This is a genomic window from Nitrospirota bacterium (assembly GCA_016207885.1).
GTDB lineage: Bacteria > Nitrospirota > Thermodesulfovibrionia > UBA6902 > UBA6902 > JACQZG01.
Map to the genome: position 1 here is coordinate 1 of JACQZE010000014.1, position 115,343 is coordinate 115,343.

112 protein-coding genes, 3 tRNA genes, 1 pseudogene and 1 riboswitch are annotated in these 115,343 nt (G+C 45.1%); of the genes and pseudogenes, 79 read left to right on the top strand and 37 right to left on the bottom strand.

The window, feature by feature from the left end:
• The 7 genes from HY807_08075 to mtgA all read left to right on the top strand — a co-directional run.
• On the top strand, positions 1-226 hold a 226-nt coding region (locus HY807_08075; protein MBI4826362.1), incomplete at its 5' end, for a PIN domain-containing protein.
• A 64-nt stretch (positions 227-290) separates the two neighbouring features.
• Positions 291-400: riboswitch (TPP riboswitch) on the top strand.
• A gap of 43 nt (positions 401-443) precedes the next feature.
• Positions 444-1,754, top strand: coding sequence for a [FeFe] hydrogenase H-cluster radical SAM maturase HydG (gene hydG, locus HY807_08080; protein ID MBI4826363.1), 1,311 nt, complete (start codon positions 444-446; stop codon positions 1,752-1,754).
• A 104-nt stretch (positions 1,755-1,858) separates the two neighbouring features.
• On the top strand, positions 1,859-2,059 hold the full coding sequence (gene thiS / locus HY807_08085) for a sulfur carrier protein ThiS (protein ID MBI4826364.1): 201 nt from the start codon (positions 1,859-1,861) through the stop codon (positions 2,057-2,059).
• 2 nt (positions 2,060-2,061) lie between these two features.
• Positions 2,062-2,832, top strand: a complete 771-nt coding sequence (locus HY807_08090) for a thiazole synthase (protein MBI4826365.1) — start codon at positions 2,062-2,064, stop codon at positions 2,830-2,832.
• A gap of 108 nt (positions 2,833-2,940) precedes the next feature.
• A complete protein-coding gene (gene thiE / locus HY807_08095) occupies positions 2,941-3,564 on the top strand; it encodes a thiamine phosphate synthase (GenBank protein MBI4826366.1) in 624 nt (207 codons plus the stop codon).
• A gap of 10 nt (positions 3,565-3,574) precedes the next feature.
• Positions 3,575-4,864 (top strand): phosphomethylpyrimidine synthase ThiC, encoded by a 1,290-nt coding sequence (gene thiC, locus HY807_08100; protein ID MBI4826367.1) that lies wholly within the window; start codon positions 3,575-3,577, stop codon positions 4,862-4,864.
• 3 nt (positions 4,865-4,867) lie between these two features.
• Complete coding sequence (gene mtgA / locus HY807_08105) at positions 4,868-5,617, top strand: monofunctional biosynthetic peptidoglycan transglycosylase (protein MBI4826368.1); 750 nt, start codon at positions 4,868-4,870, stop codon at positions 5,615-5,617.
• Positions 5,618-5,632: 15 nt separating this feature from the next.
• On the opposite strand, the gene HY807_08110 is transcribed toward mtgA, so the two are convergent.
• The 7 genes from HY807_08110 to HY807_08140 all read right to left on the bottom strand — a co-directional run bounded on the left by HY807_08110 (position 5,633) and on the right by HY807_08140 (position 8,898).
• Positions 5,633-5,884, bottom strand: coding sequence for a YgiT-type zinc finger protein (locus HY807_08110; protein ID MBI4826369.1), 252 nt, complete (start codon positions 5,882-5,884; stop codon positions 5,633-5,635).
• Positions 5,885-5,886: 2 nt separating this feature from the next.
• Positions 5,887-6,195 (bottom strand): DUF4258 domain-containing protein, encoded by a 309-nt coding sequence (locus HY807_08115; protein MBI4826370.1) that lies wholly within the window; start codon positions 6,193-6,195, stop codon positions 5,887-5,889.
• A gap of 115 nt (positions 6,196-6,310) precedes the next feature.
• Positions 6,311-6,787 (bottom strand): hypothetical protein, encoded by a 477-nt coding sequence (locus HY807_08120; GenBank protein ID MBI4826371.1) that lies wholly within the window; start codon positions 6,785-6,787, stop codon positions 6,311-6,313.
• A 99-nt stretch (positions 6,788-6,886) separates the two neighbouring features.
• Complete coding sequence (locus HY807_08125) at positions 6,887-7,447, bottom strand: nucleotidyltransferase (protein ID MBI4826372.1); 561 nt, start codon at positions 7,445-7,447, stop codon at positions 6,887-6,889.
• The gene (locus HY807_08130) at positions 7,440-7,643 is read right to left on the bottom strand and encodes a hypothetical protein (protein ID MBI4826373.1); all 204 of its coding nucleotides are present in this window, start codon (positions 7,641-7,643) and stop codon (positions 7,440-7,442) included. The genes HY807_08125 and HY807_08130 overlap by 8 nt, the downstream gene beginning before the upstream one ends.
• A gap of 37 nt (positions 7,644-7,680) precedes the next feature.
• A complete protein-coding gene (locus HY807_08135; protein MBI4826374.1) occupies positions 7,681-8,061 on the bottom strand; it encodes a hypothetical protein in 381 nt (126 codons plus the stop codon).
• A 66-nt stretch (positions 8,062-8,127) separates the two neighbouring features.
• Entirely contained in the window at positions 8,128-8,898 is a 771-nt protein-coding gene (locus HY807_08140; GenBank protein MBI4826375.1) for an alpha/beta hydrolase, read from the bottom strand.
• Positions 8,899-9,073: 175 nt separating this feature from the next.
• On the opposite strand from HY807_08140, the gene trxA reads away from it, so the two are divergent.
• From trxA to HY807_08195, 11 genes are all read left to right on the top strand, one after another.
• A complete protein-coding gene (gene trxA, locus HY807_08145) occupies positions 9,074-9,397 on the top strand; it encodes a thioredoxin (protein MBI4826376.1) in 324 nt (107 codons plus the stop codon).
• 14 nt (positions 9,398-9,411) lie between these two features.
• On the top strand, positions 9,412-10,344 hold the full coding sequence (gene trxB, locus HY807_08150; protein ID MBI4826377.1) for a thioredoxin-disulfide reductase: 933 nt from the start codon (positions 9,412-9,414) through the stop codon (positions 10,342-10,344).
• Positions 10,345-10,370: 26 nt separating this feature from the next.
• Positions 10,371-11,690, top strand: a complete 1,320-nt coding sequence (gene ffh / locus HY807_08155; protein ID MBI4826378.1) for a signal recognition particle protein — start codon at positions 10,371-10,373, stop codon at positions 11,688-11,690.
• Positions 11,691-11,780: 90 nt separating this feature from the next.
• Positions 11,781-12,017 (top strand): 30S ribosomal protein S16, encoded by a 237-nt coding sequence (gene rpsP, locus HY807_08160; GenBank protein ID MBI4826379.1) that lies wholly within the window; start codon positions 11,781-11,783, stop codon positions 12,015-12,017.
• A gap of 30 nt (positions 12,018-12,047) precedes the next feature.
• Positions 12,048-12,278 (top strand): KH domain-containing protein, encoded by a 231-nt coding sequence (locus HY807_08165; GenBank protein ID MBI4826380.1) that lies wholly within the window; start codon positions 12,048-12,050, stop codon positions 12,276-12,278.
• Between the two features lie 85 nt (positions 12,279-12,363).
• Entirely contained in the window at positions 12,364-13,098 is a 735-nt protein-coding gene (gene trmD / locus HY807_08170; GenBank protein ID MBI4826381.1) for a tRNA (guanosine(37)-N1)-methyltransferase TrmD, read from the top strand.
• 1 nt (position 13,099) lies between these two features.
• Entirely contained in the window at positions 13,100-13,450 is a 351-nt protein-coding gene (gene rplS, locus HY807_08175; protein MBI4826382.1) for a 50S ribosomal protein L19, read from the top strand.
• Between the two features lie 114 nt (positions 13,451-13,564).
• Positions 13,565-14,170 (top strand): ribonuclease HII, encoded by a 606-nt coding sequence (locus tag HY807_08180; GenBank protein ID MBI4826383.1) that lies wholly within the window; start codon positions 13,565-13,567, stop codon positions 14,168-14,170.
• Between the two features lie 97 nt (positions 14,171-14,267).
• Entirely contained in the window at positions 14,268-14,537 is a 270-nt protein-coding gene (rpsO, locus tag HY807_08185; protein MBI4826384.1) for a 30S ribosomal protein S15, read from the top strand.
• Positions 14,538-14,544: 7 nt separating this feature from the next.
• Positions 14,545-16,629 (top strand): polyribonucleotide nucleotidyltransferase, encoded by a 2,085-nt coding sequence (gene pnp, locus HY807_08190; protein ID MBI4826385.1) that lies wholly within the window; start codon positions 14,545-14,547, stop codon positions 16,627-16,629.
• A gap of 78 nt (positions 16,630-16,707) precedes the next feature.
• Positions 16,708-17,964 carry an insulinase family protein gene (locus HY807_08195; GenBank protein ID MBI4826386.1) on the top strand — a complete coding sequence of 419 codons (1,257 nt, stop codon included), beginning with the start codon at positions 16,708-16,710 and terminating at the stop codon, positions 17,962-17,964.
• Positions 17,965-18,112: 148 nt separating this feature from the next.
• Here HY807_08195 and HY807_08200 read toward each other — a convergent pair whose 3' ends face one another.
• From HY807_08200 to HY807_08215, 4 genes are all read right to left on the bottom strand, one after another.
• Positions 18,113-18,436, bottom strand: coding sequence for a HigA family addiction module antidote protein (locus tag HY807_08200; GenBank protein MBI4826387.1), 324 nt, complete (start codon positions 18,434-18,436; stop codon positions 18,113-18,115).
• Positions 18,437-18,454: 18 nt separating this feature from the next.
• Positions 18,455-18,601: a type II toxin-antitoxin system RelE/ParE family toxin gene (locus HY807_08205; protein MBI4826388.1), complete on the bottom strand. Its 147-nt coding sequence runs from the start codon at positions 18,599-18,601 to the stop codon at positions 18,455-18,457.
• Positions 18,571-19,074: a hypothetical protein gene (locus HY807_08210; protein ID MBI4826389.1), complete on the bottom strand. Its 504-nt coding sequence runs from the start codon at positions 19,072-19,074 to the stop codon at positions 18,571-18,573. The genes HY807_08205 and HY807_08210 overlap by 31 nt, the downstream gene beginning before the upstream one ends.
• A gap of 82 nt (positions 19,075-19,156) precedes the next feature.
• Positions 19,157-19,405, bottom strand: a complete 249-nt coding sequence (locus HY807_08215) for a hypothetical protein (protein ID MBI4826390.1) — start codon at positions 19,403-19,405, stop codon at positions 19,157-19,159.
• 317 nt (positions 19,406-19,722) lie between these two features.
• Between HY807_08215 and HY807_08220 the strand changes: the two genes are divergently transcribed.
• The 3 genes from HY807_08220 (at position 19,723) to HY807_08230 (ending at position 21,640) form a co-directional block, all read left to right on the top strand.
• On the top strand, positions 19,723-20,082 hold the full coding sequence (locus HY807_08220; protein MBI4826391.1) for a four helix bundle protein: 360 nt from the start codon (positions 19,723-19,725) through the stop codon (positions 20,080-20,082).
• Positions 20,079-20,312 carry a tyrosine-type recombinase/integrase gene (locus HY807_08225; GenBank protein ID MBI4826392.1) on the top strand — a complete coding sequence of 78 codons (234 nt, stop codon included), beginning with the start codon at positions 20,079-20,081 and terminating at the stop codon, positions 20,310-20,312. The genes HY807_08220 and HY807_08225 overlap by 4 nt, the downstream gene beginning before the upstream one ends.
• Before the next feature lie 233 nt (positions 20,313-20,545).
• Positions 20,546-21,640 carry a DUF3524 domain-containing protein gene (locus tag HY807_08230; GenBank protein MBI4826393.1) on the top strand — a complete coding sequence of 365 codons (1,095 nt, stop codon included), beginning with the start codon at positions 20,546-20,548 and terminating at the stop codon, positions 21,638-21,640.
• Here HY807_08230 and HY807_08235 read toward each other — a convergent pair.
• The 8 genes from HY807_08235 to lptC form a co-directional block, all read right to left on the bottom strand.
• Positions 21,627-22,094 carry a Crp/Fnr family transcriptional regulator gene (locus tag HY807_08235; protein ID MBI4826394.1) on the bottom strand — a complete coding sequence of 156 codons (468 nt, stop codon included), beginning with the start codon at positions 22,092-22,094 and terminating at the stop codon, positions 21,627-21,629. The genes HY807_08230 and HY807_08235 overlap by 14 nt on opposite strands.
• Positions 22,095-22,119: 25 nt before the next feature.
• Positions 22,120-22,461 carry a PilZ domain-containing protein gene (locus HY807_08240; protein ID MBI4826395.1) on the bottom strand — a complete coding sequence of 114 codons (342 nt, stop codon included), beginning with the start codon at positions 22,459-22,461 and terminating at the stop codon, positions 22,120-22,122.
• 170 nt (positions 22,462-22,631) lie between these two features.
• A complete protein-coding gene (gene rapZ / locus HY807_08245; GenBank protein ID MBI4826396.1) occupies positions 22,632-23,501 on the bottom strand; it encodes an RNase adapter RapZ in 870 nt (289 codons plus the stop codon).
• Positions 23,501-24,013 carry a ribosome-associated translation inhibitor RaiA gene (gene raiA / locus HY807_08250; protein MBI4826397.1) on the bottom strand — a complete coding sequence of 171 codons (513 nt, stop codon included), beginning with the start codon at positions 24,011-24,013 and terminating at the stop codon, positions 23,501-23,503. Before raiA ends, rapZ begins: the two co-directional genes overlap by 1 nt.
• 70 nt (positions 24,014-24,083) lie before the next feature.
• The gene (gene rpoN / locus HY807_08255; GenBank protein ID MBI4826398.1) at positions 24,084-25,529 is read right to left on the bottom strand and encodes an RNA polymerase factor sigma-54; all 1,446 of its coding nucleotides are present in this window, start codon (positions 25,527-25,529) and stop codon (positions 24,084-24,086) included.
• Positions 25,529-26,245: an LPS export ABC transporter ATP-binding protein gene (gene lptB / locus HY807_08260; protein ID MBI4826399.1), complete on the bottom strand. Its 717-nt coding sequence runs from the start codon at positions 26,243-26,245 to the stop codon at positions 25,529-25,531. The genes rpoN and lptB overlap by 1 nt, the downstream gene beginning before the upstream one ends.
• A gap of 5 nt (positions 26,246-26,250) precedes the next feature.
• The gene (lptA, locus tag HY807_08265; GenBank protein ID MBI4826400.1) at positions 26,251-26,724 is read right to left on the bottom strand and encodes a lipopolysaccharide transport periplasmic protein LptA; all 474 of its coding nucleotides are present in this window, start codon (positions 26,722-26,724) and stop codon (positions 26,251-26,253) included.
• Positions 26,699-27,214: an LPS export ABC transporter periplasmic protein LptC gene (gene lptC, locus HY807_08270; GenBank protein ID MBI4826401.1), complete on the bottom strand. Its 516-nt coding sequence runs from the start codon at positions 27,212-27,214 to the stop codon at positions 26,699-26,701. The genes lptA and lptC overlap by 26 nt, the downstream gene beginning before the upstream one ends.
• Positions 27,215-27,453: 239 nt before the next feature.
• Here lptC and rsxC point away from each other — a divergent pair, with 239 nt between their 5' ends.
• The 17 genes from rsxC to HY807_08355 all read left to right on the top strand — a co-directional run bounded on the left by rsxC (position 27,454) and on the right by HY807_08355 (position 45,536).
• Positions 27,454-28,770, top strand: a complete 1,317-nt coding sequence (gene rsxC, locus HY807_08275; protein ID MBI4826402.1) for an electron transport complex subunit RsxC — start codon at positions 27,454-27,456, stop codon at positions 28,768-28,770.
• A gap of 32 nt (positions 28,771-28,802) precedes the next feature.
• Positions 28,803-29,828, top strand: a complete 1,026-nt coding sequence (locus HY807_08280) for an RnfABCDGE type electron transport complex subunit D (protein MBI4826403.1) — start codon at positions 28,803-28,805, stop codon at positions 29,826-29,828.
• Between the two features lie 143 nt (positions 29,829-29,971).
• Complete coding sequence (locus HY807_08285) at positions 29,972-30,484, top strand: FMN-binding protein (protein ID MBI4826404.1); 513 nt, start codon at positions 29,972-29,974, stop codon at positions 30,482-30,484.
• On the top strand, positions 30,481-31,110 hold the full coding sequence (rsxE, locus tag HY807_08290) for an electron transport complex subunit RsxE (protein MBI4826405.1): 630 nt from the start codon (positions 30,481-30,483) through the stop codon (positions 31,108-31,110). The genes HY807_08285 and rsxE overlap by 4 nt, the downstream gene beginning before the upstream one ends.
• A gap of 20 nt (positions 31,111-31,130) precedes the next feature.
• Positions 31,131-31,718, top strand: coding sequence for an electron transport complex subunit RsxA (locus tag HY807_08295; protein ID MBI4826406.1), 588 nt, complete (start codon positions 31,131-31,133; stop codon positions 31,716-31,718).
• Positions 31,719-31,760: 42 nt separating this feature from the next.
• A complete protein-coding gene (locus tag HY807_08300; GenBank protein MBI4826407.1) occupies positions 31,761-32,963 on the top strand; it encodes a Fe-S cluster domain-containing protein in 1,203 nt (400 codons plus the stop codon).
• Between the two features lie 133 nt (positions 32,964-33,096).
• Positions 33,097-34,677 (top strand): HD domain-containing protein, encoded by a 1,581-nt coding sequence (locus tag HY807_08305; protein MBI4826408.1) that lies wholly within the window; start codon positions 33,097-33,099, stop codon positions 34,675-34,677.
• 89 nt (positions 34,678-34,766) lie between these two features.
• Entirely contained in the window at positions 34,767-36,023 is a 1,257-nt protein-coding gene (locus HY807_08310; GenBank protein MBI4826409.1) for a glutamate-5-semialdehyde dehydrogenase, read from the top strand.
• Positions 36,024-36,197: 174 nt separating this feature from the next.
• Positions 36,198-37,142: a site-specific DNA-methyltransferase gene (locus HY807_08315; protein ID MBI4826410.1), complete on the top strand. Its 945-nt coding sequence runs from the start codon at positions 36,198-36,200 to the stop codon at positions 37,140-37,142.
• Positions 37,139-38,041 carry a hypothetical protein gene (locus HY807_08320; protein MBI4826411.1) on the top strand — a complete coding sequence of 301 codons (903 nt, stop codon included), beginning with the start codon at positions 37,139-37,141 and terminating at the stop codon, positions 38,039-38,041. The genes HY807_08315 and HY807_08320 overlap by 4 nt, the downstream gene beginning before the upstream one ends.
• A gap of 26 nt (positions 38,042-38,067) precedes the next feature.
• Positions 38,068-38,730: a nicotinate (nicotinamide) nucleotide adenylyltransferase gene (nadD, locus tag HY807_08325; GenBank protein ID MBI4826412.1), complete on the top strand. Its 663-nt coding sequence runs from the start codon at positions 38,068-38,070 to the stop codon at positions 38,728-38,730.
• Positions 38,731-38,818: 88 nt separating this feature from the next.
• Complete coding sequence (gene rsfS / locus HY807_08330) at positions 38,819-39,163, top strand: ribosome silencing factor (GenBank protein MBI4826413.1); 345 nt, start codon at positions 38,819-38,821, stop codon at positions 39,161-39,163.
• Between the two features lie 21 nt (positions 39,164-39,184).
• The gene (locus HY807_08335; GenBank protein MBI4826414.1) at positions 39,185-40,501 is read left to right on the top strand and encodes a DUF1049 domain-containing protein; all 1,317 of its coding nucleotides are present in this window, start codon (positions 39,185-39,187) and stop codon (positions 40,499-40,501) included.
• Positions 40,482-41,084, top strand: a complete 603-nt coding sequence (locus HY807_08340) for an RNA ligase partner protein (GenBank protein ID MBI4826415.1) — start codon at positions 40,482-40,484, stop codon at positions 41,082-41,084. The genes HY807_08335 and HY807_08340 overlap by 20 nt, the downstream gene beginning before the upstream one ends.
• A gap of 170 nt (positions 41,085-41,254) precedes the next feature.
• Positions 41,255-44,068, top strand: a complete 2,814-nt coding sequence (locus tag HY807_08345) for a GAF domain-containing protein (protein ID MBI4826416.1) — start codon at positions 41,255-41,257, stop codon at positions 44,066-44,068.
• Positions 44,065-44,439, top strand: a complete 375-nt coding sequence (locus tag HY807_08350; protein MBI4826417.1) for a response regulator — start codon at positions 44,065-44,067, stop codon at positions 44,437-44,439. Before HY807_08345 ends, HY807_08350 begins: the two co-directional genes overlap by 4 nt.
• The gene (locus HY807_08355; GenBank protein MBI4826418.1) at positions 44,436-45,536 is read left to right on the top strand and encodes a response regulator; all 1,101 of its coding nucleotides are present in this window, start codon (positions 44,436-44,438) and stop codon (positions 45,534-45,536) included. The genes HY807_08350 and HY807_08355 overlap by 4 nt, the downstream gene beginning before the upstream one ends.
• A 95-nt stretch (positions 45,537-45,631) precedes the next feature.
• Here HY807_08355 and HY807_08360 read toward each other — a convergent pair whose 3' ends face one another.
• Positions 45,632-46,531 (bottom strand): hypothetical protein, encoded by a 900-nt coding sequence (locus tag HY807_08360; protein MBI4826419.1) that lies wholly within the window; start codon positions 46,529-46,531, stop codon positions 45,632-45,634.
• Positions 46,532-46,760: 229 nt separating this feature from the next.
• Between HY807_08360 and HY807_08365 the strand changes: the two genes are divergently transcribed.
• From HY807_08365 to HY807_08395, 7 genes are all read left to right on the top strand, one after another.
• The gene (locus HY807_08365; protein ID MBI4826420.1) at positions 46,761-47,774 is read left to right on the top strand and encodes a 4Fe-4S dicluster domain-containing protein; all 1,014 of its coding nucleotides are present in this window, start codon (positions 46,761-46,763) and stop codon (positions 47,772-47,774) included.
• Positions 47,771-48,598 carry an FAD/NAD(P)-binding protein gene (locus HY807_08370; GenBank protein MBI4826421.1) on the top strand — a complete coding sequence of 276 codons (828 nt, stop codon included), beginning with the start codon at positions 47,771-47,773 and terminating at the stop codon, positions 48,596-48,598. The genes HY807_08365 and HY807_08370 overlap by 4 nt, the downstream gene beginning before the upstream one ends.
• Positions 48,598-49,329 carry a sulfhydrogenase 1 subunit delta gene (locus HY807_08375; protein ID MBI4826422.1) on the top strand — a complete coding sequence of 244 codons (732 nt, stop codon included), beginning with the start codon at positions 48,598-48,600 and terminating at the stop codon, positions 49,327-49,329. The genes HY807_08370 and HY807_08375 overlap by 1 nt, the downstream gene beginning before the upstream one ends.
• Positions 49,326-50,576 carry a Ni/Fe hydrogenase subunit alpha gene (locus tag HY807_08380; protein MBI4826423.1) on the top strand — a complete coding sequence of 417 codons (1,251 nt, stop codon included), beginning with the start codon at positions 49,326-49,328 and terminating at the stop codon, positions 50,574-50,576. The genes HY807_08375 and HY807_08380 overlap by 4 nt, the downstream gene beginning before the upstream one ends.
• Before the next feature lie 85 nt (positions 50,577-50,661).
• On the top strand, positions 50,662-51,693 hold the full coding sequence (locus HY807_08385) for a hypothetical protein (protein ID MBI4826424.1): 1,032 nt from the start codon (positions 50,662-50,664) through the stop codon (positions 51,691-51,693).
• A 4-nt stretch (positions 51,694-51,697) separates the two neighbouring features.
• Positions 51,698-53,665, top strand: coding sequence for a diguanylate cyclase (locus HY807_08390; protein MBI4826425.1), 1,968 nt, complete (start codon positions 51,698-51,700; stop codon positions 53,663-53,665).
• Between the two features lie 109 nt (positions 53,666-53,774).
• Positions 53,775-55,664, top strand: coding sequence for an ATP-binding cassette domain-containing protein (locus HY807_08395; GenBank protein MBI4826426.1), 1,890 nt, complete (start codon positions 53,775-53,777; stop codon positions 55,662-55,664).
• 10 nt (positions 55,665-55,674) lie between these two features.
• Here the strand turns inward: HY807_08395 and HY807_08400 are convergent.
• Positions 55,675-55,749 (bottom strand) — tRNA-Val (locus HY807_08400).
• Positions 55,740-56,009: a GIY-YIG nuclease family protein gene (locus tag HY807_08405; protein ID MBI4826427.1), complete on the bottom strand. Its 270-nt coding sequence runs from the start codon at positions 56,007-56,009 to the stop codon at positions 55,740-55,742. The genes HY807_08400 and HY807_08405 overlap by 10 nt, the downstream gene beginning before the upstream one ends.
• Positions 56,010-56,237: 228 nt before the next feature.
• Between HY807_08405 and HY807_08410 the strand changes: the two genes are divergently transcribed.
• From HY807_08410 to ybgF, 27 genes are all read left to right on the top strand, one after another.
• Positions 56,238-56,840, top strand: a complete 603-nt coding sequence (locus HY807_08410; protein ID MBI4826428.1) for a response regulator — start codon at positions 56,238-56,240, stop codon at positions 56,838-56,840.
• Positions 56,837-58,756, top strand: coding sequence for a hypothetical protein (locus HY807_08415; protein MBI4826429.1), 1,920 nt, complete (start codon positions 56,837-56,839; stop codon positions 58,754-58,756). The genes HY807_08410 and HY807_08415 overlap by 4 nt, the downstream gene beginning before the upstream one ends.
• A 94-nt stretch (positions 58,757-58,850) precedes the next feature.
• Positions 58,851-59,483, top strand: a complete 633-nt coding sequence (locus HY807_08420; GenBank protein ID MBI4826430.1) for a hypothetical protein — start codon at positions 58,851-58,853, stop codon at positions 59,481-59,483.
• 132 nt (positions 59,484-59,615) lie between these two features.
• On the top strand, positions 59,616-60,254 hold the full coding sequence (locus HY807_08425) for a prepilin-type N-terminal cleavage/methylation domain-containing protein (GenBank protein MBI4826431.1): 639 nt from the start codon (positions 59,616-59,618) through the stop codon (positions 60,252-60,254).
• A 234-nt stretch (positions 60,255-60,488) separates the two neighbouring features.
• Complete coding sequence (locus tag HY807_08430) at positions 60,489-61,112, top strand: prepilin-type N-terminal cleavage/methylation domain-containing protein (protein ID MBI4826432.1); 624 nt, start codon at positions 60,489-60,491, stop codon at positions 61,110-61,112.
• Positions 61,113-61,262: 150 nt separating this feature from the next.
• Complete coding sequence (locus HY807_08435) at positions 61,263-61,913, top strand: hypothetical protein (GenBank protein MBI4826433.1); 651 nt, start codon at positions 61,263-61,265, stop codon at positions 61,911-61,913.
• An 88-nt stretch (positions 61,914-62,001) separates the two neighbouring features.
• Entirely contained in the window at positions 62,002-62,622 is a 621-nt protein-coding gene (locus HY807_08440) for a hypothetical protein (protein MBI4826434.1), read from the top strand.
• 18 nt (positions 62,623-62,640) lie between these two features.
• Positions 62,641-64,410 carry an O-antigen ligase C-terminal domain-containing protein gene (locus HY807_08445; protein ID MBI4826435.1) on the top strand — a complete coding sequence of 590 codons (1,770 nt, stop codon included), beginning with the start codon at positions 62,641-62,643 and terminating at the stop codon, positions 64,408-64,410.
• A gap of 1 nt (position 64,411) precedes the next feature.
• Entirely contained in the window at positions 64,412-66,187 is a 1,776-nt protein-coding gene (locus HY807_08450) for a pilin glycosylation ligase domain-containing protein (protein MBI4826436.1), read from the top strand.
• Positions 66,188-66,255: 68 nt separating this feature from the next.
• A complete protein-coding gene (locus HY807_08455) occupies positions 66,256-67,989 on the top strand; it encodes an O-antigen ligase family protein (GenBank protein MBI4826437.1) in 1,734 nt (577 codons plus the stop codon).
• A gap of 260 nt (positions 67,990-68,249) precedes the next feature.
• Positions 68,250-69,503: a prepilin-type N-terminal cleavage/methylation domain-containing protein gene (locus tag HY807_08460; protein ID MBI4826438.1), complete on the top strand. Its 1,254-nt coding sequence runs from the start codon at positions 68,250-68,252 to the stop codon at positions 69,501-69,503.
• A gap of 68 nt (positions 69,504-69,571) precedes the next feature.
• Positions 69,572-71,098 (top strand): prepilin-type N-terminal cleavage/methylation domain-containing protein, encoded by a 1,527-nt coding sequence (locus HY807_08465; GenBank protein ID MBI4826439.1) that lies wholly within the window; start codon positions 69,572-69,574, stop codon positions 71,096-71,098.
• 48 nt (positions 71,099-71,146) lie between these two features.
• Positions 71,147-73,024, top strand: a complete 1,878-nt coding sequence (locus tag HY807_08470) for a putative metal-binding motif-containing protein (protein MBI4826440.1) — start codon at positions 71,147-71,149, stop codon at positions 73,022-73,024.
• Between the two features lie 144 nt (positions 73,025-73,168).
• Positions 73,169-73,417, top strand: a complete 249-nt coding sequence (locus HY807_08475; protein MBI4826441.1) for a hypothetical protein — start codon at positions 73,169-73,171, stop codon at positions 73,415-73,417.
• A 68-nt stretch (positions 73,418-73,485) separates the two neighbouring features.
• Positions 73,486-74,766: a type II secretion system protein gene (locus HY807_08480; GenBank protein ID MBI4826442.1), complete on the top strand. Its 1,281-nt coding sequence runs from the start codon at positions 73,486-73,488 to the stop codon at positions 74,764-74,766.
• A gap of 352 nt (positions 74,767-75,118) precedes the next feature.
• On the top strand, positions 75,119-76,573 hold the full coding sequence (locus HY807_08485; GenBank protein MBI4826443.1) for a prepilin-type N-terminal cleavage/methylation domain-containing protein: 1,455 nt from the start codon (positions 75,119-75,121) through the stop codon (positions 76,571-76,573).
• A 110-nt stretch (positions 76,574-76,683) separates the two neighbouring features.
• Positions 76,684-79,509, top strand: coding sequence for a tetratricopeptide repeat protein (locus HY807_08490; GenBank protein ID MBI4826444.1), 2,826 nt, complete (start codon positions 76,684-76,686; stop codon positions 79,507-79,509).
• 45 nt (positions 79,510-79,554) lie between these two features.
• Positions 79,555-81,054 carry a hypothetical protein gene (locus HY807_08495; protein ID MBI4826445.1) on the top strand — a complete coding sequence of 500 codons (1,500 nt, stop codon included), beginning with the start codon at positions 79,555-79,557 and terminating at the stop codon, positions 81,052-81,054.
• A gap of 47 nt (positions 81,055-81,101) precedes the next feature.
• The gene (locus tag HY807_08500) at positions 81,102-82,637 is read left to right on the top strand and encodes a glycosyltransferase family 39 protein (GenBank protein MBI4826446.1); all 1,536 of its coding nucleotides are present in this window, start codon (positions 81,102-81,104) and stop codon (positions 82,635-82,637) included.
• Positions 82,638-82,914: 277 nt separating this feature from the next.
• Positions 82,915-84,264: a hypothetical protein gene (locus HY807_08505; GenBank protein MBI4826447.1), complete on the top strand. Its 1,350-nt coding sequence runs from the start codon at positions 82,915-82,917 to the stop codon at positions 84,262-84,264.
• Positions 84,261-84,815 carry a hypothetical protein gene (locus HY807_08510; GenBank protein MBI4826448.1) on the top strand — a complete coding sequence of 185 codons (555 nt, stop codon included), beginning with the start codon at positions 84,261-84,263 and terminating at the stop codon, positions 84,813-84,815. Before HY807_08505 ends, HY807_08510 begins: the two co-directional genes overlap by 4 nt.
• Positions 84,816-84,828: 13 nt before the next feature.
• Positions 84,829-85,299 carry a hypothetical protein gene (locus tag HY807_08515; protein MBI4826449.1) on the top strand — a complete coding sequence of 157 codons (471 nt, stop codon included), beginning with the start codon at positions 84,829-84,831 and terminating at the stop codon, positions 85,297-85,299.
• 23 nt (positions 85,300-85,322) lie between these two features.
• Complete coding sequence (gene mshL, locus HY807_08520) at positions 85,323-86,927, top strand: pilus (MSHA type) biogenesis protein MshL (protein MBI4826450.1); 1,605 nt, start codon at positions 85,323-85,325, stop codon at positions 86,925-86,927.
• Positions 86,928-86,939: 12 nt separating this feature from the next.
• A complete protein-coding gene (tadA, locus tag HY807_08525) occupies positions 86,940-88,592 on the top strand; it encodes a Flp pilus assembly complex ATPase component TadA (GenBank protein MBI4826451.1) in 1,653 nt (550 codons plus the stop codon).
• 100 nt (positions 88,593-88,692) lie between these two features.
• On the top strand, positions 88,693-90,339 hold the full coding sequence (gene tadA, locus HY807_08530; protein ID MBI4826452.1) for a Flp pilus assembly complex ATPase component TadA: 1,647 nt from the start codon (positions 88,693-88,695) through the stop codon (positions 90,337-90,339).
• Entirely contained in the window at positions 90,339-91,559 is a 1,221-nt protein-coding gene (locus HY807_08535) for a type II secretion system F family protein (protein ID MBI4826453.1), read from the top strand. The genes tadA (HY807_08530) and HY807_08535 overlap by 1 nt, the downstream gene beginning before the upstream one ends.
• Positions 91,559-93,040, top strand: a complete 1,482-nt coding sequence (gene ybgF / locus HY807_08540) for a tol-pal system protein YbgF (protein MBI4826454.1) — start codon at positions 91,559-91,561, stop codon at positions 93,038-93,040. The genes HY807_08535 and ybgF overlap by 1 nt, the downstream gene beginning before the upstream one ends.
• Positions 93,041-93,046: 6 nt before the next feature.
• Here the strand turns inward: ybgF and HY807_08545 are convergent, their stop codons facing one another.
• The gene (locus HY807_08545) at positions 93,047-93,973 is read right to left on the bottom strand and encodes a tetratricopeptide repeat protein (GenBank protein ID MBI4826455.1); all 927 of its coding nucleotides are present in this window, start codon (positions 93,971-93,973) and stop codon (positions 93,047-93,049) included.
• Positions 93,974-94,281: 308 nt separating this feature from the next.
• On the opposite strand from HY807_08545, the gene aroC reads away from it, so the two are divergent.
• On the top strand, positions 94,282-95,496 hold the full coding sequence (gene aroC, locus HY807_08550; protein MBI4826456.1) for a chorismate synthase: 1,215 nt from the start codon (positions 94,282-94,284) through the stop codon (positions 95,494-95,496).
• Between the two features lie 30 nt (positions 95,497-95,526).
• A complete protein-coding gene (locus tag HY807_08555; protein MBI4826457.1) occupies positions 95,527-97,104 on the top strand; it encodes a 3-dehydroquinate synthase in 1,578 nt (525 codons plus the stop codon).
• A 155-nt stretch (positions 97,105-97,259) separates the two neighbouring features.
• Here the strand turns inward: HY807_08555 and fdhF are convergent, their stop codons facing one another.
• Genes fdhF through HY807_08575 form a run of 4 tightly spaced genes read right to left on the bottom strand, consistent with a single transcriptional unit; the run spans position 97,260 to position 102,764 of the window.
• Positions 97,260-99,950 carry a formate dehydrogenase subunit alpha gene (gene fdhF / locus HY807_08560; protein ID MBI4826458.1) on the bottom strand — a complete coding sequence of 897 codons (2,691 nt, stop codon included), beginning with the start codon at positions 99,948-99,950 and terminating at the stop codon, positions 97,260-97,262.
• Positions 99,951-100,003: 53 nt separating this feature from the next.
• Entirely contained in the window at positions 100,004-100,465 is a 462-nt protein-coding gene (locus HY807_08565; protein ID MBI4826459.1) for a cyclic nucleotide-binding domain-containing protein, read from the bottom strand.
• A 21-nt stretch (positions 100,466-100,486) separates the two neighbouring features.
• Complete coding sequence (nuoF, locus tag HY807_08570; GenBank protein ID MBI4826460.1) at positions 100,487-102,292, bottom strand: NADH-quinone oxidoreductase subunit NuoF; 1,806 nt, start codon at positions 102,290-102,292, stop codon at positions 100,487-100,489.
• A gap of 1 nt (position 102,293) precedes the next feature.
• Positions 102,294-102,764, bottom strand: coding sequence for an NAD(P)H-dependent oxidoreductase subunit E (locus HY807_08575; protein MBI4826461.1), 471 nt, complete (start codon positions 102,762-102,764; stop codon positions 102,294-102,296).
• Between the two features lie 127 nt (positions 102,765-102,891).
• Between HY807_08575 and HY807_08580 the strand changes: the two genes are divergently transcribed.
• Positions 102,892-103,326 (top strand): DNA-binding protein, encoded by a 435-nt coding sequence (locus tag HY807_08580; GenBank protein ID MBI4826462.1) that lies wholly within the window; start codon positions 102,892-102,894, stop codon positions 103,324-103,326.
• Between the two features lie 86 nt (positions 103,327-103,412).
• On the opposite strand, the gene HY807_08585 is transcribed toward HY807_08580, so the two are convergent.
• From HY807_08585 to HY807_08620, 8 genes are all read right to left on the bottom strand, one after another.
• A complete protein-coding gene (locus HY807_08585) occupies positions 103,413-104,378 on the bottom strand; it encodes a hypothetical protein (GenBank protein MBI4826463.1) in 966 nt (321 codons plus the stop codon).
• 117 nt (positions 104,379-104,495) lie between these two features.
• Positions 104,496-105,014 (bottom strand): hypothetical protein, encoded by a 519-nt coding sequence (locus HY807_08590; protein ID MBI4826464.1) that lies wholly within the window; start codon positions 105,012-105,014, stop codon positions 104,496-104,498.
• On the bottom strand, positions 105,011-105,889 hold the full coding sequence (locus tag HY807_08595; GenBank protein MBI4826465.1) for a pantoate--beta-alanine ligase: 879 nt from the start codon (positions 105,887-105,889) through the stop codon (positions 105,011-105,013). The genes HY807_08590 and HY807_08595 overlap by 4 nt, the downstream gene beginning before the upstream one ends.
• A gap of 28 nt (positions 105,890-105,917) precedes the next feature.
• On the bottom strand, positions 105,918-106,979 hold the full coding sequence (gene ispG / locus HY807_08600) for a flavodoxin-dependent (E)-4-hydroxy-3-methylbut-2-enyl-diphosphate synthase (protein MBI4826466.1): 1,062 nt from the start codon (positions 106,977-106,979) through the stop codon (positions 105,918-105,920).
• Entirely contained in the window at positions 106,948-107,991 is a 1,044-nt protein-coding gene (mltG, locus tag HY807_08605) for an endolytic transglycosylase MltG (GenBank protein MBI4826467.1), read from the bottom strand. The genes ispG and mltG overlap by 32 nt, the downstream gene beginning before the upstream one ends.
• Positions 107,988-108,398, bottom strand: a complete 411-nt coding sequence (gene ruvX, locus HY807_08610) for a Holliday junction resolvase RuvX (protein MBI4826468.1) — start codon at positions 108,396-108,398, stop codon at positions 107,988-107,990. Before ruvX ends, mltG begins: the two co-directional genes overlap by 4 nt.
• Positions 108,399-108,497: 99 nt before the next feature.
• A complete protein-coding gene (locus HY807_08615) occupies positions 108,498-109,118 on the bottom strand; it encodes a hypothetical protein (GenBank protein ID MBI4826469.1) in 621 nt (206 codons plus the stop codon).
• A 131-nt stretch (positions 109,119-109,249) separates the two neighbouring features.
• Complete coding sequence (locus HY807_08620) at positions 109,250-109,549, bottom strand: hypothetical protein (protein ID MBI4826470.1); 300 nt, start codon at positions 109,547-109,549, stop codon at positions 109,250-109,252.
• A 150-nt stretch (positions 109,550-109,699) separates the two neighbouring features.
• Here HY807_08620 and HY807_08625 point away from each other — a divergent pair, with 150 nt between their 5' ends.
• The 4 genes and pseudogenes from HY807_08625 (at position 109,700) to HY807_08640 (ending at position 114,987) form a co-directional block, all read left to right on the top strand.
• Positions 109,700-112,783 (top strand): hypothetical protein, encoded by a 3,084-nt coding sequence (locus tag HY807_08625; protein ID MBI4826471.1) that lies wholly within the window; start codon positions 109,700-109,702, stop codon positions 112,781-112,783.
• Between the two features lie 103 nt (positions 112,784-112,886).
• On the top strand, positions 112,887-113,516 hold the full coding sequence (locus tag HY807_08630; protein ID MBI4826472.1) for a YdbL family protein: 630 nt from the start codon (positions 112,887-112,889) through the stop codon (positions 113,514-113,516).
• Positions 113,517-113,848: 332 nt separating this feature from the next.
• On the top strand, positions 113,849-114,019 hold the full coding sequence (locus HY807_08635) for a helix-turn-helix domain-containing protein (protein ID MBI4826473.1): 171 nt from the start codon (positions 113,849-113,851) through the stop codon (positions 114,017-114,019).
• Positions 114,019-114,987, top strand: a pseudogene (locus tag HY807_08640) (site-specific integrase). The gene HY807_08635 and the pseudogene HY807_08640 overlap by 1 nt, the downstream one beginning before the upstream one ends.
• A gap of 119 nt (positions 114,988-115,106) precedes the next feature.
• Here HY807_08640 and HY807_08645 read toward each other — a convergent pair.
• Both HY807_08645 and HY807_08650 read right to left on the bottom strand, forming a co-directional pair.
• A tRNA-Lys gene (locus HY807_08645) sits at positions 115,107-115,182 on the bottom strand.
• A 38-nt stretch (positions 115,183-115,220) separates the two neighbouring features.
• Positions 115,221-115,297 (bottom strand) — tRNA-Arg (locus HY807_08650).
• Positions 115,298-115,343 lie beyond the last annotated feature (46 nt).

The following is a 115,343-nucleotide window of genomic DNA, read 5'->3' on the forward strand; positions in this document are numbered from 1 at the left end:
GGCTATCGGCGAGTTCATAGGGGCTTTTACGATCCTTGACCAGCAGGATGGAACATGGGAGAAAGCAGGAAGGCTTTCATTTCAGATGAAGAAAAAAGGGATCACTGTTCATCTCGTGGACTGCTACATCGCCGTGATTGCCGATGAGAACCGATGCAGACTCTTCACTCTTGATAAACATTTTAAAGAGATAAAACGTTTTTTAAAGATTGAACTGGCTGTGTGAGTATAATTCTGATTGCGGGAAGCCATCATCTGCTTGACTCTCTTTTTTCCTTAACGCTATACTTTAACTACCCTGGGGGAGGCAACAGCCTGAGAGTTCTTCCGACTTACCGGAAGGAGACCCCTTGAACCTGAACCGGTTAATCCCGGCGGAGGAAAGGGAGGAAGAATCATTCACCGTATTCCTTTCTGGGATACGGTTTTTTATTTTTACGACAATGAATAAGAAAATTAACACAGACCCTGCACACATCCGCGAGATACTTGCAAAGTCTCTCGGTCTTCAAGTCCTTGACATGTCTGAGGTATCAAGCCTTCTTGCGCTTGAGGACAATGGGCTATGGGATGAGATATTTGAGGCTGCCGGTAAGGTGAAGGAGAAGGTCTACGGCAAGAGGATCGTTCTCTTTGCGCCGCTATATCTATCAAACGAATGCGTGAATGACTGCCTCTATTGCGGATTCAGAACAGGGAATAAAGATGCCGTAAGAAAGACGCTTACGGTTGATGAGGCGGTGGAAGAATCGAAACTGCTTTCCGGCAGGGGCTACAAGAGGCTGCTTCTTGTTACGAGCGAGCACACAAAGGTTGCCGGGATAGATTATCTGGAGAAGGTCATCCATTCCATTTATGATAAGACCGACATACGCATACTTCACGCGAACACTGCGCCGATGAGCGTGGAAGATTTCAGAAGGCTGAAATCTGCTGGCATCGGCGTGTATCAGTGTTTTCAGGAGACATATCACATCCCGACTTACAGGCACATGCATCCGACCGGAGCTAAATCAGATTACGCCTGGAGGCTCGGCGTAATGGACAGGGCGATAGAGGCGGGATTTGAGGATGTGGGCATGGGCGTTCTGCTTGGGCTTTATGATTGGCGATGGGAGGTTGCGGCATTGATCTCGCACAGCAGGAGATTGATAAATAAATACGGCTTTGGGCCGCACACGCTTTCAGTACCGAGGCTTCAGCCTGCTGAAGGTTCTGAGGTTGAGCTTAAGAGATATCGCGTATCTGACCATGACCTGAAGAAGATAGTTGCCATATACAGGCTGGCGCTGCCTTATGTCGGAGTTGTCATATCTACAAGGGAACAGCCGGAGATAAGGGATGCGCTTTTGTCTATCGGCGCGTCGCAGATATCAGCAGGTTCCAGAACCAGCCCGTCAGGCTATCTGCATGACGGCGACACAGAACAATTTGAGATAGGAGATGCCAGGAGCCTTGAAGAAGTTATCGAAAAGATAGTCAGCCTCGGGCTTGTGCCGAGCCTTTGCACAGCCTGTTACAGGGAAGGCAGAAGCGGCGGAAGGTTCAGAGAGCTTGCGGAAAAAGAGGGCATGAAGAATTTCTGTCACGAGAATGCGCTTTTGAGCCTCAAGGAATATCTCGAAGACTGCGCGTCAGGCGAAGTGAAAGATAAATTAGCAAAGATGCTTGATGAAGAGATCGCAAAAAGCTCAAATGGGTTTGCTGAGAAGATCAAGCTTATTGAACAAGGCAAGAGAGATGTGCATATATAAATAGGCATCGCCCTTCGACAAGCTCAGGGTGACAATCATGTCATGGTGAGCCTGTCGAACCATAGATTCTGGACAAGCCAGAATGACGAATAGAAGGGATATATATGAAACTCAAAATAAATGGAATAGAATCAGAAGTAGATGAGAGCATCACGATATTCTGCCTTCTTGAAAACCTGAATATCGAACCTGAGAGGGTTGCGGTTGAGATTAATTTGAAGATCATAAAAAGGTGCAACTTCAATGATCATTATCTGAAAGAAGGGGATGCGGTAGAGATAGTTAACTTTGTCGGAGGAGGATAGATATGGAAGATAAACTGGTTATCAAAGGCATTGAATTCAAATCCCGTCTCTGGGTTGGAACAGGAAAGTACAAGGACTTTCAGCAGACCAAAGATGCGATCGAGGCATCGGGCGCTGATGTTGTGACCGTTGCCGTGAGACGCACAAATATCTTTGACAGCAAGTCTGAGAACCTTCTCGATTACATAGACCCGAAGAAGTACAAGATACTTCCCAACACCGCCGGGTGCTTCACGCTTGAGGATGCGCTCAGGTACGCAAGGCTCGCAAGGGAGACGGGCGTATCTGACCTGATAAAGATCGAGGTCATAGGCGATGAGAAGACGCTCTTTCCTGATGCCTGCGCAACTTTAAAGGCCACGGAGATTTTGGCGAAAGAGGGATTCATCGTCCTCCCTTATATAAATGATGACCCGGTCATGGCGCTCAGGCTTGTTGATGCTGGCGCTGCCGCTGTCATGCCTCTTGCAGCTCCGATAGGATCAGGGCTCGGGATAAGAAATCCTTACAACTTAAAGATAATACTTGAGCAGGCAAAGGTGCCTATTATTGTAGATGCCGGAGTCGGTAGCGCAGCGGATGTGGCGATCGCCATGGAACTTGGAAGTGACGCCGTGCTTCTTAACACAGCTATTGCAGGGGCAAAGGATCCTGTAATGATGGCAACCGCGATGAAGCATGGCGTGATTGCCGGACGCCTTTCATATAAGGCAGGAAGGATAGAGAAGAAATTATACGCGACTGCGAGCAGCCCGATAACCGGGATGCTGTAAGGATAGTGGTTAAGCTAACAATGTTTGTCATTCCGGCTTGTCCGAAATCCATCTTTAATTTATAAAGGGAAGATTCCGGACAAGCCGGAATGACAGAAGAAAGAATAAATGATTAATTTTAAGCTCTATTTAATTACCGACAGAAAGCTGATAGCTGACCGCTGTTCGCTGACTGCTGCCGTCAGGCAAGCTCTGCTCGGCGGGGTGAAGGCTGTACAGCTTAGAGAGAAGGATCTTGAGACAAGAGAGTTATTAAAGCTGGCTTACAAGATGAGAGAACTGACTGCAAAGTATGATGCGAAGCTCTTCATTAATGACAGGCTTGATATCGCGCTTGCGGTCGGAGCAGACGGAGTTCATCTTACACAGAAGAGCATCCCGGCTGATGCGGTGAGAAAGGCTGTAAAGAATAAGTTGTTGATAGGAGTTTCAACACATTCTATGAAAGAGGCGAAAGAGGCGGAAAAGGGCGGGGCTGATTTCATCACATTCGGGCCGGTCTACAAAACGCCTTCAAAATTAAAGTATGGCAAACCACTCGGCATTGATGTATTAAAAAATGTCAGCAGAAAAATAAATATACCTGTCTTCGCGCTTGGCGGCGTGAAGGCTGAGAATATAGATGAGGTCAAGAAGTCCGGCGCATTCGGTGCGGCAATGATATCAGAGATATTATGCGCTGTTGACATAAAAGAAAAAACAAGGGAACTAATAAATATTTTAGGAGAATAAAATGGCTGATATAAAAGAGACAAGGATAGACCTCGCAAAAAAGGGCATCATCACCGACGAGATGAGGGCGGTTGCGCTTGATGAACAGATGAGCGCTGAACAGCTTTCGCAGGATATTGCCAACGGCCTGACAGTTATCTCAAGGAATATACTTCACAACATAAAACCGCTCGGTATCGGGAAGGGGCTTCGCACAAAGGTGAATGCCAATATCGGAACATCAAAGGACAGCATTTGTCTTGAGACCGAGATGCAGAAGCTCGATGTTCTTGTGAAGTACGGCGCGGATGCTGTGATGGATCTTTCTACAGGAGGGCCTATAAAGGAGATCAGGAACCTGCTTATGAAGAGGTCGCCTATTTCAGTCGGGACGGTTCCGATATATGAGGCGATAGTCAGGACGGTTGAGAGGGAAGGCGCTATAGCCAAGATGTCTGCTGAGATGCTTTTTCAGACGATAGAGGAGCATGCAAAAGAGGGTGTGGACTTTGTCACTGTTCACTGCGGATTCACAAGAAGGACAATCCAGACGCTGCGTGACGAGGGCAGGATACTCGATATCGTCAGCCGCGGCGGCTCCTTCCTTGTTGAATGGATGATCTACAATGACAGGGAGAACCCGCTATATGAAGAGTATGACAGGCTCCTTGAGATGGCGAGAAAATATGATCTCACATTGAGCCTCGGCGACAGCGCGCGGCCGGGATGCCTCTCAGACGCGACAGACAGGACGCAGATCGATGAACTGCTTACGCTCGGCGAATTGCGGGATAGGGCTGTTGATGCAGGCGTGCAGGTAATAATAGAAGGCCCCGGGCATGTCCCGATAAATCAGGTTGAGTTGAATATCCGCATGCAGAAGGAGATATGCAAGGGCGCGCCATTCTATGTGCTTGGCCCGCTTGTCACTGACATTGCAATGGGCTATGACCACATCGCAGCCGCGATAGGCGGGGCGATAGGCGGAGCAGCTGGCGCGGACTTTCTCTGTTACGTCACGCCTTCAGAACACATAAGGCTCCCAGATCTTGATGATGTGAAAGAAGGGGTCATCGCTTTAAAGATAGCAGCGCACGCCGCTGATATCGCCAAAGGCGTCAAAGGCGCGATAGAGATGGATAATGAGATGGCAAGAAGAAGAAAGGCGCTTGACTGGAACGGCCAGATAGCCCTGAGCTTTGACCCTGAAGGAGTCAGAAAGAAGCGCGACCTGGTTCCGCCTACAGAGTCAGAGGTTTGCAGCATGTGCGGAGAGTTCTGCGCGATAAAGACGGTCGAGGCGGCTTTGAAAAAGAAGTAGACGATGGCAAAGAAAAAAAAGAAGGGGACTTTTTTTAAAAGGGCATTCTTAATAATATTCCTCATCATCGCCGGTATCATTGCGTTTCAGTTCGTCTATCCCAATATCTCCGCGCTCAAGAAGGAGAACCCTGAGAAGACTGCGTTCATGAAATATCGCGAAGATGAATGGGCGCGCGACGGGAAAAAATACAAGGTCATACAGGAGTGGGTTCCGCTTAATAAAATATCGCCTTATCTTGCTAAGGCTGTCCTCATAGGAGAGGATGATAAGTTCTGGAGCCATGAGGGATTTGATTATGAGGCGATACAGAAGGCTGTGGAAAAGGATGTAAAGGCAAAGAAGTTCAAAGTCGGCGCAAGCACCATCAGCCAGCAGCTTGCGAAGAACCTCTTTCTCTCTCCGTCAAAAAGTCCTCTCAGAAAGATCAGGGAGGCGGTCATAACATGGCGCATGGAAAAGGCGCTCTCAAAAAAGCGGATACTCGAACTTTACCTGAATGTCGCGGAATGGGGAGACAAGGGGATATTCGGCATAGAGGCTGCTGCAAGGCATTACTATAATAAACCGGCATCTGCCCTCGGACCTGAGGAAGCCTCAAGGCTCGCGGCTGTACTGCCTAATCCGCGCAAGTTCAATCCGCTCGGCGATTCCAGATATGTGGCGAACCGCTCCCGTCTTATTTACAGCATCATGGTGAAACGCGGCATTGTGGCGCCTGAGTATGATGAGGCGGGTGGTGGTGAGGAATAAACGCCCTTGCTATATTTAAATCTCAGCAAATTCCTCTACAGGCACTGAAACTTTTCTCTTTGCTTTTTTACCTGAAATGTAGATAGCTTTAAAATTTTCTTCTACCTTTTTTAAGACTTTTGCCTCAAAATACTGCTCTCCGCAATACTCGCATTCCTCGCACGGCACACTGTTTACAACAAGAAACTGGTCATCATGCTTGTAAATATACTGGACATTCTTCTTCGTAAAGTTTTTATTCCCGCAAAAATTACAAACCTTGACCATTGTTATTTTCTCCTTTCGTATGGAGTTATAAATTTCGGCGGACGCGGAATATATACAGTAATGATAACCATCTCTTTACCCCGTGTGCCGCAAACTACATGAACCGGCTTTCCTGCTTCCGTAAATCCTACAACTAAACAACTCGCCCCGCGGCCGCTATCTTCATACTGTTCCAAAATTCTGCCGGAAAGCAAAGCCTCTTCTACTTCTGTTAGCGCGAGGTTATCATTTTGTCTTTCCATGTCTCCATGTTTTGAGACATAATACTCGCCTTTCCTGACTCGTTCCTGTATCCATTTTATCTCAAGCATTCCGTAATCAATTATATCTTAAAACTGACATTTCCGCTAACGGCGGTTTGTTACCCTTTTCGCATCTGCGGATTCGCCGGGATTGAGAAAACATGAGGCCTTATAAGGGTTATGCCTATTTCGTATTGTGTGAGGTATTGAATACCGGTTCATATTTTTTAATTAGGTCAATTTCAAGTGCTCTGACAATACTAATGTTTTCAGATTCGAAAACTTTTAAATATAGATTTTTCATTATATATGTAACAGTTTCTATCCCAGGCTTAAGTTTTAGTTTTCTCCCGATGGATTTTCTAAATGCGCTCTTATCAATACCATATCGAACATTTTTCTCGTCTTTACTTATACGATGGATGGCATGCTCTAATTGAAATCTATCTTTTTCAGTATGCTTCTCTGGTCTAAATTCTAAGTACGCTGGATTAAGATGCTGGCTTACAATTCTTTTCTTTAAGCCTCCGGCACCTAATGCTATGCCTATATATATGAGATTATCTGTGTCTTTGCTGAACCAAAAATATATACCTCTTTTTGTAGATAAGACTATCACTGCCTTATCCGGCTCAATTCTTGGTAATAATTCAAGTTTCATATATCGCTACAACTCTGAGATGCTAAACAATTAATACAAAGATGAGAATTACCGGTCAGTATAATATCTCCAGCTTCACTCCGTCCAGTTCAACCTCTGTCAATTATTCAAATCTTTTAATATCGCTTTAAAAGAATCGCTGAAATCTGCTCCATCTAAAGTTTTATCAAATTCAGCAAGCCATTTTTCAATATACTGTTTATCGATATCCGGGTTTTTAATAATTACATTTCTTACATCTTCAATATCACGCGGCCTTCCTGCAAATATTTTGTGTATGATTACATCCTCAACAGAAGCAAAGTTCACCAATGTGGTGTCAATTTTGATTTTATTGGCCCTTTCTATCGCCTCTCTTTCGTAGGAGGTAAAGGAGAAAATAAGATCAACCCTAATTCCGGTAGCTTTATCTTTGACAGGCAGGACGTGAGTTTTGTTTACAAAATCTGTGTGGTCATCAGGAATGATCAAGAGGTCTGCTGAATTACAGATCGTTTCTATTTCGGTCAACTCATCTATGGATATCCCAAGTGTTATATCTATATCCCTCGTCAACCTGGGAGTTCCATAAAGAAGCACCGCCTGTCCGCCTATTATCATGTAAGGGATATTGTTTTCAGTCAAAAGTTGAGTGACTTTTGAGATGAGTTTTTCAAACATATTGAGAATTGAGGATGCGGGCTATTCTGACATTAGTTTCAATACCTTCAAGCGGGTTCTTTAGGGGAAGGACTCCGAGGCTCACGGCTTCGTTCCAGAGAGATTCAAAAATCCTGAGAGACTCTGAATAAGAAAGCCTCTCTTTTTTCATCTCATTTCTTTCAAACTCTCTTAGAACTTTGGAGTCTTTAACCATGCACGTATTATAACATCACAAAGATGAGAATTAACGGTTAGATAAGCATCTCCAGCTTCTGCCCGTCCAGCTCAACCTCTGTCACTTTCCATTCCTTAAAGTGCGCGTCAATAGTGTGCGCGGCTTTGATGTCGACCTCTTTCGGGATGCTGAAGAAAGCGCGGGAAACAGGAGGCGCTTTTTCTGTTTTCCCAAGCATGACATTGATCTCCTCAATGGCTGTGTTTATCGTGACAAGCATCAGGAAGTCAGGCTCATTGGCTACGCTGCTGATTATCGGGTTTATCTTGCCCATTATATCTTCTTTAAGCACGGTCTTGAAAGTCCCTGTCCCGAGGTCGTTATCATCGGGGATATGTATCTCTGAATAATCTATTCCCGGCACCGGGCCTTCTTCTCTGCTCTTTATCTCTGGCATGATGTTTCTCCTTTTGAAATATTGAAAATAATAAATTATTAGCTAAAAAAATACAAAGCATGAAGTTTAATCAACACGTTCCCCAAGCCACTCATGTATGAGTTCCGCTATCTCCTCCCAGCCCGGTTCTCCTATTACCCAATGCGCGTGATTGGCAAACTCTTTATAGGTTGAAACGGACTCGTATTTGTCCGCCACCTTTTTTACCACTGATGCAGGGATTATGCGGTCCTCTTTTCCTGAGATTACAAGTAAGGGACATTTAATCTTTTCGGGATTTACCATTGCCGCTTTCTTGTTGTCGAGAAACCAGAGGCCTATCTCAAACGCCGCTCTCCCTGATTCATATACCAATTTACCGTATGCCGCTTTCTGACCTTCCTCAGGCATTAGATGAAGACATGAGTAAACCGTTTTATCAAATGAGAATCGGAATGGTTTTCTCCAGAAGCCCCATGTCATCAGCACCTCTGAAAAACATTTGACAGCCGAAGGCTTTAGAGCCATAACTCCGTACGGCGGGGCAGGGCAAAGCAGTACCGCTGCCTCTGCAAGGTTGCGGCTCACAAGTATCTGAGCCAGAAGTCCTCCCATTGAATGCCCCATTATTACCGGAGGAGCATCGAGTTTCGATATCTCTTTCTCAAGGTCTTCAATATAATCGAGCAGGCCAGTTCTCCCCAATTTAAGATGAGGAGTGTCAGCCGGATCCATGTCGTGATACCTTAATGACGGGATGACGCACCGGTATCCTTTTGCCTCAAAAAAGTTTCTGTAATTTTCCCAGCACCACGGGCCTGCCATCATCCCGTGGATCATGAATATGGTTTTGTTCATTTCAGGGTATCCCCGATTTTAAACGTGATACATATTATTTTCAATGTATTATTGTGATGTTATCTATTATAAATGCGGCAATAATTAATAATTGACAAAGAGTTTATCCAAGCAATATAATTAATCTGTTTCAAGAATATTATCTATCAGATAAAACATTATACAGGAGGGGATCATGGGTGACGTTATAAATGTGACAAGCGCTTCATTTGAGAAGGATGTGGCTCAGGCTGCGGGCCTGGTTGTTGTTGATTTCTGGGCGACATGGTGCGGGCCGTGCAAGATAATAAGTCCGATCGTGGAAGAACTTGCCACTGAATATGCAGGCAAGGCTGCTTTCGGCAAGATCAATACAGATGAAAATCCTGACCTTGCAAGCCGCTTTAATATCAGGGGTATTCCTACACTTATGTTCTTTAAGAACGGTAAGAATATAGACCAGCTTGTCGGCGCTGTGCCGAAGGCTACGCTTGCAGCGAAAATAAACTCCCTCCTATAGTAATAAATAAAAAAATGAGCTTGGATGTAATAATTATCGGCGGAGGCCCTGCTGGTCTTACAGCAGGGCTTTATGCTTCAAGGGCAAGGCTGAAGACCCTTCTAATTGAAAAGGGTTTTGCAGGCGGACAGGTAATGACCACTGAGTGGGTCGAGAACTACCCCGGCTTTGAGGAAGGTATTTCCGGAGCTGAGCTCTCTCAGAGATTTGAAAAGCACGCCACAAAGTTCGGGCTTGATATTATCCAGGGATCGGTAACCGAGGTCTCTCTAAAGGACAAGATCAAGCGTATAACACTTGAGAACGGCATTCAGTACGAGTCAAAGACCGTTATTCTTGCTACCGGAGCGAGCCCCAAGCTTTTAAACATAGCTGGTGAGGGCGAGTTGAGGGGCAAAGGCGTTTCATATTGCGCGATATGCGACGGCGCATTTTTTAAGGGGGAGAAGCTTGCGGTGATCGGCGGAGGAGACTCTGCTGTTGAGGAGGCGATGTTTCTCACCAGGTTTGCCGAGATGGTCTATATTGTGCACAGGCGCGACCGTTTCAGGGCGGCCATGATAGCGCAGGAGAGGGCTTCCTCAAACCCCAAGGTTAAATTCATACTTGACTCCGTGCCTGAAAGGATAGAGGGTGAGAGCGGAGTAAAAGCCCTGCATATAAAGAATGTCAAGACCGGTGAAAAGTCTGTGCTTGATGTCCACGGGGTCTTTATATATGTCGGGTATAATCCGAATTCCGCATTTCTTAAAGGTATTGTCCGCCTTGATGACAAAGGCTACATAATTTCAGACGACAGGATGGCCACATCAGCTCCGGGAGTATATGGTGTAGGCGATATACGGGCAGGGTCATTAAAACAGATATGCACCGCAGTTGGTGACGGCGCTACAGCCGCCATGTCCGCTGAAAAATATATAGAGAATAACTTTAACGAGGATCAATAATCAGTCATTAATTATAGAGTGAGATCATGTTTGAATCATTATCAGAAAGATTAGACGGCATATTAAAGAAGCTGAAGGGCCGCGGCCTCCTTAGGGAGGATGATATCGCTGCCGCCATGAAGGAGATAAGGATCGCGCTCCTTGAGGCTGACGTGAGCTTTAAGGTCGTCAAGGACTTTACTGAAAAGGTCAAGGACAGGGCCGTAGGCAAAGAGGTCATTGACAGCATCACTCCGGGCCAGCAGGTCGTAAAGATAGTTCATGATGAGCTCTGTGCGCTTATGGGCGGAGGCCAGAGTAAAATATCCCTTGCCCCGAATCCGCCGACTGTCATTATGCTGGTAGGCCTGCACGGTTCAGGTAAGACCACTACAATAGCCAAGCTTGCAAAGAAGTTTAAAAAAGATGGAAGAAGGCCGATGCTTGTCGCGCTGGATACTGAAAGGCCGGCAGCGATAGAGCAGCTTAAGGCGCTTGGTTCGCAGATCGAAGTTCCTGTTTATGAGACAAAGCCCGGAGATAATCCGGTTGGTGTATTTCCAATGGCTCTTAAGAAGGCAAATGTCGATGGAAGAGATGTCATTCTGCTTGATACAGCCGGACGTCTTCATATAGATGATGACCTGATGGTGCAGCTTGAGGATATCAAGAGAGAATCAAACCCGCATGAGATACTGCTTGTTGCCGATGCCATGACAGGACAGGATGCCGTTAATATCGCAAAGTCATTTAACGACAGGCTTGACCTGAGCGGCATCATCCTCACAAAGATGGACGGTGACGCGCGAGGCGGCGCCGCTCTGTCTATACTTTCTATTACCGGGAAACCCATAAAGTTCATAGGAGTCGGTGAAAAGATAGATTTCCTCGAGCCCTTCAGCCCTGATGGAATGGCTTCAAGGATACTCGGCATGGGGGATGTCGTCAGCCTTGTCGAGAAGGCTCAAGAGGCTGTGGATGTAAAAGAGTCAATGAAGCTTGAAGAGAGCCTGAAAAAGGACAGGTTCACCTTTGAGGATCTCAAGAGCCAGATAAAACAGATAAAAAAGATGGGCCCTCTGGAAAATGTCCTGAATATGATCCCCGGAATGAGCAAACAGCTTAAAGGTGTCAACATAGACGACAGCGCTTTTGTCAGTGTTGAGGCGATTATCGATTCCATGACAAAGGATGAGAGAGCGAACCGTGTTCTCATAACCGCCGGCAGAAAGAAGAGAATAGCTGCAGGGAGCGGCAGGACCATTGCTGAAGTCAATAAACTGCTCAAGCAGCATCTTGGCATGAAAAAGATGATGAAGAGGTTTAAAATGGGTAAAGGCTTCAGCATGCCGCAGTTTAAATTTTAATTCATTATTAATTGGGAATATCCTTGCACTTGTAACTTATGTTATAAATTATGTATTATTACAAGCTACAAATATGAACGGAGGAAAGCTTTGGTAAAGATAAGACTAACAAGAAAAGGCGCAAAAAAACAGCCGTTTTACAGGGTGATCGTGGCAGACTCAAGAAAGCCGAGAGACGGAGTATTTCTTGAGATAATCGGGACATATAACCCCTTGACTGATCCTTCAACGATCAAGATCGATACGGAAAGGGCTAAATACTGGCTCGGTTGCGGGGCACAGCCATCATCTTCAGTAAAAAAACTTTTGCAAATCTCCGGGATCTAATTATCATCCCGAATTTGTACGGAGGTTGATATGAAAGAGCTGGTTGAGAAAATGGCTAAGTCGCTGGTTGACAACCCGGATGAGGTATCAGTTGCTGAGATAGACGGGGAGAAGACTGTGGTTTTTGAGCTTCGTGTCGCAACAGGCGATCTCGGAAAGGTGATCGGGAAGCAGGGCAAGACAGCAAGGGCGATGAGGACAATCCTGAGCGCTACAGGTACAAAGTTAGGGAAGCGCGCTGTCCTTGAAATTCTGGAATAACCTGCTGCAATATATATCATTAATATATTACTGCCTTACTGAAGAGGAGGAGTCTGCTCCTCTTCTTCAATTATAAGGCTTAAATATGAGATGTGATGTTTTAACTATCTTCCCTGAGATAATAAGCGCTTATCTTGATGAAGGAATTCTAAAGAAAGCGCAGCAAAAGGGGCTGCTTGACGCAAGAGTCTGCAATATAAGGGACTTTGCCGCAGGCAGGCATAAAGAAACAGATGATTATCCCTTTGGCGGCGGGCCGGGCATGGTATTTAAACCCGAGCCGGTATTCAAGGCGATGGATGCCCTTAGTGAGGATGGGGAGCCGAGAAGGGTTGTCCTTCTGACTCCGCAGGGAAAGACCTTTGACCAGGCAATGGCAGAGGAATTCTCAAGGGAAGAGAAGAGGCTGGTATTTATATGCGGCCGTTATGAAGGAATTGACGAGAGGGTAAGGTTCTCGCTTGTTGATGAAGAGGTCTCTATCGGAGACTATGTATTGACAGGCGGGGAACTCGCTGCCCTTGTCATAATAGATGCTGTTACAAGGCTTATCCCGGGTGTTCTGGGTGATGAAAGGTCGATTGAGGATGAGTCGTTTTCATGGGGTTTGCTTGACTATCCCCACTACACAAGGCCCAGGGAGTTCAGAGGGCTTGGAGTCCCGGAGGTGCTCATATCCGGCAATCATAAGGATATAGAGGCCTGGAGAAGGAAAGAGGCGCTGAGAAAGACCATGCAGATGAGGCCGGAACTGCTTAAAAAGATTAATTTAACCGACTTAGATAAAATACTGATCTCAGAGATCAAGGAGGAGCAGTAAAATGAACGCTATAAAGACGATAGAAGAGGGTTTTAAGAAAGAGATACCCCATTTCAGGATAGGTGATACCGTTAATGTGAAGATGAAGGTCAAGGAAGGGGAAAAGGAGAGGATCCAGGCTTATCAAGGGGTGGTCATCGCCCGCAGCGGGGGCAGTATCCGCGAGAATTTTGTAGTCAGAAAGGTTTCATATGGAGTAGGAGTTGAAAGGATCATCCCCCTTCATTCTCCGCTTGTTGATGGGATTGAGGTCGTAAAAAGAGGCGTTGTGAGAAGGGCAAAGCTCTATTATCTGAGAGGCAAAAAGGGTAAGGCTGCAAAGATCAAAGAAAAGTCCTTCATCTCTTTATAACTATAACCAGGTTCAGGCAGAATAATAGTAATGATGAGCAGAACTCATTGAGTTTTGCTCATTTCTTTTTATTGAATTTTGAGCATTGTGCTTTTATTGAGGCCTTAGTTTAAGATGAACGCCCTACCGCCAAACTTTTTATATGATGAGGATATACGCAGGTACTTTTCTGTTATAGCCGGCATTGATGAGGCAGGAAGGGGGCCGCTTGCCGGTCCGGTTGTCGCAGCAGCGGTGATCCTTCCGGCGGGACTTGTCATACACGGGCTTGATGATTCAAAGAAGATACCCGAAAAAAAAAGGAAGAGGATATTCTGGGAGGTTGTGAGCAGGTGTACCGATGTCGGAGTCGGCATAATAGATGCAGGGATCATAGACAGGATAAATATTCTTCAGGCTACAAAGCTTGCCATGAAGACTGCGCTTGAGGGCCTTGTGTTGAAGCCGGATATTTTATTGATCGATGCTGTTAAACTGTCGGATATAAATATAAGGCAGGAGAATATAATAAAGGGTGATGCCAAAAGCGCTTCGATTGCCGCCGCATCTGTTGTTGCAAAGGTAGTAAGGGATGATATTATGCTTGATTACCATGTGGAGTATCCCGGTTACAATTTCATTGCTCATAAGGGATACGGGACCAGGGATCATATCGAATGCCTCTCTCTGCACGGGCCCTGCCCGATCCATAGAAAGAGTTTTGCCAAGGTTAAAGTTTAACGATTAATGCATAATTTTATTTTTTACAAAACATTGTTTACATCCACAGAAGTCTTGTGCTATAATTTTATTCGCTAAATAAGGAAAGGAAAATTAAATGGCAACTTATAACGAAAAGAAGACCGAGATAATTAAAAAGTTTGAACTTCACGGGACTGACACAGGTTCTCCGGAGGTTCAGATCGCTTTGATAAGCGAGAGACTAAACGCTCTTATGTCGCATTTTCAGACCCACAAAAAAGACCAGAACTCCAGAAAGGGGCTTCTGAAGCTTGTGGGGAGAAGACGCAGGCTGCTTGGCTATCTGAAGAAAACAGAGAGAAAGCGCTATGATAAGCTCATTGATGAGCTCGGCTTAAGGGGTTAGTTTCTAAATGATAAAAAAAGTTGAACTTAAAGTAAGAAGCAATTCGCTTGTCCTTGAAACCGGAAAATTTGCAAAGCAGGCAGACGGCTCTGTTATTGTAAAATATGGCGACACCATGGTGCTCGCGACAGTAGTTGCAAAGAAGGAAGCAAGAAAAGATATAGATTTTTTTCCACTCACCATTGACTATCAGGAGAAGACCTACGCTGCCGGCAAGATTCCCGGCGGTTTCTTTAAGAGAGAAGGAAGGGCGACTGAAAAGGAGACCCTGACATCCCGCCTCATTGACAGGCCGACAAGGCCTCTTTTTCCGGATGGTTTTTATTCAGAAACTCAGGGCATAGTCTCTGTCCTTTCATTTGGCGAAGAGAATATATCAGACATACTCGGCATTATAGGCATGTCTGCGGCACTTAGTATCTCTAATATACCTTTTGACGGCCCTGTTGGCGCTGTAAGGGTGGGCATCCTGGGCGGTTCATTTATCCTGAACCCGAACCTGCAGGAGACCGATTCATGTGACTTCTCTCTCGTTGTAGCAGGCACTGAGAATGCAGTTATGATGGTTGAGGGAGGAGGAACAGAGGTGTCTGAGGCTGTCCTTCTTCAGGCGCTTGAGCTTGCCCATAATGAGATAAAACGTTATGTCCAACTGCAGAAAGATTTTGTCTCAATAGCAGGCAAGGAAAAGAGAACGGTCACTCCGCCTGAGGCAAATGAAGAGTTATTGAACAAAATTTCTTCGCTCTGCATTGAGAAGATCAAGGGGGCAATTACGATCCCGGACAAATTGATGCGTCAGTCAGCCCTTGATATTATAAAAAGTGATGCGATTGCTGAACTGAATACAGCAGAGAATGACATATCAAGGGATATATCATCCGGATTCGAAAAAATAGAGAAAGACCTGGTCAGGAATATGATCCTCGAAAAGGGCCTTAGGGCTGACGGCAGAAAGCCGGACGAGGTCAGGAAGATAAACTGCGATGTGGGAATACTTCCAAGGGCTCACGGTTCAGCCCTCTTTCAAAGGGGAGAGACACAGGCTCTGACCGTTGTTACACTCGGCACCTCGGATGATGAGCAGAGGATAGATTCTCTTGAGGGAGAGTATAAAAAGGCGTTCATGCTGCATTACAATTTCCCGCCTTTCAGCGTAGGAGAAGTAAAATCTCTCCGGGGCGCGGGCAGGAGAGAGATCGGCCACGGCATGCTTGCTGAGCGTGCGTTGAAGACCATGCTTCCTGCAAGGGACAAATTCCCATACACAATAAGAATAGTATCCGACATACTTGAATCCAACGGTTCTTCTTCAATGGCTACCGTCTGCGGCGGAACTATGGCTCTTATGGATGCGGGCGTGCCTATAAAGGCGCCTGTTGCCGGTATAGCCATGGGACTCATTAAAGAAGGTGACAAGACAGTAGTTCTTACGGACATACTGGGACTTGAAGACCACCTCGGTGATATGGATTTTAAGGTGACCGGCACTTCAGAGGGGATAACCGCCTTCCAGATGGATGTCAAGATCAGCGACGTTACAAAGCAGATAATGGAAGTGGCGCTTGAACAGGCAAAGAAGGGCAGGCTCCATATTCTCGGGAAGATGAACGAAGTCCTTACAACGCCAAGGGAAGACCTCGCAAAGTATGCTCCGAGGATATACACCATGATGATCAAGACCGACAAGATAAGGGATATCATCGGAACGGGCGGCAAGGTCATAAGAGGCATAATAGAGGAGACCGGCGCCAAGATCAATGTAGATGATACGGGCCTTGTCAGCATCGCCTCAAATGATGAGGCATCAGCACAGAAGGCGATTGACATTATCAAGGGCATATTGGAAGAGCCTGAGATGGGTAAAATATATAATGCCAAGGTAATGAGGGTGGTTGACTTCGGCGCTTTTGTAGAGATATTGCCCGGAAAAGAGGCTCTGCTTCATATCTCCCAGATATCAAACAAGAGAGTTGAAAACGTCTCTGACGAGATAAAAGAGGGAGATGTCTTCCCTGTAAAGGTCATCAAGCTTGATAAAACCGGCAAGGTAGGCGTCAGCCGTAAAGATGCCATGCCAGAGAATTCATAAGGGCTCTACAGGGTTTTCTCCGACAGGGGAAAACCTGATTTTCTACTTTTAGTTTCATTCTAACAGTATCATATCCGAATGTATAAAAAGACGCTCCTTAACAACGGTATCCCGTTAGTATCATATAAATCAAATGATGTCCGTTCCGTCTGTGTCGGCATCTGGGTAAATACAGGCGCAAGGTATGAGAACCTCGCGAATAACGGTATCTCGCATTTTCTGGAGCACATGTTCTTCAAGGGCACTCTGAAGAGAAACGCGAAGGAGATCGCAATGGAGTCTGACAACCTCGGTGCGGAACTCAACGCCTTCACTTCGACCGAGAACACAACCTTCTATATAAAGGTGCTTGATGACCACCTTGGCAAGGCGCTTGAACTCCTGACCGATATTTTTCAGAACTCTACACTTCCTTCCGAAGATATAGAAAAAGAGAAGGGTATTATCGCTGAAGAGATAAAGATGGTCGAGGATTCGCCGTCTGATCTGGTTCATGATCTCTTCAGCAAAAGTGTATGGAGCGAGGAGGGGCTCGGTCTTTCAGTTCTCGGAAGGCTTGAGGTTATAGACGGATTCAAGAGAGACACTCTTACACAATACAGGAAAGAAAAATACGGAGCAGGCAATATCGTTGTCGCGTGCAGCGGTAACTTTAATGAGAGCCTTCTTGTCGAGCATCTTGAAAAGACTATCGGGTGCCTTGACAATGCCTCTACAGCAGGAGATCTGCCGCTTCAGAAATTTAACGGCGCCCTTAACATTGTAGCCAAAGACCTCTCAGAGTCGCATATCTGTCTCGGCCTTAAAGGCATCTCTGCAAAGAGCCCTGAAAGATACAAGATGTATCTCCTCAACACGATCATCGGCGCCGGCGCAAGCTCAAGGCTCTTTCAGGAGGTAAGGGAGAAACGGGGCCTTGTATATTCAATAGGCTCTTATAACTCTTCATATTCCGATAACGGGCTCTGGGGCGTTTATGCGGGCACTGACAAGAGCCATGTCAAAGAGGTGGTTGATATCACCGTGAATGAGATAAGGAATATCTCAGATACGGTCACATCAGAAGAGCTTGTCAGGGCAAAGAACCAGCTTAAGGGCAGCCTTATCTTCGCACTTGAGTCCATGAACAGCAGGATGACCAGCATCGCAAGGCAGGAGATAAACTACGGCAGATATTATACGCCTGAAGAGACATTGAAATTTGTAGATTCAGTCTCTCTTGAAGACCTTCAAGCCTTTGCCCGAAAACTCATTAACAACAGCCCGTTTGCCCTGACAGTTTACGGCCCGGTAAGCGAAGGGGATGTTAACGATTTTGAGAAGATACTGAAGTAGTTTTCCTGCCGGATAGTTTCATTTTTTTATTTCAAATCGTTTGCCTTTCTTTCTGCTCTTCTTTACATCATCAATGATTTCCTCAGCAGTTCGTTCATCATCCCATGAGCCTGATAAAGAAAGAAACTCCTTAGTCTCTTGTACCTTGCTATGAATGTGTCAATGCCTCGTTCATTCTGACGGCCTTAATTGTCTTTAATTCTTTTGCCTCATTCAGTTTCGCATTATGCATATCCCATCTAAGTTGCAGATTCATCCAGAAATCTTCTGAAACACCAAAGAATTTTGCGAGTCTTAAAGCTGTGCTGGGCGTCACGCCGCGGCGTTTATTGATGATCTCGTTAATCCTCTGGTAGGGGACATGGATTTCATCTGCCAATTCCCGCTGGGTTATACCCATAGGAATTAAAAATTCTTCAAGAAGTATCTCACCGGGGTGGGTCGGCTCTCTATGTGTTGGTATGCGAATCATCTTCCTCCACCTCCTTATTTAGTGATAATCGGTAATTTCAACGTCTTCTGCACCATCGTCCATCCACGCAAAACAAATGCGGAACTGATCGTTAATCCGTATGCTGTGCTGTCCAATTCGGTCATCCTTATTAATCACTTCTTTGTTTTTTGATTCTTTTTGTATTCCTGTATCTTTTCTTTTGTCAGTATGTCATGGCATTCTTCACACCAATATTGATCCCCAAGCTGTGAATAACCATCAGTCCCTAAATTAATAATGATCCCGCATCGGGAGCATTTTGTAGGTTCGTAAGCAGGCGGGTTCTCAAGCTTTTCAAAATTGTATTCATTAGTCCCGTACCAAACGTACATTTCCGTTTTAAAGGATCGCCTGCATTCCAGGCAGTCTTTCCAGTTGCCGCTGTGTCCTTCAGTCTGATGATAACCGCACAAGGTGCAGCTTCTATGATTCCTGCTGCAACTATTTCTGGCATAGGAAAATATGACATATTTATGTTCATCATTACATATCCAGTTTCCGCAACAAACTGTCTGGATCAGATTCGTCTTTTTCCCGCAAAGCCCACATCTCGGTTTCTCTTGTGTCTTTTTGCCCAGTAAAGGAATTACGTTTGATTTAGCTTTCTGTTTAGCCATATGCCTTCTATTGTTTTTTCTTTAACGCCAGAAATCAGCGGTTGCGCGGAGCGCAATCCGCTGGATTGATTTGTTATAGATATTAATTTTTTGTTACAGCAATAATAGCTGTTATTGCACTTATTATTGATACGATTGCAGATAACAAAGCCAATAGCCAGAGACGCGATTCTCGGATTGATCTTTCTGCCTCAATCACACGTCTTTGTAGTTCATCATCAGTGGCCTTGCGGTAACCCGAGATAGATTGCGTTATCGGTGCACCTTGAGTACTGCAACCTAATTCTTGTGCCCTTTTTTCTAGTGCTTGACCTTCTAATAATTTCTTCATATTTATTTCCTATAACAATTAATATGACCGCTCGTATTTCCTCAATCATTAATCATTTTAGAGAGTAATGATTAATAAATCAAGCAAAAAATAGCCTTTCAGTTAATGAATTATCTGGATTTATTCGTATTTGCTATGTAATATCCATGATATACGAACGGTCGTAATTTATGGATGTTTAAATCATAACTGATAAAAATGCAAAAAAAGATTTTGCCAGAATTTCAGGAGTTTTTGCTTTCAAGGAGACTTGTGCAGGAGTAATAAGCTGTCAGGTATCAGCAGTCAGCATTCGGCTAAAAAGAAGGGGAAATGTTATGAGAGATTTCAAAACACTCTCTGTATGGGGCAAGGCACATAGGTTGACTCAGAAAGTTTATCATGCTACTTCATCATTTCCACGTGAAGAAATATATGGTTTAACGAGTCAGATAAGAAGATCAGGCGCTTCCGTTCCTACGAACATAGCAGAAGGATGTGGAAGGAACAGTGATGCTGAGCTTGCGCGTTTTCTTGAGATAGCGATGGGTTCAGCAAGTGAATTAGAATATTTACTGATATTAACCCATGATCTTCATCTGCTCAACAGTGGAGATTATAACAGTCTTACAAGTGAGGTAATAGAAGTTAAACGAATGCTTGCTACATTTATCAAGAAGCTGAGAGCTGATAACTGAGAGCTGAATGCTTTTCAGTTCATACACTCAGGCACAGCTTCGCAACTCATCTGTTAATGAGCGGGGTAAATATCCGGGAGATACAGACTCTAATGGGACACAAGAATGTGGAAACAACCATGATTTATACTCATGTGATCAGAGATATTACTAAAGCTCCTCAAAGCCCGCTTGACAGTTTATATAGAAAAAGCAACACACCCCTAACCCCTCTTGATAGAGGGGAATAAAGAACTGGATTCCCGATCGGGTCGGGAATGACGAAGAGACAAGATTTCTCGCTTCGTTCGAAATGACAGCAAGATGGTTCCCCTCACCTCAGCCCCTGCCTACCGTCAGGCATGCCTCTTGATAGAGGGGAATAAAAGGAGCTGGATTCCCGATTCCCGCAAAACGGGACAGGCTCAGTCGGGAATGACATCATATCCTGCTCAGAAGATTAAGCATGTTATAATCACCCATGATGCCTGCTTCTCAGGAGAAAAGATTAAAAGTTCTTGTCCTCGAACCCTACTACGGCGGTTCGCACAGGTCATTCCTGAACAATATAAGTAATCTCAATTTTGATTTTGAGATCATGACGCTTAGTGCACGCAAGTGGAAGTGGCGGATGAGGCTTGCGGCGCCTTATTTTGCTGAGAAACTTCATAAGTCGGACAGGAAGTATGACAGGATACTCTGTTCATCTTTTCTTGATGTCGCCTCGTTCAGGGGCATGGCTCCTTCATGGGTGAGAGACGTCCCCCTGCTTACATATTTCCATGAGAACCAGTTTGAATATCCGGTTCAGGTTGATGATGAGCGTGATATTCATTTTGGCCTCACAAACCTGACAACAGCACTATCTTCTGACGGTATAGGGTTTAATTCTGAATACAACCTTTCAACTTTTCTTAAAGGCGCAGATGACCTTTTGAAAATAGCTCCAGGCATGAAGCTTAATGATCCCCTTAAAAGTATACGAGGAAAATCAAGGGTTATATCAGCAGGCATAGATTTCTCAGATATAGACTCATCAGCGGAAGAAGGCAGAAGCGGGATACCAGTAATACTGTGGAACCACAGGTGGGAACATGACAAATGCCCCGAGATCTTTTTTAAGGCGCTTTATGAATTGGATAAAGAAGGCATTGATTTCAGGCTGGTTATTCTTGGTGAATCTTTCCAGAGAAGCCCGAATATATTTAATGAAGCCAAGGGAATCTTGCCTCATCGAATCCTTCACTCCGGTTACGTGGATTCAAGGCAGGATTATTGCAGATGGCTGAAGATGTGCGATATAGTGGTTTCTACAGCAGCGCACGAGTTCTTCGGTATCTCTGTTTTAGAGGCGGTTCGTGCCGGATGCCGGCCGCTGCTTCCGAACCGGCTTTCGTATCCCGAGATCTTTCCTGAGGAGTTTCTGTATGGGGAAAAGGATCTTGTCAAAAGGCTTAGGGGACTGGTTCTTAAAAAGAAGCGTCTATCAGCCGAAGAATCAAAAAGGATTACAGAGCCGCATTCGTGGGCGAGGCTTGCGCATGATTATGAGGAGTGGTTAACTTTTAGAAGACAGTGACGAGGCGTTCAAAGGAGCTCTTCAGACGCTTTGATACAGAGAGAAGGATACCCTTCAGCAATTTTCCCCACAGCGCGGGATTTTCATTCATGAGCTTGTCGAAATCCTCTTTGGTTATTATCATGAGCGAGGTGTCATCAAGCGTCTCGGCGGTAACAGCCCTGCCGCTGTTATCAAGTATGCAGAGCGCGCCAATGAAAGACCCTGTGCCGTAGATGCCGAGCACTACAGGGTTGCCCTTTAACTCCGTCTCCTTGGATATCATCACCCTTCCCGATGCTACAAATGCGATGTAGTCGCAGCTGTCTCCCTCTCTCCAGAGTGTCACGCCTTTGGCAACATTCCTGCAGTGAAAATAATCCAGCAGTATTTTGAATTCCTCGGAATTAATGGAGATCAACTTTGTGAGTTCGCCTACGAGGTAGGAGCAGTATTCGTTATATTGATTTTGCATGCTTCTCAGCCTTTCAGGAGGTTTTTTATTCTAACACATAAAGGCTATGAACGAAGTTCAGATATTGCGGCGGCGGGTTATGTATCTCCATGCCCATGTTATATATGATCCCTGCAAGCGGCTCAGGTGTGATACGCAGCCATTTTATAGAGCAGTGCAGGTTGATCTCTTCTTTAGAGGGCAGCTGAAACCTTACTAAAACCCCTGCACCGGGGATGAATTCGACGACTTCTTCATCAGGAACTGATATCTTGAAGATCCCCACTTCAGAGAAGTTCTCAATTGATCCCCAATATGACTTTTTCTCAAGTACAACCTCAGCATCCAGCCTGTGATTTATGCGTTTTGAACGTCTTTGGTTACCCATAACCAGTTTATACACGCAAAGTTGGTGCCACTACTATATGAATTGTGAATTATTATATATTGCAATGAGTTATGGCTTTAAGATAAATATAATAAATACCATAAGTTGCGACTATGTGTAATTTCACACACATTAGGAAACCAGGCGAACCGCTGGCGGCAATTCATTAATTAAGAAAGAGGCAGGTCTCTGTGCAATACAGATACATTAAGCTTCTGTTTTTTGAGGGTTCTTTTGATCTCTTCAGCTATTGCAGGTGAGCGGTGCATGCCTCCTGTGCATCCTATGCCTATCGTAAGGTAGCTCTTGCCTTCCTTGATATAGAGAGGGATTATGCTGTCAAGAAGCGGGTAGAGTTTGTCGAGGAACTTTGTTGTATCCTCTTTTTGAAGGACGAAGTTTTTCACTTTTGCCGATGTGCCGGGATATTTTTTCAGCTCTTTGATAAAGAAAGGGTTTGGCAGGAAACGGACGTCAAAGAGAAGGTCTGATTCAAGCGGAACGCCGTATTTGTATCCGAAAGAGATAAGGGTGATCGCCATGCTTTTGCTCTTTTCTCCGAGATGGGAGCTTATGATAAGTTTTCTGAGCTGGTGCAGCGTTAATTTGGATGTATCTATTATCCTGTCAGCCTCTTTCCTTATGGATGAAAGGAGCTTCTTCTCTTTTTGTGTCGACTTTTTTATATCAGTCAGGCCGAGAGGGTGGGGACGCCTCGTCTCCTTGAACCGGCTCAGGAGCACATCTTCTTTTGCCTCAAGAAAGATCACCTCCATCTTAAACTTCTTTTTCAGGGCCGGGATCATATCGGAGAAGGCGGGCAGGAACTTGCCGCCTCTGATATCTACGCCGATGGCGACCTTTGAAACAGCCGGAGTTTTACTGCAGAGGTTTACAAAGGTTTTAATGAGAGTGACAGGAAGATTGTCAACACAGAAGAATCCGCTGTCTTCAAGGGCGTTGAGCGCCACCGTCTTTCCGGCGCCCGAAAGCCCTGTAAGCAGTATTGTGGAGAAATGTCCGGTTTTAAGGCGTTTCATTATTGCGGTTCTATATGCCCCAAATTGCCGTCTTTTCTTTTGTGCAGGACATTTATCTGGCCTGAAGATGCATTGGTGAATATAAAGAAATCCCTTTTGAGTATCTCCATCTGCATGGCTGCTTCATCAATGCTCATGGGCTTGGTATCAAAAGACCTGCTTTTTATTATGGCAGGGGCCGGTTCTGCGCTGGCAAAGGTCTCTCCGGGTTTGGCTCTTCCCTTTCTTTTGGATACGAGTTTTTCTTTATTTTTTTTGACCTGGCGCTCAAGCTTTTCAACAACCTCATCAATGGATGAATACATCTCATCTGTTATGCTTTCAGCCTGAATAAAAGAACCGTTGGCCTTTATGAGCACTTCTGCCTTGTGCCGGTACTTTTCAATGCTGAGGGTGACGGTTGTTTCTGTAACATCGCTGAAATACTTATTAAACTTCCCTATCTTCTCCTCAGCATATTTTTTCAGGTTGTCTGTAAGCTCCATATGTTTGGCATGTACTATAATGTTCATTCTTTCCTCCTGAATTTGATTAAAATTAAAAGCCGGTTATTAACAAATACATATTACTTCTGATAATTGTTCATGCCCATTTTTTGCGTTTGGTATTTGAAGGTATCTTTAGTTCCTCCCTGTATTTTGCTACTGTCCTTCGGGCTATATCAACCCCGTTGTTTTTAAGCAGCTCAGTTATTTTTTTGTCGCTGTAAGGTTTTTTAGGATCCTCATCCGCAATGAACGTTCTGATAGTCTCCTTGACATTTGAGGAAGGTATGCTGCCGCCTGTTGAAGATATCGCGTTGCTGAAGAAAGACTTTAAACTAACGAGACCCTGAGGGCACTGCATATATTTGCTGGAAGTTACCCTGCTTATCGTGCTTTCATGCATTCCAAGGTCTTCTGCAATGTCTTTCAATTTTAAAGGCTTAAGATGTTTAAATCCCTTTCTGAAAAAATCTTCCTGAAACTTGAGCAGGCTCTCTGTGACCCTGTAAATTGTTTTGTTCCTCTGGTCAAGGCTCTTGAGAAGCCAGAGGGCTGACCGGAGCTTCTCCCTGAGGAACTCTTTCTCTTCTTTTCCCAGATTTATCTTGTCTGCCAGGAGCCTCCTGTAAAAAGCTGATATCCTCAGCCTGGGGGTCCCTTCATTGTTCAGGGTTATTATGAATTGGCCGTCTGACTCTTCAACAAAGACGTCAGGTGTTATGTAATTAGGTTCATCAGAAGAATAATTTCTTCCGGGCCTTGGTTCGAGGCCTTCAATTATCTTCACGGCAGCCAGTATATCGTCAAAAGAGGCGTGCAGTTTTGAGGCAAGCCCCTTCAGGTTCTTCCGCTCCAGTTCATTAAAACCATGACGGAGTATATTTTCAACAAGAGTGTCCTGAAGTTCAAGCGGTTTCAACTGAAGGATCAGGCATTCCTGAAGGTTTCTTGCCCCGACGCCGGCAGGGTCAAATCCCTGCAAACTTGACAGCGCTTTCTCAGCGGTCTGGATGTCTGTTTCAGCGGCCTTTGCTATCTCATCAAGGGAGGCGTCAAGATAACCATATTCGTTGAGGTTGTTTATCATTATCTCGATTATATGGCCTATTGACTCCGGGATATTTGAAAGCCTTAGCTGCCACAGCAGGTGTTCGTAAAGGTCAGGTTTTTGAGTGTTGCGCTCAAAGGGGGAAGGCGTATCAATGCCTTCATTAAAATAACCAAGGTCTCTGCCGTCGCTCTCTCTTTCTTCAAAGTAGTTATCGGTCGTATATCCGAATATCTTCTCAAGAGGGGACTCGCTCTCTTCAACAGGTTTTTGGATCGCTTCATCCTCATTCTTTAATTCAGATGAACCCCCTTTTTCAAAAACATCGCCATCGCTGACCTCTTCCAGCAGCGGGTTGCTCATCAGCTCCTGTGTCAGCTCCTGTGACAGTTCAAGAAGAGGCAGTTGAAGCAGCTTGATAGACTGTTGAAGCTGGGGGGTAAGCACCAGTCTCTGGGATGTCGTCAGCTGAAGTTTTTGCTCCTGAAATGCCATTATAACCTGAACTCCTCGCCGAGATAGCTTCTTTTTACAAGTTCATTTGCTATCAGTTCTGTCGGGATTCCGTGCGCGAGTATCTTACCGTCGCTTATGATATATGCCCTGTCAGTTATCGAGAGTGTCTCCCGGACATTATGGTCTGTGATGATAAGGCCTATCCCTTTATTTTTGAGCTGCGAGAGAGTCTTTTTCAGATCCATAACCGCAATAGGGTCTATACCGGCAAACGGCTCATCCAGAAGTATGAACAAAGGGTCTATGGCAAGGGCCCTTGCAATCTCCACCCTCCGGCGCTCGCCTCCGGAAAGCTGGTATCCAAGCCTGTTTGCAAAAGGGGCAAGGTTGAATTCTTCCATTATGCCGCTCAGTTTTTGCTCTTTATTTTCAGTATCTGTCATCTCAATGACAGCCCTGATATTGTTCTCAACGCTCAACTTTCTGAATATTGAGACCTCCTGGGGGAGGTAGCCGATCCCCTTTCTTGATCTTTTATACATGGGGTATTTGCTCAGGTCTTCGCCGTCGAGATAGATGGAGCCGCTGTCCGGCTCAATAAGGCCGAGTATCATGTAGAATGAGGTTGTCTTGCCGGCTCCGTTAGGCCCGAGAAGCCCCACCACTTCTCCTGAATTGATACTCATGGTTATTCCGGAAACAACGGGTTTGCCGCTATAGCTCTTTTTCAGCTCTGTAATATCAAGAGTATGCATAATTATTATTTCTTGTTTTTTATAAGCACCTTGCTGCCTTCTATGACAGCCCGGTCATCCTTGAGGAAATAGATTATTCTGGTTCCTGTTATAGAGTTATCATTCTCAATGACCTTAGGGTTTCCGGTAAAGATGATCTTCTCTTCATCATCATATATATATTCCGCTTCTTCTGAAAAGATCGACATACCCTCTTTCTGTACCCTGATATTTCCGGCTGCGTGTATTTTTGCTATCTTACTGTTCCCGTCACTGTAAAAAACGGTCATCTTATCAGCAAAGATCTTGATATCCTGAGAGGTTGCAGCTACGGAGCCTTCAAATACGGCTGTATCATTTTTGTTGTCAGCGGTCAGTGTATCAGAGGTAATGACTATGGGAGTGTCTTTTTTCAGGGAAGACGCGTGGGAGGCAAATACAGGAATAAAAAATATTGTAATCGCCAGAAATATTTTAACGGTAAAAGGTGCCTTTGACATTCTTAAGTATCCTTACCTTCTCTTGACTTACGTCAGCTACAAGCCCGGTTCCTTCAATTGTGAAATTATCACTTATAAATTCAACATCATCCGGAGCCGTTATCAGCCCCTCTTCGCTCTCCCATTTAAGCGAATCGGTTTTAAAGACCCCGTCTTTCAGTTTTATCTCTATCTTATCTTCTACAGCAAGGTCTTTCTTGTTTATATTATATATACCTTTCCCGCCGGTAATATATATGTCATGCCCGTCATGGATCTTCAGCTCAAGTGAATCAATAATGATATCTTTTTTGTCTTCCGGAAATGTCGCGTTCCTGGCAAACAGCTCCCATTTGAGCGCATTTCCATTTTTGTGGTTCAGGTGAATTCCACGCATTACAGAAGTATGGTATGAGGGGTTTATAATAATACTTTCTTCATTACTGCCCAGGAGGATTAAGATCCCAAGGGCTGATATTATTGATAATACAATAAAAAACTTACCCTTCATTCTGCAGCTATTCTATCATAGGGACTATGCCAAGTAAAGAGATTGGCAAGGAAAATGCTTACAAAAATCGAATTATTTCATAAAATTACGGCATATTAAATGAATACTCTTTATATATCAAAAACTATTAATGTTTTTTATTAATTTATAAAATATTTATGAGCACTTTTATTGCTTCTTTCTGTATAATAACCAGGATTTATTCCTCGAAGACATGAATTTTAAGGATCGATTATTAAATGGTTAGAGCCGATACATTTGAAAGAGGGGTTCATCCCCATGACTCAAAAGGACTTACCGCAGGCAATCCAACTCAGAATGCCCGTTTGCCTAAAAGAGTGGTAATTCCTTTAAGCCAGCATATAGGCGCGCCTGCAAAGGCTGAGGTGAGCATCGGGGACGAGGTCAAAAAGTTCCAGATGATCGGCTCTGCGCCGGGTTTTGTATCCGCTCCTGTTCACGCTTCAATATCGGGCAAGGTCGTTGCAATAAGCGACTTTCTTCACCCTTCGGGCAGAATGGTCCAGTCTGTTGTGATAGAGAGCGATGAGAAAGACGAGGCTATCGCATTAGTTGATACCCCGGATTTCATGGCCCTTGGCGCAGATGAGATAAAGACACGCATAAAGGATGCGGGCATAGTCGGCCTCGGCGGGGCTGCTTTTCCAACCAATGTAAAGCTCTCTCCTCCAAAAGAGAAACCCATTGATGTTGTAATCCTTAACGGTGCCGAATGCGAACCCTACCTTACCGCTGACCACAGGATCATGGTCGAGCAGCCCAAGTCTATTGTTAACGGGCTTAAGCTGATAATGAAGGCGGTCGGCGTTACAAAGGGTTATATAGGAATAGAGAAGAACAAGCCTGATGCGATCGAGGCGATGAAAAAGGCATCAGAGGGTGAGCCGGGCATAGAGGTCAGGCCGCTTACAGTGAAGTATCCGCAGGGCGCTGAAAAGATGCTGATCAAGGCTATCACCGGCAGGGAGGTTCCCGGAAAAGGCGGCCTTCCGATGGATGTCGGCGCTGTTGTGCAGAATGTCGGCACAGCGCTTGCCGTATATGATGCGGTTCGCTTTGGCAAGCCCCTTATTGAGAGAATAGTCACGGTAACGGGCAAAGGCGTTAAGGAGCAGAAGAACCTCATGGTCCGCATAGGAACGCTTGTATCAGAGATAATTAAAGACTGCGGCGGCCTTTCCGAGGGCGCTGTCAAAGTTATAAGCGGCGGCCCTATGATGGGTTTTGCCCAGTGGGACCTTGATGTGCCTGTGGTCAAAGGCACTTCAGGCATACTTGTGCAGAGCGAAGATGAGTTCATATCAACTGATGAGTATTCGGCCTGTATAAGATGCGGCCGCTGCATAGATGTCTGCCCCATGGGACTCAACCCTTCGATGATAAGCATTCTTTCCGAGAAGGGGCGTTATGAAGAGACAAAGGATTACAACCTCTTTGACTGCTTTGAATGCGGGTCATGCGCTTTTGTATGTCCGTCAAAGAGGCCGATGGTTCAGTTCGTCAGGCTTGCTAAATCACAGACCAAACCCGGCTAAACAAGTTTAAGATTGACAATTAAAAGGTAAAGATGTCGGAAGAGAACAAAGATAAAAAATTGATCGTATCGGTCAGCCCTCATGTCAGGGATGAGGAGTCTGTATCAAAGATAATGTGGAGCGTCAACTTTGCGCTCTTCCCGGCGCTTATAGCCTCGTTCTACTACTTCGGCCCGAGGGCGATGTTTGTAACCGCTCTATGTATCGGTTCTTCAGTAGGTTTTGAATATATCTACCAGAGGTCTCTAAATAAGAAGATATCAGTGCAGGACGGCAGCGCATTCCTGACCGGTCTTCTCCTTGCGATGAACCTTCCGCCTGACCTTCCTTTTTACATTCCCATAGTCGGTTCGTTTGTAGCTGTAGTAATTGTAAAACAGCTCTTCGGCGGACTCGGATATAATGTCTTTAACCCCGCACTTATAGGAAGGGCCTTCTTGTTGATCGCCTGGACAAAATACATGACCGTATGGAAAGAGCCTACTGCCGCGTTTGCTGCTCTTGATGCCAAGACCACTGCAACCCCTCTGGGGATATTAAAGGAAGAAGGCATATCAAAGCTCATTGAGGCGTTCGGAACAAAAAGCGACCTGTACATGAGCCTTTTTACGGGCCACAGGGCAGGGTCTCTCGGCGAGACCTCAGTAATATTTCTCCTTATCGGCGCTCTTTATCTCCTATACAAGAAGTATATAACCTGGCACATACCGGTCTCTTTTATGGCGACAGTCGGCCTGCTTGCCTGGGCGTTTGGCGGCAAAAGCGGATTGTTTTCCGGCGACCCCGTTATTCATATGATGAGCGGCGGCCTGGTGCTCGGCGCCTTCTTTATGGCTACTGACTATGTAACATGCCCAACCATAAGAAAAGGGCAGATAATCTTCGGTATAGGCTGCGGTGCGTTGACCATTCTCATACGTTTGAAAGGCGGCTATCCTGAAGGCGTCATGTTCGCGATACTGCTTATGAACTGTTTTGCCCCTCTTATAGACAGGGGTGTAAAACCTGACCTCTTCGGGGCGGTCAAGAAGAAAAAAGGCACGGAAGAGAAGAAATGAAACCTGTAGAGATCATAAAGATAGCCTTTAACCTTGCTGTTGTCTATGTAATAGGCGGGTTATTGATCGCGGTTATATATGCTTATACATCTCCTGTAAAATTCCAGAAAGAGAAAGAGGAGAAAGAGGCGGCGCTTCAGACGATGATGCCTGAGGCAGATCAGGTTGAGGAATTGGGAATGTGGGAACCGCATCATAAACATTCTGAATACTATGCCGCGAGAAAATGCGGAGAAGTAAAGATTGAAAAGGCAACTGATGAAAAGACCGGCAAGCCCAGGGAAATAAAAAGATGCATAAACGGCACGGATATCGGATATATTGCCGAGAGCTACGGCAAAGGCTATTCCAGCTATATACATGTTTTTGTTTCACTGGGCAATGATCTTCTTGTCAAGAAAGTAAAGATCCTCGGGCACAAAGAGACCCCCGGGCTTGGTGATGAGGTAGAAAAAGATTATTTTCTTGACCAGTTTGTCGGAAAGGATTCCGACGGCCTTATTGTTGTAAAGACAGAGACTGACAAGAATATTCAGGCGATAACAGGAGCCACCATATCAAGCCGCGCAGTGGCTGAAGACGCTGTGAGAAATGCGGTTAATATGCTCAAGGAGAAATTGGGTTCCGGACACAATTCAGGCGAGGTGGAGAAATGAGCCATGTTCGTGTAAAGAGCAACTGGGAACTTCTGAAGAACGGCGTATTCGGCGAGAACACCATCTTCCGGATGGCTATCAGCCTGTGCCCTGCGATCGCTGTTACAAGCAGCCTTAAGACCGGTTTTGCATTAGGGGTTTCTGTCGTATTTGTCCAGACGATGGTCAATGTCACTGTGTCAGCCATCAGAAACTTCATACATCCGAAGATACGTATCCCGATATTCATGTTCATAATTGCAGGTTACGTCACTATTATAGATATGACCATGTCCACTTACTTCAGGGATATATATAAGGTGATAGGGCTTTATATTCAGATAATTGTCGCTTTCGCCTCGATCTTTGCGAGGGCCGAGGTCTTTGCCAGCAAGAATAAGATGTCAAAGGCGTTCTTCGACGGGCTCGGAAGCGGATTGGGCTTTCTTGTGGCCATGCTGGTCATCAGTTTCTTCAGGGAGCTGATCGGAAAGGGATCACTCTTCGGCTTTCCGATCGTTGACGGCAAACCGCTGCTCATTATGGTATTGCCCGCAGGCGGCTTTCTCGCGGTTGGTGTTCTAATGGCGTTTTTCAACTGGGTTGATATAAGATTTTTCGGCGGCAAAGGCGCCTCCGGAGTATAAGGATTCAGGAGATATAAATTATGGACTTTGGAAAACTCTTTCAGCTGATCATCGCATCATCATTGATCAATAATTTTGTCTTTACCATGTTTCTCGGCCTCTGCATCTTCTTCGGCGTGTCAAAGAAGATGGAGACTGCGATAGGCATGAGCATTACGTTCACATGTGTCATGGTGGTCAGCGCCGCATTAAGCTGGCTCATCTTCTTCTATATAATGATCCCCCTTGATATAGCCTTTCTAAAGATCATGATATTCATAGGTGTTGTTGCATCGTTTGTTCAGTCCGCGGATATAATCATGAAGAAGGTCAGCCCGGCCTTATATTACAAGCTTGGTGTTTACCTTGCATTGATAACTACGAACTGTATCATACTTGCGGTTCCTCTGATGAGCGCTGACCATGGTTACACTTTTCTTGAGACGATCGCGTTCGGGCTCGGTTCAGGGCTCGGGTTTGCGCTTGCCTTGATCATAATGGCGAGCATACGTGAAAAACTGGAGCTTGCGGATGTGCCGGCTCCATTCAGAGGTCTGCCCATAGCGTTTGTTCTTGCGGGGCTTATATCGCTTGCGTTCATGGGGTTCTCGGGATTAATTACACTGTAGCTGTCAGATACTATGAATTTAAAGTTTGACATAAAAAAATATATGTATAATTTCAACGTTACAGAAAAAAGAACCGTATTCATATTAACTTCTGCTCTTCTGCTCTTCTGCTCTTCCACGCTTTACGCTGGTGTCGGCGGAGGCGTAGAGGCCAAGGAATTTGTTGATATCGGTTCAGTGCTCAAGTTCTCCGCTGTCTTTCTGCTCGGGATAGGCACTCTCTTCGGGCTTGGGCTTGCCTTTGCCGCAAAAAAGTTTGATGTAAAGACCGACCCGAGGGTCGAGGAGATTCTCGAAGTCCTTGCGCACGCGCACTGCGGAGCATGCGGTTATCCCGGCTGCCGCCAGTATGCTGAGGCCGTCATTTCAAACCCGGATGTCCCGCCAAATCTCTGTACCCCCGGCGGTGCGCCTTGCGCTGCTGCTGCTGCTGCAATATCAGGGAAGGCTGCTGAGATAACTGAGCCGAAGATCGCCAGGGTTCTTTGCAACGGCGATGCGTCAAAGTCATCACGAAGGTTCCAATATGAAGGGATAAGAGACTGCAAGGCGGCTGTGCTTGCAAGCGGTGGAGATAAATCATGTGTCTACGGCTGTCTCGGTTATGGAACATGTTTCAGGGCATGTCCTTTCGGCGCGATAACCATGAGTGAAGAGAATCTGCCCATTATAAACCCTGTAAAGTGTACGGCATGCGGAAAATGCGCAAAGGCCTGCCCGAAACAGATCATTTCCATACTGCCTGTTTCAAAAGAGGTGCTTGTTACATGCCGTTCAAAGGACAAGGGCGCTGACACAAAGAGGAACTGCAGGGTCGGCTGTATCGGATGCGGAATGTGCGTAAAGGTATGCCCGTATGACGCGCCTTCAATTACGAATAACCTTTCTGTTATTGATATCGACAAGTGCAAGGTCTGCGGCTTATGCGTAATAAAGTGCCCGACAGATGCTATAGTTGATAACCTCCCTTTCAGGCCGAAAGCGCTGATTACTGAAAAATGCATCGGCTGCGGCATCTGCGCAAAGGTCTGTCCGGTTAATGCCGCTTCAGGCGAGCCGAAGAAGCTGCATGTCATTGATCAGGACAAGTGCATCGGCTGCGGCATATGCACATCGAAGTGTCCTACGCTTGCCATAGAAGGAACGATCAACTACTCTGAGATCGCGCTTGAGTTTGAGGCGAAAAAGGCTGCCCGTGAAAAGGCAAAGGCTGAAAAAGCTCAGCAAGAAACTGCCGGAGCTTAATATCCCCTACGTTAATACCTCGCAATTTCAGTAAAAACCCATCAGCTTGACCTCAGTTTTATATGTGATAGACTTTAAATGTTGCTTTGAGTTTATCCCTATAATTTAAATTGATTCTGCCGATGTTATTGAAATGAACAGCAATTTCTTCAGACAAAACAAGGTATTGATATCGGTAGTTTTCACACTGTTTCTTATTGTGGGTTCGGTTGTCTTTATTACTGCTAAGCAGATATATGAGCTTGAGATAACACTTGAGGAAAAGAACGATAAGGCACGCCTCGAGACTGCGAAAGAGGTGTTGGAGATATTCTTTGCAGGTTTAGCCCGCCAGCTTTTATTTCTTAAGGATATTCCTGTTACAAGAGCATATGTTGACAGCGGCTTCACATCTTTTCTGAAGAGAGATGAGGTGCTGGGCGCGTTTCATGTCCTGACATTAAACTATCCTTACCTCTACCGGATAAGCATTATTGATCCGGCAAATAATGAAATGGTAAAGGTAGAAAATGATCATGACGGGCACCACGCGGTTGCTGCTGACGGCGGCGCTTATAATATAATCCCTCTCAATTATATTAACTATCCCTCGGATATGAAAGCAGGCGATGTATATGTCTCTTCCGTAAACCTGAATGCTGAACAAAATGCAGGAGTGGTGACTTATATCCCGTCCATTGACCTGGCGACTCCTCTTTTTGATTCAAAAGGCGCAAGAAAGGGGTTTCTCGTCATTAATATCTTTCTTTCAAAGGTATTCAGCCAAATGCCGGAAGATATTTTTCTGAATACAGAAGAGGGCGATATCATCTCATTCAGGCCTGACGGCACACTTGAATTCGATAAGTCCAAATTTACATTCGTCGGCAGGCAGGGCAAACTCGATATCTCTGGAAAAGAGAGCATACATTACCTTACCGCTGATATCCTTTCGATAAGAAAAATACTGCTTGGCAATAAACATGACCTTTCATTGTTCAGGGCATCCATGATAGGGCTTGCCATGCCGCCCGCCTCGCTTGTTCTTCTCTTTATCTCTCTTATCGGCCTTGTCGCGTATTTGAATGTTTCGAGGTATAAAGAGCTTGTTTTATCCCAGAAGACACTGATACATTCTCTTGCCGACCTTACAGAATACAGGGATAACGATACCGGTTATCATTTAAAAAGGACAAAACATTACGCTATTGCCTTGACGAGGCAGCTGCGGAAGAATAATAAGTACCGTAATGTAATTACTGAAGAATTCATTCAGGATATTGCCGATGCCTCGCCGCTGCATGATATCGGGAAGGTCGGAATAAAGGACGCCATATTGTTGAAACCCGGGAAGCTGACCGATGAAGAATACGAGAAGATGAAAAAACATGTTTATATAGGGAAAGATGTGCTTGACAGGGATCTTGATGAGTTTAAAACAAAACAGTCATTCCTGATCATGGGCAGGAATATTTGCGCGTACCATCATGAAAAATACGACGGCACCGGTTATATCGGTTTAAAAGGAGAAAAGATACCTTTGGAAGCCAGGATATTCGCTCTGTGTGACGCCTATGACGCGATAAGGGCTTCAAGGCCTTATGAGGGCGAGGTGCCGCATGAGAAAGCTGTTGAAAGAATAATGGCAGACAGAGGCAAACACTTTGATCCGGATATTGTGGATGCCTTTATGAAATGCAGTACCGGGTTTTTTGAAATAAGCAACAGCTGCTGAAGACGGCCTTCAATCCGCAGGCATATCATTTCTCTTTCCTGTTGTTTATGCTAAAATTTTCAATCGCATTTCATTGATGGAGGACTTTCATGGATATTAAGGCATATGTATTAAATAAAGCGCATGAGGCAAAGGAAGGGTCGAGGGCTATTGCAAAGGCATCTTCTGAAGTAAAGAACAAGGCTCTGATAAAGATGGCAGAGGCCATCCTGAAAAGTTCAAAAGGGCTTCAGGCCGCGAATAAGAAAGATGTCGCAGCCGCAAAAAAGAAGGGGCTTTCAAAGGCCATGATTGACAGGCTCACACTGACGCAAAAGGGGATAGAGCAGATGGCGCAGGGGCTTGTTGAGATAGCGGCACTGCCTGACCCTTCAGGTGAGATACTCAAGATGCAGACAAGGCCGAACGGGATGATGGTCGGCAAGATGAGGGTTCCTATCGGCGTGATAGCTATCATCTATGAATCAAGGCCCAATGTGACAGCGGATGCTACCGCGCTCTGCCTAAAGGCGGGCAATGCGGTCGTGCTCAGGGGCGGCTCCGAGGCGATCCACTCCAACACCGCTATCGTGAAGGTGCTCAGAGGCGCCATAAAATCTCAGGGCATACATCAGGGCGTCATAACATTCATAAATACTCCTGACAGGCAGGCTGTAATGGAGATGCTCAAGCTTGAGGGGATAATAGACCTTGTCATTCCGCGCGGAGGAGAGAGCCTCATAAGGGCTGTTACCGAAAACTCGCGTATCCCGGTGCTCAAACATTACAAGGGAGTCTGCCATGTATTTGTTGACCGTGACGCAGACCTTAAGATGGCTGAGGAGATATGCTTTAACGCCAAGGTGCAGCGTCCCGCTACATGCAACGCAATGGAGACGATGCTTGTGGATGAGATGATCGCGGAAAAGTTTCTCCCTTCCATGATAAGGAGGTTCAAGAAGGGAGGGGTCAAGCTTAAGGGCGATGAGGCTTCAAGAAAATATGACAAAACTATTTCACTTGCTGCAGAGAATGATTACCACACTGAATACATCGACAAGATAATGAACATAAAGATAGTGAAAGACATCGATGCCGCGATGGACCATATCGCAAAGTACAGCTCTGCGCATACTGATTCAATAGTCACTGAGGACTATAACAAGGCGATGAGGTTTCTAAAAGAGGTGGACTCTTCCTCTGTAATGGTGAATGTATCAACAAGGTTCAGCGACGGCTTTCAGTACGGACTCGGCGCTGAGATGGGCATATCAACCGACAAGATACACGCGCGCGGCCCCATGGGGCTTGAGGAGCTGACCTGCACGAAGTTCATTGTAATGGGTAATGGGCAGGTAAGAACCTGAGAAAGCTAAAAGGTGCAATTCACAAGTCATGAAGATCGGTATATTCGGCGGCGCGTTCAATCCTGTTCACTATGTAATAACTGGCTATGCATTAAAAAGAGATCGGCAGATAACAATAATTTTCAGCTCTTATTATTTCTTGCCTATAGAAAGTGGATTTTATACAATAATGCCATGAAAGCATTCGAGACAACAAAGTATCTTTTCAGGAAAGAAGAAATAAGTATTGGCAAAACATATCAGATTCAAGCTGAAAGTTCCGGCGTTAGACTGCATTATGAACATCCGAACGGGAAACTTTATCAAGGAGACAGTATCGCCTGGCTAAATTCTTTAGAGGACGAAAGCGTAGACTTAATATTTGCTGATCCTCCATATAATATTAATAAAGCGGAGTGGGACAATTTTGAAAGCCAGGAGCATTATATAGAGTGGTCATTAAAATGGATTGAACCGTCAGCCAGGATTTTAAAGCCGCACGGCTCGTTATACGTCTGTGGATTTTCAGAGATATTGGCTGACCTCAAACATCCAACCGCAAAATATTTTAAGTCATGTCGCTGGTTGATATGGCATTATAAAAATAAGGCGAATCTTGGAAACGACTGGGGGCGCTCCCATGAAAGCATTATCCATTTTCGCAAAGCCTCAAAAGGCAAACTGAATATAGATGAAATTCGTATTCCATACGGAGCGCATACCTTAAAATATCCATCACATCCACAGGCTGTAACCAGTCAGTATGGGAATGGCGAGAATAGAGAACATTGGAAGCCGCACCCAAGAGGCGCGAAACCCAAGGACGTTATAGACATTCCAACTACGTGCAACGGAATGGGAGAAAAAACGCCTCACCCCACGCAAAAACCTGAAGAGCTTGTGCGTAAGTTTGTTCTGGCATCTTCCAATAAAGGCGATATTGTCCTTGATCCCTTCTCAGGTTCAGGCACAACACTTGTTGTGGCAGAACAATTAAACCGCCGATGGTTAGGTTGTGACATAAACGCGGAGTATAATGAATTGGCAATTGAGCGGCTTGAACACGTTAAGAATATGTCGATAGAAGATTGGATTGAACATGACAGAAAAGTTCAAGAGAGGCGGGAGTCTATCCGATGACATTATCAAAAATAGTCAGGATTGTATCAAATAAGGAAAAGTTCTTAACTCTCAAGGATTATATCGAGTTTTGCAAGTTGTATTTGGAATTTGCCACTGCCGGACTTCAAGCTGTCATTGTATCTCAGAATGAAAACCACTATCGTTTTTATCAGTATAAAAAAGACGGTCATTTCAACATTACACGGCCAATTAATTCAAATCTAATGTATGAATTTCCTGATATCCCAAAGATAGAAAAAGATTTTTTTAAAATCCTCAACTCAGTTAGAGACATTCCCGCAGATGATAAGCGTAACCGCGAATTAATAAAGCGAGGCATTTACACTATTCAACAATCAATCGGTGCAGCACTTGACGCTTTACCTGCTGGTGCATCGAATAAGGCCAGAAAGGTTAATGGAGATCTTTTTGAGAGGTTTATCCAACTGTTGATTAAAGAAATCGGTGTCAAATGCAAAACTGGAACAGTCCAAGTTCCTGTATATATAAAGAATGAATTTCAGTTTAACATGAGCTATCAGCACGACCTTCTTCTATACAAGGATGAGACTTTGAAAGTCATTGGGTCAGTGAAGACATCGAGCAAGGACAGGATTGATAAAATATTTCTTGATAAATTTCTCTACTGCAAACTGACAAATACCATGCTGCCGCATATAGCCATCTTTCTCAATGACGTGCAGAGAAAAAACAGCAAACGGCAAGATGAATATGGAATTAATGCTACCTTCCTCCCCGGACATTTCAAAGCTTTTACAGTCAAATTAAACCCGCTTGATGGAGTTTATTATTGTGACATTAGACCGAATATGGAAATAGACGACCTCTTGAAAAAACATATACGAACAATAGACCACTTCTTTTGTTCCGATATTTGGTCTTTCATAGAGAGTTAATAGACAAAAGGTAAAATTCATAATCCATGAAGATCGGTATATTCGGCGGCGCGTTCAATCCTGTTCACTATGGCCATCTGAAGACTGCTGATGAAGTCCTCAGGGTACTCTCGCTTGATAAGATAATTTTTGTTCCGGCAGGCAGCCCGCCGTTTAATAAACCCGGACTTGCGGAAGCAGGGCAAAGGTTTGAGATGGTAAAGGCGGCGATCGCGGGCCATCCTGAATTTGAGGTTTCAGATATTGAACTGAGAAGAGAAGGAAAGTCTTATACGATCGAGACCGTAGAGAAATTGGCTGAGAAAGGTGCGGCTCTTTTTTTAATTATCGGGATAGACGCTTTCAGGGACATGCCGCTGTGGAAAGAGACGGATAGGCTCTTCTCCATGGTCAATGTTGTTGTGATCTCAAGGCCGGGTTATTCATTTGCAGGGTTGTCATCATCACCCTATCTGAAAAGAGTATCAATAGAGGTGCTGGATGAGCTTGACAGCGGAAAGAGAAGATTGTTTGCGCTTCCCACCTCAGGAGAAAAGGAGATCATCCTCTGCAAGGTGGTCGATGTGAATGTCTCTTCATCGCATATAAGAGAGGCGATAAGCAGGGGGATGGATACAGCGAGCCTCTTGCCTGAATCTGTTAAATCCTATATAATTTTGCATAACCTGTATAAAAATAATAATAACTGAAGAGTGGGAACCTGCAAATAATGAGCGGCCTGAGGCGTACTCTTTCAAAGGACATCGATTGAAAAAAAGTAAAACTTCCATAGATAAAATAATTAAAGAAAGAGCTGTTGAAGCGGCAAAGATCGCTTCCGGAAAGAAAGCAAAAGATATCATCATCCTTCAGCTTGCAGGCCTCACGGCATTCGCTGACTATTTTGTGATCTGTTCAGGTGAAAATCCGGTCCAGATAAGAACCATAGCCGAGGCTATTGAGAAGGACTTTAAAACGAATGCCGGCATCATGCCTATGGGCATAGAGGGGCTGGCGAACGGGCAGTGGGTATTGATGGATTACGGTGATATAATAATTCATATATTTAATGAGGAGTCCAGGTCTTTCTATAACCTTGAAAAGCTCTGGATGGATGCGCCGAGGATATCTTTCAAGGGTTAATGTTCATTTTAAGGAAATAGAATGGGAAAGTTAATAGTTCTCTTTATTTTGATCTTCATCTCAGCGCTCGGCATGCTTGCGTTCTTAAACAGCAGCACCGTCTCTGTGACAGTCTGGCAGGGGACCACTTTTAAAGATATCCCCATTATCGCAGTTATTCTCATGTCAACGGCGATAGGTTTCTTCTCAATGTTCATTGTGGCGGTCTTCAGGGATGCAAAGCGCTTTATCGATAACTGGCAGGCGCAGCGCAGCCAGAAGGAAGAGCAGAAGATAGAGCAGCAATATGCAAAGGGGTTGAACGCGTTCCATGCCTCAAGGTTTGATGAGGCTGCCGAACTTCTTAAGCGCATAAATGACGAAGAGCCAAAGCATGCGAACGCCTTTTTGCGGCTTGGAGATGTATATTTCACAAAGGGTGACCTTGTAAGCGCAAGGGACTATTATGCCAAAGCCGCTGCCCTCAAGCCGAGGGACATAGAGATACTGATGTCTCTGGAAAGGGTATTTGAGAAAGAACAGAAGTGGCAGGATGCCCTGAAATATCTCAACAGGGTGCTTGATATTGATGAAGGCAACCTTATGGCGCTCCGTAAGAAGAGAGATATCTTTGATAAGACCCGAAGATGGGAGGATGTGATAGATGTCCAGAGCAAGATACTCAAGGGTGATCTCTCCGCTGATGAGATAATTAATGAGGAGGATATGCTTCTCGGATATAGATATGAACTATGCCGGCAGCAGATCACATCCGGTAATTCTGATAAGGCGGTAAAGGCACTGAGGTCGATCATCAAGGCTGACAAGGATTTTGTAGCTGCCCACATCGCCCTCGCAGAGACATGCCTTGAAGAGAATCAGGATGATGATGCGATAGAGGTACTTATTAACGGGTATCAAACCACGTCATCACTTGTATTCCTTGCCAGGCTTGAGGATCTTTTCCTCTCCATAGGCGAGCCCGGCAAGATCATAGATTTTTATATTGAGTCTGCTGAAAAGAACTCTGCGGATCCCAGGATACAGTTCCTTCTTGCAAAGCTGTATTATCGTCTTGAGATGATCGATGACGCGCTTAATACTCTGACCAATGTTGATTTCTCTGTTTTTGATTCTTCTGACATACATGTGCTGTTAGGCAATATCTACCAAAGGCGCTCGCAGTACGAACAGGCCGCGGATGAGTTTAAAAAGGCGCTTAAGGTCGATAAACCGATCGTCATACCTTTCTGCTGTTCGAAATGCAGCTATACCTCCAGGAAATGGGCGGGCAGGTGCCCTGAATGCAAGAGCTGGAACACGCTTGCCTTTGATCTGAATGGCGCCTGTAAAAAATAAAAAAGACAGGCTCGTCCTTGATACAAGCCTCTTTGTAAATCCTGATGTGCGCAATCACTTTGGAAATTCGCCCACCGAGGCCATGGAAAATTTTCTGCGCATGGCAGAGCAGATCCCGTCGCTTGAGTTTTATATGCCGTCATCTATCTTTAACGAACTCCTGAACTTTGTGGACAAGAAGAAGATACCGGGAGCGCTCCTTGCCGTTATTCATCAGAAATCGCCGAGTAAACACGAGCTGACCACCCCGGCCTTCTTTCTCTATGAGCTTATTGAAGATATGAGGCAGAGGATAAACAAGGGGCTGAGGGTTGCCGAGACTGCCGTGAAGAGCGCGGGCAAGCTTGATGAGCGGGAGATCATACAGAATATGAGGAAGGGCTACAGGGAGGCGCTCAGAGAGGGCATCCTCGACAGCAAAGAAGACGTTGACCTCATACTCCTTGCGAAAGAGCTTGATGCGGTGCTTGTGACGGTTGACCAGGGCGCCATAAAATGGGCTGAGAAGCTCGGCATCAGATGGCTGATCCCTGAGAAGTTCAAAGAGTATCTTGAAAGTTTTATAGACAATTCAAAAGAATAATCCCCCCTTGAATTCCCCGGTTGTTATTGTATAGTTATTATATAACGGGCTATAACATCGCAAAATATATCATCATCGATCCAAACTTGACTCAGGGGAAACCCTGCTATAAATCAGAGGGAACCTGATACATTTTTTTAAAGGTTTCTGTTAATGTGAGGGCAGCGGGAATGCTGAAAATCAGGTCGCTTACCACGAAATATGTCATCATCGGTTCAATCTTTCTGTTCATTGTGACTGCCTTCACTTTTACGTCATTCTGGTTCACCGAACATTTAAAGAGCGAGGCAAGGAGGATCAATGTCGCAGGCTCGCTGAAGATGGAGATGATTGAGATAGCCTGGCTCTTTAACAGGGCAGGGCATGAAGCAGGCGCGGAGCGCAGCCGGACGATTGAAATCGTCATCATAAAAGAGATCGCTGAAATAGACAAGGCGCTCAATGATATTAAATACGGGGACAAGAGTACCGGGCTTGGCCCCCTGGCTCACAAGCCGTTAATTGTTCCCTTAGATAGTCTTGTCTCAAAATGGCAGACAGAAGCCAAGCCAATGATAATAGAGACCGCTGACAAGGTTCTAAAAGGGGAGAAGGGCGCTCAGGTGGGATACGATATCAGGAGCAAGAGATGTATTGAAACAATTGACTCGTTTCTCAACCGGCTTGTTGAAAATTACGAGTTTGAGTTCAAACTATACAATGATTTGCGTTTTGCCATTATCGGATTTTCTTTTGTTATATTCATGGCGATGGCTGTTTATGTCAGGAAGAAACTCGTCTCACCCATTATGCAATTAAAAGAAATGGCAGGGATGATAGAGAAAGGGTTTTATGATGTGTCAGCGGCTGTAGATAATAAAGATGAACTGGGAGAGCTTGCGCAAAGTTTTAATCATATGGCGAAAACTCTTGATGTAACATTCGACAGGAACATCGGGCTTATTCACAGCCTTAACGCGTTATATGACGTCTCCAAAGAGATATTGAGCATTCGTGACATCAACCTGCTTCTTGAAAAAATAGCTGATAACGCCCGCAAGCTGCTGGGCGCTAAATATGCCGTGATCAGCATTCTGAACAAAGAGGGGAGATATGAATACTTTGTGCCTTCCGGCATCCCGCCTGACCTTTTCAAGAAGATGAAGAGAGAACATGGACTACCTGTGGGAAAAGGGCTTCTCGGTTATTTATTAAAAGAGGGCAAATCGGTCCGTGTTTCTGATATATCGAAGCATTCTGAATTTGTGGGGCTGCCGGCCGGACACCCCCCGATGAAGACATTTCTTGGTGTGCCGGTCAGCCTGCAAAATGAGATCATTGGAAGGCTTTATTTCGCGGATAAACTTGACGGGGAACCATTTAATCAGGATGACGAGAATCTGGCGGTCTCCTTTACCGCTATCGTCTCTCTTGCGATAAATAATGTCCGGATGCTGGAAAAGGTCAATCTTCTTGCCTCATTTCCAGAGAAGAACCCCCATCCTGTGCTTGAATGTGATTCAAGTTGCAATATCACATATATTAATCCGGCAGCGTCTGACATTATTAAAGCCCAAGGCATTAGAGGACATGCTTTAATACCTTCAGATATTCAGGAGATCGCGGAAGGGATGAGGCTCTCCGGTGTGCATGTGACGTACCATGAAATAAAAGTCGGCGGTATGCTGTTCGGTGAATATATTCACCTCTTGCCGGATAATGAGACTATCAGGATATATGGTTTTGATATAACCGAGCGCAAGTCTGCCGAAGAGAAGCTCAGAGAGAGTGAATCCAGCCTTCAAAGGGCCCAGTCTGTCGCGCATATCGGAAGCTGGTATCTGGACATAATACATGATGAACTCTTCTGGTCTGAAGAGACTTACCGCATATTCGGTATCCCGATGGAAGCTACCTTGTCCTATAAGTGTTTTCTTGATGTCGTTCATCCCGATGACAGGGAATTACTTGATAAGGCATGGGCTGCCGCTCTCAAGGGGGAGCCTTACGATATCAAGCATCGCGTATTGGTTGACGGCAATCTGAAGTGGGTGAGGGAGATTGCCGAGATAGAGTTCAACAAAGAAGGCGCTGCTGTAAAAGGGATAGGAACGGTTCAGGATATAACAGCGCTGAAAGAGGCTGAAGATGAGCTTAAAGAATACAGTGAGAAGCTTGAAGATAAGGTGAAGAAGAGGACGGAAGAGCTTGAAGTGGCAAAGTTTCAGGCAGAGGCGGCAAACACGGCAAAGTCGGAGTTCCTGGCAAACATGTCGCATGAGCTCAGGACGCCGCTTAATTCCATATTGGGGTTTTCAGATGTTTTAATAAACGGCATGGCCGGCCCTCTGACCGGGAAGCAGATAGAATTCACGACAGATATAAAAGACAGCGGCAGCCACCTCCTCAGCCTGATAAATGACATTCTCGACCTCTCAAAGGTCGAGGCGGGCAAGATGGAGCTTGATCCGGGCAGTTTCAACCTGAAGGATTTACTGAACAACAGCCTTGCGATGTTTAAAGAGAAGGCTATGAAACATAAGATAAAGATTAAATTTGAAGCAGGCCGAGGGGTGGGTGCAATAACTGCAGATGAGAGAAAGATAAAACAGGTAGTCTTTAACCTGCTCAGCAACGCCCTGAAATTCACGCCTGACGGGGGAAGCGTGAGCGTTGCAGCACGGCTAACGCCCCCGGCTTCGCCACCCCCTCTTAGCTTAAGACCAACAGTAGGTGCTCTTAAGCAGGGGGGCGAGGGGGAGTTAATCGAGATCAGTGTCGCCGACACAGGCATCGGCATCGCCGCTGAGGACATGGGGAAGCTCTTTCAGCCTTTTCAGCAGATTGAGCACCATCTTTCCAAGAAGTATGAAGGAACAGGGCTGGGGCTGAGCCTTTGCAAGCAGTTTGTTGAACTTCACGGCGGAAGGATATGGGTTGAGAGCGAGGTGGGCAAGGGCAGCAGGTTTGTATTTACTCTTCCCTTGACCGGAGGGAACGAATGAAAAAGATCCTTATAATTGATGATAACGAAAAGAACCGTAAACTCTTTAAAGTTATCCTTGAGAGCCGCGGGTATGAAACTGTTGAGGCTGATAACGGGAAAGAGGGTATCCGCCTTGCAAGGGAGACTAAACCACTTCTCGTCCTGATGGACATACAGATGCCGGGAATGGACGGGATCGAGGCGGCAAAAAGACTTAAGTCGGAAGATGAGACAGCGGGCATTCCGGTAATCGCAGTAACGTCATACGCGATGAAAGGCGACAGGGAAAAATTTCTTGAGACCGGCTTTACCGATTATGTCTCCAAACCCATAGACGTCAATGAATTTATCGCTGCAATTGATAAATATATGCATGGAGAAGGGATATGACTGAAAAAAAGAAACAGAAGATCCTGATCGTTGATGATGAAGAGAAGAATGTGAAACTGCTTGACGCACTCTGCGTACACCTCGGATATGAGATATTGGCCGCAGGCAACGGGGCTGAAGCTGTTGAAAAGGCATTAAAAGATATGCCCGACCTGATCCTTATGGACATAATGATGCCTGTGATGAATGGTTTTGAAGCGACGGAGAAGCTCAAAGCTGACGGCCTTACCAAACATATCCCGATAATAATAGTAACAGCGCTTGATTCCAGAGAAGACAGGCTGACAGGCATTTCAAAAGGCGCAAGTGATTTTCTGACAAAACCGATTGATTCCGAAGAAGTGGCATTGCGTATCAGGAACAACCTTGAGATAAAGCAGTACCATGATTTTCTGAAAGAGCATAATATTATTCTTGAGGCGCAGGTTGCCGAGAGGACAAAAGAGCTGACAGAGGCCTTTGCGAGCCTTGGGAAGGCGCACAAAAAGATCGAGTCCAGCTATGTAGAATCCGTGCGGAGGCTTACTATCGCCGCTGAGTACAAGGATGATGAAACGGGAGCGCATATAAGAAGGGTGGGATACTATACAAAGCTGGTCGCTGAAAAGATGGGCATGGACAGGGATTTCTCAGAGAACATCTTTTATGCCGCGCCGATGCATGATATCGGCAAGGTCGGGATACCTGATGCCATTCTTTTGAAACCGGGCAAACACACCGGAGCGGAATGGAAGATCATGATGACTCACACGATAATCGGTTCAAATATCCTCAAAGGCGCGGAATCTCCGTTTCTCAGGATGGGCGCTGAAATAGCCATTTCTCACCATGAAAAGTGGAGCGGCGGGGGATATCCCAACGGCCTGAAAGGAGATGCGATACACTTGGCAGGCAGGATAATGAATATCGCTGACCAGTATGACGCACTGAGAAGCAGGCGCCCTTACAAACCTGCTTTTGACCATGATAAAGCGGTCGAGATAATAACCATAGGCGACGGCAGGACGATGCCTGAGCACTTTGACCCTGATGTGCTTGAGGCGTTCAAAAAACTGACTGATGACTTTAATGAAATATTTGAGACACATCAGGATTAGAAGGAATCAGTAAGATATCTTTCCCGACATCAGGCGTGTATAAATATAAAAGGCCGGCAGGAAAATATCCTGCCGGCCTTTTGTCAACTGATCAATTACTCAGGATTATTACACCTTGCATCCCACCTTGGATCTACCTGCTCAAAGCAGTAAATATGATAATAGTTGTCACAATACTCCCAGTCGTAATCAGTCCAATCTTCATAATAAGCACTTGAATAACCTATATTGGCTTCATTATTATCGCTTGTCCAGTCATCACAGAATTCCGATGCATCACCAAAACTGCCGGCAGGATAGCCGTCGTATTCTGTCCCTGTCCAGACGTAGTCATCGCTTTGTCCATTAGCATATTGATTGAGCCAGATCGAAGTATTTAACTCTCCATCGGCAAGGTCATACCAGTCGTAAGCAATTATTGTTTCGTCAGTTAATACATAGTTCTGGTCTGAATGGTCCCAGGAATCTGCAGGGCTGTAGCCTCTGCTTGTTGAGAGCCATGCCTTGTATGTTCCGCTAAGCCCTGCATCATCAGCAAGTTCCTGGCATGTCCGGTCAGCGCCGGTTATACCGTTGAGGTCACCGGAGTAGGAGTCGCTTGAAACAAAGACCGTGAGGTCTTTATCGCAGTCTACGCAGGTAATGGCATCAATGAGATCATCAGCCTGTTGAAGCAGGTCAGCGCCGTCCTCTCCGTTAATATCATTTGTTTTCACATACTTCTGAATGTACATCTTTAACTGTTCAACGTATCTTATGGCATAATTTTCCGATCTGATGTCTCCCTGAAGAGCGCCCGGAATCTTCTTTTCACAATTGTCCAACTGGCCATTAAGGCGGGATCTGACGGTGCGGCTGTTAACCCAACTGTTAATGTCCCCGGACATCTCATCAATGAGCTGATAAGGGTCATCGCATCCTATCGCATAAGCAGAAGAGACAAACAGTGCTAAGGAGAAGCAGAAGATAAGAGCTAAGAATACTTTCTTGTACATATTACACCTCCAATTTATTAGATTTACTTCCTTAAGGAAATATCATTTATACCGGGATATTGCAATTATGCTTCAATCTGCCGGTTGTGTCAAGAATTATTTCATCAATCAGCAGAATTCTTGATTTATCATGAATTTGATATACAATTATTAAAGTCGCAGGTATTATTTCAAGTTGTTCTGTGCGGAATAATATATCAATCAATGGATGAAAGGCGATTGTTAATTTATGCTCTTTTTCACTTTAAGAAAAGACAGGCTTCCTGAGTTCCTCGATGCTGTTAGTAAACATTACAGCCTTATCGTCCCTGAGCAGAAGGGAAGTAAAACATATACGTTCAGGCAATATACAGAATTTTCAAAAGTAAGCCTTGAATTTATACGGACGATCATCCCTCCTAAGAAATTCATCTTCCCGCCTGTGGAGAAGCTCTTCTCTGCGGATAAGGAATGCAGGATAGATGCATCTTATGAAGATGCGCCCTTCAGCATTATCTTCGGGCTTCATCCATGCGACATCCACGGCATAGAGATTTTGGACAAGGCATTTTCATACGGCGGACGGGACTCATTTTACTGGAGACGGCGGGAGAAGTTTGGATTTATTGGGCTGAGCTGCCTGCCTGATAAATACTGCCTCTGCAAATCAATGCATACCGATTTCATAGAGAGCGTTTATGATATCTTTCTCTACACCCTTGACGATGTGTATATGGTGAGTGTGCGCACTGCTCTCGGAGATGACATGCTGAGGCTCTGCCCTGACTTATTTAATAAACCAGCCAAAGAAGAGATACTTGAATACAAGGAAAGGATACAGATAAGAGACTCGATGTTCACGCGCATAATGGATACGACAAATCTTGCGGACCTTCTGACGCTTGAGTATAAAAATGATATATGGGAAGAGTACAGCAGGAGATGCCTCTTCTGCGGGAGCTGCGTAATGGTCTGCCCCACATGCCAGTGCTTTGATGTCTATGACTCTCCGGATGTTATCGCAGGAAGCAGCCTCAGGATAAGGAGATGGGATGCCTGCATGCGCAAGGACTACGCGCTTGTTACAGGCGGGCACAATTTCCGCGGCGGCCGTCCTGAGAGGTTCAGGTTCAGGTATCTGCATAAGGAAACGGGATTCGGCGAGATGCACGGCAAGGCCTCATGCACAGGATGCGGACGATGCAGCGAGACCTGTCCGGCAGGCATAGACATGGTCGAGGTTGTAAGGAGGATACGCGAATGAGCCTTGTGCCTGTGATAGCGAGACTGGAGGAGAAGAGGGCGCTTGACCCTAATCACAGCCTCTTCAGATTTATATTTGAAGAAGAGCATGCAAGAGATAAATTTCATTTTCAGCCGGGACAGTTTGTAATGCTCAGCATATTCGGTGTTGGAGAAGCTCCCATATCCATCACATCAGGGCCTGATGAAAAAGGCTTCATAGACCTGTGCGTGAGAAAGGCAGGCAGGGTCACCACCGCTCTGTACAGCCTTGAGGCGAATAGCAAAGTCGGCATCCGCGGCCCTTTTGGCAACGGATATCCGGTAGATACAATGAAAGGCGGCAACCTGCTTATAGTTGCAGGAGGCCTCGGCATAGCTCCGCTCAGGTCTTTGATACGTTATGTGCTGTGGAGGAGAGGATCTTTTAAAGAGGTCGGCATCGTCTATGGAACGAAAAATCCCGCAAGCCTTCTCTTTGGCGAAGAGATGCGGGAACTCGTCACGAGGGCTGATATAAAATGCATGCTCACAGTGGACAGCGCGCAGGATGATGGATCATGGAAAGGGCATGTGGGTTCTGTCACAGGCCTTATCGATATGACAGGTATGCCTCTCGTGGATACATCTGTCGCAGTCTGCGGGCCGCCCGGTTTTTATAAATATGTTCTTGAGAAACTTCTCATGCTCGGCTGCTCAAAGGGAAAGATCTACATGTCTCTTGAGAGAAGGATGGAGTGCGGAGAGGGAAAGTGCGGACACTGTGTCATAGGGCATAAGTACACCTGCATTGACGGGCCGATATTCACATATTGGGATGCTATAAATCTTCCGGAGATATTTTAGTGGGAAAACCAAAGGCAGGCTTTTACTCTCTGACATCATGCTCAGGCGATATCCTTGAGATAACAAATCTCGGCGAGGATATTCTCAAACTATTTGACCTCGTTGAGGTTGTCCACCTCAATGTTGCCATGCCGTCAACAGGCAAAGACCCTGACATCGCCTTTGTTGAAGGGGCTGTGACATCTTTGGATGATGAAAAATTTCTCAAAACCCTCCGCAAGAAAGTTAAACAGATTGTAGCCATCGGAACATGCGCGTGCACAGGCGGTGTGATAGCGCGCGGGCCGGAAGATAGAAGGAACTGGTTAATCGATGTCTATCCTGAATCAGGCGCAGGTTTTGATATACACTTTCCAAGGCCCGTAAAGGATATCGTCTCTGTGGACTTCTCCATACCCGGGTGCCCGATAGAGAAGAAGTATCTTCTTCACTGCCTCGGTTATCTGCTCAAAGGCGTTCTGCCTGAGGTTCCTGCATATTCGGTCTGCATGGAGTGCAAGATGAAGGGCAATGAATGCCTTTTGAGATACAGGGGATCGGCATGTCTGGGGCCTGTTACCAAAGCGGGATGCGGAGCGAGGCAGCCTTCTCTCGGAAGGCCGTGCGACGGATGTTTCGGTTTTTATGATGACGCAAATAAGGAATCGCTCATTGAGATATTCAGGGAGATGGGGCTGAGTGAAGATGAGATAAAGAAGAGGTTTGACCTCTTTCTGGAGCGAGGGCGATGAAAGAAGAATTGATAACCAGGATAGAAGGCCACGCAAATGTAAAGATCAATGTAAAAGGCCAAAAGCTCGAGTCTATAAAACTTGATGTGCTCACTCCGCCCAGATTATTTGAGAAGCTGATCGTCGGAAGGCGCTTCAATGATGTGCCGACGATAGTCTCAAGGATATGCTCAATATGCGCTGCCTCCCACAGGATAGTCTCGGTCATGGCGATAGAGTCTGCCTTTGGAGTAAAGATCCGTGAAGAGGCAAAACTGCTGAGAGAGCTTCTCCTGCACGGCGAGTCGCTTCAGAGCCACGGGCTTCATCTCTTTATGCTCGCATTGCCTGATTACTATGGCAAAAATTCTTTTGTCGAATTAGCAACAGATATGCCTGAGGTCGTCTCTCTCGGGTTTAAGATCAAGGGTCTTGGGAATGAGATTCAGCAGACTATCGGCGGCAGGGCTATCCATCAGATAATTCCTGTAGCCGGCGGCATGAGCGCGGCGCCGTCGCGTGAAGATCTCAAGGCGATCAGGGATAAGGCTGAACCTCTGATAGATGCCGTTGCTGAATTTCTCAAACAGATTCCTCCGATGAAGTCTTCATCACTTGTTCAGGTTAAGAATTGGGTTTCACTTGCAGGCAATTCCGCAGGCGATGTGTTAATTAACGGCAAAGAGCAGGCCGGGGTCGAGAAGTTCTGGCAGCGGATGAATGAATCATCTCTGCCTCCTTCATATACAAAACATACGCTCCTTGAGAATGAGCCCTTCATGGTCGGCCCGCTTGCGAGGATGCTGAATGCAGCTCCTCTTCCCATAGGGCGTGCGGCTGATCTCATCGAAAGGATTGGAGTGACCAAAGACAGGTCTGTTTATATGAATAATCTTGCGCGCGGTGTTGAGATAGTGATATTTCTGGAGGAAGTGACAGAGATTATAAATAAATTGCTGGAGATGAATATTCCTGAAGACAGCGGTATAATAGTTGATGTCATCCCCAAGGCAGGTAAGGGATTCGCTGCTGTCGAGGCGCCGAGAGGGCTGCTGCTTCATACTTATACCTTTGACAGTAACGGCTATATTACAGAGGGCGACATAGTCACGCCTACAGCGCTTAACCTTGCCGAGATGGAGCGTGGCCTGAGCATAATGGCAGAGGCGCTGCTGAAAGAGAAGGCGGATATAATACCTGAGCTTGAGACGCTGATACGCGCCTTTGATCCATGCATATCCTGTTCCGTGCATGTTGTGAACCTCTAAATTCCCGATCTTCGTTTCCTCAGGAAGTCCCGCAGGATCTGGCCGGATTTATTTTTTTATATGTTAAATGATAATAGGGGGTTCTATGAGAAAACAAGGAACGATGACGTATATTATGTTTGCCATGCTTGTTTGCAATTTTGTTTCTCTCTTTTTTGTAGGTGAAGCGGCTTGGCCGCATGATGCTTTGAAGGACGCGCGCGGACAGACTTTTACAGATCCGTCAAAGACATTTCCAATGCCCGATAAATGGATAAAGCAGCCGATTAAATATGATAAAGAGAATAAGGGCGCTGATATCGTAATAATGATGGACCAGGATATTTACCATACTCTTTTGCCGGCCGTACAGAAATATGCAAAAGAGAAAAATCTGAAGATCAATATGATAGAAGGGACCTGCGGCATTGCTGCAGGTATGCTTTCAAAAAAGACAACGGACATGGGAGGTTTCTGCTGCCCCGCAGGAGCGGAGGACCGTCTGCCAGGGCTCAGGTTCCATACTATCGGAATTGTAGCCAAGGCTTTTTTTGTCAATCCTGAAAATCCGGTTGATAATATTTCAGAGACCCAGCTTAGAGACTTATATCGCGGCAAGTTAGTTAGCTGGTCGGGGGTGATGACACAGGAAGGACAAAAGGGGCCGGATAGGCCGATAAAAACTTTCGCAAGGCTTCATTGCCCGTTAAGACCCGGACATTGGAGACAGTTGCTGGACGATAAGACAAAATTTGGTCCGGGAGTTTCAGAGGTAGGTTCAATACCTGACATGATCTCGCAGGTTGCCTCAATAAAAGACGCGATTGGATGGGAAGTGCTTTCTATGGCTGAGAGAAATAAGAATTTGGGTATGGTTAAGCCGCTGAAGATCAATGGGTACCGGCCTAATGATTCCGGCGCGCTTGCTTTACTTAAGTATCCATTCTACAGGACTTACCAGGTCACAACATGGGAGGGTAAGGGTGTTGAGAACCCTTATGCCACACAATTGGTGGAATATTTGATTAAAGAGTTTGAGAAACTTGATCCTGATAAATTCGGCTTTGTGTCGCAGAGCCGGCTCAGGAAGGCAGGGTGGCAATTCAGCGGAGATGAATTGACCGGAGAACCTAAATAAGATTATGAAAAAGGACTCTCGTATCGACAGGATCCTTTCCCATATCCCGCTTACACCAAAGTTTCTGATTATTACTTTATTGGCAGGTGTGGTGGTATGGGGAATCCTTGAATATTCCCAGGCGAACCGCCTGAAAAAAATAACTGATACTCAACTTACTTACCTGCTTCAGCAGCAGGCAAGAGAAGACAGGATACGTTTCGACAACTATGTAATGGCATACCATGATATGGCGAGGTTGATCGTATCTCAAAAGGCCTTTATTGATCACATGCGAGAGTATTCAGGATTTTCAGATGAGAGCAAAGATGTTAAATACTATACCGAAATTCCTTCCTGGCTTCCTGATGCCTCGGTGATGCGGCATTTTGTCAGAATCCATAATGCTGTCTTGATAGATGGAAGGGGCAGGGTCCGAGAGGTTTATAATGGAATATCCAGGACTATACCGCAGTCGCTTCTTCCGCCATCGGCTCATCTATTGCAGATAAGCCGGGGACAGAGCATATTGACGATTGTTGACGGAGTCCATTATCTGATCGTCTCGGAGGTTGTTAAAGACCATAATGGGGTTGTTACGTCTGTGCTTGTGCTTATCTCACCTCTTGACGATGAATTCCTCTCTAACATGCAAGGTGTAAAATCAGATAAGGGCATAATAGCGCTGGTGGAGCCAATGCGTGAGCGGGTCGTTGCCAGTAATGTCCCTGACCTGATACCGGAGGGCACACCGCTTGATACATTGACAGACCGTTATTTAATTACCTACAAGGAGTTCTTTGACTGGGGTGGGTCTGAAATATATATACAGTTTACTACTTTTGTATCTAAAGATGCCCTGAAAGAGATGAGCAGGTCTATGCTTTTTGAGGGAAGACGCCAGCGTTTCTTCATATCGCTTGCTCTTCTACTTTTATTTACAATGATAATGCTTTCGATCACCAGGAAAATCCATCTGCTGGTCGAAAACATCGAGGATTCCTCGCGTAATATTTTGAACATGCGCCTCCCGATCGTCAGCAAGGGAAGAGATCAACTCCGGATTCTTGAAGAGCGCTTTGCCATGTTTACAGGCGAAATTATTGAATCGCATGAAAGGCTAAAGAAACTCAGCCGTAAGAATGAATCAATTCTGGCTGCTGCCGGTGAAGGTATTATAGGTTTAGATACCGGCGGGCATCATACATTTGTTAATCCCGCTGCTGCAAGAATGCTCGGGTATTCTGTTGAAGAACTTATCGGGAAACGGTCTCATGAATTGTGGCATCATACAAAACCGGATGGAAGCCATCATCCATCCAAGGAATGTCCTATATATGCGGCGTTTACAGACGGAGTGGTTCACCATGAAACTGGGGATGTCTTCTGGAGGAAAGACGGAAGCAGTTTTCCCGTTGAATATAAAAGCACACCAATTGTTGAACAGGGGAATGTAATTGGAGCAGTTGTAGCTTTTAGTGATATCACCGAGATGATTAAATTAAGAGAAGAACTGAAAAAACTTTCAATTACCGATGCCCTTACAGGTTTTTATAATCGCAGGGGATTTATTGCTTTCGCCACGCCAAAGTTGAAGCTTTCCCTGAGAAAAATGGAGAAGATATTATTGATTTATGCAGATATGGACAACCTGAAGCCGATCAACGATAACTACGGTCATCAGGAAGGTGATAAGGCGTTGGCTGAAATAGCAAATATATTAAAGAGCACATTCAGGGAATCTGATATTCTTGCCCGGCTCGGTGGAGATGAATTTGCCATTTTGGCAATAGATGCCTGTGATGAAAAGGTTATTCATGAGCGTATTCAGAAAAATATAGACGCCTATAATAAAACAGTAAATCCAGTTTATAAATTGTCTCTGAGCATCGGAATTGTCTGCTATGACCCGGGAAAACCATGTACGTTAGATGAGTTATTAAGCAAGGCAGATACATTGATGTATAACAACAAGTTGAGCAAAAAAGGATAAAAGCCGGGAAGGCCTAAAAGTCCAGATGCGGACAATGTCATAATGCCTCTATAACGCAAGCCGGGCTCAATTTTTATTACTCATAAAATATTTTTCTCTGAGGTGATATGTGGCATTGGTCAGTCTACAGGATGTAATACTTTCTTTCGGCGGCCCGGAACTGCTTGACGGCGTGACGCTTCAGATAAGCGGCAATGAGCGGGTCTGTCTTGTCGGAAGGAACGGGGCAGGAAAGTCCACGCTTATGAAGATAATCACCGGCGAGATAACACCTGACGCAGGCGAGGTCATATATGAACAGGGTGTGAGGATAGCATCTCTTTCTCAGGAGGTGCCGCAGAATTTAACAGGAACGGTATTTGATCTTGTATCAGGCGGGCTCGGCAATATGGTCGAGCTGCTTTCGGAATACCACTCAATAAGCGTGAGGCTCGCGCATGGCGAAGACGCAGCCCTGATGGCGGAGCTTGAACGCGTTCAGCACCTGATAGAGTCCGCCGGAGGCTGGCAGATACAGCAGAGGGTAGAGACTGTGATATCACGTCTCAGGCTCGACCCTGATGCTCAGGTTGCTGAGCTTTCAGGCGGAAATAAACGGCGAGTGCTGCTTGCGCGCGCGATCGTAAATGAGCCGGACCTGCTTCTCCTTGATGAGCCTACTAACCATCTCGACATAACCTCGATCGCATGGCTTGAGGAATTTCTCCTCGGGTTCCGCGGCTCTATACTATTCATAACGCACGACCGCAGATTTCTCCAGACACTGGCAACACGGATCATAGAGCTTGACCGTGGACGGGTCACAGACTGGCCCGGCGATTATGCGACATATCTCAGAAGAAGGCAGGCGGAGCTTGATGCAGAGGCGACACACAATGCTCTCTTTGATAAGAAGCTCTCGCAGGAAGAGGCGTGGATACGGCAGGGCGTCAAGGCGAGACGCACACGCAACGAAGGGCGCGTGAGGGCGTTGAAGGAGATGAGAAACGCTCGCAGCGCAAGGCGTGAAGAGGTTGGCAGCGCCGCGATGAGCCTTAACGAGGCAGAACGGTCAGGCAAGCGGGTCTTCCAGGCGATGCGCGTAGGGCACACATACGAGGGGATTCCTGTGATAAATGACTTCTCCACGACGATCATGCGCGGCGACAAGGTCGGCATCATCGGCCCGAACGGCTCAGGCAAGACCACACTTCTTCGGATACTGCTTGGCGAGATGAAGCCTCACAGCGGTTCTGTGCGCAGGGGAACGAATCTCAATGTCGCTTATTTTGACCAGCACCGCGCACAGCTTGATGATGAGAGTTCTGTCATGCAGAATGTGTCAGAGGGAAGCGACCACGTGACGGTCAACGGCAAGGCAAGGCACATAATCAGCTACCTTGGCGATTTCCTCTTCCCGCCGGAGAGGGCGCGCTCACAGGTGAAGTATCTCTCAGGAGGAGAACGCAACCGCGCGCTCCTTGCCAAGCTATTCACAAAACCATCCAACGTATTGGTTATGGACGAGCCCACCAACGATCTTGACACAGACACGCTGGAGCTTCTTGAAGAGATGCTGATGGAGTATGAGGGCACGGTACTTATCGTGAGCCATGACAGAGAGTTCCTCAATAATATCGCAACGAGCACAATAGTCTTTGAAGGCGGCGGAAGGGTTGAAGAATATGTAGGAGGCTATGACGACTGGCTGCGGCAGCGCAGGCCCGTAGTTCCCGAAAAAACTGAAAAGCAGGTAAAGCCCCGTCAGAAGCAGGAGCGGCCGCGCGTAATGACATTCAAAGAGAAGAAGGAACTTGCGTCATTGCCCGCGCTGATAGAATCTTTGGAAACAGAACACAGCAAACTATATGAGTCTCTCGCAGATCCTGAATTATATAAGCAGGACGGAAGCAGGATACCTGAGATAAAGGTGCGGGTCAGTGAGATTGAAAAAGAGATTGCTGAAGCGTATAAGCGCTGGGAAGTCCTGGAAGCGATCTTGAGGTCTGTAACTGTTTAAGATGTAATTATGGTGGGCGATGTAGGTTTCGAACCTACGGCCTCTGCCGTGTGAAGGCAGCGCTCTCCCCCTGAGCTAATCGCCCTGCGGTTGTTTTTCGGATAAGTTGGATATCAGTTCATTTATGTATTTACGGCTTTTCATCTTCTTTATTTGTATCTCTCTGATAACAGCTTCACTCCGAGTTTTGTAAGATTCATGATACGCTATTTGCCAGGGCCTTTTTGCTTTTGTTGATTTTGTATATCCATTATTATGCCGAAGTACTCTTTCCTGAATATTTTGGCACTGTCCGGTGTAGAACGAGCCATCTACTTCACTTTTGAGGATATAAATGTAAAACATATATTTTTATGTCACGGCCTTCCCGACGCGTCGGGACGCTCTCCCCGTGCCTGCCCCGAAGTATCGGGGAGCTAATCGCCCTTATTTTCTTTACAGGATATTCTATCTTAAAACCAACTCTTAATTAAATCAAATGCGTCTCTTGTTTATTTCCGGGAATTGAAAATTACGCCTTTACATTGTAAAATTATAAAACTTTATTTCAGTTAAGTTACCTGAGGTCATTATATGGCTGTAAAAGTTCTGATCGTTGATGATGATGTTGCTCTTGCTACCCAGCTCAAATGGTTTTTGCCGAAAAAATATGTGTCTGTACTTGCGCATACTGCTGAAGATGCCCTCGCCTTTTTCTGTAATAATGGCATTGACATAGTTCTGCTGGATCTCGGGCTTCCTCCATATGAGAACACGCCTGAGGTAGGCCTTAAGCTTCTTAATGATATGCTGGCTGCGAAGCCAGGTATAAAGATAGTTGTTGTGACAGGCCAGAAGGAGAGGAACGTGGCTGTAAAGGCGATATCCCAGGGGGCGTTTGATTATCTCATGAAACCGGTTGGAGAGAGCAAGCTTGTTGATTCTTTGAAAAGAGCTGAGTTTTTTGCTGATATAGAGAGTGATATACCTGCTGAAGAAAAGTCGATCAAGATAAATCCGCAGAGCCTTAATGAGGGCTTCGAGACGCTTAAGGAGGACATGAAGAAACATATAATCATTGAAGCTCTGCAGAAGACTGAAAACAACGTATCAAAGACCGCCAGGCTCCTTGGACTGAGAAGAACATCCGTCTATTACTACATCAATAAGTATAATCTGAGAACCAGGGATCAATGAAACCCCTTATCCTGTTTACGATTGCCTGCGCAGTCGGGCTGCTTTCGCTGATCGTAACACGGACGTACACGAAGAACAGGGCCGCAATCATTTTTTTCACTGCTGATATCGCTCTGCTTATCGCCATTTATTACTTCATGATCAATTTGTTCTATATCTTTGCATATCTTGTGCTGCTCTTTCTCTTTCTCTTTATCCTCTCAATTATGAGGGTCACTTCAAAAAACAGTTCTTTTCTGATCAAGGATTCTTTGATCTCTCCGGATACGAGACGTTCCAGTTCCTCATCGGTTCGTGAAGGGATCAATGCTGCTATCAAATATGCGTCTTTCGGGCATTTGGCGCTGTCTTCTATTCTTGTGTCTGTCTTTATGCTCCCTGAGATATATCACTCTATCGCCATTACCGCCGGAGTCGGCATGGCGTTTTTCTCTCTGATCAATCTCAGCCTGGTCCGTCAGAGAAGAAATCTGCTGGCGTATGACAAGGCCTTTCTTCATGTGCTGTATATCAAGGTCATTGTCCTTGCATTGTCAATGAACCCTTTCTTTCTCTGGAACTATTCTTTTGTTGCTCCTTTGTCTTCGCTGCTTGTCATAGCAGCCGGTTACGGGGTGCTTTTTAAAGGGGAACTTTTCATCTTCAGGGTCAGGGCCTCCGCGGATATGTTATGGAAGGCGCTGCTCCTCATCAGCCTTATTATCTACGGCGTTATTCTTGTTTATCTTGACCGCTACTCTCCACAGGATGCGTTCGCGTTTTATATCAGGATATTCCTGGTATCGGCATTCATTATTATTTCAGGGACGCTGTTTTACAGCCGTGAGGCAAGGCTTAAGGTCAAGTTCTTTATCTTACGCCATTTATATGTCAGCAGATATAACCTCCTTGAGCTGCTGACCCGAATATTCTCACTGTACCAGAAGAGCAATGAAAGCATGAACTTCTTTATTAAAGAGGTGATGAATTATTTCTTTGAGAATTATCCGTTTTCCTGCATAACGTTCATGTTTTCAGCTAAAGATAATAAGATTGAAGAAAAGATAGGCGAGCAGGGAGAGGGAAGCTTTCCTCTCAGGTTTAGAGATGAAACGAGTACCGCTAAGATCGAGATCGTTTTTTACAGCAAAGTGATCTTTGATGAAGACGACAGGATGAATCTCAGGCTTATTGCTGAACTTCTATTCCGGATGACATATGACATGTACCTTACCCGCAGCAAAGTCTTCAGGGAGAAACTGGAGATAGCCGAGAGGCTTAAGCTCTTTCTCATCCATGACCTGAAGAACATATGCCATACGCTTAATATGCTTGAGAAGAACATATCAAGGGTGCAGCCCTCGGAGGCCGAAGAGTTTCTTAATGATTTTCGCCTTACAGTGCCCCATCTGGTCAAAAGGGCTGAGAAGATACTAAATACCATCGGTATATTGAGAGAGGGGAATAATCCCACTATATTTTCATTGAAGGATGTAATCGATGAGATACTCAAGCTCTTTCATAAGAAGCAGATCTTTATAACAAATTTTGACGGTGATGACAGGATATATGCCGACAGGGCGGCAGTAATGGTCGCTCTTGAGAATATCCTGCGGAACGCGCATGATAAATCTTTTGAAGACGCCCGGCTTGAGATAAGCATACATGGCAGCAGGGTTGATGAGAATTATGTCCTCACAATATGTGATGACGGCATTCCCATGCCGGAAGAGGTTGCCGGAAGGATATTTGAACCCTTCTTTACGACCAAGAAAGGCGGCATAGGGGTGGGGCTTTATCAGACAAAGGAATTTATTGTATCACAGCACGGAACTGTGGAAGTGCAAAACTCGCCGTCAGGCGTATGTTTTATTATCAAACTTCCTGTGGGACAGCATGATCTTTTTCATTCAGATGTAAATAATTTAGACAGTTGACCTGAGCCGGTACATCGTATATCATCTTCTTAACCCTATATTTATATAATAATTCGAAGTAGTTTCAGCTATTCCACAGTTAAGGTTATTTCTAATGATATGTGACAGCAGGAACAGGAAAAAATCAGGGGTTAGCATAATATTTATTGTTATTTCGATCACAGCGGTATGTCTTGCCATTTTTGCCTTCTTTGCCGGCGGCAAGTTAATGGCTGACATGCATGCAAAGAATGTTGTTCAATGGTGCAGGAAGTGGGAGTCAGCCGAGCTGACCTACTATTTTAAACGTGATAAACTTGCCGGTGATAAAAACGGCAACGGCATTATTGCTGATGAAGGCGGCCCGGGGTCGCCTGTAATGGAGCTTGTCGGATCCAAAGTTATCTCTGAATCCATGAAGAAGATCGAGGAAGGTGATTCCATATTTTATATAAATATAGGATTCAATACCGTTAAAAACAGGAAGAGAAATGTATTTGTCATATGCCCTTCTGCAAAATGTGACAGGACGCTTAACAAGGACGAGGCTGCAATGATGGTGAAGATAGACAAGCTGATGGATGGCGAGGCTATCGCTTCAGAGGGGAATTTAAAGGGAGCTACAGGTGTTACCCTGGTTTCAGAGGGGGATACAGTGACTGATGTCAGGGAGGCGGCGGCATCAGCAGACTGGAACGGATCATCATTAATAGGAGCTGTTTATTATTTTGAGGATTCCGGCAAGTGATATTTCCATAGCAATAACCCTATGTTTTATTTGTATAAATTTTTTGTTTAATTCTTAGACAGTTGACGGATTGAACAATCCATTATATATACTAATGTACTGCGGCATTATCTTAAGCATAAGGAAAATAAAATGTTATCTATTTTTAAACTGAATAAGAAACAGGGCTTTTCTTTAGTTGAGCTTTCAATTGTCCTGGTCATAATAGGCCTGCTTATCGCCGCGCTTGTCAAGGGCAAGGCTGTGCTCGAGAATGCGAGGATCAAAAGGGTCATAGGAGATGTCGAGACCATCGTTTCCGCCTATAATACATACTATGACCTCTACAGCGCTTATCCCGGAGATGACCGGTTCGCAAGCGGAAGATGGCCTACTCTTGTTGTGAGTGGTGATGCAGACGCTTTGATCGAGGGCGCAAATTGTAACATTGGCCCGGCAGACGGGCAGGAGTGCAATGAGGCGTGGCAGGAATTAAGGGCGGCGCTTATGGTGCAGGGAGACCCGCTTGCTACAGGTGCGTCTGTTCTGCCTACGCATACTCTTGGCGGTATAATATGGATATGGAATAGTTCGAGTGACGGAGCCGGTATGGCTGAATTCGGCATAAGCGGGAACAGGAATTACATAGGTGTTACAAATTTAAGGAGCGAGGTCGCTGAAGTAATAGATAACAAATTTGATGATGGTGTCTTTGATTCAGGTAGCGTGCGCGGCAGCGCTGATTACAGTATAGATCCCGAAGCTGTTGTGGAGATATATTACGCGTTATAGGCTTATGGGACAGCTTATTCTGTTTTAGAGTTAGACATGTTGAAATCTTAGTCAGTTGACAGGACAGCGGTTTTTTTATAAAGTTTAGTCAGGTCAGGAGTTAAAATTTTTTTAAAAGGAGGGATCAAGGGGCTTACCGGTTTTATTTGACTTACAAACTTTAACAACCATGAAACCATAAAGGGCATGGAAAATCAAAAAGGAGGAGTAAAGAGCATGAAAACATTTCAGAAGATGAGAGAGCAAAAGGGCTTCACACTGATCGAACTTGCGATCGTCCTTGTCATCATCGGCATCATCATCGGCGCCGTTTTGAAGGGGCAGGATCTTATCGAATCAGCCCGTATCAAGAAGTTTGACAACAGCCTCAGGGAGTGGGAGACCGCTGTATGGACCTATGTTGACAGAAAAGGGACCTTCCCCGGCGACACTAACTCAAACGGCATCATAGGCGACACTGCGGCGTCAGATTATTCTGCAGGAGAGGATATTGTTAATGCCAACTTCATCAATAGTCCTGATACTAATCCTTTGACCGTAGGCAGTTTACAGTTCTATGTATTTTTTGGTAATGACGATGACACAGTGGACAAGAATGTTATGGTCATATGCGCAAATGTTGATTGCGATCAGACTTTTGATGATTCTTACGTCAAATATGCCGAGTCTTTTGACACGGTAATTGACGGTTCTGTTGGTGTTGGAGGTACTGTAGCGTGTAGCGATGGCGCAATAGCTGTAACCGCAAGTAACAGCGGCGATGCCGATGAAGGGTTTATAGATGCGGCAATAACACCGGCAGCCTGTTCTACCTCTTCTGAGGCTATGGTGTATTATTTTGACAGAGGCAACAACTGATAGCAGGATTGATAACAAAGTAACATTAGATGTTAGTTTATTAATGGGGGCTAAGGCCCCCATTAATTTTTTATTTTAACTGCTTGACTTTATATCATTTAATGCTATAATTATTTTATTCAATATTATTTGTTAATAGGGCGGTAAATAATGAAACTCAGGGAAGAAAGAGGTTTTACACTTATTGAACTTGCTCTTATTCTTATCATAATCGGCATAATTATCAGCCTTGTGCTAAAAGGGCAGGATGTAATTGAGTCTTCCCGCATGAAGAAGTTTGAGACAGATGTAAGGCACTGGAGGACATCAGCCTGGCTTTTTTTAGAGAGAAAGGGTGCTTTCCCAGGTGATGGGGATAGCAATGGCATCATAGGTGATGAGGCAACGGCAGTACTCGTACCAGGGTCAACTGTCATACTGAATGCTAATCTAATAAATCCGCCAAAGGCGAACCCGGTTAGTGCCGGCAGTTTGAATTTCTGGCTCTACTGGGGAACTAATGACGCTTCTGGAACCTTAGGGCGCAAGAGAAATGTCATGGTTATCTGCGCTAACAATGATTGCACCCAGCCTTTTGAAGGGGATGACTCTGGCGGTAATATGAAGTATGTTGAGTTCCTTGATACGGTTATTGACGGTGCGAGAGACGGCACAGTTGGCCTTATAAGGGCGGTATCTACTTCTCCGTTACTGGAAGGTTCAGGTGATGACAGGACTGTCAGGGAAGTTTCTGAGGCTGGTACAGCATGGACCTCAGGTTCGACAGTGGCATTAGTCTATTATATAGACAAGAATTTGTAATAATTAATCAATACGTCAGGTTTAAATATACTGTTTTAAGGGGCGATGGATCGCCCCTATTTTTTTGATATTTTAATATGGACAAGAAATGAAAGACCAAAAGGGATTCGGCCTGGCCGAGATCGCGATTATCATTACGATCGTAGTTATACTCTCATTTTCATTACTTAAGGGATGTGAGATGATAGAAGACGCCAAGCTTAAGAAGTTTGAGAAGAGCGTTCTTAAATGGAAAGAGAGCGCAAAAGATTATTACAATATTAAAGGCCATCTTCCGGGTGATACAAATTCTAATCTTATAATAGGGGATGAAGGATTTCCGTCACCGGGAACTACTCTGATACAGAAGGCGGATTTTATCAACAACCCGCCGTCAAACCCCATGGCGGTTGGCAGCCTGAGTTTTTGGGTCTATTACGGCAATGACGGCAATACAGTCAGGCCGAGAAATGTCCTTGTCATATGCTCTGATAATGCCTGTATGAAAACTTTTGCCAGCAATGAGCTGAAATATGTTCAATCGTTTGATACAGTGATCGACGGCGAAGCAGACGGCAAAGCAGGTGAGGTAAAGGCCTTGTCTGCGGTCACAGTCTATGGTTCAGGAGATAACAGGGTTGTCACTCATCTGGATACTGCTAATGCAGTTGAGTGGGGTTCAAACAACGGCGTAGCGCTCGTATACTATTTAAAGGGGCGTTTAAAATAGTGAAAGTCTTTTTCCGGTATGAATAAAGACACCTTTAAAAATCTCTGCCTCGTCGTATTATATCTTCTTTTCCTGGCCATTATACATATTAATATCAGGAACCTCGGCGGTTCTGTTGTTAATCCGGTTGCTTACATGGTATGGATGGCGGTTTCAGCTGTTGTCCTTCTTGCTTTGATGCAGGCCTTTCTTCAGGATGTCGGCATTCTTGTCATTCCTAAAATAACGGCCTATATTCTGCTCTTCGCAGCTCTCTTTCTTTTGCCGGCCATATTCAATCCGATAACTGACGCGCACTCCTTTATCTTTAAGAACCTGGGACTGGCAGGCGGCATTATATTTTTTATCTCCCTGCATCAGTTTAATTTCTCTGATGAGCAGAAGGAAAAACTTTTATATGTGATATTTTTGTCGGCTGTTATTGAGGCAGGCATCGGACTTGCGCAGTATCTTGCTCCGTGGGCAAGGATACCGATGCTGGCATTCTCTACAACAGGTGATGTTTTTGGTAATTTTCAGCACCAGAATGTGCTTGCCTCTTTTCTTGCCACCTCAATCGTTATCTCTCTCTATGCGCTGACAGCGCCTTTATTCCGCAGAGCTGACAGATGGGGTAAGGCGGGATTTTTTATTGCCGTTACAGTCATTTCCTTTATCCTGTTTATCACAGGGTCAAGGGCAGGGCTCATAGGATTGTTTCTGGGTTGCGTAACGCTATTAATAACGAGGTACAGGCTTTTCAAGACAGCGCCTCTCTATCTTTTAATATGGACGCTTGCAGTGACTGCAGGGCTGGGACTTAACCTTTCTTCCGAGAAATATCTTTATCAAAAAGAGCGCGGCGTCTTCTCTGCCGCAAAGAAACTTCAGACCGCGTCAGAGAGCTTTATGGCTGAAAAAGCAGGCGACCCGAGAATACTGATGTACAGGGTATCACTTGAGATGATCAAAGACAGTCCTGTTTTCGGGCATGGGCCTGGCGGGTTCAAGAGCAAGTATGTATTTTTCAGGCGGCAGTTTACCGAAAATATGAGCAGCCGCCCGAGCCTGAATACATTTACATATTATCCGCACAGCGAAACACTCTTTATCCTCATAGAATCAGGTTTGGCAGGAGGCTTGGGACTGATAATAATATCTGCGGCCTTTCTGATGTATATATTCAGGCTTGGCATGGAGAGAGGCGGCTTGTATGCCTCTCTTTTATTGCCGTTAACTTTTCACTCTCAGGTCGAATTTCCGTTCTATCAATCTGCTGTTCATTGGGCGCTCTTTTTGTTTTTATGCTATCTTGTGTCTTCTCACTTCGTGCGTGAAGTGAATTTTAAGATTGAACGCCGGCTGCGGATCGCGTTGTTAACTGCATCTGTATGCGTATTCATGCTTACAAATATTTTTATGGCAAGGACGCTGAGCGCGAATATCAAACTGACTGAGTATTACAGGCTTTTGACTTCAGAGGGTGTGAGCCGCATGAAGCTTGCTGAACCTGCGCTGAATAATCTGTATCTTGGCCAGTCTGCCCAGAGGATGCTGATGGATTTCGGGCTTGGGATGGCGCTCGGTAAGGATGATAAAAAATTCCTGAATGAGTTTGTCCAATGGGCTGAGGAGGAGAGAACCCGCTTCCCGCATTTTATGCTTTACGAAGGCGAGGCAAGGGCTTTGTCCGCGCTTGAAAAAAAAGATGAGGCATTTAAACTCCTTGATGAGGGGCTGAGTCTTTATCCTGACAATGAAACATTACTAAATGCGAAGAAAGAATTGGAGTTAACGAGCGGGCTTTAATATGATAAAGAGGACATATTTTTTGATACTCGGGCTGCTCTTTCTGGTGGTTTTCCACATAACTATCAGGAACTTCGGTTCCCCGCTTGTCCTTCCTGTGGCTTATTTTATCTGGATAACGATATCAGGGCTTGTGCTTCTCTCAGTGATACAGATATTCAATGAATGGAAGATAACATTTCCGCGCGCTTCCATATATATTCTTATTTTTCTGCTATTAGTGCTTCAGTCTGCCTTGTTCAACCCTATCATAGACAGCCATGCATTCATATTTGAGACGGCCGGGTTCATTGGCGGGATAATATTCTTCATATCCCTGCATCAGTTTGAACTTACGGATGATGATAAGGAGAGACTGTTTTATGTGATATTTATCTCCGGCATGATAGAGGCGCTGATAAGCCTGTTTCAATACTTTAACCCAAACACAGGCATCTTTTTGATAGTTATCCCTGCTGCAAAGAAGATCTATGGCAATTTCCAGCATCAGAACCTTTTAGCCTCGTATCTTGCGACATCCGTTGTGATATCGTTCTATCTCATAACCGGGGAGATTTTCAAGGGATTTAACAGATGGCTTAAGGCTATGTTTTATCTTGTTGTTCTGCTCATGTGCTTCATCATCTTCCTCACAGGCTCAAGGGCAGGAGTGATAGAGGCAGGGGCCGGAGTGATTATACTCCTGGCAGCGAGGTATGGGCGTTACAGGGAGAGGTTGCTCTACCCTGCCGTATGGATGCTGATGATAGTATTTGGAATATCCGGAAGTGTGGCTGCTGAGAAGTATTACTACAAAAGGGATTCCGCGCTCAGCTCTGTAGGGCATAAGATCGGCATGACGATGGAGAGCGTGGCAGGTGATGAGGTCACGGACGCAAGAGTGCCGATGTATCTTACCGCTGTAAACATGATTGAAGATAAGCCGCTAACAGGACACGGGCCTGGCAGCTTCGGCAGCAAGTTCATGCACTACCGAAGCAGGCTTGCCAAAGAGCATCCTGAATATCCTTATGAAGTTGCATTTATATCACATCCGCACAACGAGTTTTTATACAGGACTGCTGAGTCCGGCCTGCTGGGCGGTGCGGGGCTGCTGGGTGTCGGGGTTGCGTTTATGGTATGCCTTATCAAACTCGGCAGAGAACGGGGCGGAACTTATGCGGCTTTTTTATTTCCGATGGCATTTGATACTCAGGTGAGTTATTCCCTTTACCAGTCCATGCCGCATTGGGCGCTCTTTCTGTTTCTGCTTTACCTGCCGTCATCGTACTTCATAAAAGAAGTTAAAATAAGACCTGCCGGACTCCTGAAGACGGGCGCATTGACTGCCGCTGCTACGCTATTTGTGGTCATAACCTACCTCTCAATAACAACTCTCAATGCGCAGATAGCTATGAAAAAATATCAGGATCATCTTTTAAAGGAAAATATCATAAGACCCGAGCTCTTAATACCGTCTCTCAATAATCTCTATCTCAGACAGATAGGCATAAGGCTTTTGATGGATGCAAAGCTGAGGGCAGGGCTCATGCGGGGCGACAAAAAGATGCTTGAGGAGTTTGTCGAGTTTTCCAGAGAAGAGCGGAAGGTATATCCGCGTAGCGTGCTGTATTTGAGGGAGGCGAGGGCGCTCTTTGACCTCGGCAGAAGAAAAGAGGCATACAGACTTCTTGAGGAAGGACTGAGTCTTTATCCGGGCAGAGCTGATCTGACAGATACAAAAAAGGAGTTTCTTATTGAAGAGACAGAAGAGGTTATGCGCAGCAGGATGAACTAATGTTACAGCCACCCTCCTTATCCAGCCGTTACCTATTTGTTTTTATATCCATAATATACTTATTTTTAATGCATATCCCGATTCCGGGGATAGGCGGTATAACTGCCACCCCGCAGGAGTATCTTATCTGGGTCGTGATACTGACAATTATTCTTTTTTCTCTCTTCAGGGCCATAAAAGATAATGCGTTTGTCACACCGTCATATCTCAGGTATTTTCTTGTTTATCTGGTACTTATTTTATCAACAGCAATATTTAATCCGATAATGAATACCGGCATCTTTGTAATAAATGTACTGCGGCTATTAGCTGCTTTTATAATCTGGCTCAGCCTGCATCAGTTCAGGCTCGGGGAGAAAGAGAAGGAAGATATTTTATTGCTAATACTTGTTTCCGCTGTTATCGAATCATTGATGGTGATTATCCAGCCTTATGCATTTACAGAATACATACCGCCTGTCGGCGGGGCGTTTGCGCAGAAGAACCTCTTTGCCTCATGGACAGCAACAGGAATTGCCATCAGCTTGTATTTTATAACAACTAAACGGTTCAGCGGATATGAAGATATAAAGAAGGCGCTGATTTTCTCTTCCGCGGCATTGATGTCTGCCGGCCTTATTCTCGCAAGCTCACGCGCCGGGCTTCTCGGAGCATCTCTTGCCATCATGATACTACTCACAACAAATTGGAGAAGATACTCAGCTATAAGAAAACATCTTGCAATATGGTTTCTGGTCTTTGCTCTTGGGATCGGGGGAGGGTTTTATCTTTCGGCCTCGTCGTCTCATAGCCTGAAGAAAGAGGCTGAGCAAGGGGTAAGGTGGCTTGCAGATACAGGGCAGAGGTCATATGCGGAGCGGCTTCTGATGTACAGGACTTCGTATGAGATGTTTAAGCAGAGGCCGATATCCGGTCAGGGTTTCTCAAATTTCGGAAGTCTCTACATGTACCACCAGGCAGAAGCTGCGAAGGAGAATGCCGGAGACAAGGCGCTCATTCATGATTATATATCCCATCCGCACAATGAGTTTATTTATATATTGGCGGAGTGCGGGATTGTCGGGATATCGGCACTTATCATTGCGCTTTTCGGTATCTGGAGGATACTCAGAAGGACAGGTGCAGGGCAGGCAGGGATATATGCCGCGCTGCTCATGCCGTTGATTGTGCATATGATGGTTGAGTATCCGCTTAAGTTATCGACTGTACATTATCTTCTGTTTATTATCCTTTTATATATGGTTACATCCAATGAGACAAAGGTTAGGGAGTTGAAGGCAGGCAAGGGCGCAGCAGCGGCTGTCATGGCAATTGCCGGAGCGCTATATCTCGGAACAACAGCATATACATTCAGGACATTCGAGGATTATATGAACCTTGTTGCCTTCAATATCAAGTTCAATGAAGAAAAGGGAAGAATTTCTGAAGAGCACATAAAGCCTGCGATGGAGAATAGATATCTTCGGGAGACTGCTGTGCCAGATTACATGTATAAAAAGGCGATCGCCGCAGCTTCTGATCCTGAGATGAACAAAGGCTTTATAGATAAATTTCTGACATGGAATGAGGCTGAGAAGCTGAGAAGGCCTGTGATGAGATCGTTTTATACAGAAGGCCTGCTCTTCTATTATATTGGAAGCCGTGACACAGACAAGCCCCTTTTTTATTTGAATAAGGCTTTGAGTGCTATTAGACAAGGGCTGTATCTTTATCCTAATGACAGATACCTGACCACATTAAAAGAGAGGTCATCACCCAAATATGTGACCGGGAGCATGGGCTTGGAGCCACATCCCCGGTAGCAGCACTCGGGGATGGAAGAAACAGGATGTTCTAAGGTTTTTAGTCTCTCTAAATCAGTAACCTGCCCTATTTGTTTTACTCTGTCATTTTTTCTATAATTAAATATAATAGCTTCTCATCTTGAAATGGTATTAACACACTGAAAAATAATAAAAATCAGGAATATCATTTTTGCCTTCCAATACATTTGCAACACATAATTTTATGTAGTATCCTCTAATTAAGATTAGAATTAATAATATAATCAGTTATGGCCAATATGAAGAATAAGGGTTTCAGCCTGGTTGAATTATCAATAGCCATCGTTATTGTCGGCATCCTGATTGCTATGGGCATGAAGATGCTGGTTCCGCTGGTTGAGAGGACAAAGCGGTCTGCGACAAGAGAGACGGTAGATGCGGCTGTAGAGGCTGTTATAGGTTTTGCCGAGACGAATGGCCGGCTTCCCTCTGATTTAGAGTTCCCCGGCTTAGTGAGAAATTCCAAGGATGTATGGGGCAACGACCTTATTTATCTTCATGATGTTAACCTCGAAGTTGCCGACAGTGTCTGCGCGAGAAACACGACAGATATTTCTTTGAGAACATGCGGGGATTCGGGGTGCAGTTCATATGAAACTACAAGTGATATCGCATTTCTCGTGCTGAGCGCCGGGTCAAATCAGAATGTCCAGACAGATACGGCAACGGTTCCTGTCAAGGTCTATACTTTGGGACTGTCAGGTATTGATGACTATGCTTCAGGGCTTAACAGGGCTGAGGCTTATGATGATATTGTAGAGAGGGTGGTTTTATCCGAGCTTAGGGTAAAGGCGGGCTGCTTAGGAAGCCTGCTTAATATCCTGACACTTGAGATACCTTCCGGTTTCGTGCTTTCAAATTACATGACAAATATTTTTGCCAGCGGCGGGGTGCCTTGGGCTGATGATAATGCATCACCGGGTGATGATGATGGCTCAGTAAATCCCCCCCCTGATTACAGATGGTGCGTTACAGGAACACTTCCTATTGGCTTAAGTTATGTATGCAACGGCTCCCTCGCTGTATCTGTATCCTGCGCCTGGGATGCTGATACAGATACAGAGACAGGAACATGGCAGCAGTGCACCAGCCTTGAGATCTCATCAGGAACAGATGGGCCCACAGAGGACGGGGCATTCAACCTTCCTGTATTTGTAAGGGATAATGCTGACAACACGGCGCAGAGGACATTCGGCTTGAGCATAAGCCAGGTAGTCGGGCTGCACATCTGTCAAGACTACAGGGTATGGAATAATGACTCGACATCAAGGTATTTTGTTAATGGAGGCGGCTGTTATCAGATTGCAACCGGCGGCGAGATAACAACCGTTAGTACCGGCGGACTGCTTCAAAATGGTGAAGTCATTGTGCGGCATACCGGCGGCGGATGCGGGGGTTCTGATACTGCGATAAATTATAATCAGGCGATCTTTGCCGATAATAACTCTGATTGCTGTATCAACCATGACCAGTCTGACAAGACCTGTCCCTGATCTGTCAGACGGCTGATATTGAGATTTAAAGACTTTAATATGCGATGTCATTTTTCAGGAGGTGTATTATGTTAAAAGACAGGAGAGGCTTTAACATAGTGGAGATGGCGCTGGTTCTTGTTGTAGTGGGCGTGCTCATTGCTGTTGGTATTGCGATGCTGATACCTTTGACAAACAGGGTGAAGCATAAGTCGACAGAGAAGATAATAGCAGACGCCGCAGAGGCGGTCATAGGTTTTGCGGATATAAATCACCGGCTGCCGACCGCTGACGAGTTCAATGATGTCTCGGGCAATTTAACTGATACATGGGGGAATCCCCTTGTTTATATCCCGGATCTGAACCTTGTAATTGAAAATAGTATCTGTCTGAGAAACGTGTCAGATACAACAGTGAATGTATGCGGGGATTCTTCATGCGCATCTCCCATAGCTAATGCGGATAATTCAGCATTTCTTATCCTTAGTCCCGGCCCGAATCTTAATATTCAGACAGATATATATGGCAGCTCTAACAGTAATGGGAACTCAAACTCTAACGGCAACTCTAATGAGAATGAGAATATGAACGGCAACTCAAATACTAATGATAATGATAACTCAAACTCCAATGGCAATGGCAATGAGAACGGCAACTCTAATGAGAATGAAAATGATAACCTGAACTCCAATGGCAATGGCAATGAGAACGGCAACTCTAATGAGAATGAAAACTCAAACTCTAATAGCAATGGCAATGAAAATAGCAGCACTGACGCCCTTATAAATGTATATACCGAGGGATTAGCCGGGATAGATGATTACGCCGATGAACTGGACAGGCCGGAAGCATATGATGATATCGTCAAGTGGGTAGTGCTTCCTGAGCTAAGGCTCAGGGCAGGATGTGAGGGGAGCCTGTTGAGGATACTTGAAAATCCGCTTCCTTCAGGGCTTATATCTCAGGCATATGATACTGATATCTTTGCCACAGGCGGAGTGCCCTGGGCTGACGGGGCGGATGCTGATACTGCAGATGATTACAGATGGTGCGTGACCTCAAGCCTGCCTGACGGCTTAAGCTACAGCTGCAACGGCGCTCTTGTTTCCTCTGCATCATGCGGCTGGAATGCCGAAACCGCTACAGAGACCGGGACATGGCAGCAGTGCACCAGCCTTACGATATCAGGTTCACCCGCAACAAGCGGTTCTTTCAGCCTGCCGGTATATGTGAGGGATAATGGCGACAATACTGACATGAGGTCATTTGCCTTTACAATAAGCCAGATCTCAGGGTTGCATATCTGTCCTCAATACAGGGTATGGAATACTGACCCCGGCACTGATACGGATTATCTTATAAGGGCTGGCAGTGAGCCCGGCGATCCCATTCCTTCAGGAGGTGAATGTGATAATGTTCCACTTGATAATGAGATAACCGCTGATCTCAAAACCCTTATACGGGGAGAGGTGCTGGAGCAGCATTCTACTGCAAACGGTTCCTGTGGGGGCATGGAGGCTCGTTTGACCTATAACCAGGCGATAGCATTGGATACAAACGGTGACTGCTGCCTTGATTTTGATAATAATGTTGTTATTGAAAAGATCTGCCCGTGATCTTTGTGTTAACGGCATATAAAGGACAAGAGTTTTAAGAGGTATTTCATGAGTTTTATAAAGGATACAAAAGGGATTGCTCTTATTCAACTGGTTCTATTAGTTATATTGATAGGCGTGCTCGTGGCTTATGGCATCAGGCAGTTAGGGCCGGAGGTCGCAAAGGAAAAGCGGCTCAATACGAAGAATAAAATAGACGCGGCTGTTCAGGCTGTCGTAGGTTTTGCAGCAGCAAATGACCACCTTCCAACCATTGCTCAGTTTCCCGGGGTGGTAAGGGATCCGCAGGATGTATGGGGGAATGACCTTGTCTACCGTCCTGATGACAATCTTGACAATGATGACAGCACTATCTGCGGAAGAAGCACGACCGATACTGTTGTCAATGAATGCGGGGAAGACGGGACATGTGTTTCCTATAAAGGAAATGCAGATGTTGCATTTTTAATATTCAGCATCGGGGAGAACCTGAACAGACAGACACGCGTTAATGTGGTTGGAGCAAGCGCGACCGTCCAGACATATGAGTATGGATTAGCGGGAATCGATGATGATACCGGAGGCATTAACAGGCCGGAGCCATATAAGGATATCGTTGTCTGGATGGGACTTAATGAATTAAAGATAAAGGCGGGCTGCCTCGCCGATCAGTTCAAGATAGTCAATAGCTCTCTGCCTTCAGGAACTATTAACCTTCCATATATTATAAATTTATATGCCCAGGGAGGGGTTTCCCTGACAGACGGGGGCGATTCAGAAACCGAACCTGATTATGAGTGGTGTGTGACAAGAGACCTTCCAAACGGCCTGAATTATCTGTGTAACGGCAGTCTCGCTGTTTCTGCCGACTGCCGCCTTTCAACCGCCACATGGAATCAGTGCACAAACCTTACAATCTCCGGGACACCGGATGTGGAGGGTGTTACCAATCTTCCCATATATGCAAGGGATGGTGACAGTAACATTACACAAAAGGTTTTTGGCCTGCTCATAAGGCCGACCCCCGGATTGCATGTATGTGAAGAAATCGATGGCTGGTACAGGGTATGGAATAATACAGGTAACAAACATGATTTTCAACTTACAGGAGAATCATGTTATGAGATTGCAGAAGGGGATGAAATAACTGTTGACGGCAGTTCCAGGACGCTTAGCCGGAACGAAGTAATAAATCAATACGCCACATCAAACGGGGCATGCAATAATCTGGCGAATATCGCAAGCTTTAATCAGGCGGTTCTCGCTGATATCAATGCTGATTGCTGTATAAAATTTACTGACTATGACTCGCCTGATTATGTGATATTTGTAGACAGAACATGTCCAGGTGCAGCCGATGATAATGACCATGACGGATATACAACCGAAACTGACTGCAATGACAGTGACCCGGACATTAATCCGGGAGTTTCTGACATCGACTGTGACAATGTAGACGAGGACTGTGACGGCACTCCGGATGATGGTTATGTTGAAACCCCAACGAGCTGTGGAGTGGGCGTATGTGCTTCAACTGGACAGATGCAGTGCCAGAGCGGAAGCGTGGTGGATACCTGTTCAGTAGGGTCTCCTTCAGAATCACCTGAATCTTCATGCTCTGACGGCTTTGATAACGACTGCGACGGTTTAACTGATGGTGCAGACCCGAATTGCATTACAGATATCTGCGCGGCCGGCGGTATGACTGTATTAAATAGTACAGGCTCAAATAAGAAATATAAGATAAATCTCGAAACCAGTTGTAACACATGGACGAAGAACACCACAAATATTGTGGGATCGACAGCTACCTGGAAAATTTATTCAGGGAGTGGCAGCTGCTCTACTCTTCTCTGTACAAAAACATATTCAGATTTCAGGGCAGTCGATGTGAACAATAATTGCAATGCAAGGATCACCGGCTCATGTACGCTGGGTGATAATTAAATACTCCCCTTATCTCCTCTCCCATGACGGGAGGGGAGATATTTCGCAGTCTCTTGGAAAGAGCAGGTTCCACCTTTGACATGAACGGTCAATTTTGCTATTCTTGCATTATAATCAGCTTGAAAGATAAGGCGGGAGAAGACTGTGTTACTCTTTATTGCATTTTTCCTCATAGGTTACGGCTTTTATTTATTAACGCATATCCCTCCTGACGCTTCAGAAGAGATCATTGCCTTGATGGCGATGGCAGGGAAATTCGCCATTTTGATAGGGTGCGCAAAGGTGGCATTCTTTGCGTTGAGATACAAAACCCGTTCAACACATCTGACCCTGGTAGAGAGGATCAAGGCAAGGTTTACCAAAAATTTCGTTTCCAAGCGTGTAAAGCGGTGAGATTCTGCTAAAATATAGACATGCAACAGGCCACACAGGCCGGTTAATGTATTATTCCTTGAGGAACCATGCAGATAAGAGATAGAGAAAAAGGGTTCAGTCTGGTCGAGCTTGCTATCGTAATGATAATAATCGGGCTGCTCTTCGCATTAGGGCTTAAGATGCTGGGGCCCTTGGTGAACAGGCTGAAGCATACCGATACCAAAGAGACCATTAATGCCGCTTATGAAGCGGTAATAGGCTATGCCGCAACACATGATAAATTGCCTACAGTTGATGAATTCAAATCTATAGCTACGACTTCCAAGGATGTATGGGGAAACGATATTATATACAGGCCTGCTGATGAGCTTACAGTAGATGGTACTGTTTGTGCGAGAAGCACAACCAATTTATATGTTTGTGATAAAGATGCGGGATGCGACACAGGTACGGATATAGATAATGTTGCCTTTTTTATTCTAAGCCGAGGAGCTAACTTAAATATCCAGACAGATGTTTTTGATGTTGTTGATACTTCGGCTACATCGGCTACAATTCAAACGTATTCACGTGAGTATAATAATACTGATAATTCAGGTATTGACGATTTTTCCGGTTCCGCTGAGTGGCCTGACCCTGTCGGTACAAGATCCGAGCAATATAAAGATATTGTCAAGTGGATCACACTTTCTGACCTGAGGACAAAGGCAGGCTGTTTGGGCGCCGAGCTTAAGATCAGCACTACTTCACTTAATGCGTGTGATAATAACTTGCCATACAGTTCAACTGTCTTTGCCGACGGCGGGATACAGTTTGCAGACAGTGCAGATGCCGGCACTGCCCCTGAATATAAATGGTGCAGGGAGCAGAGCGGTGATTCAGGCCTCATATTTACCCCTGATCCTTTGAGTGTTAATTGTGCAAGTGAAAGTGAGGCTTTCTATTCCCAGTCTGACAGCATTGTCATATCAGGACGGCCTAATAGCGCGCCTGACTCTTATAAACTCACATTCTATGTAAGGGATAATAACGATCCTGTATTAAATGGCCGTGATAAGATTGTAAATAAATCATTTGTGCTCTCAATCGCTCCGGACTGTACCTCTCAGGATGTTGTAAATGCGACTGGAAGTAACTCCAGATTTAAGATTGACAGCGGTTCCTGTATATCATGGCCGGATAGTGATATTATGAATATCAGCTACGGGCAAACTGCCCAAATATATGGCGAATCCGGTTGCAGTGGAACGCCATGTGATATAACATATAATGATATTTCCGCTATAGATACTAATGGTGACGGTATTACTGATATGGCTGCCTGGACTGCCGGCGCCCCCCCCACCTGTACCTTTGTAGAGCATTGATGTTTTGTTGTTTTCGGTATTGCCTGCCCTGTAATAAAAAGTAAAATAATCCCGGATGTCTAATTCTTAGACAATTGCACCCTTCCTATTAATCAGTTATTATGAAGTTGTAAATAGGGTTATTTCACCCATGAATATAAGGGATAATACTGAGATATTTGATCTGAGATAAACAAAAAGCCCATTGGTTTATAAAAGAAACATATATTTTAAAGCAGGTTAGATTATTTTGCTGAAACATATTTCAAAATAAGCAAATTGCTTTATTTGGTATGGGATTTGCATATCTGTTAATAACATAGTTGTTACATCAATAACAAATGACATTTGATAAGGTAAATAGGAGGTTATTATGGATACTTTAAAAAAAGAGAAAGGATTTTCACTTGTTGAACTGGCAATAGTCTTTGTCGTTATGGGTGTGCTTCTGGCTGTCGGTATAAAGATGCTGGCTCCGATGCTCGGCAGGGCAAAACTGAATGAGACCGATAAGATAGTTCAGGCAGCAGTGGACTCGATAGTAGGCCACGTTGCGATAGAGCATGAGTTTCCTGATGACTTCAAAACAGTTGTGACAACTTCTGAAGATATCTGGGGGAATGATCTTATCTTCCGTGCCGCTAATATGAATCCAATTGATATCTGCAACCAGAGTACAACTGATATGTCAGCAACAAACTGTTTCAATCCTGACTGTTCTAATAACGTCATAATTCCAAATGTTGCCCTTGTTGTATTCAGTAAAGGTGAGGACTTAAATAAGCAGACTGATGAGGCGGATGTCAAGGTTTATCCTAAGGGCACGGTTATTGGGACTCCCCCTAATACTGAGATTTATGATGACGTTGTCAAATGGGTATCTCTCAATGAACTCAGGGTAAGGGCGGGCTGTTCCGGCGCTCCTCTTAAGATACTTAATAATGAGCTTCCGTTGTGCGGGCAGAACATCTCAGGCGATTCCACTTATAAGGCAACCATATATGCAGACGGCGGGGTAGGAAGTTATAAATGGTGCAGGCAGGAAAGCTCCTCTACAGGTTTATTATTTACTCCTAATTTTTCTTCATCAGATTGCACGTCTGAGCCTGTGGATAACTGGATGGAGGCTAATAGCCTTACGATCGATGCAACGCCTGTTATTGTGCAGGGCTCTTTTAATATTACATTTTTTGTCCGTGACGATGAAGGCAATGTGGCATCCAAATCATTAGTCACAACACTTGATCCTAAATGTTCACCAACGGTTATTATTGCTGAGACAGCTGAAAATCTTGAGGAAGCTGAGGGTACGCCTGATGTATATGTCTGCCACCAGACATGCACGACTTCATGTGAAACTGTAGCTCACACATGCCCGTCTGATAACTCTAATAGCAACGGCAACGGCAATATGAATGGCAACTCTTCTGGCTGGGATAGCAATTCCAACTCTAACTCTAACGCCAATGGCAACGGTAATGAAAATGGCAACTCTAACTTAAATGCCAATGACAACGGCGCCTGGGGTTATGACGGCTGTGTAGAGTGGACTGAAGAAGTGTGTGCTGCCCCTGTTTGTACTTCAGGTGATCTGCAGATTGATGTAGCTGATCTTGCGGAACATATGGGACATGGCGATACACTCGGCGCATGTGATTCAGGTATTGTAGATATTGACGGCGATAGTGACAACGACAATTATAGCGATAAAGATGAATACGACTGTGGCAGCGATAAAGACAATTCAAACAGTGCACCGCCTGATAGCGACAAAGACGGATGGTGTGACGGCAAAGACGCATATGACAATGACAACAGCCGTCATTAAGATCGTCTGAGGCCTGCCGGTCTCATAGTATCTGATCAATTTAACAACCCCGCTCAGTTTTGAGCGGGGTTGTTTTTTAGCCAGTAAACTCTTATCATAAATTTCTATTTATGTCTAAAACCTCAAACAGGCCTGATATCCTTGTCATTGGAATAACGCTATTCCTCTCCGGCTTCTGCGGCATCTCCTACGAGGTTATCTACTCCCGTATGCTCGGGAATCTGATAGGCGACCATTTCATCGTCAACGCGTCGCTTCTGCTCACATTTCTCCTCGGCATCGGCATCGGGACAAAGCTGGCTCACAGGATATCACGCTTCCTTTGGGCGGTTGAGATCTGTATCGGTTTTTATGCCATAGGCTTTACTTTATTAACGCCGTATCTCGAGGCATTTCTTTATAATATTCTGCCTGCCGGTTCCATCGCTATGAGCATTCTGGCATCAAGTGTCCTTCTTGCGATCCCTGCCTGCCTCGTCGGTGTGAGCCTGCCTTTGTTCTCTGCATACCTGAAGCGCCTTCGCAAAGGAAATGTCTTTGCGACAACTTATATGATCTACAACTTTGGCGCGGCTATAACCGCCATAGTGATAGAGTTCTATCTCATCAGACATCTCGGCATAAGGAACACGGCATTCTTGATAGGAGAGTTCAATCTGCTCATAGGCCTTGCGCTCTTTCTGAGGCGCAGGCACATCGTCCCGGAGATTGTAAGCGTCAAAGAGGTGGTATATCCTCTGAGAGTGATCCTGCCACTGATAATCCTGAGCATAGCGAGCGCTGTGTTTCAGCTTCTGGGGCTTAAGATTGCGGAGTTTCTCTTCGGCCCGTTCAATGAGACCTTTGCAATGGTGCTTGGGGTGGTCTTGTTCGGCATCGCTTTCGGCACATTGCTCGGCCGGATGCTCGATATAAGTTTTGCATCGCTTCTTTTCTTCAATCTGCTGTATCTGACCTTGCTGATACCCGGCTTTTCTTATTTTGTGAAATTGTATGCCGATTATTTCAGCGTGTTCAACCCATTCTCTCCTCTTCTCTGGAAGGTAACGATACTCTTTCTGATAATGGGGCCAAGCGCGATATGTTTCGGCGCTGCAATTCCTTCACTTATGAAACAGGAGGAGAATGTTGCAAAGGAGTCGGGGCATCTGCTCTTTGTTTCGAGCCTTGCCAATGCCGCAGGGTATCTTTTGATGGTGCTCTTCATACACCCTAATTTTGAGTACGGGCAGATAATCGTTCTGATAATCTTTATGCTGTCAACCGCCTTTTTCATTATAAAATGGCAGGCTAAAAAGGCTGTGGCAATTGTTTGCGTGGCGGCTGTTGCAGGGGTCTTTCTGCTTCATGCCTTCTGGAATGAGGACATCCTGTATCTCGATTACCTCTCCTTCACCTCTAAAGACAGGTATGCAAAAGAGCTCAAGTCCTATGAAAGCGGGAAGAGGTTTAAGAAATATGATGAAACCTTTGCGATTAATAAAATAAACGGGCAGGAACTTTTCTTTATAAATGGTTTCACCAGTATCGCGCTCAATACTGCGGCTGAATATATAGTCGGGGTGCTCTCAAGCCTCCCGTCACCTTCAACCGAGAGCGCGATGGTGCTCGGCCTCGGAAGCGGGGCTACCGCAGGAACGGTCAGCCGGATATTCGACCATCTTGATGTGGTGGAGATAAGCCCTATCATAATTGAGAAGCAGATGCTGTTGAGCAAACATAATTTTGATATTGCTTCAAGGAAGAATGTCAATATTATAAGCGATGACGGGATAAGGTATACAAAGATCACTGACAGGAAATATGACCTTATACTTAATACAGTTACCTCTCCGCTCTACTTCAGCTCAAGCAAGCTCTACACAGTTGATTTTTTCCGGGATGTCAAGTCAAAGCTGAAAGATGGAGGGATATACACAACATGGCTTGATTCGAGGGTGGGTAATGACGGGACGGATATAATTCTGAAGAGCCTGCGCTCTGAGTTCAAGTACTGCTGGGTGGCGATAATGAGGCCGTCATATTTTCTGCTTCTCTGTTCGGATGAACCGCTGCAACTGCGTCAGGAGGATAATATCTCCTCAAATAAAGGGCTTAAGGATTTCTTCCTGCGAGAGCACAGTATTGATATAAAGACATTGAGGTATGCTTTTGTTTCTGCGAATGCCTTTGATCATATCTCTGCCGGTTCAAAGGTTCCCCTTAACTCGCTTGACCATCCTGAGCTTGAATTTGAGATATCAAGGCTGAAGCGCCGCGGCATTCAAAAATTTGTGGACAGCCTGATTAATAATTATTCTGCGGAGAAGGCCGAAAGGGATATCTTTACCGGATTGCCTATTGACTGGTATAGCCTGGTCACCTATTATTATCAGATCAACCGTGAATTTCCTTACAGCAAGAGTTTCTTTAAGATGGCAGAGAAACATGTTGAAGGGTTTAAGGATAAATTCCCGGAGCACTTTCTTTCAAGCTATCGCGCTGCGGCTTCCGAGTTTCCGTCATCAGACAGAAAAAACAGCCTGGGGAAATGGCTCATTAGTTATGATATGTACGCTGAGGCAGAGGCTGTGCTCAGAGAGATACTTAAAGATGACCCCGGCTACCATTATATAAGGTACAAAATTGCCAAAGCAGTTTACTGGCAGGAGAGGTACGATGAAGCCGAGCTGCTCTTCAATGAAGAACTTAAGACCCATCCGGATGCTGCTGACGCTATGTATTGGCTGGGCCTGACCTATTACAAGCAGAAAGCCTATGCTGACGCAGTCAAGTGGTTCAGAAAATGTCTTGAGAAAGACCCGCAGTTCGACAATGCCAATTACTATGCCGGGCTTGCGAGTATGGGAGTTGGAGAGATGGATGATGCGAAGGTTTTCTTTAAAAAAGAGCTGATAGTGGATCCTGAAGACAAGAAGCCTCTAAAATTTCTTTAGCCTGCTTCAAATTCCGGGAAGTGCTGTTATAATAACATTCATATTATGGAGACAAAAAACTGGTATACGAAGAGAGATTTTTTTAAAGAGGTGCCGTTTTTTATCAAGGCGTTATTCTTTTTTATCATTACATTCTATATCTTTTTTTATATCCAGTTCTCAGTCCCGTGGCTTGTAGGTTATGACGGCTTCTTTCACATCAAATACAGCGCTATCCTTGCAGAAAAAGGGTTTATAGATAAGCTTCCCTGGCTTCAATATACTATCCACAAAGACGCGTACAGGGATCATCATCTGCTGTTCCACTATCTTGTAGTCCCGTTCACATATGGGAACCCTATGATCGGAGGCAAGTATGCCACAGTGCTCTTTGCATCGTTCATGGGGCTTGCCCTGTATATCCTCTTAAATTCTGCCGGAGTACGGTTGCCCTCATTGTGGAGCTTTGCCGCTATCATGTCGTCACATCCCTTTCTCTTCAGGATGTCGCTATTGAGGGTACAGAGCCTGTCGCTTGCAGCCTTACTCCTGATATTCCTTTTCTGTATGAAGAGGCAATACCTGATGATATATATCAGCTCCGTAATCTTTGTCTGGCTTTATGACGCATTCCCTCTTCTCATCATCTTTTCGCTTGTTTTCATTCTTTCAGGGTGGCTTGTAGAGAAAAGGCCGGATATTAAGATATTCCATATGACGCTTCTGGGGATAGTGACAGGCCTTGTCGTAAACCCTTACTTTCCCGGCAATGTAACTTCAATTATCTATAATATCTCACGCACATTCCTTGAAAATCCTTCAGGAATACAGCTTGGAAGCGAATGGAAGCCTTATCAGACGTGGGATTTCGTCAGAAACTCGCTCCCTGTCTTTCTGGTATTCCCGCTGACTATCCTTTTCCTGCCTCTGGTAAAGAAAATTAAACGTGAGGAGTATGCTTCTGTCTGTCTCAGCCTGCTCTTTCTTTTTATGACTCTCAAGTCAAGGCGGTTTGTCGAATACTGGCCTGTCTTTGCATTTCTTTCCGCGTCTCTTGTGGTCGGGCGCAGGGTCTCATGGCAGTTTATTCTTGCAGGGTTTATTCTATTACTGCCTTTAATGAACTTTAATTTCAAAGAGGCTGTCAGCGAAAGCAGTACATCCACAAGCCCTGAGAGCTATTTAGGCTCGGCAAAGTGGCTCGAGAAGAACACCTCAGCGGGTGACATAGTATTTAATGCCGACTGGGATGACTTCCCGTTCCTCTTTTACTACAATGCTAAAAATTATTACATAGTGGGGCTGGATCCCATGTATCTCTATTCATATGACAAGGATAAATCAGCTCTCTACAGGAAGATAACAAAGGGGCAGAAGGATGAGACGGGTAAACTTATCATGGAGGAGTTTAACTCAAGGTATGTCTTTCTCGATAGAGACCATGATTCCTTATATGAAAGACTTTCAGAGGATCCCCTCGCAAAAAAGGTATTTGAGGACTCCGGTGGATATGTATTTAAGCTGTCTCCGGAAAAAGATGAGCCTCAAACTAAGCAGAAAAATTAGGTAGCAGGAAGAATTACTAATCTGAAAAATAGATCTGCCGTTTTTCTATGAACAAAGATAAAAAAAACGACTTTATTATTATTTCCTCTTTATTCCTGCTGGTGATCATTGTCAGGCTCCCGTCTTTCTTTTATTCAGTCTTTGACTGGGACGAAAGCACATTTATACTTATGGGGCAGAGCATCCTTGACGGCAATCTGCCGTATGTTGATGCATGGGTGATGAAACCACCCGGAGCATTCTATATTTACTCACTTTTCATCTATTTTTTTGGCAAGACTATTTTTGCGGTACGGCTGGGAGGAATACTCTTTATTTTTCTTGCTTCCGTACTCTTATATATGGCCGGGGAGGCGCTTTACAATAAGGCTTCAGGGGTTATTGCCGCGGTATTTCTTATAGTCTTTGTCAGCGCAAGAAAATGGGGATTGAGCACTATGATAGAGCACCTGATGCTTGTGCCTATCTCCCTTGTATTGTTTATCGTTTTAACCAGAAAACCTGATAATAAAATGGCCCTTGTGACCGGCCTGATACTTGGTACAGGGATACTGATGAGGCAGAATATGGCCTTTGACAGCGTGGCTGTTCTGGCAGTGTTTTTAACGGGCGTTACAATGCCGGGCACAGATATTTCAGGGCGTCTAAAAAGATGCGCCTTTCTTGTATCAGGAATCGCTATCCCCCTGTCTGCAATGGTCTTTTATTACGCTTTAAACGGGGAACTTCAGCTTTTTTTAAATACCAATATATCATCGGTAGTTGCGCATGTCAGCGAGAACGTATTGATATCCAGAAAGTTAAGATTGCTGTTTGTAAATATCAAGCATGAGTTTACAGGCGGCTATATGCTTTTCTGGATCTTTTTCGCGAACGCAATTTTGTTCCTGTTGTTTTCTCCGGGGAGCGGGGTTCTCAAGAGGCCTGCGGCTGCTATGCTGATAATCTTTTCTGCTCAGATATTTTCGATCTTTTATACCGGGACTAATTTTGGTTATCACTATCTTATTATGGTCATACCTGTAACAGCTTTAGTCTGCGGGATCTCCATACCCTTGTGGCTCTCAAGCGAAGCGGGAAAAAGAAAGGCAGTAAAATTTGCTGCTGTTTTTCTTATTGCATCCGGACTTGTCTTGCCATTGCATAAAGAAATTTACCCTCTTTACAGTGATGTTTTTTCAAAAGTCATGCTTCGTGAACCGTTACAGGATGATACCTGCTATGAGATCGCTGAATATCTCAAAAAAGAGTATGTCAAAGGTAAATATATTTATATGCTTAACAACTGTCATATAGTCTATTTTTTGACAGACAGTAAATACCCAACAAGGTATATTCATCCAACCGACATCATAAAATATGATTATATGCTGAAGGCGGTAGACGGCACTGAAGCCACGGATGAGAAAGAACTGCAGAAGATACTCTTGAAAAATCCGGAATTTATCGTCTATAAGGATGGTAGCTGGCCGACTCCGGATGACAGCTTCAGGGAGATGCTTTTTATTGAGCTGGAGAAACAATACAGGTTGGTAAAGGTGATCAGTGATGATCATTCTATTTACAAGAGGAAGCGTTCTTAATCGTTAAGGTTCTCACTTAGGGATTTTTTAAGTAATCATAAGAAGCAGTCATATGTCAGAAAACAGCCGCCTGATTTATTTATAACATATGGAATTTATTGATTAGCCTCTTGACATACTTCATTATTTAAGACATAATTTTTGTAATTAACACAATAACCTATATATATATTTAGTATCATATAGAGAAGTTATTTGTTTTGTCATTAAATATGAATTATAATTTTAATTAATTGCTGCGGATATTATTTATTAGTTCTTCTTTCTGAGGGGATTTATGGGAAAAAATGTGATAGTCAGCTTTGAGGGAGACATTGTCAAGGTTGCCTATATCTCAACAAAGGGTAAGCAGATTGTTGTTAATGACGCCCTCACATGCAAGAAAGAGGATTTTGACAGCTTTCTCGAAAAAGAGAAGGCTAAAGAGTTTATAGTTGTAAATAACTTCAAAGACGCATTTCAGGACATATTTCTTATCCCGCCTGTAAAAGCCAAGTACGCGAAGAGCCTTATCGAATCCGAGATCAAACAGAAATCCCCTTTTGAGGACTTCACCTATACCTACAGGGTTGTTGGTGAAAAGCTTGAAGGGAACAGAAAGATGCAGGAAATATCGGTCTATGTTGTCAAGACTGAAGATGTAAAGAATATTACAGAGAGATTTATCGAGAAGGGTAAGCTGGTCAAGGCTGTTTTCCCTCATATCTATGCGGTTGCATCTGAAATGCATTTTGATGATGAGAGCGTTTTATGTGTATCTGAATCCGGACAGAGCAGGGTGCTTTTTTTAATAAAGAACGGCAAAATAGAGTTTGTCAGGTCTGTGCAGGCAAGTGAAAATGGTATAAGTGATGCTGATATACAGAGTATTAATGTAACCGTAAACTACTGCAAACAGGTTCTTAAGGCCAGTCCCTCTTATATAGTCCTGGTAGGTAATCTTTGCGGAAATTATAATGCGACTACGCAGATAGATATCCCCATTGTATGCCCTCTTAAACCCAAAAACCTGAAAGTTCAAAATGATATCTATCTTGATTTTATTTTTGCCATATCAGCACGCAGCGCTTTAAAAGAAGCAAACGTCTCCCCTAAAGACTATAAGTCGTTTTATTCAACATGGAAATTATTCCAGTATTCTACTGTCGCCTTCATCATTATTTCACTCGCAGGCGGGCTCTATGCAAGTTACGGGATTTTTAATGTTTTGAGTTCAAGAGGGAAAATGAGCTCTTTAAAAAAAGAGATCACAGGCATGGATAAAAATACTTTAACCATGTATAACAAGAGAAAAACTGAATTTGAAAGCTATAAGGGATTTATTGAATCAAGCAGCAAGACTGCCGCAATGCCTGTAATTAAAAATTTTTTAACCTCCTTTGCTGATGCAAATACGAAGAACGTAAGTATCGGCACCATTACTATGAAGATAAACGGCGACACACTGAATGTAAGCATTTCAGGGCTTGTAAATGAAGCTGAAGATGATGGAAAAGAGGGTTTTCAGAAATACACCTATTATCAGGAGTTCATAGACTCGGTAACAAAGTTAAACGGTATCTCAATAATAAAACATGAGCTGACCCCCAAGCAGAGGGATTTCATAATTGAGCTGGAGTCTAAATGATGTTTTACAATGAATTAAAAAAGGCGGTATTGAAGCACCTCATCGGAGGAATAGCATTTGCTGTTGTTCTTTTCGTGATCATATTTTCCGGCAGATATAGCGAGAGCCTGGTGAGCACAGTTAAACAGTTTGAGAAACAAAAGGAAAACTATAAGAAGATGAGCGAGTCTGTGGCTGAGCTTGAGAAGGTAATGGGCCAGATAGACGCAATGGTACCGGCAGACTATTATGATAAGGGTAACCGTGAATTTATTCTTCTTGCCATCGGCAGTATAAAATCCAAACTGCGATATGCAGAAGTGAAGATAGAAGACTTCAGGGAAGAAGGCGGTGAAGTTTCAATGCCTATGGAGATTCATTTTCCTGTCGACGACTATACGGTCATGACAGAAAGTATAGCGTATATTCAGTCCTTCAAGTTTCCTTATTTTATTTTTGATGGTATAGATGTTGCGAGATCAAAAGACAACTCTGAGATAACCTGTAATATTAAGGGTTCAATGAGGATGCCTGCCGGAAGGTTAAGTAAACGTTCGGGTGAGAGTGAATAATATGGGATTTACCTTGAAATTAAAACTGCTGGCTCTTTTGCCTTTTATTTTAATAATTGCTGCGGGCTATGCGGCGTATAAGATCGATGTTGAGTATAAAATGACTCCGGAAGATAAGGAGATACTCGGGTTTGAGGTCACAAAAGTGAGCCTTCCTGAAAGAAAGGTAGTTACAGACAAGACTTTGGCAATGCCTACCTTGATTGAGAAAGTCATGGGTTACAGGGAGGCCGTTCCATCTGAAGAGGACAAGAAGAAGGCTTCTGAGCAGGTTCAGCTTGTTGTTACGATGATCATTGTCAGTGATAAAGGGAACATGGCAATAATAAACGGCACGGTGGTAAGGGAAGGGGATATCGTCGCCAATCAAACGATACTTCAGATAGAGGCCGACAAGATCTTAGTCGAATATGCTTTAGCACCCGGGGATAAGGGCAAAACCAAGACTAACACTAAGGGGACAAAATGGGTAAATCTACTATGAAAACAATAAAAAGGGTGAAAATTATGTATCGGCTTTTTTCCATGTTTCTAACATTGTTTTTATTAGCCTTTGCTGTTACAGGCCTTATAAATGAGGCATCAGCGGCGCAGAATGATGCTGCATCTGATGAAGCATCAGGCGTTCTTGTTTCAGAAGTTCCTGATGTGCGTATTGAAAAGGCGGACACAGTAAAGTTTGAGAAGGAAACCTCAAGGTCAAGCCTTGCGTTTACCCCGGTCACTGAGGAACTTTTGCCGCTTAAGACGAGGATCATTTCCATTTCAGTGAGAAATGCGCCGCTTAAAGATGTTCTTTTCGCAGTCGGTGAAAACACCGGGTTGAATATAATTATGGAAACCGGTGTAAACCCTGAACTGCCCATGACCATAACACTGAAGGAAGTTGCCGCTGATGAGGCTCTTGATATTATATTCTCATCCCTTGATTATTTTTATGATCTGGAAGGCAATGTTCTCATAGTGAGAGTTATGGCCACGAGGATGTTTGAATTCGGCCATCCCAGTATCTCACAGGAATATTCATCTGATGTCGGCGGAGATCTCTTCGGCGCGACTGAGGACATAAGCAACATAAAAGGCGGTGTTAAACAAAATATCAAAGCGGATGGTGTAGCGTTAAACCTGTGGGATTCTCTGGAGTCAACGCTTAAAGGTATTGTTGGAACCGGTATGATTCCCGGTACGATTGATATAAATAGAATGTCAGGGACGATACTTGTAACCGCCACAAAGAAGAATATGATAAAAGTTGATAATTATCTTACTAAACTTAAGGAAGTCCTGGGCAGGCGCGTTCTTGTTGAGGCAAGGATAGTGGAGGTTACACTGGCAGATAATCTTAAGTACGGAATTAATTGGGCATTTCTTGATAATCTCAAGGGAGTCGGGCAGGTTGTTTCAGGCGCCATGAACTTTAATAACAAATTGGTTTCTGCTACAATTGACCCTTTAACAGGCGAAGCAGATTTCTCTTTGGATCCGGCACAAGATTCCGGTTTCTTTGTGGCTACATTAGGAAATGATTTTGCTGCTATTATTAGCGCTCTTGATGAGCAGGGTGACACGACAGTGCTGTCAAATCCGAGGCTCGGCATAATGAATGGACAGACAGCCCTTCTGAATGTCGGAAGGAAGACCGATTATGTAAGCGAAGTTGATGCAACTACAACTGAGACTACTACTACTCCCCCAACTACAAAAACCACATTTGATGTTACTACAAAGAGTATATTATCAGGAGTTATGCTGGGTATAGTCCCTAATATCAATGAGAATGGTGAGGTGACATTGACTATAACTCCGATAGTTTCTGATCTTGTAGAATTACTTGAACAGCCTTTTGGCAGTACAAATACGGGTAGTGAATTTACAATATCTTTACCAGTTATCGACCTTAAGGAACTAAGCACAGTTGTCAAGGTCAGGGATGGCGAGATGATAGTGCTTGGCGGGCATATAGACAGAACCGAAGGAGTGGAGGATAAGCAGGTGCCGTTTCTCGGGGATATTCCTTACTTGGGCTACCTGTTTAAACAGCATGCAAAGACCCATGAGAGCAAGGAGCTTGTGATACTTCTTAAAGCAACTGTGGATAAGGTAGGTTTGTAAAACGACTATAATATGCCTCCATTAAAACTTGGTGAACTATTACAGCAGAAAGGCCTTCTCAAAGACTCCCAGTTTAAAATAGCTCTAGCCGAGCAGGCTATAACAGGTGAGCGTCTGGGAGAGGCTATAATAACTCTTGGATTTGTATCATCTGCCGATATAGCCCAGTGTCTTGCTGAACAGGCAGGCATCCCCTTTCTCGATATCACCGGATATAACATCTCCGAGAATGTGCTGCGAATTGTGCATCGCGAGATGGCTCAGAATATGAGCTTTATTCCACTCAGTATCGATGACGGTGTTCTTACCATAGGCATTACCGATCCTGAAAACCTCCATGCAATTGATAAAGCTGCAAACATCAGCAATAAACCGCCAAAGGTCTATATGGTAGATACAGACCTTTTTCAGGAGACGCTCGAAAAAGCATATTACTTTCTTGAGAACCCGATTCTTCAAGGTATATCCAGGTTGATAAACATATTGAGGCATGAAGTTTCTCCAGAAGGCAGTAATATATCGTCGCTTCTTGACTATGTTATGCAGGATGCTATCAGAAGAAATGCCAGCGATATTCATATTACCCCGTCACAGAAGACAATTCATGTTTACTACCGTATTGATGGTGTCCTTCAGTACGGCCATTGCCTGCCTCTAAATGTGCGGCAGGGGATCATTTCCAGGGTCAAGATTCTGGCAAAACTTGATATTGCCGAGCAGAGAGTTCCGCAGTTCGGGCTTTTTTCATTTACTTTTCTCAAGAGGGAATATAACATGCGTGTCTCTACTATCCCCACTATTTATGGAGAGGACATCTCACTGAGGGTTCTGATAAGATCAGGATTTTTATTCAGAATAACTAATCTCGGTTATTATGAAGATGATGTTCAGAGGGTGAAGTCCCTTTTCTTAAAACCCCATGGCCTTATTATAGTTTCCGGGCCGACAGGGGGGGGGAAAACCACTACGCTTTTTGCCGCATTAAGGGAAATGGATCTCATAGAAAAGAATGTCCTTTCTGTGGAGGATCAGATAGAATACAGACTGAGTATGATCAAGCAGACAGAGGTCTCGGAAAAGGTGGGATACACCTATGACCTGGCAGGAAAAAGTTTTTTGAGGCATGACCCGGATGTCATCCTTGTTGGTGAGATAGTTGATGATGAGACGGCAAAAATGGCGGTTAGCGCATCCAGCACAGGCCATCTTGTTTTAAGCACTCTTCATACTAATGACGCCGCAAGCTCAATTCCAAGGCTATGCGGCTTCAACGTGGATAAAAATAATATTGCAGCAACTTTGATCGCTGTCATAGGGCAGAGGCTCGTGAGAAAGATATGTAATAATTGTAAAACAAGCTACTCTTTGAAACCCGGGGAACTCAGCGCCATGGGTTTCCCCGATATTGAAGGAAAGATAACGACTGCTTTTAAAGGCTCCGGATGTTCTTTATGCAATAATTCGGGTTATATGGGCAGGACCCTGATTGGCGAGATACTTATCGTTGATGATGAAATGAAGGTGCTGATAAGTTCCGGGGCTGCGGTAACAGAGCTGAGAATTAAGGCAAAAGAGAATGGTTTAAAGACTATCAGGGACAATGGCATCAGAAAGGCTGAGGAAGGGATAACTACTTTTTCAGAAGTATTAAGGGTCACAGGTTAGTTAACATAAGATGCGATTATTTTTTTCTCTTTTTGAAGCCAGACAAGCTGTTTTCAATATCATCAGAATTTATTATTTCTTCTAAAGGCCTAAAGATAATATGCCGCCATTAAGACTTGGAGAACTTTTACAGCAGAAAGGTCTCGTTAAGGAATCACATGTTAAGATAGCGCTGGCAGAGCAGGCTATTACCGGCCATCTTATCGGGCTTATACTCGTAAAGCTGAGCTTTGTCTCTTCGAAAGATATTACTCAGACCCTTGCTGAACAGGCCGGGATGACCTTTCTGGATCTTACCCAGTACAATATACCTGAGGATGTTTTGCGCCTTGTGCCTCGGGACGTTGCCTCCAAGCTTGGCTTTGTGCCTGTCAAAATTGAAGATGGCGTGATAACTATAGGTATCTCAGCTTCTGAAAATTTGCGCGCTGTTGACGCGGCTACAAGGATCGGGGGACACCCTCCCAAGATATTGATGGTTGACGGCTCTATAGTTGAGGCGACACTTGAGAAGGCATTTTATTTTCTTGAGAACCCCATACTTGAGGGCATTGAAAAGATCGTCGAGAGCGTTAAGACCGGTGAACTTACCGGCACAAAAGTGTCTCAACTTACAGACTTTCTGGTAAAAGATGCCATCAGAAGAAAATGTACTGATATTCATGTAACGCCTACTCCTGAAACCGTGCATGTTTTTTTTCGTATAGACGGTGTGTTGCAACAGGCGCACTGCCTGCCTAAAATTGTGCATAACGGCATTATTTCCCGGATAAAGATATTGTCTAAGCTTGATATAGCTGAAACAAGGGTGCCCCAGGACGGCTCCTTCTCATTCACATTTCTTAACTCAAGATATGATATGCGTGTTTCCACAATGCCTACCATTTACGGCGAGAACCTTGTCATAAGGATACTGGGTAGCGGCGGCGCGATACTCAGGCTGGCTTCACTTGGTTTTGATAAAGAGGATACGGAAAAGCTGAGGCGCTTATTTTTAAAGCCATATGGAATGATACTTATATGCGGGGCAACCGGAAGCGGTAAGACCACTACGCTATATGCCGCTTTAAGGGAGATAGACCTGATAGAGAAGAATGTGCTTACTGTTGAAGACCCTGTAGAATACAGGCTGAGCATGGTCAAGCAGACCAGCGTCAATGATAAGGCAGGGTACAGTTTTGAGGCGGCGGGAAGGACTTTTATGCGGCAGGATCCTGATGTGATATTGCTTGGTGAAATAAGGGATGAAGAGACCGCTACTATAGCGCTCAGGGCATCGATAACCGGCCATCTTGTCTTGAGCACGCTTCATACAAATGACGCAGTGAGCACTATTCCGAGGCTGGTTAATTTTAATGTTGACCGTTTCCTGCTCTCTTCGGCGTTGCTTGCGGTAATAGGCCAGAGGCTTGTAAGAAAGATATGCTCAAAATGCAAGGTCGAGTATCAACTAAAGCCCGGCGAGCTGGAAGAAATGGGCTTTATAGGTTATGATGATGTTAAGACCGTGTACAAAGGAACGGGCTGTGCCGATTGCAGCGGCACGGGTTATCTGGGCAGGACAACAGTGGGTGAGATATTTATCGTAGATGATCATATAAAAGAACTTATCTATACAGGCGCATCTGCCAACTCCATGCTTGATGCCGCGCTTAAAAACGGGATGAAGACCATGAGGGTCAACGGGATACAAAAGGCCATAAGCGGGATTACTACATTTGAGGAAATCTTGAGGGTTGCGGGATAATGCCGATATATTCGTATAAAGCAATTGACCAGGAAGGCACTGTGATCAAGGGGATGATCGAAGAGATCAACCTTCAGGCCGCCATTGAGAGCATATCCGCCGCAGGGCTGCATCTGCTGAATATCAGCCAGACAAGCGAGTATGTTGTCGCTCTCAAAGGCCTTCTTGCCAGGCGGGAGAAGATCAAGAGGGAAGATATTATCGAGTTTGCCAATAACATGTCAGTCATGCTCAGGGCCGGTGTTCCCATCATGTCCGGATTAAGCAGCATCGCCGAGGGTATGGAGAACAAGTACTTCCAGAGCAAGATAGATAATATGGCTGAGATGCTTGAGCACGGCTCCAGCTTCTCCAACGCTGTATCAAAACACAGTGACATATTCCCTGATATTTTCCGTCACCTATCCATGATAGGCGAGGAGACAGGCCGCCTTGACCAGAGCCTTGAGGATGTGGCTATCCATCTGCAGAGGATGGAGGACCTTGCCGGAGCCATTAAGGGGGCGCTAATATATCCGATATTTGCGTTAGTATTTACTTTTGGCGCCATGATGTTCTGGATGCTGTATGTTCTGCCCAAGATAATGGACGTTTTCAAGAGCATGCAGGTCACGCTCCCGCCTATTACCAGGGGACTTTTGTACACAAGCGAGTTTGTTCAGGCATATAAATATCCTATTTTTCTATTTCCTGTATCAATTATCTTTACATATAAGATGCTCAGGAAGTTCCCGAAGACTAGGTACTACATTGACCTTGCGCTGCTGAAGACGCCGATAGTTAAGCTTGTTGTTTACAATAAGCTTCTTGCGCTTTATGCGGAGCAGATGAGGATACTTACTGTTGCGGGTATTACAATCGACAGGGCTCTGGAGATTGTTGGCGATCTTATGGAGAATGACGTATTTAAACGCGCCATAGAGACCGAGAGAGAGGATATTACTACCGGCAGCAGGATATCGGATGCGATGAGAAAGCAGTGGATATTCCCTCCTCTTGTGACCAGGATGGTAGATATAGGAGAGGCAAGCGGAAATCTTGATGAACAGTATGGCTATGTCTCAGATTATTATCTGAAGAAGCTTCACAAGGTTTCTCAAAATATGTCCAAGATGATTGAGCCTATTGTTATAGGAATAATCGGCTTAATGTTCGGTGTTATAATCATAGGGCTTATGCTTCCAATATACGACCTTATCGCAGAGATAAACACATCATAATGGATATTCTCAAGTTTTTCGGATTAAAAGAAGATCCTTTCAAGCTGACCCCTGACCCGGGTTACTTCTTCTCATCTGAGTGCCATAAGGAAGCGCTGCAGTCACTCGACTATGTTATTGAGCAGAGAGAGGGCTTCTGTCTTATTACGGGCGAGCCCGGTACAGGCAAGACCACCCTTATAAAGATTTTTATCGAGAAGTGGAAGGACAATGCCGAGATAGCGCTGATCCTTACGCCGCGCCTCTCTCCCGAGGAGTTTATCGTTTCTGTACTTGATGACCTGAAGATCAAATATGATAACAAGAGCAAATCTGAAACACTAAAGGTCTTCAGGGATTTCCTGCTCCAAAAGTCGAATGAAAAGATACCGGTTATAATCATAGTTGATGAAGCACAGAGCCTTCCGGCTGATACGGTTGAAGAACTGAGGCTGCTTTCAAACCTTGAGACCGAGAAAGAGAAGCTTTTACAGATACTCCTTGTAGGACAGCCGGAGCTTGATGAAATGCTGAATGAGGATAGCTTCAGACAGTTGAGGCAGAGGATAACCGTAAGCATGAAATTAAAGCCGCTCGATAGCGACGAGATGCTTGAATATATAAATTACAGGCTTATCAAGGCAGGCAAGGGCTTTCTGAAGCTTGACAAAGGGCTGAAGAAACCTATCTTTGCTTACTCACAGGGGATTCCACGTAAGATAAACCTTGTTTCATCAAGGGCTATAATGTCCGCATTTCTTGAGGAGAGCAGCACCATCACATCAAAGCATGTAAAGTATGCAATTGATCATCTGAATAACGGTTCATCAGGATCAGGCATTAATCTCTCTCCCAGGATTTATTTTGGTATCGCAGCGGTTACGGCACTTTTCCTTGCCGGGGCATCGGTTTATTATTATCTTCCGGATGCAATAAATAAGTCAGGCACAATCCCTGCATCGGCTGTAGCTGATAAAGCGGTTTCGTCTTCCAATACAACGGCAGGTGAAGTGTATCTTCCGAATATTAAGAAAGAGGCCAATTTGCTCCCTTCTGCCGAATTGTCAGAAAAATTAAATACTGCAAGCAGGCAGCAGAATGATATCAATAGCAGGAAAAATGTCAGTCCGGAAGACCTTTACCGGCAAGGGCTAGAAGTTTTTCTGGCCGGAAAATTTGATGATGCATTAAGCAGCTTTAAGGATTTCCGGAAGTTATATCCTAAGCATGCCCTTTCCGAGGACGTTCTATACTGGTCAGGTGAGGCATACTACGCAAAGGGTGATTACAATACCGCAATATCAGAATTCAACAAAGTTGTAAGAGAGTACTCAGGCAGAAAGGCTCCTGATGCCCTTCTGATGGCCAGCTCTGCTTTTATAAAACTAAATAATAAGCAGAAGGCTGAAGAAGTATTGAAATGGATTATCGAGAAATATCCTGAGACAAGAACCGCGGAAAAGGCTAAAGAGAAGCTTAAAGAGATTAGATTATTTCCTTAATTAGCTCTATTGGTTATAAGAGAGAACCCTTTCAAGGCCGGTATTTCCTCTTGCATCACCCAGCTTCCTGAGCCTTGAATAATATTCAGCGGCTTTATCATCCATATTCTGTTTTTCATACAGTAAGGCTATGCTGAAGATGGCGTCCTGATTTATGGGGTCAATTGCAAGAGCCTTCTGAAAATATTTCTCAGCTGTTGAATAGTTTTCCGTATTTGCATATACGATCCCGATATTTATCAGAGTGGGAATATAATCCTTATTTATCTTGTAACTCTTCCGCAATTCATCCATTGACTCTTTCCACATGTTCATTTTCATCAGGAGAGAAGCTATCTTGTTCATGACTATATAGTTTGTGGGCTCTACCGCAAGTATCTTATTGTATATGGATATTGCGCCAAGATAGTCCTTGTCCTTTTCGCTTCTGCTGGCTTTGTACAGATAATGATAGGTGTCTTTAGAACCAATTCCAGGCTCTTTCTCTTCTTCAACAGCCGGAACCTCTGCTTTATCGATTTTTTTGTTGTCCTTCAGCCCGGCAGGTTTTGTATCGGCTGATTCCGTAGTGCCGGCATTTTCCTTATCACCCTTATCACTTTCATTTAACGCGGCAGTAAGCAGGTCCGGAGGCGGAGTATTTACAATTATGTCTTTTTTATCAGCAACGACAGTCTTCTCATCTTTTTTAGGGACGGTCTTTAATGCTTCTTCAATCTTTTCACTCAGGGTCTCAGATGCATTTTGGTCTTTGGTTCTGGATTTGTGCTCGCTCTTAAGTTTGTTCAGGTCATCTGCTATCGGTTTGCCAGTTTTAACGACATAAATCATATACAAAAAAGAGGAGACTATAATCATGAAGGCGGCAATTACACTTATGACAAGAGCTATCTTGTATTTTTTGCCTACTTTTTTCCTTCTTGCCTGATTCATATCAGATTTTAGACCAGGGGGTGTATCCCTCGTTGGCGGGGTGATTTTGACTTTTGACAGCATGTCAGATACAAGGCTCATATGAATTATATATTCCTTTTATTCGGTTTTGTCAAATAGTATATATATATGACTTAATTATAGTCTGAGAAATGGTTTAATTCAAGTTTTTTTTAATATGTAATTATATATTTGTTAATAAGATGCATAATACTTTTTCTTGACAGTAATATGCTCTTTATGATTTCATTATTCATCACTATGAGTTAAACTATACCAATATTTTTTTGCATATTCAACTTTTAATCATGTTAGAAAAACTTAAATATCTTACATCCGGTGAGTCTCATGGGAAGGCTCTTTTATGTATCATGGACGGGTTGCCGGCAAACCTTGCCTTATCTGAGAAAGATATTGCCAAAGACCTTGCAAGGCGGCAGAAGGGCCACGGCAGGGGAGGACGGATGAAGATAGAGACTGATCACGCGCAGATCCTGTCCGGAGTCAGGTGGGGCAAGACCATAGGTTCTCCTATCGGATTGATGATAGAGAACAGAGACTGGGCTAACTGGGATAAGGCGATGTCTCCATTAAACAGGGATGAGGGCAGTATCCAACTTGTCACAAGGCCGAGGCCGGGACATGCAGACCTTTCGGGTACGATAAAATACGGGCATAAAGATATCAGGAATGTCCTTGAACGCTCAAGCGCCAGAGAGACCGCTACCAGAACCGCGCTTGGAGCGATCGCAAAGAGATTCCTTTCAGAGTTTGATATCAAGGTAATAAGCTATGTTACTGAGATAGGCGGGATTGGCAGTCAGCAGTCAGCTATCAGCGGTCAGCAAAATAATAAAAACATTTTGGCACTCTTTAAAAAGGCTGAGGCTTCTGCTGTAAGATGTCCTGACAAAAAGGCAGAGGAAGATATAATTGCGAGGATCGACAGGGCTATGAAGGACGGAGATACGCTCGGAGGTGTTTTTGAGATAGTTGTCACAGGTGTTCCGGTGGGGCTTGGGAGTTACAGCCAGTGGAACAGCCGCCTGAACGCAAAAATATCGTACGGCCTCATGGGGATACAGGCGATGAAGGGCGTTGAGATAGGGCTTGGGTTCGAGAGCGCAAGAAGGCCGGGCTCAAAGGTTATGGACGAGATATATTACAGCGCTGCAAAGGCGAATAAATTAGAGGCCGCAGGCGGATTTTACAGAAAGAGCAACAACGCAGGCGGTATTGAAGGCGGGATGAGCACAGGCATGCCTATCGTTGTCAGGACAGCCATGAAGCCTATCCCAACACTGAGAAAACCTCTTTCATCAGTTGACATAAAGAGCAAGAAAAAATTCAACGCCGCGTATGAAAGGTCTGATGTTTGCGCGGTGCCTGCCGCGTCTGTTGTCGGTGAGGCGGTGGTTGCCCTTGTGATAGCTGACAGCTTTCTCATGAAGTTCGGCGGGGACAGCATGGAAGAGACAAAGAGGAACTTCAAGGGTTACCTGAAACAGATAAGTGAATTCTGATCAAACTCCTGTAATTAATTCAAGGCTATTATGAAGATCGTATTGGCAGGTTTTATGGGCACAGGCAAGACCTCTGTCGGCAGGGAGCTGAGCGATAAGCTCGGCTATCCTTTTATCGATACCGATGTGCTTATCGAAGAGCGCGAGGGCATGCCGATCTCACTTATCTTTAAAAATAAAGGGGAAGATCACTTCAGAAGGATCGAATCTGAGATAGTTGCTGAGATATCAAAAAAGAAGAATGTTGTTATAGCAACAGGCGGCGGAGTGATAAAGAACAGGCAGAACGTTGATAACCTGCGCAGAAGAGGGGTTATTTTATGTCTCACCGCAGGCCCGGAGATAATCCTCAAACGGGTCATGCTTGAGGGCGGCAAGCGGCCTCTGCTTGATGTTGAAGAGCCGCTTAATGAGATAAAGAAACTCCTTGCAGAGAGAGAGGAGTTTTACAAACAGGCTGACGCTTTTATCAAGACTGATTTTATCACGCCTGACGAGACCGCTGATGAGATAATATCTCTTCTCGGCCTTGAAACTGAGAGCGTCAATGTAGGGCTTGATGACAGGAGCTACGAGATAGTCATCGGGCATGATCTGCTCAGCAAGCTTGGGCTCAGGATAAAAGAGTTCAGGCCATCAAAGGTCGCCATAATCAGCAATGAGACCGTCTTTCCGCTTTATAAAGATACAGTCCTTGCCTCGCTCAAAGAGCACGGCATTATGCCTGAAGTCTTTCTCATGCCGGACGGTGAAAAGCATAAGGGGCTGGAGTGGGCGAATAGGATGTATGGCAATCTCCTTGCAGCGAGGTTTGACAGGAGCTCGCTTATTCTCGCACTCGGAGGTGGTGTGGCCGGAGACCTTACCGGCTTTGTCGCTGCCACCTATATGCGGGGGATCAGGTTCATCCAGGTTCCGACAACTCTTCTTTCGCAGGTTGACAGTTCAGTAGGAGGAAAGACAGGAGTTAACCATCCGCTCGGCAAGAACATGATAGGTGCTTTCTATCAGCCTTCGCTTGTGCTGATAGATGTTGATACCTTAAAGACACTTCCCAAAAGAGAGTTTGCCGCAGGCATGGCAGAGGTCATAAAGTACGGCGTGATAGCTGACCGCGAACTCTTTGATTACCTGAAAAATAAAAGGGAAGATATCCTTTCGCTCGGTGAAAGTATCATACATTTAGTAAAACGTTCATGTGAGATAAAGGCGGATGTCGTATCAAAGGACGAAAGGGAGACAGGATTAAGGGCTATCCTCAACTTCGGCCACACCATCGGCCATGCGATAGAGACAGCTACCGGATACAAGATGTATCTTCACGGCGAGGCGCTTGCGATAGGCATGCGCTATGCAGCAGACATTGCAGTCAGGAAAGGCATCTTTGACAAAGGCCTCGCAGTGCAGGTGAAGGCTCTTATCGAATCATATAACCTCCCTGTGGATCTGCCGTTAGGCGTTCCTGTTTCAGACATCATCAATGCCGTGAAGGTAGACAAGAAGGCAAAGGCAGGCAAGGTGATATTCATCCTCCCTGAATCAATCGGCAGCGTCAGGATAGCGGATGATGTTGATGAAGGTTTGATTAGGGAAGCGCTTGAAGGTTAGTTGTGTTTATATAGTTAGGTCTTAATTTAGCCATAAAAAAAAGAGAGCCGCATTATGCGGCTCTCTTTTTGATTGATGAAATATTAACTACACCCCTCTGTGTCCCTGCCTGCCTGCCGGCAGGTTCCCTTGGTAAAGGGAGAATTAATGGAGGTTTACTTACTTATATTCACCGCGCAGGACTTGTACTCCGGTGTGCCTGTTATCGGATCTCTGTGTTCTGATGTAACAATGTTCGTAAGCGCTTTGTCAAAATGGAATGTCATGAAGACATTGCCTTTTTGGGAACGCTTTGTCACCTTAGCCTTAGCCTTAACAGTTCCGCGCTTTGAAGAGACCTTTACCATATCTCCGCTCTTTATATCGAGCTTCTTCGCATCCTCAGGGCTTATCTCAACAAGTTCTTCAGGCACAAGCTCCATTATCCCCGGAACTCTTCTTGTCATGGAGCCGTTGTTGTAATGTTCGCGAACCCTTCCGGTGATAAGGACATAAGGATATTCTTTATCAGGAACCTCTGCTGAACCTTTATGGTCAAGCGTCATAAATATCGCAAGTCCGTTCGGCCTTGCGAAGAGGTCTGTGTACATCGTTGTTGTGCCGGGATGGTATTTGGTCGGGCAGGGCCACTGAAGGCTCTCCTTCTCAAGGCGCTCATAGCTTATTCCTCCATATTGGGGTACGAGGCTCGCTATCTCATCCATTATCTCGGAAGGGTTATTATAATGCTGTTCATAACCCATTCTTGTAGCAAGCTCTGATATAACCTGCCACTCTGCTTTGCCGGCAAGAGGCTCTATAGCCTTTCTTATGCGCTGAACCCTTCTTTCGCCGTTGGTGAATGTGCCGTCCTTTTCTGCAAAGCTCGCGCCGGGAAGTATCACGTCAGCATGTTTTGTCGTCTCCGTGTGGAATATATCCTGCACAACAAGGAATTCAACAGCCTCAAGAGCGGCATTGACATGGTTGAGGTCAGGGTCTGTCTGAGCCGGGTCTTCTCCCAATATAAAGATGCCCTTGAATTTCCCAGCCTTGCATTCATCTAACATCTCAACTGACTTAAGCCCTATCTTATCTGAGATCGGAACGCCCCATGCCTTTCCAAACTTTTCACGCGCCATAGGGTCTTTCACAGACTGATATCCCGGAAGCGTTGCCGGCAGAGGGCCGAGGTCTGATGCTCCCTGAACATTGTTCTGTCCCCTCAGCGCCATGATGCCGGTTGAAGGCCTTCCGATATGGCCGCAGAGTATGGCGAGGTTTGAGATCGCCATCGCGTTCTCAGTGCCGGTCTGGTGCTCGGTCACTCCGAGGCCGTAGACTATCATGGCCTTGTCAGCTTTAGCATAAAGGCGCGCTGCTTCGACTATCTTATCCTGCACAACGCCTGTGAGCTTCTCTACCTTCTTAAGGTCATAATTTTTAACATGCTTTACAAATTCTTTAAACCCTTCGGTCCTCTTATTGATGAACTCTTTGTTCTCCCATCCCTTGCTGAGTATTACATTCGCCATGCCGTTGAGCATAGCTATGTTGCTTCCGGGCTTGAGGTTGAGCCATACATCAGCGCGCTTTGCCATCCATGTCTCTCTCGGGTCGCCGACTATAAGTTTCGCGCCGTTGCGAAGAGCCTTCTTCAAGTAAAGCGAAACTATAGGATGCGCCTCTGTCGGGTTTGAACCGAAGAGGAAGAGTGTATCTATATCCGGCATCTGCGCCAGAGAATTTGTTGCTGCTCCTGCTCCGAGGCTTGTTGCCAGACCGGCAACAGTTGGAGCGTGTCAGACACGCGCGCAGTTATCCACGTTGTTGCTGAGGAAGACCGTGCGCACGAATTTGGACAGGAGGAAGTTCTCTTCATTTGAACATCTTGAGGATGAGAAAGCGCCGACTGACTCATTGCCGTGGTTCTTTATCAAATCAGAGAACCTGACGGCGATAAGGTCAAGCGCCTCATCCCATGTAGCTTCCACAAACTTGCCCTTCTTTTTTATAAGAGGCGTCTTTATTCTATCAGGGCTGTGGATAAAGTCATAACCGTAGCGCCCTTTGATGCAGAGGTTTCCCTGATTAACAGGCGCGCTGGTGTCAGAGGTAACTTTTATTACCTTGCCGTCTCTTACATTAAGGAAAAAATTACACCCGGTTCCGCAATATGAGCAGGTGGTCTTAACCTTCCTGAAATCATAGGGGCGTCCTTTACCGCGGCCCTTCCTGTCTGTCAATGCGCCTGTAGGGCATGTTGAGACGCACTGCCCGCAGAACTCGCAGTTCTCAAGAGAGCGCGGTTTCCCGAAAGCGGTGTCAGGCATTGAATTAAAACCTCTCCCGGTAAGCTCTATCGTCCCTGCCATGACAACTTCATTGCATATCCTTGTGCATCTCCCGCAGAGAATGCACTTGTTAGGTTCATAAGTAATGAACGGATTGTCTTCACGGATCGGCAGGTTCCATTTTTCGCCTTCAAAACGGCTGCCGTCCACTCCGTATTCATAAGATAAGGTCTGGAGCTTGCAGTCTCCTGTCTTTTCGCATCTCATGCAGTCATTCGGATGGTTGGAGAGGAGGAGTTCGATCAGGGTTTTCCGTATCTTTCTGATCGCATCGGTATCTGTAGTGACCTCTATGTTATTCACCACCGGTGTGGTGCAAGCGGACAGCGGCCTTGGAACCCCTTTCACTTTTACAATACATAAACGGCAGCCTCCGTAAGGCTCAAGCCGCTTATCGTGGCAGAGATGTGGTATCTTGACGCCTAACTGTTTTGCCGCCTGAAGGATGGTTGTGTCTTTTTCACAAAAAGTTTCTATGCCGTTTATTGTTACCTTTAATTTTTGCTCTGACAAGTTACCCTCCAAAAAGAAAGCTATTAGTCTGACAACAGACAGCTAACAACTGATTACGTCCACAAATAATCAACCATATTTATGAACTTATCATTCATGCTCCTCAGTATTTCACAGAGGGAGATAGTGATATCACGGACCATCTTGTAAGCAATGTGAGGGTTCTGTTTCAGGAATTTATCCATATCCTCTTTTTTAATGATGAGCACCTTTGTCTTTTCAAGCGTTTCTATCGAAGCCGAATGCGAACGCCCGTCAAGAAAAGCAAGCTCGCCAAAAAAACTGTTGGCCCTCAGCACGGCTAAAACCTGCTTCCCGCCTTCTTTCGTTTTTTTGGTGATCCTCACCCTGCCTTTTTCTATAATGTGAAGACCCTCCCCGGGGCTGCCTTCTTCATAAATCGCCGTGCCTTTCGGATAAGATTCCTCTTTAATGATCGCAGAGATCTTTTTGAGTTCTGAATCGGAAAAGTCTTTGAATAACGTGAATTTTTTCAAGCGTTCTTTAGTTACCATTTCTCATCCCCTTAAACCTCTTTAAAAGATTGAGTTAAACGGGCATGCCTCATAGCATGCGCCGCACTTGATACACTTTGACTTATCTATAACAGCCTTCTGCTTCTTCTCCCATGCTATTGCGCCTGAAGGACAAGCGCTGTAGCACTTGCCGCACATCCTGCAGATATCCGCGTTCACCGTGTACCTGCGCAGCGCCTTGCATACACCTGCAGGGCATACGCCATCTTTTATGTGCGCCTCATATTCATCCCTGAAAAAATTGATGGTGGAAAGCACGGGGTTCGGCGCGGACATCCCGAGCCCGCACAGTGAAGATTGTTTAATGTCATTGCCGAGTTCGGTGAGAAGTTCGATATCGCCTTCTTTCCCTTTGCCTTCGGTGATTCTGTTTAACACCTCCAGCATCCTCTTCGTGCCTATCCTGCATGGAGTGCATTTGCCGCAGGATTCGTTCCCGGTGAATGAGAGAAAGAATTTCGACATGTCGACCATGCAGGTTGTTTCATCCATAACAACCATTCCTCCGGAACCCATCATCGACCCGATCGCCGTCAGGGATTCATAATCCACAGGCATGTCGATGTGGGACGCCGGTATGCAGCCGCCGGACGGCCCCCCTGTCTGCACCGCTTTGAGCTTGCGGTTCTTCTCGCATCCGCCGCCGATGTCATAGATTATCTCTTTAAGCGAGATTCCCATCGGAACCTCAATAAGCCCGGTATTCTTTATCCTGCCCGTCAAAGCGAAGACCTTTGTGCCCTTGCTCTTTTCCGTGCCTATGGAAGAAAACCATTTTGCGCCGCTTGTAATTATCGCGGGGAGGTTTGCCAGGGTCTCAACATTATTAATGATAGTGGGCTTGCCCCATAGCCCCTTGTTGGCAGGGAAGGGCGGTTTTGAGCGCGGCATTCCGCGCTTTCCCTCTATGGAAGCTATAAGCGCTGTCTCTTCTCCGCATATGAAAGCGCCGGCTCCTTCCTTGATACGGATATCGAAATCAAACCCGCTCTTTAAAATATTCTTCCCGAGTAAGCGATGTTTTCTTGCATCGGCTATCGCTATCTTCAGCCGGTGTATCGCGAGCGGGTATTCCGCGCGTATGTAGACATAGCCGTAATTGGAACCTATCGCGTAACCGCCTATTATCATGCCTTCTATGACAGCGTGCGGGTTGCCTTCAATGACCGAACGGTCCATAAAGGCTCCCGGGTCGCCCTCATCCGCGTTGCAGATTATGTATTTCGGGGTTCCCTCCGCCTTGCTGCACAGATCCCATTTTAGGCCGGTCAGGAAACCCGCTCCGCCCCTGCCGCGAAGCCCCGACGCCCTTACCTCCTCGATAACTTCAGAAGGCTCAAGTGAAAATATCTTCCTTGCTCCCTCGTATCCGCCAATATTAATATAGGCGTCAATATCCTCAGGGTCTATGTGGCCGCAGTGCTTAAGGAGTATTTTTGTCTGCCTGTCATGAAACGCGTGATATTCAGGCCCTACGAGCCATTCCTTAACAGGCTCATTATTAAGAATATGCTCGTCAACGATCCTGCCAACCATTTCAGGCGTGATAAGCTGATACGTTTCTGACTTGCCGTTGAGGATCACATCCGCAAGCACATCCTTTGCGCAGAAACCGCGGCATCCCGTCTTATTGACGCATTTCTTTACGATCTCAGCCGTTATGCCGTGAGACTTGAGCTGCCTGTCAAACTCGTCAATAACTTCCTGGCTGCCTGCGGCAAGCCCGCCTGTGCCGACGCACACGCGTATGACCAAGTCTTTAATATCCGCAGTCCTGGCTTTCTTTGTTGTTTTCTTTGCCGGCATTTTATGCACCCTTGTCTTTATTGATTTCCTTCAGCATTTGAGAGGCCTTCTCCATCGTCATCTTGCCAAAGACTTTTTTATTGCCTATAAAAACAGGAGCTATACTGCAAGCTCCCACACATGCGACGTTCTCCAATGTGAATTTTCCGTCTTTGCTTGTTACCTCTCCTTCAGGCAGCTTCAATTCTTCGCGCAGTTTATTTATGATCGGGCCTGAACCTTTGACATGGCATGCTGTGCCGCAGCAGGCTGTTATGATATTTTTGCCGCGCGGCTTAAGGTAGAACTGCGAATAGAATGTCGCAACGCCGTAAAAATTGCTTGCGGGAATATTTAATTCCTTTGAGAACCAGAAGACCACATCTTCAGGGATGTAGCCGAAGGCTTCCTGTATCTCCTGAAGAAGGGATATGATATTTCCGCCGTCTTCCTGATGGGTTTTGAGTACCGCCTGACATTTCTTTTCATCCATAGATATATATTCCGCCTTTGGCCAATTTAAAGGACTTGTATTTTACAAAATTTGGTATTCGTAATTCCACTTATTCATTATGAATCGGCGTTATTGTATAATCTTTAGAAAAATCAGGGGGGTGAATATGAAATATCAGGTCGGCAGGCAGGGAAGGGTGGTGGTTGCGAAGTTTGATGACGGGGATGATGTGCTTAAGGGGCTTCTTGATATAGCTAAAAAAGAAAATATTAGGGCGGGAGTGCTTTATGTTGTGGGAGGGATGAAGAAGGGCGATATAGTTGTGGGGCCTGAAGATGAGAGCCTGCCTCCTGTGCCTGTATGGAAGAGCCTTGACGAGAGCCATGAAGTAGTCGGCATCGGAACAATATTCTGGCAGGATGAGGAGCCGAAGATACATTTCCACGGCGCGTTCGGAAAGAAGGATATGATGAATATAGGCTGCCTGAGGAAGAATTCAGAGGCATTTCTTGTTCTTGAAGTGATAATCATGGAGATAGAGGGCGTTGATGCGAAGAGGGTGCTTGATCCTGAGGCCGGGCTGGCGCTTTTGAAATTATAAGGTAAAGTATTTCATGGTCTGAGTCAAAAAAAGGGGACGGTTTTATTGCCGTCCCCTTTTTTGTGAATAACTGTAATAGCAAAAAATTAATCTATCTTTCTTATCGTTTCATTGGCGTTATCTGTCACATAGAGGCTAGTTCCTTCAGTAGTGATGCCGCTTGGTTCTTCAAATGTAGCATCCGTTCCGGTACCGTCAGCGAAGCCTGTTACCCCTGCGTCACCTGCGATCGTTGTAACCGCTGCCGTGGCAATTGCTATCTTTCTGATCGTATGGTTCCAGTAATCAGCCACATAAAGGTTTGCACCATCAGATGTGATGCCCCTTGGCTGGTTAAAGGTCGCTGCTGCCCCTGTGCCGTCTGCTGCCCCGCTGGTTCCCGCAGTTCCTGCAAAAGTAGTGACAACACCGGTTGCGATCACAATTTTCCTGATCGTATGGTTATTCCAGTCAGTTACATAGAGGTTTGTCCCGTTTGTGACTAAGCCGCGCGGCTGGTTAAACAGGGCTGCTGTCCCTGTGCCGTCCGTTGTTCCGCTGGTGCCAGCGGTTCCGGCAAGCGTGGTGACCACACCTGTTGCGATAACTATCTTTCTTATGGTATGGTTTTCTTTCTCAGCAACATAAAGGTTTGTGCCGTCTGTTGTGATGCCTGTAGGCTGATTAAACCTGGCAGCAGCTCCCGTCCCGTCAGCAGTGCCTGAAGAACCTGCGGTTCCTGCAAGGGTCGTTATTACTCCCGTATCGATAACTATCTGTCTTATAGTATGGTTATCTCTGTCAGTAACATATAAATTTGTGCCGTCTGTTGTGATGTCATACGGCCTGTTGAAACGAGGGCCGGCTCCTACTCCATCAGCAGAACCAACTTGATTTGGAGAGCCTGCAAATGTGGTGACAACCCCTTCTAACGTCAGCGCCTGCCCCTGTATGGCGCCTCCTAATAAACGTTTAACGATCTCATCCACAGTATTATTATTCCCGCATCCTGAAATCAGTAAACCGCTAATTATCGTGACAGCAAAGAACAGATAAAGAAACTTCCTTGTCATCTTCATAAACCACCTCCCGGTTAAAGTTTTTCACTCTTTCTTGAATTGCATGGTTAAATGTAAGCTAAAAAAAGGGTAATGTCAATCAAAATCTCAATAAGGCTGAAAGTTCGAGATCTATGGCTTTGTTTTTATGCCGAGCTTCTTTATCTTGCTTCTTAGAGTGTTGCGGTTTATACCCAGCAGCTTTGAAGCCTTGATCTGGTTTCCTTTTGTCTCTTTCAGCACCATCATGATGAGCGATTTCTCAACCTCCGGGATGACCATGTTGTAGAGGTTGAAGCTGTCGAATCGTTTTATGCTCTGCATGAAACCGCTGAGCCGGTCCTCTAAAAACTTTCCGATCGATTTGATCTGTCTCTGGCTTATATCAAAGTCTTTCAGCTGGAGTTCAGGGCCGTCGGATAATATGCATGCCCTCTTGATGGTGACCTCAAGCTCTTTCTCGTCTCCAGGCCAGTCATATTCAAGAAGGTATTTTTCCGCCTCTTTGGATAAAGTTTTGTCTTCGGTCCTGATCTCAGATGAGGCTGCCTTTATGTAGTTCTTTGCAAGAGCGAGGATCTCGCCTTTGCGGTCTTTTAATGGAACAAATTTAGTATTAGGATTATCAATTAAAGTTTTTTTGTCTGTCATAAAGCACAATTATGCGGAGAAGGAGCTTCTTTGGTAATTACCATATTGTCGATCAGCCTTGCCTTTCCGAAAGCAGCGGCAAGGCATATTATGACAGGAAGTTCTATTTTAGTGACAGCCGCAAGGCTTTCAGGGGCAAGGATCTCCACGTATTGCATATCAGCAAGCGGCTCTGCTTTCAGCATCGTCTCTAATTCTTTCTTTATCCTCGATGGATCATTGATGTTTTCCGCTAATATGAGATCTTTTCCGTGTTTCAACGCTCTGTAAAGGAGTGTTGCGGCTTTCCTTTCAGGTTCCGTAAGGTAACGGTTCCTTGAGCTCATCGCAAGGCCGTCAGGCTCTCTGACGGTAGGGCACACTATTATATCAATGCCGTATTTCAGTTCCCTTGCCAGCTTCTTTATGACGGCCGACTGCTGGAAATCTTTTTGCCCGAAATATGCGATGTCAGGCGAGATGATGTTGAAAAACTTTGCAACGATATTGGCAACGCCGTCAAAATGCCCGGGACGCGCCGCGCCGCAGAGTATATTTCCTATCTCTCCCATACTGATAAGTGTTGTATCATCTTCTCCGAACATATCATTGTCTTCAGGTATGAATACAGTATCGACTTCAAGCGAAGAAAGCATCTCGAAGTCTTTCTCTCTCTGCCGGGGATATTTTTCAAAGTCTTCATTTCTGCCGAACTGAAGCGGGTTCACATATATGCTGACAACAGTTACGTCGTTTTCCTGCTTTGAGCGCCTGATAAGGCTTAGATGCCCGTCATGAAGCGCGCCCATAGTGGGCACGAACCCGATGCTCTGGTCGCTCACCCTGAGCAGCCTGCTCAATGAATGCATGTCTTTAACCTGATGGATTATCTGCATAAATAGAAATTAAATTGAAAACAGATTGTTAATATTTCTCTATCTCCTCCATCAATGTCTTGTAGAGGTCGCGCTCTTTTATCTTTTTAACTATCCGGCCGTGCTTAAAGAGTATGCCCACTCCTTTTCCGCCGGCGATGCCGATGTCAGCCTCTCTCGCCTCACCCGGGCCGTTAACTACACATCCCATTACAGCCACTTTTATCGGTTTTTTTATTTTAACAAGTCCTGCCTCTACTTTATCAACCAGCCCTCTCATATTTATTTCACACCTGCCGCATGTCGGGCATGAGATTATGTTTGGGCTCTCCTGCCTGATTTGAAGTGATTTGAGTATCTCATATGCAACCTTTACCTCCTCAACAGGGCCAGCGGTAAGTGAGACCCGCATTGTATCACCGATGCCTTCAGAGAGCAGTATCCCGAGGCCTATGGCGCTCTTGATAGTGCCTGAGAAGGCAGGGCCGGCCTCTGATATGCCTATATGGAGCGGATAGCGGAATTTCTTTGAAAAAAGCCTGTACGCATCAACAGTCGTCATCACATCCGATGCCTTGAGAGATATTTTGATGGCTGTGAATTCCAGATCCTCAAGGATCCTGATATGTTTTTTAGCGCTTTCAACAAGCGCCTCTGCGGTTGGATGGCCGTATTTTTTCAGAAGCTCTTTTTCAAGCGAGCCTGCGTTTACTCCGATCCTTATCGGCACACCTTTGTCCTTTGCGGCGCTGACGACTTCCCGCACTTTCAGCTTGCTGCCGATATTGCCGGGATTGATCCTCAGGCCATCTGCACCGTTTGCCATTGCCTCAAGCGCCAGCCTGTGATCAAAGTGGACATCTGCGATGAGCGGGATGCTGATCTTCCTTTTTATCGCTTTTATCGCCTTTGCCGCGTCTAAATCCAGAACCGCAACCCTGATGATCTCACAGCCTGCGGATTCGAGCTTTTTTATCTGAGACACGACGGAGGGAACATTCCTGGTGTCGGTCTTGGTCATGGACTGCACACTGACCGGGGCCCCGCCGCCTATCCTGAGATTGCCAAGTGTTATCTGTTTAGTTTTCAGCTTCTTTTCCGGTTTCTTCATCTATCGTCTTTACCGCAGCTTTTCTATAAAGCGCCACCGCCTCAACATGCTCTTCTCCGGTCTTTGAGAAGTAATGCGTCCCGTCGTTTTTGGATACAAAAAAGAGATAATCCACATCAGCAGGAAATAGAGCTGCCTTTATGGACTTGATTCCCGGGGATGCGATAGGCCCCGGCGGAAGCCCTTTAATCACATATGTGTTATATGGTGTTACATTTTTCAGATCCACGATCTTTGTCACACACCCGGCGCGTTCCGTTCCGTAATTGACGGTCGGGTCTGCCTGAAGTTTCATCTCTTTTTTGAGCCTGTTATGGTACACCGCAGATATAACAGCCCTTTCACTGTCAAGGCGCGCCTCACGTTCAATAATGGACGCAAGGGTCAGCACCTCATTTTCGCTCATCCCGGCCTCTGCTGCTCTGCTTCTTAATTTATCGTCGTATTTTTCCTTCAATCTGTCATGCATGATCTTTAGTATATCTTTTGGTTTAGCGCTTTTTGAGAAATTGTAAGTATCAGGAAATAAATATCCTTCAAGGCTCGGAGCCTTTATTCCGATAGAATTAATGAACACACTGTCATATACAAGCTTCCAGGATTCATCGTTGAAAAGCCCGGTATTTGCAAATGCTGCTTTAATATCGTTCAGGTCAGACCCTTCCGGGATGGTAATGGTATGTTCTATTATCTCACCTTCTCTTAATTTCCTGAAAATATCCAATGGGCTCATGGAAGTATTGAAGTTGTAATAACCCGCCCTCAGCCTTCTGTCTATAGCGGTCAGCCTGCCAAGGAAGAGAAGGATGCCTTTATTTTTTATAATGCCTTCTTTTTGCAGTATATTGAGGCTTTGTATGTAGCTGGATCCTTCGGGTATCTCAACTTGCTGCCATTTGTCATAAGAGGAGACGGGCGTCGAAATGTTCACATATGCGATGACAGCTGCAAGGATGGCCAGGTTAAGCAAGGCAAAGGCGAGTTCCGCAGATTTGAAGAAACGCTTCATCATCTCCCCTTGCTGTCAAGGTAATTTTGGAGGATAACTGTAGCTGCGACCTTGTCACGAAGGCCCTTTCGCTTCTTCCTTGAGACGTTTGACTCTATCAGCGCCTTTTCAGCTGTTGTGGTACTGAGCCTCTCATCCCAGAGAATTACGGGCAGTGATATCTCATTCTTTAACCTCTCTGCAAATTCCATGACCTTTTCACCCTGAGTGCCTATTGTTCCGTTCATCATCCTCGGCATCCCGACAACGACTGAGCCTATTTCCTCAAGGTAATCATCAATTATCTTCTTTATCTCCGGGATGGGGTCTTTGTTTTCAATCGTCTTCAGCCCGTTGGCTGTCATGCCTATGGCATCGCTGACAGCAACTCCGGTGCGCACATCTCCTACATCAAGACATAATACTCTCATTTGAATAGGATGCCAGAAACATGAGGAAAAGTAAACTTGATAATTATAAAATATTAATTATTTCAACAGGTTAGCGGGGGAAGGCCGGGATCAATGCGGTTACAGCTTGTCCCACAGGTCACTGATCTCTGACTCGGTCTTCTTCTTTTCGGTCTTCTTCAGGTCGTTATCAAGGTTTATCCATTTATCACAGCTGTCGGCATACTTTCTCAAAGCGCCTTCCATATTTCCGGTCCAGGCCGGGGGAGTTTTATAGGTAGGGAGTTCATCGCCTGACTTTGTCTCCCATTTGCTGTCGGCAAGGCCGTGCTTTATTAATAACCCGCCGACATGCCCCAGAAGGGTCTGAATATAATATTTCAGATGGTTATTGCGAAGGTCTGTGACAAGATTTATCCCGAACTTTCTATGAGAGCCTTCAGGAAGTTCTCCGCGGTGGAGCCACTTGTCTGTATTGACATGTTTTTCCACAAGCTCAGGCAGTTTTAAGAGAAGCTCATTAAGCTCTGTCTTTATCTTGCGCAGCCCGTCTTCGCCCATCTCCCTGGCAGTCTTTGCATTTGCGGTAAGGCCGCTCCTGACCATGTTCTTATACCATTCCGAAAGAAACTCTTCAGTGGCCTGCAGGAACTCTTTGCATGCGTCTTCCATTTGCAACTTGCAGTTTTCAATACTCTCTTCTGTCTCAGGGGTTTCAGCGCTGTGGTTTTCTATATCCAATATTATTACCTTCTATGTATGTTTTATTATTTTGCGCAAAATTATTATACGATATCTCCGGCTAAGAGTGTCAACAGAAGTATTAAAACAGGCGGGATGGAATGCGGTCAGGATTTTGTATAAGAGCAGTTCTATTTTTTCCTGATATTTTTTTCTAACATGACAAACTCCCTGCCTTCTTCATCATTGACCAGTTTGAAGAATGAGCAATTGGCGCAATCTTCAAATTTCATCGCAAATGTGCCCTGCACTCTTCCTTTGCAATAGGTGCCTGCAACGCTCCAGCAAAAACGGCCTGAAGCCGTACCTTTATTTACAGTATCAAACTTCTTCTCGGTCGTTGCCGGGCATACGCCTAATTCTTTAACCTTATCTCCGCCGGGCTGCCTGCCGCATTTCATGTATTCCCAGCAATTTAATCTCTTTTTCATAGGATCCTTTTTTTGAGGGTTTAATTAATTTATATCAAAATTTAATATTCAATGCAACTATGAATATTGCAGATTGGATGAAATATTATATAATCGATTCAGAAGGCATTCAGCTAAATCTGAGGAAGTCCATCGTGAGGGAAGGAAGCATTGTTCTATAAAAAACCGCTTTCCGGCAGGAATAAATTCCTGCTCGCACTTCTTGCAGCTGCTGTGATCATATCTATTGTACTCACTATTTTTGTAACAAGCCCCGCCTTCTTAAAAACCATTGCAGTATACGCCGGACGGTTCACCGGGATGCGCGTTGAGATAGGCTCCATTTCCATTCCGGAAAGAAACCGTCTTGTAATTGAACGCCTGTCTATTGAAAATGATAAAGACCGCTTCCGTCTTTCAGTGCCGTATGCCGAGATCAACTTCACTCTTGAAGGCCTGCTCAAAAAGAATATTGAAGGCCTCACCCTCAGAGATCCTGAGATGGCCGTTACCCTGAAAAAAGAGCCGCGGCGCAGGACATCCCTGCCTTTTACATTCAATGCCCTTTCTGTCAGCGGGGCTGATGTGACGGTCAATTATGAAGACAGTGAACCTCTGCATATCAGCCCTGTAACTCTCACCCTTATAAGACAGCCGGACGGGAAGTATGGCGACTTGCAGGGAAATGCGTTCATCAGCGGCCTCAACACAACAGTCTCCCTCGCGTCAGAGATAGACATGAAGACATTTGACTTTAATAAAATAAATATTGATGTATCACCAATAGATCTCAAGAGCGCATCTGCGAAATACCCCTTGTCATTGCTCAACCTGAAGCAGTTGCAGGGGGCCTGCAGTTTAAGCATGGAGATGGAGAGAGAAGATAAGGGGAGCGATATGGTATTGCAGGCAGAGGCGCTTCTTGATAATTTATCTTTCAGCTCAGAAACTCTCGGGATAAACCTGGGTGGCTCGCCGTTAAAAATATCGGCAAATGGCAAGTATCGCCCAAGCATTGATTCCGCAGAGATAGAGTCTGCTTCTGCTGATCTTGCAGGCCTGAGCATCCTGAAACTTTACGGAACCATCGGGCATATAAGCGACGGGCCGCCTGATATGCGCATTACGGCGGACATGAAGAGCATCCCTCTAAGAAAGATCAAGAGCCTGCTATACGCTCCGGGAGCAGCATGGCTTGCAAAAACAGATGCGGATGGAACTCTAAGCGCAGATGTGACCGTATCAGGCAGCTATACTCTTCCGCAGCTTCAGGGAGTTCTTGCAGTTCAGGGCAAAACGCTCTCCATTGAAAATACCACGCTTCAGTCTTTCTCAATAAAGTTCCCTTTTGAATATCAGGATAAATTATTGCTTGTAAATAGGGCATTGATACAGGCAGGCAGCGCGGCTGTTTTCCGTAACGGTAAAGAGTATTTCACCGAGAGCAACATACTCATCAAAGGCGACATGGAGGCAGATATCAACGGGCATCTCTTTAAAGCAAAGAACCTTCTGATCGATGCCGGTTATTTAAAAGGGCTTTCAGCCTCTGCGGATATTTCAACAGCCGAGCCGGTCACAATTAATGCAGACCTGAACTATAACTCTGCCGATCTCGGAGAAGTATCGGAAATATCCCTTCACGGGTTTTTCAAAAAGAATGGCTATACTCTCACAGGCTCAGGAGCGCTGAAGATGACGGGTAAAATAATTATTCCGAAAAACAGTGCGTCTCAAATATCAGGGGCTGCGGTGGTAGAGTTTGCAAATGCCGGGCTCTCGTCTGCGGACGGATCCGTAATCTGTGAAGGTATGCGGATGAACGCGTCAGCAAGATTTGAGTCTTCCCTGCCGGACGGCCCGGTTTCCTTCACTGCGGAGGCCGAAGCAGGCGGATTTGAACTTCTTGCTGGAAAGTTCTACGGCAGCTTCACGGACAGGCCGCTCGCACTTTCCGCTTCAGGAACATATACGGGACAAAGTGATGCCCTGCGTATAATCGAAGCAAAGACAGGACTGCCGGGCATCGGAGAAATTGTTCTGTCCGGTACGATATCGGATATTTCAAAGTCGCCATACTTTGACGCGTCTGTGCATGCCGCAGACATATCAAACAGTGAGGCATTTGATTTCTTTGTGCGTGAAACCTTTCAGGAACAGATCCCCGTTCTCGCCCGTCTTAAAGTCAGCGGGCGAAGTTCCACGAGCCTTAATGTCAAAGGAACGAAAGAAAGCTTTACTCTAAACGGAGATCTGCGAGTTGAAGATATGAATATATCTGCAGGGCCAAAAGAGAGTTATATTCGGGGCGTGCAGATATCACTCCCTGTGAATCTTTCATACCCGGAACCTCTCCATGAAGGGGAAGTTGAAAAATTCGGCACAATACTCATTAAAGACCTCTCATGGCCTGCGCTCAAGTTGAACGATATTGTGATATCGCCTTCACTCTGGCAGAATGATATCGTCTTCAGAGACGATATCAAGATACGGTTGTTCGGCGGAAATGTTGTGCTTAAGAATATCTCATACGGCAGCATCTTCGGAAAGACACAACAGCTGCTGCTCTCCATTGACATTCAAGATATCGACCTTGAAAAAGCAGGCACCGCCCTTGCATTGCCAAAATTCAGCGGAAGCCTCTCAGGGTCTATTCCAAAGGCCCGTTTCTCAGGCAACACGCTCTTCACAGAAGGAGAGATGGCTCTGGAACTCTTTGGCGGGAGATTGAGGATACATGACCTGTCCGCGGATAATGTCTTCAGTCCCGCACCTTCTTTTAAGGCAGGTATGAAATTCAGTGAGATCGACCTCGGCAAGCTGACAGCTACCTTTGATTTCGGGCATATTTCCGGTATCATGCGTGGTGAAATAAGCGAGCTTGTGATAGTGAACGGAGAGGCTGAACATTTCAGGGCGTCGCTTGAGACATATAAAAAGAAAGGGGTCAGGCAGAAGATAAGCGTGGAGGCATTAAAAAAGATATCGATCCTCGGGACCGGCACATCAACATCCATTCTTGACAGGGGGATATATCAGCTCTTCAAAGAGTACGGATATGAAAAGATCGGGTTCAGCGCGTATCTGAAGAATGATAACCTCCAGCTCTTCGGGATCGAAGACGGGGGGGGCAGGAGATATCTTGTCAAAGGGAGCCTTCTGCCTCCCAAGGTAAATGTGATAAATTTCAACCAGAACATCTCTTTCAAGGAGATGGTCGGCAGGTTGAAGAGGATTACAGCGGCTGAGAAGTGATCAAGTGCGGAATGACATTTTATATAATTAAATAAACTTTATTGTGGCAGTTGATCAAGAAATGTCTTATAATTTTACTAAATCATTATCAGGAGGCTTAACCATGAAAAAGATATTGCTCAAAAGATCGGTTCTATGTTCTCTGGTCTTCTTTATTTCGTCCTGCGTAACCATAAATATCTATTTCCCTGCGGCTGCCGTTGCGGAGGCTGCGGATAAGATAGTGGAAGAGGTATGGGGCGAGAAGAACAGGCAAAAACAGGAAGAGCAGCAGAAGCTGGATGAACAGAAGAAGCAGAATGAACCGCAGAGCATGATACAGGATGATTCAGGATCCTTATTCTCATTCTTCGGGCCTTCATCTGCTTATGCCCAGGATGCTGACATTAATATCACAACTCCCGCGATCAGGGCTTTGAAAGAATCCATACAAGAGCGGTCAGCCTCCATCAAGCCATTCATGGAGAGCGGAAATGCCGGGATCTCCCGTGACGGGCTGCTTGCCGTGCGCAACACCAGCGGATTATCTTTAAAGGACAAGGCTGCGCTTACCCGACTTATTGAGGCTGAGAACAGTGACCGTGAAGCGCTCTATGCGGAGATTGCAAAGGCCAATAACTTCACGCCTGAGAAGATACCTGATGTTAAGAAGATATTTGCGGAAAGCTGGATCAAGAATGCCAAACAGGGCTGGTGGATCCAAGGTCAGGACGGAAGCTGGGAACAGAAATAAAAAGCAACTGCATATTTACCAAAAAGAAAGGCCAGCCTATGAAGGCTGGCCTTTTTCTTTTTTTAATGGTGGGCCGTGCAGGATTCGAACCTGCGACCCGCTGATTAAGAGTTTTAAAAGGTCAAAACACCCGCAAAGCCTTATCACGCCTGACTCCGCTAAGTATCTTGATTTCATCAACAAAAGATTTATGGAGGTTCATTGATGTTTATTGAACACTCTGCATATTCGTGTCTGTGTGGCACTTGTATGGACACCCATAAAATTGAGGTTGCGATATGACAGAGAAATCATTTAAAAAGAAGTTTTCTGATTTGATAAAAAAATAACAAATGAAAGACGTATTCCTTACATATAAAGACCTTGCTGAAAGATGGAAGTTTCCTATCAATACTCTTCGTATATGGAAGCATGAGGGTAAATTGAAAGCTGTCAAATTTGGCAGGTCTGTAAGATTTCCTCTTGCTTATATTCTCGAACTTGAGTCAAAGGGTTTTGTTTAATGATTGTCCATAAATGGAATAAGACTCGGAACTGTTTTATGCATTATGTTCGTCTGCGTGATGAACATAATAAAAGGCGTTTGTTTCCGCATGGTCACCCATCTATTAAATTAGCTGAACAGTATGAAATAAAACTTAAGAATGAGATCGCTGAAAAGAAGATGTTTCCTGAAAGGTCTTTTATACAAATCAAGTTTAAAGATTTTATTCCTGATTACCTTAAGAAACATGCCTCAAGAAAAAGGTCTGAAAGAGATTATATTAGTGTCTGCAAAAAGCTTGTTAAATATTTTGGTGATTCTTTACTGCATCAGATAACACGCTATCATATTGAGTCTTATCAGTCTGATAGATCAGGACAGGTCGGCGTCTGTATGGTCAATAGAGAAATCAATATCTTAAAGGGTGTATTTTCTAAGGCTATTCAATGGGGTTTTCTTAGAGATAATCCTGCAAAGGGCATTAAGCTTGATAAAGAAAAACCTCGTGGTAGATATTTACCGATGGATGAAAGAAAACAACTCATTGATGCTTGTTCAAAATTACCTAAGGCTCACTACATGAAATCATTAGTTATCTCTGATATGCAATCCGGACTTAGGAAAAAAGAAATCCTTAATCTTAAGTTGAAACATATTGATTTTGATGCAAATAAGTTATGGGTAGAAGATGGAAAGGGCGGAAAGAGCAGGGCGGTGCCTCTAACTGATACGGTCAGGGATGAATTATTTTTGCTTCAAGATAAGAAAAGGGGCGAATACGTTTTTCATGATTCTTATGGCAGGCCCTTCAAAGATATTAAGAAGGCATTCAATCTTGCTGTAAAGATGGCAGGTCTTAAAGATGTAAGGTTCCATGATCTGAGAAGAGTCTTTGCTACTGATTGCGTATTGATGGGTGTGTCACCAAATGTATTGCAAAAATGGATGGGGCATGAGCTGATAACCACGACTAATAAATACTATGTGGCAACACCAGAGAGCTTCGAGCAGGATGAGATAAAGAAATTAGAGAAGTTTAGTGGCACCTATATGGACACCTCGGAAGAAGTGTCTACAGTTAAAACCTCGCAACCTCTTGAAAATAATGGTGGGCCGTGTAGGATTCGAACCTACGACCCGCTGATTAAGAGTCAGCTGCTCTACCAACTGAGCTAACGGCCCTGCAAAATACGAAATTATACTATAAGCCTTGTCTTTTTTGGCGCGCCTGAGAGGATTCGAACCTCCGACCCTCGGCTTCGGAGGCCGATGCTCTAATCCACTGAGCTACAGGCGCTACCGAATCAAAAAACTAATGAACTACCTCGCAGCAGAGCTGAACG

Coding starts and splice junctions, on each gene's coding strand:
- HY807_08460 (MBI4826438.1), top strand. CDS start 68,250: ATGAAGAATAAGGGTTTCAGCCTGGTTGAATTATCAATAGCCATCGTT.
- HY807_08110 (MBI4826369.1), bottom strand. CDS start 5,884: ATGGTCAAGGTTTGTAATTTTTGCGGGAATAAAAACTTTACGAAGAAG.
- HY807_08555 (MBI4826457.1), top strand. CDS start 95,527: ATGAAGATCGTATTGGCAGGTTTTATGGGCACAGGCAAGACCTCTGTC.
- HY807_08295 (MBI4826406.1), top strand. CDS start 31,131: ATGGACTTTGGAAAACTCTTTCAGCTGATCATCGCATCATCATTGATC.
- HY807_08280 (MBI4826403.1), top strand. CDS start 28,803: ATGTCGGAAGAGAACAAAGATAAAAAATTGATCGTATCGGTCAGCCCT.
- rpoN (MBI4826398.1), bottom strand. CDS start 25,529: ATGGCATTTCAGGAGCAAAAACTTCAGCTGACGACATCCCAGAGACTG.
- thiE (MBI4826366.1), top strand. CDS start 2,941: ATGATTAATTTTAAGCTCTATTTAATTACCGACAGAAAGCTGATAGCT.
- HY807_08440 (MBI4826434.1), top strand. CDS start 62,002: ATGAAAGACCAAAAGGGATTCGGCCTGGCCGAGATCGCGATTATCATT.
- HY807_08090 (MBI4826365.1), top strand. CDS start 2,062: ATGGAAGATAAACTGGTTATCAAAGGCATTGAATTCAAATCCCGTCTC.
- trxA (MBI4826376.1), top strand. CDS start 9,074: ATGGGTGACGTTATAAATGTGACAAGCGCTTCATTTGAGAAGGATGTG.
- HY807_08165 (MBI4826380.1), top strand. CDS start 12,048: ATGAAAGAGCTGGTTGAGAAAATGGCTAAGTCGCTGGTTGACAACCCG.
- HY807_08310 (MBI4826409.1), top strand. CDS start 34,767: ATGGATATTAAGGCATATGTATTAAATAAAGCGCATGAGGCAAAGGAA.
- HY807_08480 (MBI4826442.1), top strand. CDS start 73,486: ATGCAGATAAGAGATAGAGAAAAAGGGTTCAGTCTGGTCGAGCTTGCT.
- HY807_08495 (MBI4826445.1), top strand. CDS start 79,555: ATGGAGACAAAAAACTGGTATACGAAGAGAGATTTTTTTAAAGAGGTG.
- HY807_08200 (MBI4826387.1), bottom strand. CDS start 18,436: ATGATTCGCATACCAACACATAGAGAGCCGACCCACCCCGGTGAGATA.
- lptC (MBI4826401.1), bottom strand. CDS start 27,214: ATGAAGGGTAAGTTTTTTATTGTATTATCAATAATATCAGCCCTTGGG.
- HY807_08370 (MBI4826421.1), top strand. CDS start 47,771: ATGAGCCTTGTGCCTGTGATAGCGAGACTGGAGGAGAAGAGGGCGCTT.
- HY807_08235 (MBI4826394.1), bottom strand. CDS start 22,094: ATGCAAAATCAATATAACGAATACTGCTCCTACCTCGTAGGCGAACTC.
- HY807_08585 (MBI4826463.1), bottom strand. CDS start 104,378: ATGACAAGGAAGTTTCTTTATCTGTTCTTTGCTGTCACGATAATTAGC.
- HY807_08180 (MBI4826383.1), top strand. CDS start 13,565: ATGAACGCCCTACCGCCAAACTTTTTATATGATGAGGATATACGCAGG.
- HY807_08350 (MBI4826417.1), top strand. CDS start 44,065: ATGAAAAAGATCCTTATAATTGATGATAACGAAAAGAACCGTAAACTC.
- HY807_08575 (MBI4826461.1), bottom strand. CDS start 102,764: ATGGATGAAAAGAAATGTCAGGCGGTACTCAAAACCCATCAGGAAGAC.
- rplS (MBI4826382.1), top strand. CDS start 13,100: ATGAACGCTATAAAGACGATAGAAGAGGGTTTTAAGAAAGAGATACCC.
- HY807_08415 (MBI4826429.1), top strand. CDS start 56,837: ATGAAACCCCTTATCCTGTTTACGATTGCCTGCGCAGTCGGGCTGCTT.
- HY807_08425 (MBI4826431.1), top strand. CDS start 59,616: ATGTTATCTATTTTTAAACTGAATAAGAAACAGGGCTTTTCTTTAGTT.
- HY807_08435 (MBI4826433.1), top strand. CDS start 61,263: ATGAAACTCAGGGAAGAAAGAGGTTTTACACTTATTGAACTTGCTCTT.
- HY807_08345 (MBI4826416.1), top strand. CDS start 41,255: ATGCTGAAAATCAGGTCGCTTACCACGAAATATGTCATCATCGGTTCA.
- HY807_08505 (MBI4826447.1), top strand. CDS start 82,915: ATGGGAAAAAATGTGATAGTCAGCTTTGAGGGAGACATTGTCAAGGTT.
- HY807_08420 (MBI4826430.1), top strand. CDS start 58,851: ATGATATGTGACAGCAGGAACAGGAAAAAATCAGGGGTTAGCATAATA.
- HY807_08355 (MBI4826418.1), top strand. CDS start 44,436: ATGACTGAAAAAAAGAAACAGAAGATCCTGATCGTTGATGATGAAGAG.
- rpsO (MBI4826384.1), top strand. CDS start 14,268: ATGGCAACTTATAACGAAAAGAAGACCGAGATAATTAAAAAGTTTGAA.
- HY807_08485 (MBI4826443.1), top strand. CDS start 75,119: ATGGATACTTTAAAAAAAGAGAAAGGATTTTCACTTGTTGAACTGGCA.
- HY807_08230 (MBI4826393.1), top strand. CDS start 20,546: ATGCCTGCTTCTCAGGAGAAAAGATTAAAAGTTCTTGTCCTCGAACCC.
- HY807_08335 (MBI4826414.1), top strand. CDS start 39,185: ATGGGAAAGTTAATAGTTCTCTTTATTTTGATCTTCATCTCAGCGCTC.
- mshL (MBI4826450.1), top strand. CDS start 85,323: ATGTATCGGCTTTTTTCCATGTTTCTAACATTGTTTTTATTAGCCTTT.
- ispG (MBI4826466.1), bottom strand. CDS start 106,979: ATGAAGAAACCGGAAAAGAAGCTGAAAACTAAACAGATAACACTTGGC.
- HY807_08285 (MBI4826404.1), top strand. CDS start 29,972: ATGATGCCTGAGGCAGATCAGGTTGAGGAATTGGGAATGTGGGAACCG.
- HY807_08430 (MBI4826432.1), top strand. CDS start 60,489: ATGAGAGAGCAAAAGGGCTTCACACTGATCGAACTTGCGATCGTCCTT.
- HY807_08220 (MBI4826391.1), top strand. CDS start 19,723: ATGAGAGATTTCAAAACACTCTCTGTATGGGGCAAGGCACATAGGTTG.
- HY807_08130 (MBI4826373.1), bottom strand. CDS start 7,643: ATGGTTAAAGACTCCAAAGTTCTAAGAGAGTTTGAAAGAAATGAGATG.
- tadA (MBI4826452.1), top strand. CDS start 88,693: ATGCCGCCATTAAGACTTGGAGAACTTTTACAGCAGAAAGGTCTCGTT.
- ybgF (MBI4826454.1), top strand. CDS start 91,559: ATGGATATTCTCAAGTTTTTCGGATTAAAAGAAGATCCTTTCAAGCTG.
- HY807_08385 (MBI4826424.1), top strand. CDS start 50,662: ATGAGAAAACAAGGAACGATGACGTATATTATGTTTGCCATGCTTGTT.
- HY807_08470 (MBI4826440.1), top strand. CDS start 71,147: ATGAGTTTTATAAAGGATACAAAAGGGATTGCTCTTATTCAACTGGTT.
- thiS (MBI4826364.1), top strand. CDS start 1,859: ATGAAACTCAAAATAAATGGAATAGAATCAGAAGTAGATGAGAGCATC.
- pnp (MBI4826385.1), top strand. CDS start 14,545: ATGATAAAAAAAGTTGAACTTAAAGTAAGAAGCAATTCGCTTGTCCTT.
- mtgA (MBI4826368.1), top strand. CDS start 4,868: ATGGCAAAGAAAAAAAAGAAGGGGACTTTTTTTAAAAGGGCATTCTTA.
- HY807_08195 (MBI4826386.1), top strand. CDS start 16,708: ATGTATAAAAAGACGCTCCTTAACAACGGTATCCCGTTAGTATCATAT.
- HY807_08125 (MBI4826372.1), bottom strand. CDS start 7,447: ATGTTTGAAAAACTCATCTCAAAAGTCACTCAACTTTTGACTGAAAAC.
- HY807_08210 (MBI4826389.1), bottom strand. CDS start 19,074: ATGGCTAAACAGAAAGCTAAATCAAACGTAATTCCTTTACTGGGCAAA.
- HY807_08630 (MBI4826472.1), top strand. CDS start 112,887: ATGAAAAAGATATTGCTCAAAAGATCGGTTCTATGTTCTCTGGTCTTC.
- HY807_08535 (MBI4826453.1), top strand. CDS start 90,339: ATGCCGATATATTCGTATAAAGCAATTGACCAGGAAGGCACTGTGATC.
- rsxE (MBI4826405.1), top strand. CDS start 30,481: ATGAGCCATGTTCGTGTAAAGAGCAACTGGGAACTTCTGAAGAACGGC.
- HY807_08500 (MBI4826446.1), top strand. CDS start 81,102: ATGAACAAAGATAAAAAAAACGACTTTATTATTATTTCCTCTTTATTC.
- nuoF (MBI4826460.1), bottom strand. CDS start 102,292: ATGCCGGCAAAGAAAACAACAAAGAAAGCCAGGACTGCGGATATTAAA.
- trxB (MBI4826377.1), top strand. CDS start 9,412: ATGAGCTTGGATGTAATAATTATCGGCGGAGGCCCTGCTGGTCTTACA.
- HY807_08215 (MBI4826390.1), bottom strand. CDS start 19,405: ATGAAGAAATTATTAGAAGGTCAAGCACTAGAAAAAAGGGCACAAGAA.
- tadA (MBI4826451.1), top strand. CDS start 86,940: ATGCCTCCATTAAAACTTGGTGAACTATTACAGCAGAAAGGCCTTCTC.
- rapZ (MBI4826396.1), bottom strand. CDS start 23,501: ATGAAACGCCTTAAAACCGGACATTTCTCCACAATACTGCTTACAGGG.
- HY807_08380 (MBI4826423.1), top strand. CDS start 49,326: ATGAAAGAAGAATTGATAACCAGGATAGAAGGCCACGCAAATGTAAAG.
- HY807_08300 (MBI4826407.1), top strand. CDS start 31,761: ATGTATAATTTCAACGTTACAGAAAAAAGAACCGTATTCATATTAACT.
- HY807_08340 (MBI4826415.1), top strand. CDS start 40,482: ATGGCGCCTGTAAAAAATAAAAAAGACAGGCTCGTCCTTGATACAAGC.
- raiA (MBI4826397.1), bottom strand. CDS start 24,013: ATGAACATTATAGTACATGCCAAACATATGGAGCTTACAGACAACCTG.
- mltG (MBI4826467.1), bottom strand. CDS start 107,991: ATGATGAAGCGTTTCTTCAAATCTGCGGAACTCGCCTTTGCCTTGCTT.
- HY807_08390 (MBI4826425.1), top strand. CDS start 51,698: ATGAAAAAGGACTCTCGTATCGACAGGATCCTTTCCCATATCCCGCTT.
- HY807_08565 (MBI4826459.1), bottom strand. CDS start 100,465: ATGGTAACTAAAGAACGCTTGAAAAAATTCACGTTATTCAAAGACTTT.
- HY807_08445 (MBI4826435.1), top strand. CDS start 62,641: ATGAATAAAGACACCTTTAAAAATCTCTGCCTCGTCGTATTATATCTT.
- aroC (MBI4826456.1), top strand. CDS start 94,282: ATGTTAGAAAAACTTAAATATCTTACATCCGGTGAGTCTCATGGGAAG.
- trmD (MBI4826381.1), top strand. CDS start 12,364: ATGAGATGTGATGTTTTAACTATCTTCCCTGAGATAATAAGCGCTTAT.
- HY807_08115 (MBI4826370.1), bottom strand. CDS start 6,195: ATGCTTGAGATAAAATGGATACAGGAACGAGTCAGGAAAGGCGAGTAT.
- HY807_08595 (MBI4826465.1), bottom strand. CDS start 105,889: ATGCAGATAATCCATCAGGTTAAAGACATGCATTCATTGAGCAGGCTG.
- HY807_08465 (MBI4826439.1), top strand. CDS start 69,572: ATGTTAAAAGACAGGAGAGGCTTTAACATAGTGGAGATGGCGCTGGTT.
- HY807_08405 (MBI4826427.1), bottom strand. CDS start 56,009: ATGTTTTACATTTATATCCTCAAAAGTGAAGTAGATGGCTCGTTCTAC.
- HY807_08450 (MBI4826436.1), top strand. CDS start 64,412: ATGATAAAGAGGACATATTTTTTGATACTCGGGCTGCTCTTTCTGGTG.
- HY807_08360 (MBI4826419.1), bottom strand. CDS start 46,531: ATGTACAAGAAAGTATTCTTAGCTCTTATCTTCTGCTTCTCCTTAGCA.
- ffh (MBI4826378.1), top strand. CDS start 10,371: ATGTTTGAATCATTATCAGAAAGATTAGACGGCATATTAAAGAAGCTG.
- HY807_08315 (MBI4826410.1), top strand. CDS start 36,198: ATGAAAGCATTCGAGACAACAAAGTATCTTTTCAGGAAAGAAGAAATA.
- HY807_08510 (MBI4826448.1), top strand. CDS start 84,261: ATGATGTTTTACAATGAATTAAAAAAGGCGGTATTGAAGCACCTCATC.
- HY807_08620 (MBI4826470.1), bottom strand. CDS start 109,549: ATGAAAAAGAGATTAAATTGCTGGGAATACATGAAATGCGGCAGGCAG.
- HY807_08490 (MBI4826444.1), top strand. CDS start 76,684: ATGTCTAAAACCTCAAACAGGCCTGATATCCTTGTCATTGGAATAACG.
- HY807_08365 (MBI4826420.1), top strand. CDS start 46,761: ATGCTCTTTTTCACTTTAAGAAAAGACAGGCTTCCTGAGTTCCTCGAT.
- HY807_08135 (MBI4826374.1), bottom strand. CDS start 8,061: ATGCCAGAGATAAAGAGCAGAGAAGAAGGCCCGGTGCCGGGAATAGAT.
- lptA (MBI4826400.1), bottom strand. CDS start 26,724: ATGTCAAAGGCACCTTTTACCGTTAAAATATTTCTGGCGATTACAATA.
- lptB (MBI4826399.1), bottom strand. CDS start 26,245: ATGCATACTCTTGATATTACAGAGCTGAAAAAGAGCTATAGCGGCAAA.
- HY807_08590 (MBI4826464.1), bottom strand. CDS start 105,014: ATGACAGACAAAAAAACTTTAATTGATAATCCTAATACTAAATTTGTT.
- hydG (MBI4826363.1), top strand. CDS start 444: ATGAATAAGAAAATTAACACAGACCCTGCACACATCCGCGAGATACTT.
- HY807_08305 (MBI4826408.1), top strand. CDS start 33,097: ATGAACAGCAATTTCTTCAGACAAAACAAGGTATTGATATCGGTAGTT.
- HY807_08580 (MBI4826462.1), top strand. CDS start 102,892: ATGAAATATCAGGTCGGCAGGCAGGGAAGGGTGGTGGTTGCGAAGTTT.
- HY807_08410 (MBI4826428.1), top strand. CDS start 56,238: ATGGCTGTAAAAGTTCTGATCGTTGATGATGATGTTGCTCTTGCTACC.
- HY807_08455 (MBI4826437.1), top strand. CDS start 66,256: ATGCATATCCCGATTCCGGGGATAGGCGGTATAACTGCCACCCCGCAG.
- ruvX (MBI4826468.1), bottom strand. CDS start 108,398: ATGAGAGTATTATGTCTTGATGTAGGAGATGTGCGCACCGGAGTTGCT.
- HY807_08545 (MBI4826455.1), bottom strand. CDS start 93,973: ATGAATCAGGCAAGAAGGAAAAAAGTAGGCAAAAAATACAAGATAGCT.
- rsxC (MBI4826402.1), top strand. CDS start 27,454: ATGGTTAGAGCCGATACATTTGAAAGAGGGGTTCATCCCCATGACTCA.
- HY807_08140 (MBI4826375.1), bottom strand. CDS start 8,898: ATGAACAAAACCATATTCATGATCCACGGGATGATGGCAGGCCCGTGG.
- HY807_08240 (MBI4826395.1), bottom strand. CDS start 22,461: ATGGGTAACCAAAGACGTTCAAAACGCATAAATCACAGGCTGGATGCT.
- nadD (MBI4826412.1), top strand. CDS start 38,068: ATGAAGATCGGTATATTCGGCGGCGCGTTCAATCCTGTTCACTATGGC.
- HY807_08320 (MBI4826411.1), top strand. CDS start 37,139: ATGACATTATCAAAAATAGTCAGGATTGTATCAAATAAGGAAAAGTTC.
- HY807_08635 (MBI4826473.1), top strand. CDS start 113,849: ATGAAAGACGTATTCCTTACATATAAAGACCTTGCTGAAAGATGGAAG.
- HY807_08120 (MBI4826371.1), bottom strand. CDS start 6,787: ATGAAACTTGAATTATTACCAAGAATTGAGCCGGATAAGGCAGTGATA.